Origin of the sequence: Streptomyces antnestii (genome assembly GCF_004005495.1) — a bacterium.
GTDB lineage: Bacteria > Actinomycetota > Actinomycetes > Streptomycetales > Streptomycetaceae > Streptomyces > Streptomyces antnestii.
In genome coordinates, this window is sequence record NZ_RZYA01000007.1 from 226756 (window position 1) to 338673 (window position 111918).

A 111918-nucleotide genomic window follows, 5' to 3' on the forward strand; every position below is an offset into this window, starting at 1 on the left:
ATCCACCCGATCTCGTTCGTGATCGCGCTGACGGTGGCGACGTATCTGCACATGCTGCTCGGCGAGATGGTCCCGAAGAACGTGGCGCTCGCCGAGCCGGTGCGCACCGCGCTCCTGCTCGGGCCGCCCCTCGTGACGCTCGCGCGGGCTCTGCGTCCGGTGATCTTCACGGTCAACGCCTTCGCGAACGCGCTGCTCAGGCTGTTGCGGGTGGAGGTCAAGGGCGAGGTGTCCGCGACGTTCTCCGACGACGAGCTGGCCCGTCTCGTGAAGGACTCCGGCGACGCGGGGCTCATCGACGACCGCGCCCGGGAGCGCCTGCACGACGCGCTCGAACTGGGCCGCCGCCCGGTCAGGGACGTCGTCCTGCCCCTTGAGCGCGTGGTGTACGCGCATGTGGGCATCACGCCCGAGCAGCTGGAGCAGCTGTCGGCGCGCTCCGGGTTCTCGCGCTTCCCTGTGGTCGACGACAACCGTCGCATCGTCGGCTATCTGCATGTGAAGGACGCCCTGGACGCGTCGCCGCGCGATCTGCCGTTCCGGATTCCGGACATGCGGCCGATCGCCCGTGTCCGCGAGACGACGCCGCTCGACGACGTCCTCTCGGCGATGCGGGGCAGCCGTACGCATGTGGCGGCGGTCCTCGGCGCGGACGGGCGGCTGGCCGGCCTGGTGACGATGGAGGACGTCCTGCGGGAGCTGTTCGGCCAGCCCGTGTGACGACCTCATGGGCCCGGCCTCCCCTGCGCCGTCAGGCGTCCGGGAGGCCGGGTTACGATCGCTTCCGCCATGCAGAAGAACGCCAATCACACCAGTTGCAGCAGCCTCGTCACGGTCGGTGACTCGTTCACCGAGGGCATGTCCGACCTGCTGCCCGACGGCTCCTACCGGGGCTGGGCCGATGTCCTGGCCGGCCGGTTGGCGGCGCGCACGCCGGGCTTCCGCTACGCGAACCTCGCCGTGCGCGGCAAGCTCATCGGCCAGATCGTCGAGGAACAGGTCGACGTCGCCGCCGCGATGGGCGCCGACGTGATCACGCTGGTGGGCGGGCTCAACGACACCCTGCGCCCCAAGGTCGACATGGGCCGGGTGCGCGGGCTCCTCGAAGAGGCCGTCGAGAAGCTGGCCCCCGCCTGCGAACGGCTCGTCCTGATGCGCAGCCCCGGCCGCAACGGACCGGTGATGGAGCGCTTCCGGCCGCGCATGGAGGAGCTGTTCGCCTGCATCGACGACCTCGCGGCCCGGCACGGCGCGGTGGTCGTGGACCTGTACGGGGCGCCCGTTCTCGGTGACCCCCGGCTGTGGGACGTGGACCGGCTGCACCTCACGGCCGACGGGCACCGCCGGGTCGCCGAGGCCGTGTGGCAGGCGCTCGGCCATGAGCCCGAGGACGACTGGCAGGCCGTGCTCCCGCCCGCGGCAGCGCCGGGCTGGGGCGCCCGCCGCCTCGCCGACGCCCGCTTCGCCAAGCAGCACCTGGTCCCGTGGATCGGCCGCCGCCTGACCGGCCGTTCCTCCGGCGACGGCCGCCCCGCGAAGCGCCCGGAACTGCTGCCGTACCCGGATCCGCGCGACTGATCCGGCACCCCAGCGTTCGGACGGTTGTGCGGTACCCGGATGAAAGACCTGATGGGCGACATGAACCGGGTGCCGGTCCTCGCCTCCGAGATCTTCGACCCGGTCACCGAGACCTTCAGGCCCGCCGCCGACGCGCTCACCGACCGACGCTGCCACTCGGTCGCCCTGCTCCAGCCCGACGGGACCGTGCTCAAGGCGGGCAGCACGGGCGGGTTCGCCGACGACCCCGAGACCGGGAAGTCCCTGGTCGACGAGCACACCACCGCCGAGCGCTACTACCCGCCGTACCTGTGGCGCGGCCCCCGCCCCGCCATCACCGCCGTGGCCGGCGCCAACGACGCCTGGACCACGCTCGGTTACGACACGCAGGTCGGCCTCCAGGCCCGCGGCGCCGGCCTCGACGCCCAGTCCAAGGTCGCGCTCATCCGGTTCGGCTCGACCACGCACGGCAACAACATGGACCAGCGCTACGTGTGGCTGCGCACCGTGGCCCAGGACTCCGAGTCGTACGAGCGCTGGACCATCCAGTTCCGTACGCCGGAGACCTCCGCGGTGGCGCCGCCCGGTGATTACATGCTGGTCGTGGTCGACAGCTCGGGTGTCCCGTCCCCGTCCCGGTTCGTCCATCTGTCGTAGGGCGCTGACGGTAGGGCGCTGTCGTAGGGCGGCAAGGACCGGGCGGAGCCGGGCGACGGCTCCGCCCGACGGCACGGGTACGCGTCGCACGAACCGGACGCGACGAGAACGACCGCTGAACCCCTGACCTGGAGGTTCCTACATCCGGTGGATGGTTCGGAGCCTGTAGGGACGCCCGGTAAACTCCGTACACGTGACTGCCGCGCCTGCAAAGCCCCGTATCCCGAACGTTCTCGCCGGACGCTACGCCTCCGCCGAGCTCGCCACTCTCTGGTCCCCCGAGCAGAAGGTGAAGCTGGAGCGTCAGCTCTGGCTCGCCGTGCTGCGTGCTCAGAAGGACCTCGGGATCGAGGTGCCGGACGCCGCGCTCGCCGACTACGAGCGCGTCCTCGACCAGGTCGACCTGGCCTCCATCGCCGAGCGCGAGAAGGTCACGCGCCACGACGTGAAGGCCCGTATCGAGGAGTTCAACGCCCTCGCCGGGCACGAGCAGGTCCACAAGGGCATGACGTCCCGCGACCTGACGGAGAACGTCGAGCAGCTCCAGATCCGCCTCTCCCTCGAGCTCGTGCGCGACCGCACCGTGGCCGTCCTCGCGCGGCTCGGCAAGCTGTCCGGCGAGTACGCCGAGCTGGTCATGGCGGGCCGCTCGCACAACGTCGCGGCGCAGGCCACGACCCTCGGCAAGCGCTTCGCGACGGCCACCGACGAGCTGCTCGTCGCGTACGCCCGCGTCGAGGAGCTGCTGAACCGCTACCCGCTGCGCGGCATCAAGGGCCCCGTCGGCACCGCCCAGGACATGCTGGACCTGCTCGGCGGAGACGCCGCGAAGCTCGACGAGCTCGAGCAGCGCATCGCCGGCCACCTCGGCTTCTCGCAGGCCTTCACCTCGGTCGGCCAGGTCTACCCGCGCTCCCTCGACTACGAGGTCGTCACCGCCCTCGTCCAGCTCGCGGCCGCGCCGTCCTCGACCGCCAAGACGATCCGTCTGATGGCCGGGCACGAGCTCGTCACCGAGGGCTTCAAGCCGGGCCAGGTCGGCTCGTCCGCGATGCCGCACAAGATGAACACCCGCTCCTGCGAGCGCGTCAACGGCCTCATGGTGATCCTGCGCGGCTACGCGTCGATGACCGGCGAGCTGGCCGGCGACCAGTGGAACGAGGGCGACGTGTCCTGCTCCGTGGTGCGCCGCGTGGCCCTGCCGGACGCGTTCTTCGCGCTCGACGGTCTCCTGGAGACGTTCCTGACCGTGCTCGACGAGTTCGGCGCGTTCCCGGCCGTCGTCGCCCGCGAGCTGGACCGCTACCTGCCGTTCCTCGCCACGACGAAGGTCCTGATGGCGTCGGTGCGCGCGGGCGTCGGCCGCGAGGAGGCCCACGAGGCCATCAAGGAGAACGCCGTCGCCTCCGCCCTGGCCATGCGCGAGCAGGGCGCCGAGCGCAACGAACTGCTCGACAAGCTCGCCGCCGACTCCCGCATCCCGCTGGACCGCGCCGGGCTCGACGAGCTGATGGCCGACAAGCTGTCCTTCACGGGCGCCGCCAGCGACCAGGTCGCCACCGTCGTCGCGCGCGTCGAGGAGATCGTCAAGCAGCACCCGGAGGCCGCCGGCTACACGCCCGGCGCGATCCTCTGACCCGGATCACCGGATGACCCGGCCGCCCCGGCTGACCCCCGCGGATCTGGAGGCCGCCCGTGACCGCATCGTTCCCGATGTGGCCGCGAGCGGCCTCTCCGTGCTTTTCTGCGGCATCAACCCGGGCCTGATGACGGCCGCGACGGGCCACCACTTCGCCCGCCCCGGCAACCGCTTCTGGCCGGTCCTCCACCTCTCGGGCTTCACGCCCCGCCAGCTGGCCCCCGCCGAGCAGGACGAACTCCTCTCGTACGGGCTCGGGATCACGAACGTCGTCGCGCGGGCCACGGCGCGGGCGGACGAGCTGAGCACGCGGGAGTTCCGCGAGGGCGGGCGTCTGCTGACCGCCAAGGTGGAGCGGCTGCGGCCGCGCTGGCTCGCGGTCGTGGGCGTGACTGCGTACCGGTCGGCCTTCCGTGAGCCGAAGGCGAAAATCGGCCCGCAGGAACGGATGATCGGCGGCACGCGCGTGTGGGCGCTGCCCAACCCCAGTGGGCTGAACGCGCATTGGACGGCGGCGACGATGGCCGAGGAGTACGGGCGGCTGCGCGCCGCCGCCATGGACGGGTGCGAGCAGTTGCCGTACCGCTGACGCCCGGCAGTCGGCAACTGCCTCAGAAGCCGAAGGAGTTGTGCGGCTCGGGGTCGATGCGGAACAGCTACCAGCCTTCAGTGACACGCCCGGTTTCCGTGTAGTGCGGGGAGCGGCCTGTCGGGGCGGGCACCGTTCGGGTGACCTCTCGGCCGGTCATGCCCTGTGGCCCTCGTTCTGCGTCGAAGATCACGATCAGGGCCCGTGGCGTGCGGGCCTCTGATCGAAAGAAGTGCGTGATCGTGAAGGTTCTGCCGCGTCTGGCCGCCGTCGTCCTTGCCGCCTCTTCGAGCTGGAGCCTGGTCCTGGGTGCGCAGCCCGCCGGCGCCTCCTCATCGCCGGTCACGGCCAAGGCGCAGGACCGGCCCCCTTTCTACGAACCGCCGGCCGCGCTGCCCGCGCACAACGGTGACGTGATCCGTTCGGAGCGCACCGCCTTCTACCTGGATCCGCTCAAGGTCGTGAAGGCCGGCGCGAGCGCCGAGCGGATCATGTACCGCACGACCGACCGCACCGGAGAGCCCATCGCGGTCACCGGCACGGTGCTCACCCCCGACAAGGCCCATGCCGCACCACGGCCGATCGTCGCCTTCGCCCCCGGCACCCAGGGACTCGCGGACAAGTGCGCGCCGTCCCGGCAGCTGGCCGAAGGCACCGAGTACGAAAGCCTGCCGATCAAGAAGCTCCTCGACCAGGGCTGGGCCGTCGTGGTCACCGACTACCAGGGCCTCGGCACCCCGGGGGTCCATACCTACATGGACCGCGAGGCCGAGGGACGCGCGGTCCTCGACTCCCTGCGCGCGGCCCAGCGGCTGCCATCGGCCCAGCTGCCCGACACCGGCCCGGTAGCCCTCTACGGGTACTCCCAGGGTGGTGGCGCCGGCGCCGCCGCGGCCGAACTCGCCCCCTCCTACGCGCCGGAGCTGAACATCAAGGGCGCCGTGGTGGGCGCCCCGCCCGCGGACCTCGACGCGGTGGCGGCGAACCTCGACGGATCCGCCTACGGCGCGTTCTTCAACTACTCCCTGTCCGGGCTCGGCGCCGCCTACGGAATCGACATCGACCCCTACCTCAGCGCCCATGGAAAGCGGGTGACGGGCGACCTGCGCGACAACCAGTGCACGACGCAGGCCATCGCCAAGTACCCGTTCCTCAGGTCAGGTTCCCTGACCGTGGACGGCCGTCCGCTGACCGAGCGCCTCAAGTCCGCGCCCTGGAAGGAGGTCGTGGCCGATCAGCGGCTGGGCAACCGCAGGCCCCAGGTACCGGTCCTGCTGTCCCACAGCCGTCTCGACGACGTCGTCCCGCACAAGGTCGGGGCGAAGCTGGCCGCCGACTGGTGCCGCCTGGGCACCACGGTGAAGTTCACGACCAACTACGTCCCCGGCCACATCGCCGCCTCCGCGGCGACGAGCAGCGAAGGCGCCCCCTGGCTCACGGACCGCTTCGCCGGCAGGACCGCCCCCAGCACCTGCTGACGCTCCTCCCCGGCCTCACGCACAGACCTGCGGGGCCGGTGAAAAAGGCTGGCGACGACCGATGAGTTGTTCCATGATCCGGAGTCAGAGTTCATGATTGGCGCGATGCGGCCGCGAGCGGTCTCATCGCGCCGACCGGACCTGATGAGAACCAGCCACGAAGCACGGAGAAACTCAGATGCGTACCCTGATCAGCACCGCCTTCATATCGCTCGACGGTGTCGTGGAGGCCCCGGGCGGCGAGCCCGGTTACCGGAACTCGGGGTGGACTTTCAAGGACGTCGAGTTCCTCCCGGAGGCGTTCGACATCAAGGGCCGGGAGCAGAAGGAAGCCACCGCGATGCTGATGGGCCGGACCAGCTACGAGGCGTTCAGCCCCGTTTGGCCGGACATGGCGGATTTCGCCGATTACAAGGTGATGCCGAAGTACGTCGTCTCCACCACCCTCACTGAGGACGACCTGGTGTCGAACTGGGGCGGGACGACGATCCTGCGATCACTCGACGAGGTCGCCGCTCTGAAGGAGACCGAGGGCGGCCCGATCATTGTCCACGGCAGCGCCGCCCTGAACCAGGCCCTCTCGGACGCCGGCCTGATCGACCGTTACCACCTGCTCGTCTTCCCGCTGCTGCTCGGTGCGGGCAAGCGCCTGTTCAGCGCCACGGACAAGGACGCCCAGAAGCTGAAGCTGATCGAGCACGAGGTCTACGCGAACGGCCTGCAGAAGAACGTCTTCGACGTGGTCCGCTGACAGCGGTTTCCCGATGATGGACGACGGCGCGCCGCGCCAGGGCTGACCGGCGGAGCCTACGGCTTGCGGGCCACGACGCCGAACTGGGCGACGAGCGGCCCCTCGTCGCCCAGTTCGGCGTCGGCGTCCGTGCGCCAGCGCGCGCAGGACACGAGGCCGGGCTCCAGGACCTCCAGACCTGCGAGGAAACCCTCGACCTCGGCCCGGCTGCGGGCGGTGATCGGCGGTGTCGCGTTCTCGTTCCAGAAGCGCATCGCCTCCTCGTTCCCCTCGCCGCCCAGTTCCAGCGTGGGGTGGGTGAGCACGAGGTGGCTGCCGGAGGGCACCGCGTCCATGAGGTGCCGTACGAGGGACGTGGCCTCGGCGGTGTCGAGCACGAAGTTCAGGATGCCGAGCATCATGACCGCCACGGGGCGGCCGAGGTCGAGGGTGCCGGACGCGGCGCGCAGGATGGCTTCGGGGTCACGCGCGTCCGCGTCGACGTAGCTGGTGGCGCCCTCGTCCGTGCTGGTGAGGAGCGCGCGGGCGTGGGTGAGCACGATCGGGTCGTTGTCGACGTAGACCACGCGGGCGTCGGGGGCGATGCGCTGGGCGACCTCGTGCGTGTTCTGCGCGGTGGGCAGGCCCGTGCCGATGTCGAGGTACTGGCGGATGCCGGCCCGGCCGGCGAGATACGTCACGGCGCGGCCGAGGAAGGCCCGGTCGGCGCGGGCCACGTCGCCGATGCTGGGGTACATGGAGGTGACCTGGTCACCCACCTGTTCGTCCACCTCGTAGTGGTCCTTGCCGCCGAGCCAGTAGTTCCACACCCGGGCGTTGTGCGCGATGTGCCGCGCGGCGCTGTCTCCCGGCTGCTGCCCGCTGTGCTCGCTCACGTGCTCTCCTCCGCGCTGCTCGCGCCCAGATGATGCCTTGATGCACTGACGTACTGATGTCCTGACGCCCTGTCAAGATTCCATGGTGGCACGGGAGTTCCTGAGCGCGGCTCATGGGGTGCGGTCTCAGGGCGGGTCCACGTCCGTGATCGCGGCGACGAGCCGGAACGGCAGGTCCTCGGCGCCCAGCGGGATGCCGAGGACGATCCACCGGCCGTCGGCCTGCCACACCTGGACGTCCGGAACGTACGCGCTGAGCCCGGCCCAGGGCTCCGGTATGTCCTCGCCGCCCTCGACCGCCCGCAGGCTGACGCTCCACAGGCTGAACCACTGCGGCTCCCCCCAGCGCTCCGTCAGGACCGCGGAGAGGCCGTCCCGGTCGGCGACCGTCTGCTCCTGCGCGCCCGCGGCGTCCCCGTACCCCTCGTCATCCCCGTCATCCCCCGGCCGGTCGCGGGTCGCCAACTCCGCTATGTGGTAACCCGGTCCGCCGGCGCCCGCGTCCGATCTGCCGTGCTCCGCGGGAAACTCCCGGGAGCGCAGCAGATCGATCGTCGCGAGATGCTGTGCGGTGCTCATGACGTCCAGTAAAGCGGCCGCCACTGACAATCGGCGGGGCGTCCGGCTGATACGCGACTGCCGTCACACGCCCCTCACGCGTCCCTGCGGCGCAGCGCCCACCAGCCGGCGAGGAGCAAGGCCGCCGCCCACGCCGCGGTGACCGCGAGCCCCGTCCACGCCCCGAGGGTGCCCGCGGGGTGCTGGCGCAGCACCTGCTGTCCGGCCCGGTCCGGCAGGAAGTCGGCGACCGAACCGGCCACGTCACCGACGACGAACGACACGATGAGGAGGAACGGGATGAGCAGGCTCAGGGTGGCGGCCGCGCTGCGCAGCACGACGGTGAGACCGGCCGCGAACAGGGCCATCAGGGCGAGGTAGAGGCCACCTCCGACGCAGGCACGCAGCACGCCCGGGTCACCGAGTCCGAGGGCGTAGCGCCCCATGAACGCCTGTCCCGACAGGAACGTGACGAACGAGGTGAGCAGTCCCGCGGTGACGGCGAGGCCGCCGACGACCGTCATCTTCGCGGCGTAGAGGAGGTTGCGGTCGGGCACGGCGGCCAGGGAGACGCGCAGGGCGCCGCCCAGGTACTCGGAGGAGACAGCGGTCGCGCCGAAGGCGATGGCCGCGATCTGGCCGAAGTTGAACGCGTAGAAGGCTCCGAAGAGGAGGTCCGCTCCTTCGTTGTCGGCCTCCGCCTGGCCGACCGCGGCGGAGGCCAGGACGTTGATGGCGACGGTCGTGAAGAAGACCGCGAGGAGCGAGCCGGCGCTGGCGCGCACCGACCTCACCTTGATCCATTCGGAGCGCAGCACGGCGGTGGTGGACATCGTCAGGCCTCCTGGCGGGCGTTGTCGGCGGTGGCCGCGAACTCGGTGTCGTCCGCGGTGAGGGCGAGGTAGGCCTGCTCCAAGGAGGCTTGTTCGTCGGCGAGTTCGAGGAGGGGGACGCCGTGGGCGGCAGCGAGTGCGCCGATGTCCTCGGCACGCGCCCCGCCGACCCTCCAGCGGCCGTCGCCCGCCGCGACCGCCTCATGTCCCCTGGCGGCGAGCAGGGCACGCAGGCGTGCCGGGTCGGTGGTGCGGATCCGCACGCGCCGCTCGCTGTGGGCCTCGATGAAGTCGCGCATCGGGGTGTCGGCGAGGAGCCGGCCGCGGCCGAGCACGACGAGGTGGTCGGCGAAGGTGGCGGTCTCGTTCATGAGGTGGCTGGAGACGAGGACCGTGCGGCCCTCGCGGGCGAGGCCGCGCATGAGTTCGCGGATCCAGATGATGCCTTCCGGGTCGAGGCCGTTCGACGGCTCGTCGAGCATCACGACGGCGGGGTCGCCCAGGAGCGCGGCGGCGATGCCGAGGCGCTGGCGCATGCCCAGCGAGAACGTCCTGACGCGGCGCCGGGCGACGGCCGCGATACCGGCCTGTTCCAGGACCTCGTCGACCCGTCGTACGGGGATGCGGCCTGCGGCGGCCAGCACGAGGAGGTGGTCACGCGCGGTGCGGGAGCCGTGTGCGGCCTGCGCGTCGAGGAGGGCGCCGACCTCGCGCAGCGGTTCGTCGAGCGTCGCGTAGGGGCGGCCGCCAAGGGTGGCGGTGCCCGAAGTGGGCCGGTCGAGGCCGAGGACGAGGCGCATGGTGGTGGACTTGCCGGCGCCGTTCGGGCCGAGGAATCCGGTGACCCGGCCGGGGCGGACGCTGAACGTCAGGCGGTCCACCGCGCGGGTCGTGCCGTACTCCTTGGTGAGTTCTTGGACGTCGATGCTGGTCATGGGTTCAGCGTTCCGTCCGTGCCGCTGCCCGGTCCTCCCCCGCGCGGGGACGGCGTCTCCCCCGTGCGGGGGAGCCGTCCGTGCCTCCGCCGCTGGCACGATGGCGGCATGTCCCGCCTCCTCGCGCCGCTCACCCGTGCGGTCACGTACACCCGTTGGCTGCATCTCCTCGTCGGCGCGGTCGTCGCTCTGGTGTGCGGGGCGGTGTACCCGGGGCTCACCAGGCCCGGGTTCGGGGACTGGCTGGTGATCCTGCTGATCCCGGTCCCGCTCCTCCTCGTGGCCGCCGTGATTCCCGTGGTCCGCAGGGCGGAGGGACTCCAGGCCCGGCTGATGCTGTTTCCGGGTGCGCACGCGCGCGTGGAGGACGGTTCGCGGGAGCCAGGAGTCTCCGTGGCACCGTCGGCCTCGTGGCGTGACCGGGGCAGGACGGCGGCCTGGCTGACGCTGCGTCTGTGGGCGGGCTGCGCGGTCGCGTTCGTGACCGAGCAGCTGATGGCGTTCTCGTTGGAACTGGTGGACGCCGCTGCGGGAGGCCCGGCCGACGGCGAGTCCCTGATCCCGGTGCCGGGGCACGGGTGGCCCTGCGCCCTGCTCGTGCCGGTGCCCTTGCTGGTGCTCCTGTACGGGGTCGCGCTCGCGGGGCGTCTGATGGCGGCAGCCGCCCTGGGCCTGCTCGGGCCGTCCGCCACGGAACGTCTGGCCGCCCTGGAGGAGCGCACCGAGCAGCTCCTCGAACGCAATCGCATCGCCCGCGAGCTGCACGACTCCATCGGGCACGCACTGACGGTCGCCGTCGTGCAGGCGGGCGCCGCGCGGGCGGCCGCCGACCCCGCGTTCACCGACCGCGCCCTGCACGCCATCGAGGAGACCGGCCGGGCGGCGCTCGAAGATCTGGAGCGTGTCCTGCTGGTGCTGCGCGAGTCGGAACAGCCCGCGAGCCGCCGCCCCACCCTCTCGGAGGCGGACCGGCTCCTCGACTCGGCGCGTGCCTCGGGCGCCGAGGTGGACGCCGAACTGGCCGGCGCTCTCGACACGGTGCCCGGCCCCGTCTCCCGGGAGGGCTACCGCATCCTCCAGGAAGCGCTCACGAACGTGCTGCGCCACTCGGGGACCGTCCCGATCCGCGTCGCCGTCACGGTCGACGGCGCCCGCCTGCGGCTCGACGTACGCAACCCGCTCCCACCGGGCACACCGGCGCAGGCCCGCACCGGCGGCAGCGGCCTGCGGGGCATCCGGGAGCGGGCGGCACTCCTGGGCGGGCAGTCACGGACGGGGCCGCACGAGGGCCAGTGGCGTGTGCAGGTCGAGCTGCCGCTCGGCTGAATCCCTTTACGCGCGGGCCCGGATGATGCTCGTGCGGCCCGGCCCGCACAGGCATCATCCCCGTACCCCCTCCTCTACGCTGTCCGGATGTCGATCACCGTGCTCCTTGTCGATGACGAACCGCTGGTGCGTGCGGGGTTGCGGGCCGTGCTTTCGGCACAGGGGGACATCGAGGTCGTGGGTGAGGCCGCCGACGGAGCCGCGGTGATCCCACTCGTGCGGCGGCTGCGGCCGGACGTCGTCGCCATGGATGTGCGGATGCCTCTCCTGGACGGGATCGAGGCCACGCGCGCGGTGCTGCGCGGCGTGCCCGAGCCGCCCAAGATCCTCGTGATCACGACCTTCGAGAACGACGAGTACGTGTACGGGGCGCTGCGGGCGGGCGCGGACGGGTTCCTGCTGAAACGGTCGCGGCCGGCCGAGATCGTGCACGCGGTGCGGCTCGTGGCCGCGGGCGAGTCGCTGCTGTTCCCCGCAGCCGTACGACGCCTCGCGGCCGAGTACGGGAACGCGTCGGCGCGCGAGGCGATGGACCGCGCCTCCCTCACGGAGCGGGAGGCGGACGTGCTGCGCCTGATGACGCGGGGCCTGTCGAACGCGGAGATCGCGCAGCGTCTCGTCGTGGGCACGGAGACCGTCAAGTCGCACGTGAGCGCCGTCCTCGCCAAGCTCGGGGCGCGGGACCGCACCCAGGCCGTCATCGCCGCGTACGAATCCGGGTTCGTCTCGCCCGGCTGAGCGTCCCGTGGCGCAGAAGTGCACCCGCGCTCGCCGGGGCCGGCGGCGGCGAGTACGATCCGGCCATCACGCGCACGAGCTGGGAGGACGGACGTTGGGGCGGCTGACCGGCGGGGACCCCTCTCTGCTACGGCGGATCAACTCCGCGGTGGTGCTGCACGCCCTGCGCGCCACGGATCTCGCGACGCTCACCGAGATCACGACGGTGACCGGCCTGTCCCGGCCCACGGTCGAGGGCGTCGTCGAAGGGCTCATCACGGCGGGGCTCGTCGTGGAGACGGCCGTCGACGACGGCGGGACGCGGCGCCAGGGGCGGCCGGCGCGACGGTTCCGGTTCCGGGCGGAGGCGGGGCATCTGCTGGGCCTGGAGATCGGCCCGCACCGCGTGGCCGCCGTCCTGTCGGACCTGGACGGCAAGGTGCTAGGCACGGCCGCCAAGGACGTCGACGAGGCCGCTCCGGCCGACGAGCGGATCGAGCGGCTGCGGACCGCGGTCGCGGATCTGCTGCGCCGCGCGGGCGTCGCGCGCAGCTCCCTTCGGGCGGTCGGCGTGGGCACCCCCGGCATCGTGGAGGCCGACGGCACCGTGCGTCTCGGCACCGCGCTCCCGGAGTGGACGGGGCTCCAGCTCGGCGAGCGGCTGCGGCGCTCCTTCAAGTGCCCGGTCCTGGTGGAGAACGACGCGAACGCCGCCGCGGTGGCCGAGCACTGGAAGGGCGCGGCGAGCGAGTCCGACGACGTCGTGTTCGTCCTGGCGGGCCTCAGCCCCGGGGCCGGCGCGCTGATCGGCGGGCGGCTGCACCGCGGGTACGGGGGCGCGGCCGGGGAGATCGGGGCGCTGCATCTGCTGGGGCGCGAGGTGCGCCCCGAGACGCTGCTTTCGACGACGGACGAGCCGTTGCACCCGCTCGACGAGCAGGCGGTGGCGGAGGTGTTCGCGCTGGCCCGTGAGGGCGACGAGCGAGCGGGCGCGGCGGTCGACCGGTTCCTCCAGCGTCTGGTGCACGACGTGGCGGCGCTGGTGCTGGCCCTCGATCCGGAGCTGGTCGTCGTGGGCGGCTGGGCGGCCGGTCTGGACGGCGTACTGGAGCCGCTGCGCCGGGAGTTGGCGCGTTACTGTCTGCGGCCGCCGCGCGTGGCCCTGTCGGTGCTCGGCGAGGCGGCGGTCGCGACCGGGGCTCTGCGGCTCGCGCTCGATCATGTCGAGGAGCAGTTGTTCGCAGTCGAGGGGACGGTCACCGCGCGGCGCTAGCGCGGTGGCGCACGGACGCCGAAGGCCCGCCGTGACGGATCACGGTGGGCCTTCTCCGCATGACGGCGGCGGGTGCGCGGTCAGGAGGCGCGCCGGTCCGGGCCGTGGTGGATCTCGACGCCGCCCGAGTCGCCGAAGGTGAGGCGGCAGGTGTCGGCGCGGTAGGTGGCCACGGACATCGCGGCGGTCTCGCCCTCGCTGTAGAACCGGGTGGTGACGACGAGCATGGGCGCGCCCGGCAGCCGGTCGAGTTCCTTGGCGTCGTCGGCGCGGGCGGAGCCCAGCTCGACGGCGCGGTCCTGGCCCTCGAGCCCGAGCCGTCGCAGCTCCCGCAGCACGGCGCGCGCCCGCGCGGGCCCGGACGGGGCGTCTATGGCGGAGAGTTCGGGCACGGACGACGCCGGTACGTAGAGCAGCTCGGCGGCGACGGGCCGGCCCTGCGACACGCGCGTACGGCGCACCCGGTGGACGCGCTCGCCGGGCGCGGTGCCGAGGACCTGGGCCACGGCCGTGGGCGGCACCGCGGGCTCGCTGTCGACGGTCTGCCAGGCGTCGCCGTCGGCCTCGCCGGGCCACTCCTGGTCGGCGGAGGAGGCGACGGCCACGCCGACGCGGGGCGGGGCGACGGTGGTGCCGACGCCCCGGCGGCGCTGGAGCCTGCCTTCGAGTTCGAGCTGTTCGAGCGCCTGGCGGAGTGTGGCACGGGCGACTCCGAAGCGGGCCGCGAGGTCCCGCTCGTTCGGCAGGATCTCTCCCACGGAGAACTCGGAGTCGAGTGCCTCGCTCAGCACGGTCTTGAGGTGCCAGTACTTCGGCTCCGGCGCCGCTTCCACCTGCGTGGTCCCCACCCTGTCCTCCGCAATCACCGTGTCCCGGCTGCGTTTAGCGCCCTTGTTTATTAAAGGTTCCTGCACTATCCCTGCGAGAGTAGGCCCGCCCCCTGACTTGGTCAAGACCAATCCTCGGGCCGCTCGGACGCAAGCCGGGGCCCCGGCCGCGCAGCGTTCATGACGGGCCGCGGAGCGTTCACACCGCGTTCGTGAAACGACGCGAAGCCCCCGCCCGGGCAGGGCGGGGGCTTCGGCCGGGAACAGGGAAGCGGGCGTCAGGCCAGTGACGCGAGCTTGTCCGGGTTGCGTACGAGGTACACGCACCGGATGCGGCCCTCGGCGATCCCGAGCTGGAGGACGGTGTCGGGTTTGCCCTCGTCGAGGAGGAGGACGGCGGGCCCGCCGTTGACCTCCACGAAGCGGACGGTGAGTCCGGCGCCCTTCCCGGCGACACCGTGCACGAAGCGGCCCACCTTGTCGGCGGACTCGATGACGTGCAGCGGCGCCTTCGACTTGCCGCCGCTGTCGCCGACGAGCCGCACGTCGGGCGCGAGGAGTGTCATCAGGCCCGCCAGGTCGCCGCCCGTCGCCGCGGCCAGGAAGCGCTCGGTGAGGTCGCGCCGCTCGGCGGGGTCCACCTCGTAGCGCGGCCGGCGCTCGTCGACGTGCCTGCGGGCCCGGCCCGCGAGCTGGCGCACGGCGGACTCGCTGCGTTCGAGCGTGGTGGCGATCTCGGCGAACGGGAACCCGAACGCCTCGCGCAGCACGAACACGGCGCGCTCCAGCGGGGAGAGCGATTCCAGGACGACGAGCACGGCGAGCGACACCGAGTCGGCGAGGACGGCGCTCTCCGCGGTGTCGGGCGCGGTCGCCCCGAAGTCGGTGACCAGCGGCTCCGGCAGCCAGGGGCCCACGTACGCCTCGCGCCGCGCCTGTGCCTGGCGCAGCCGGTCGATGGCGAGGCGCGTGGCGACCCGGACGAGATAGGCGCGTGGTTCGCGCACCTCGTCGCGGTCGGCCTGCGACCAGCGCAGCCAGGCGTCCTGGACGACGTCCTCGGCGTCGGCCACGCGGCCGAGCATGCGGTAGGCGACCCCCATCAGGACCGGCCGGTGTTCTTCGAAGACGTCAGTCACGGTGTCGATTGCCACTCCCCCATCCCAACCGACCCGGCGGCGTGTGTCCAGGAGGAATCGGTGCGGCGCGGCCCACAATGGGCGGGCTGCCGCCGAGGGCCGCCGACGGCCCCTTCGGGAGGCGATATTCGGGAGGCGATATGAGGTACGCGGTTCTGGGTACGGGCGTCGTGGGCCGTACGCTCGCCGGCGCGTTGGTGGAGCGCGGGCACGAGGTCATGCTGGGCTCGCGCACGAAGGACAATCCGGTCGCCCTGGAGTGGGCGAACGGCGCGGGTCCCCGCGCGAGTCACGGCACGTTCGCGGAGGCCGCGCAGTTCGGGGAGGCCGTGATCGAGGCCGTGGGCGGACAGGTCGCCCTCGATGTGCTGCGGGCGGCCGGGGCGGAGCGCCTGGAGGGCAAGCTGCTCGTGGACGTGTCGAACGCACTGGTCGTGGAGGGCGGGGACGTGCGGCTCGCGCCGCTGGGCGAGGACAGCGTCGGCGAGCGGATCCAGCGCGAGTTCCCCGGGGCGCGTGTCGTGAAGACGCTCAACACGCTCAACTCCGCCGTGATGACGGACCCGTCGCGCGTGCCCGGCGAGCACCAGCTGTTCCTCAGCGGCGACGACGCGGCCGCCAAGCGGGAGACGCTGGACCTGCTCGCGGAGTTCGGCTGGCCCGAGGAGCGGGTGATCGACCTGGGCGGGATCGGGACGGCCCGTGCGGTGGAGCTGATGATGCCGTTCTGGCTGACCCTGTACCGCAAGTTCGGGCACGGGGACTTCAACTACCAGATCCGTGGGGCGCGTTGAGATCCTTGGCGCGCATCACGGAGAGGTCGCACCGATCCCCCTCTCGCCCCCTCTTGAACTGGAGGCTACTCAGCGGTAATTGTTGCTGACAAGCCGTCTAAGAATCCGTCGCGCGGGCGTCGGGGACAGGGAGCGACATGGCCACAGAGGTGTCCTTCAGCATCGAGACCCCCAAAGGCCCCCGCCAGGTGACCACGGTCTACGAACGCCGGGGCGCAGGGGAGCCGTTGCTCCTCCTGCACGGGATAGGCCACCACTGGCAGGCCTGGGAGCCGGTGTTCCAGATCCTCGCCGCCGAGCGCGACGTCATCGCCGTCGACCTGCCGGGCTTCGGCGAGTCCCCGGCGCTGCCCGAGGGTCTCGCGTACGACCTCCCGACCGTGGTGCCCACACTCCGCTCGTTCTGCGAGGCCCTGGGCGTCGAGCGGCCGCACGTGGCGGGCAACTCCCTGGGCGGCCTGCTGGCTCTCGAGCTCGGCCGCGAGAAGCTCGCGCGGTCGGTCACCGCGCTCTCACCGGCCGGCTTCTGGACGGAGGCCGAGCGGCGGTACGCGTTCGGCACGCTCCTCGCGATGCGGCAGGGAGCCCGCGCGCTGCCGGTCGCGGCGATCGATCGGCTCTCCCGGTCCGCCGCGGGCCGCACCGCCCTCACGAGCACCATCTACGCCCGCCCCGGCCGCCGTTCACCGGAGGCGGTGGTCGCGGAGACCCTGGCCCTGCGCGACGCGCCCGGCTTCACGCAGACTCTCGCGGCGGGCCGGGACGTGCAGTTCACCGACGACGTCCCGGACCTCCCGGTCACCGTCGCCTGGGGCACCCGCGACCGGCTGCTCCTGCGCCGCCAGGGCATCCGCGCCAAGCACACGCTCCCCGGCGCCCGCCTCGTCCGGCTGCCCGGCTGCGGCCACGTCCCCATGAACGACGACCCGGCCCTGGTCGCCCGCGTCATCCTGGACACCAGCCGCTGACCGCGTAGGCGGATCCGCCTACGCGGCATGGCCGGATCCGGTCCGCGTGCCGGGTTCCCCGACCTCCAGGGGCGGTTGTTCACTTGGGGTTCGTGTGTGCGCCGCGGTGAGCACGTAGGTGTGGCATCGCGGCGCCCACGTGGTGGGCGCACCGCGCTGTCGTCGGGACCCGTCTCTGGAGGCGTATTCATGTCACATCGTCCGCCGAGTTCTCTGCCCGGCCGCCGTGGGGTGCTGCGCGGTTCGCTCGCGGCTTCGGCCGCGTTCGCGCTGCCCGCCGTGGGCGCGGCGCCGGCCTTCGCACTGTCGGGGCGGCCCGGGGCCGCGTGGGGTGTCCAGGCCGGTGACGTGTCGGCCCACTCGGGGCTGATCTGGACGCGGTCGGACCGGCCCGCGCGCATGATCGTGGAGACCTCCGCGACCGAGTCGTTCCGGAACGCCACCCGATGGCAGGGGCCGCTGATCGGCGCGGGTACGGACTTCACCGGCACGACCCGCCTGCGCGGCCTCCCGCCGGGCGAGCAGATCCACTACCGCGTCGTGCTCGCCGACCCCGACGACCCGCGCCGCACCGGCGAACCCGTCACCGGCACGTTCCGCACCGCCCCCGTGAACCGCCGGGACGGCGTCCGTTTCCTGTGGTCGGGCGACATCGCCGGCCAGGGCTGGGGCATCAACCCGGACCGCGGGGGCTACCGCGTGTACGAGGACATGCGCGCCCTGAACCCCGACTTCTTCCTGTGCAGCGGCGACAACATCTACGCCGACGGCCCGATCCTGCCCAGCGTCACGCTGCCCGACGGCCGGGTGTGGCGGAACGTCACGACCGAGGAGAAGTCCAAGGTCGCCGAGACGCTCGCCGAGTTCCGCGGCGCGTTCCGGTACAACCTGCTCGACGAGAACCTGCGCCGCTTCAACGCGCAGGTGCCGTCGGTCATCCAGTGGGACGACCACGAGGTGCACAACAACTGGTACCCGGGCCAGATCCTGGACGACGCCCGTTACACGGAGAAGAACACGGACATCCTGTCCGCGCGGTCGCTGCGGGCGTTCAGTGAGTACTTCCCCGTCTCGACGCTGCCGCCGGGCGACGACGAGGGGCGCGTGTACCGGGTCCTGCGGCAGGGTCCCCTGCTCGACGTGTTCGTGCTCGACATGCGTTCGTACCGCAATGCCAACTCCCCTGGCCGGCAGCCCGACGACACCACCGGCATTCTCGGCGCCCGTCAACTCGCCTGGCTCAAGCGTGAGTTGTCGCAGTCGCGGGCCGTCTGGAAGGTGATCGCCTCCGACATGCCGCTCGGCCTGGTCGTGCCCGACGGCAAGGTGAACTTCGAGGCGGTCGCGCAGGGCGATCCGGGGGCGCCGCTCGGGCGTGAGCTGCAGATCGCCGACCTCCTGCGCCACATCAAGCACGACGGGATCACGGGCACGCTCTGGCTCACCGCCGACGTGCACTACACGTCGGCCCAGCACTACGACCCGTCGCGCGCCGCGTTCCAGGACTTCGAGCCGTTCTGGGAGTTCGTCTCGGGCCCGCTGGCGGCGGGCGGGTTCCAGGCGGTGAAGCTGGACGGCACGTTCGGCCCCGAGCAGAGCTTCATCAAGGCGCCGAACCGGGCCAACACCTCGCCGATGGAGACCCCGCAGTACTTCGGTGAGGTCGACATCGACGGCGACAGCGGCGAGTTGACCGTCCGGCTGCGGCAGGAGGGCGGCGACGTACTGTTCTCGAAGGTGTTGCAGCCGGGGCGCGTCGGCCAGTGACGAGCGGATCGAGGGACGGATAAGTGGAAGATTTAGGACATAAGCAGTCTTTACCCATCGGTCACAAAGCGTTCGTGATCACGCAACACCATTCCTTCACAGTGGCTGCATGAGTCCAGACATGTCTGATGTGACGCGCACGAAGAACGGCCGCCCCGTCCACCACTGGCGGCGTGACCTCGTCGAGCTCGCAGCCCTGTTCACGGCCGTGGCCGTCGCGGACGCCGTGGCGAACCTCGTCGGTCACGGCCCCGGCGGCCCCGTGCTGCTCGCCGTGTCGGCGGTGGTACTGGCCGCCACGGCGGGATTCCACACCTGGTGGGCGCGACGCCACAACCACGCACCTCCGACAGGCGATACCGAGGCCCGGCCGCTCCCCTCCACGGAGCGCGCCGGGCAGTCGGACCGGACCGACACCACCACCCCCGCGACCACTCCCCCCGCGGCCACCACCCTGTGGCGAATGAGGACCACGGTCCGTGACGAGCCGGGGTCGCTCGCGGCCCTGTGCACGGCGCTCGCCCCGCTACGGGTCGACATCCTGAGCCTCCAGACGCACCCCCTGGGCGAGGGCACCGTGGACGAGTTCCTGCTGCGCGCGCCGCAGGACCTGCCGGCCGCCGAACTCACCCGGGTCGTCTCCCTGGCCGGCGGCGCGGGCACCTGGATCGAGCGGGCCGACACCCACGACCTCGTGGACGCCCCCACCCGCATCCTCGGCCTCGCCACGCGCACGGCCCTCGACGCGGCCGAACTCCCGCTGGCCCTGCGGCAGTTGCTCGGCCGGTGCACCATCAGGTCGCACCCGGCCACGACGGCGAGCGGCCGCGGCGGCGAGGCCGCCGAGGGCGCGCCGGTGGAGGGAGCGCTCGAAGGGACCGTGATCCGGCTCCGGGCCCCGGAAGGCGGCGTGATCACCGTGGAACGGCCGTATCTGCCGTTCACACCCACGGAGTTCGCGCGGGCCCGCGCCCTGGTCGAGCTCGACACACGGCTCGGCCCGCGCATCCCGCGCAGCCAGGACGTCCTCACGCTGCCCGAGGGCAACGCGATCACCGTGCGCCGCGCCGACACGAACGACGTGGACGCGGCCAAGGCGATGCAGGAGCGGTGCTCGCGGCAGACGCTGCGCATGCGGTACCACGGCCCCGTCGGTGACGCGGACCGCTATCTCAACCACCTGCTCAGCCCCCGCTTCGGCCGGACGCTCGCCGCGCAGACCGCGTCGGGCCGCGTCGTCGCCCTCGGCCATCTGCTGTGGGACGGCGACGAGACGGAGATCGCGCTGCTCGTCGAGGACGACTGGCAGCGCCGCGGCATCGGCACCGAACTCCTTGACCGGCTGGTCGCGATGGCCGTCGAGGCCGGCTGCGAGAGCGTGTACGCGGTCACCCAGGCGTCCAACACCGGGATGGTCGCCGCGATGCGCGGCCTCGGGCTTCCCCTCGACTACCAGATCGAGGAGGGCACGCTGGTGATCACGGCACGCCTGCAGCCGACGCCGGTCAGGTCGCGGCTGCCGTACGACGGGCCCCGCGCGGCGTACGAGCAGGCCGACCGGCACTGAGGCCGGACCGGCCGGGACCGACTCCTCGCGAGTCGGCCCGGACCGGTCCCTCGCCTCTTTCTGTCCGGTCCGGGAGACGCCCCTCCTCACTCCGGTACGCGCAGGCCCGCCCCGGCCGTGTGTCCCGTGACGCCGACCGGCTCGCCGAGTGCCGCGTCCAGGTCCGCCCACAGGTCCTCGACGTCCTCCAGGCCCACCGAGAGGCGCAGCAGGCGGTCGCTCACGCCGGCGGACCTGCGGTCGGTGGCGTCGACGATGCGGTGGCTGATCGACGCCGGGTGCTGGATGAGCGAGTCGACGCTGCCGAGGCTGACGGCCGGCGTGATCAGCCGTACCGCGCGGATCACCTCGTGCGGGTCGCCCGCCGACTCGAAGGCGACCATCGCGCCGCCGATCCGCGGATAGTGCACGCGCGCGACGCGCGGGTCGACGGACAGGCGCCGCGCCAGTTCCGCCGCCGTCGCAGAGGCCGCCTTGACCCGCACCGGCAGCGTCGCGAGACCGCGCAGCAGCAGATAGCCGGCGAGCGGATGCAGGACGCCGCCCGTTGCGAACCGCACCTGGCGCAACTGCCGGGCGAACTCCTCGTCACAGGCCACCACCCCGCCCATCACATCCCCGTGTCCGCCGAGGAATTTGGTCGCGCTGTGCAGCACAAGTCGCGCGCCGTGCTCGACGGGCCGCTGGAGCACCGGTGTCGCGAACGTGTTGTCGGCCAGAAGCGGCACCGTGCCGCACGCGTGGGCCACGGCCCGCAGATCGAGTTCGGCGAGCGTCGGGTTGGCGGGCGACTCCACCATGACGAGGCCGGTGTCGGGCCGGATCGCGTCCGCGATGCCCGCCGGGTCGACCCAGGTCACCTCGGTGCCGAGCGCTCCGGCGGTGAGCAGATGGTCGCTGCAGCCGTACAGGGGCCGGACGGCCACCACGTGGCGCAGGCCCGCGCCGCTCCGTACGAGCAGCACCGCGGTGAGCGCGGCCATGCCGCTCGCGAAGGCGACGGCGCTCTCCGTCCCCTCCAGGCGGGCGAGCGCGGTCTCGAAGCGGCCGACGGTCGGGTTGCCGAGCCGTGCGTACACCGGTGGGCCGTCGTCGACCGTGCCGTCCGCCGCGAACGCGTCGATGCGGGCGGCCTCGGCGCGGCTGTCGTAGGACGGATAGGTGGTGGACAGGTCGATGGGCGGGGCGTGCAGGCCGAGTCCGGCGAGGTCGTCGCGGCCCGCGTGCACGGCTTCGGTGGCGAGGGCCCGCCGGTGGGCGGAGCCCTGGCGCGTCCCTGCGTACAGGTCGTTGTCCATGCGGCTCAGCCTGAACATCTGCCGGGGTCTGTCGGCCAAATCCCGTGCTACGTTCGGCCGATGGCCGATTCCGTCGTACTCGATCCGGTTGATCTCCACATACTGCGCCTCCTGCAGAACGATGCCCGCGTCACCTACCGGGACCTGGCCGCGCAGGTCGGGGTGGCGCCCTCCACCTGCCTCGACCGGGTGACCCGGCTGCGCCGCTCCGGCGTGATCCTCGGGCATCAGCTGCGCCTCGACCCGGCGAGGCTGGGCCGTGGGCTGCAGGCGCTGCTCTCGGTGCAGGTACGGCCGCACCGGCGTGAGCTGGTCGGCCCGTTCGTGGAGCGGATCCGGGCGCTGCCCGAGTCGCGGTCCGTGTTCCATCTGACGGGACCTGACGACTACTTGGTGCATGTCGCCGTGCGCGACACCGCCGATCTCCAGCGGCTCGTGCTCGACGAGTTCACCGCGCGCCGCGAGGTGGCGCGCGTCGAGACCCGGCTGATCTTCCAGCAGTGGGAGTGCGGTCCCCTGTTGCCCCCGACCGCCGGAGCCGACACCGTCGGCGAATCCTGATGACGCGGCGCACCGCCGCGTACGACGATGGCGGCATGTCAGATTCGTCAGCCACAGCAGCGGCCGCCACCGGACCGCTCCCGCGCGAGGTCGCCGACCGTTACGTCGACGAGCTCGTCGCCATCGATCCCGTCACCGGCACCTACCTCGGCGTGCCCGAGAGCCACAGCAAGCTGCCCGACCTGTCACCTGCCGGCCAGGAGGCCGTCGCCGAACTCGCGCGCACGACCCTCGCCCGCCTCGACGAGGCCGAGCGCCGGCCCGGCGCCGACAGCGCCGTCGAGCGCCGCTGCGGCCGGCTCCTGCGGGAGCGGCTCACGGCCGAACTCGCCGTGCACGACGCCGAGGAGAACCTGCGGGCCGTCACCAACCTGGGCGGGCCCGTCCACAACGTGCGGGAGGTGTTCACCCTCACGCCGACCGCCACGGACGCCGACTGGGCGGCGGTCGCCGAGCGGCTGCGCGCCGTGCCGCGGGCGCTCGCCGGGTACCGGGAGACGCTGTCGCTCGGCCTGGAGAAGAAGCTCCACGGCGGGCCGCGTCCGACGGCCACGTTCATCGGGCAGCTCACGGAGTGGGCGGGCGACGGGCGCGGCTGGTTCGAGGAGTTCGCCGCGGACGGCCCCGACGCGCTGCGCGCCGAGCTCGACGCGGCGGGCGCCGCCGCGACCGCCGCGGTCGTCGAGCTGCGCGACTGGATGCGCGACGTGTACGCGCCCGCGATCGAGGGATCCCCCGACACGGTGGGCCGTGAGCGGTACGCCCGCTGGTCGCGCTACTACAACGGCACGGACCTCGACCTGGACGAGGCGTACGCGTACGGCTGGGCCGAGTACCACCGTCTGCTGGGCGAGATGAAGGCCGAGGCGGAGAAGATCCTGCCCGGCGCCGCGACGCCGTGGGTGGCGCTCGCGCACCTCGACGAGCACGGCACGCACATCGAGGGTGTGGACGAGGTCAGGCGCTGGCTCCAGGGTCTGATGGACGAGGCGATCGGCGCCCTCGACGGCACGCACTTCGAACTCGCCGAGCGGGTGCGGAAGGTGGAGTCCCGGATCGCGCCGGCCGGCAGCGCCGCCGCGCCCTACTACACCGCGCCGTCCGAGGACTTCTCGCGCCCCGGGCGCACCTGGCTGCCGACGATGGGCGAGACCCGGTTCCCGGTCTACGACCTGGTCTCCACCTGGTACCACGAGGGCGTTCCGGGCCACCACCTCCAGCTCGCCCAGTGGACGCACGTCGCGGACAGCCTCTCCCGCTACCAGGCGAGCGTCGGCATGGTGAGCGCCAACGCCGAGGGGTGGGCGCTGTACGCGGAGCGCCTGATGGACGAGCTGGGCTTCCTCACCGACGCCGAGCGGCGGCTCGGCTATCTGGATGCCCAGATGATGCGCGCGGCCCGCGTCATCGTCGACATCGGCATGCACCTGGAGCTGGCGATCCCGGCGGACTCGCCGTTCCACCCGGGCGAGCGGTGGACGCCCGGCCTCGCGCAGGAGTTCTTCGGCGCGCACAGCAGCCGTCCCGCAGACTTCGTGGAGAGCGAGCTGACCCGCTATCTGTCCATCCCCGGGCAGGCGATCGGCTACAAGCTGGGCGAGCGCGCGTGGCTGCTCGGCCGCGCGGCCGCGCAGGCCAGGCACGGGGACGCGTTCGACGCGAAGGCGTGGCACATGGCGGCGCTGTCGCAGGGATCGCTGGGGCTCGACGATCTGGTGGACGAGCTGTCGCGGCTGTAACCGCGATGGGGGCGGCGGCCGTTACTGGCTCCGCCCCCTGGGCTGTCAGCAGCCGCAGTCGTCCGTGTCGGCGGCCGGCGCCGTCAGCGGGTCGGCCTCGCGCCGCACCGGCCCCTCCCACGTCTCGTACGCGAAGCCCTCCCGTGCCCAGTACTCGAACCCGCCGAGCATCTCCTTGACCTGGAAGCCGAGTTGGGCCAGCGCAAGGGCCGCGCGCGTCGCGCCGTTGCAGCCCGGGCCCCAGCAGTACGTGACGACGGGCACGGCCTTGTCGAGGAGCTGCTCGGCCTGTTCCGGGACGAGGGCGGTGGGCAGGTGGACGGCGCCGGGGAGGTGTCCCTGGTCCCACGAGGCGGCGGAGCGGGTGTCGACGACGACGAATCCCGGGTCGCCGCCGGCGGCGAGGGCGGAGGCGACGTCGGACACGTCGGCGTGGAAGGCCAGGCTCGCGCCGAAGTGGGCGACGGCCGCGGCGGGGGACGCCGGGGGCACCCGGAGCACGGCGTTGGGGGTGAAGGCATCGGTGGTGGTGGTCGCGGTCATGACCAGAAATCTACGGGCCGCGCCCCGCCCACTGAAGTGACGATCCCCGGCATCACTCTTGATCGGCCGGGGATCTCCCTGCTATTCCTGCCTCATGACCGGTGAATCCCCGTACACGCCCGACGCCACCGACTGGCGCATCCTGGACGTCCTCCAGCGCGAGGGCCGGGCGAGCTACGCCGAGCTCGCGCGGGCCGTCGCGATGTCCGCGAGCGCCGTCACCGAACGGGTGCGGCGCCTGGAGGAGGCCGGGGTGATCGCCGGGTACGCGGCGGTGGTCGCCCCCGAGCGGATCGGACTCCCCATCCTGGCGTTCGTACGGCTGCGCTACCCGAACGGGCACTACAAGCCGTTCCACGATCTGGTCGAGGTGACACCCGAGATCCTGGAGGCCCACCACGTCACCGGCGACGACTGCTTCGTCATCAAGGTCGCGGCGCGCTCGATGAGACACCTGGAAGAGATCTCGGGCAAGATCGGCGCCCTCGGCTCGGTGACGACGAGCGTGGTCTATTCGTCACCACTCCCCCGCCGCCCGCTCGGGCACTGAGCAATGCGCCCCGTGAGGGGCGCGGGGAACTGCGCGCTCAGCCCCCACTCACCCGCACCCGAGAACCGCCCCGTTCAGTCCGACGCTCCCCGCTGCCGCACGACGGACCCCGACCGCCCCTTCACGACCTCCAACTGCGCATGCACGCGCCGACGCAAGTCGGCGACGTGGCTGACGATCCCGACGCTGCGGTCCCGTTCGCGCAGGGAGTCCAGGACGTCGAGGACCTCGTCCAGTGTCTGGTCGTCGAGGCTGCCGAAGCCCTCGTCGATGAAGAGCGTGTCGAGGCGGACGCCGCCCGCCTCGTCCGTGACGACGTCCGCGAGGCCGAGGGCGAGCGCGAGGGACGCGAAGAACGTCTCGCCGCCGGACAGCGTCGCGGTGTCCCGCTCGCGCCCGGTCCACGCGTCGACCACATGCAGGCCGAGGCCCGAACGGCCGCGCCCCGTACGGTCGTCGGAGTGCACCAGCGTGTACCGGCCCGACGACATACGGGCCAGGCGCGCGGTCGCCGCCGCCGCGACCTGTTCGAGACGGGCCGCGAGGACGTAGGACTCCAGGCGCATCTTGCGCTCGTTGTCCGCCGACGTGCCGGCGGCCAGGCCCGCCATGCGTGCCACGCGGTCGTACGTGGCACGCAGGGGTGCGAGCCGTCGGACGGCGACAGAGCAGCGCTCCGAGAGGCGGTCGATCTCGGTGCAGCGGCGCGCCGCGTCGTCGCGCGCGGAGGCCGCCTCGCGCACGCGCCGGTCGGCCGTCTCGGCGGCGTGCAGCGCCGCGGGCACATCGGCGTGCGGTCGCGCCGCCGCTGCCGCCGTGTCGTCCTCCGCGAGTACGGAACGCACCGCAGCCTCCTCGGACTGGCGGGCGTCGAGCCGGTGCTGGAGGTCCCGGTGCTCGGCGTCGTCCAGGAGGGCGGCGCCGGCGGCCTCCGGCGTGTCGAACCCGGCGCGGAACGCCGCGTCGGCGAGTCGCGCGTCGGCGTCCTTGAGCCGCTGGGCGGTGTCGTCGGCGGTGCGGGCGGCGTCCGCGGCGGCCGTGAGCCGAGCCGCGCGGCGCTCCAGCTGCGCGGCGCGTGCGCCGACGCTGGTCTCGGCGCCGCGCGCCTGGGCCAACTCGCGTTCCAGGACGCCCTGTTCGCGGTCGACGGTCTCGCGCAGGGTGGCCCGGGCGACGGCACGACGCGTGGCTTCCTGCTGTGCGGCGAGCCGGCGGTCGTGCTCGCGTTCGGCCTGGAGGAGGGCCTCGCGGGCGGCGTGCAGGCCGGAGGCGAGGCCCCGCGCCTCGGCGTGTCGTGCGCGCAACTCCTCGGCGGCCTCGGCGAGTTCCTGCGCCGGAGTCTCGCCCGCGGCGGCCGTCGCGGCGGCCAGGGACTCGCGGAGGGCGGCGAGACGACTCTCCTGCGCCGTGCGCGCGTCCTCGGCGCGGCGGTGGGCGGCGAGGGCCGACTCCTCGGCGTCGCGCCCGACGTGTTCCGCGGTCTTGCGCATGGGCTCGGGGTGGTCGGTCGACCCGCAGACCGCGCACCGCTCGCCGGGGACGAGCTGGGCGGCCAGTTCGGCCGCGATCCCGTTCAGCCGCCGCTCCTTGAGGGCGAGCCAGTGCTCGTGCGCTGCCGCGGCCTCTTCGCGGGCCCGCAGGGCGAGGGCACCGGCCTCGGCGACCTCCCCGGCGAGCCGGTCGCGGCGCCGGGCGGCCTCCGACCTCTGCTGTGCGCCGTCCAGTTGACCCGCCAGGTGTTCGGCCCGCGTCGCGGCGTCCTGGGCGGACTCGACGGCTTCCTGGAGCGCGGCCCTGCCACGGTCCCAGCCGTCGAGCCAGCTCGCCGCGTCCTGGAGCAGTTCGTCGTCGGCGCGCTCCTCGCGGTCGAGTTCCCGCCGCTGCTCGGCGAGTTCCGTGAGGCGCTGCTCGGCGCGCCGGGCGGACTCCAGGCCGCCCAGTTCCTCGGTGGCCTTCCGCGCGGCGGCGGCGAGGCCCGCCGCGCCGGCGCCGTCGAACCCGTCGGGCAGCACGGCACGCGTGCGTGCCTCCTCGCTCGCGGCCCTGCGGTGCTCGCTCTCGGCGGCCTCGCGCAGCGCGAGGGCGGGCGCGACGGCCTCGGCCTTGCGGGCCCGCTCCATGCGTTCCTGGTTGCGCCGGTGCTCGTCGGCCCGCTCGTCGAGCCGCGCGGCCCGCTCCCGTGCCTCCGCGAACCGCCGCTGAAGCCGGTGCGTCTCCTGTACGGCGGCCAGGTCGGCCTGCGTGCGCGTGCGGTCGGCGTCCGCGGCGGTCAGGGCGAGATGCGCGACGGTGAGCCGCTCGCGGGCGGTGGAGCGGGCGACGGCGGACCAGGTGAGGACGGCGTCGGCGAGTCCGGGGTCGCCGGGCTCGGCGTCGGGGGCGGGGAGTTCCACGATGTCCCCGGCGGCCTGCTGCATGCGGTGCGCGTCGGCGAGCAACTCGGCGTCCGCCGCGCGTACTTCGCTCTCGGCGGCGCGGCGCTGCTCGGCGAGCCGCTGCTCGGCCGCGGCGAAGCGCCGGGTGTCGAAGAGCCTGCCGAGAAGCTTGCCGCGGGCCTCGGCGTCGGCCCTCAAAAAGCGGGCGAAGTCACCCTGCGGCAGCAGGACGACCTGGCAGAACTGCTCCTTGCTCATGCCGAGGAGCTGGCTGATCTCCTCGCCGATCTCCTGGTGGGAGCGGCTGAGGTCCTTCCAGGTGCCGGCGGCGGCGTCGTACTCGCGCAGCCAGCTCTGGGCCTTGTCGAGGGTGGTGCCGGTGCCGCGCTTCTTGGGGCGCTCCCAGGGTGGCTGCCGGGTCAGCTCCAGGCGGCGTCCCGCGACGGTGAGGTCGAGGGTGACCTCGGTGCGGGTGGCGGGCGCGGCGTGGTCGCTGCGCAGGGAAGCGCCCTGGCCGCTGCCCTGCCGGGCGCCGGGGACGGAGCCGTACAGGGCGTAGCAGACGGCGTCGAGGACGGAGGTCTTGCCTGCGCCGGTCGGGCCGTGGAGCAGGAACAGGCCGGCCGCCGACAAGTCGTCGAAGTCGATGTCCTGGCTCGCCCCGAAGGGCCCGAAGGCGGTGATCCGCAGCCGGTGGAGCCTCATCGGGCGACCTCGCGCCGGGTGTCGTCGACGCGTACGGCGTCGAGCGCGTCGCGCAGGACGGCGCGCTCGCGTTCGTCGGGTCCGGCGCCGCGCACATGGGCCACGAAGTCCTCCGCGATCTGCTGGTCGTCGCGCCCCTTGAGGCGCTGTGCGTAGGAGACGTCGGGGTCCTCGGGGCCGCGCTGCGGGTCGAAGGCGAGGCTGAGGGTGTGGGGGAACCGCTCGGTGAGGCGGGCCATGGGGTCGTCGGGGCGCACGGGGTCGGTGAGGGTGGCCTCGACCCACGCCTCTTCGTGCACGGCGAGGTCGGGGCGCAGAAGAAGGTCGGCGAGCTCTCCGCGGATTCGCGCGAGCGGCCGGGGCACCGGGCAGTCGACGCGCTCGGCGGCGGCGAAGCCGTCCGCGTCCAGGTCGACGAGCCACATGCTCTTGCGGTGGTCCGCCTCGGAGAAGGAGTACGGGAGCGGGGAGCCGGAGTAGCGCACGCGCTCGGTGATGATCTGGCTGCCGTGCAGATGGCCGAGCGCCACGTAGTCGACGCCGTCGAAGACGCCGGAGGGGACGGCGGCGACTCCGCCGACGGTGATGTCGCGCTCGCTGTCGCTGGCCTCACCGCCGGTGACGAAGGCGTGCGCGAGGATCACGGATCTCGTACCGGCGGGGCGCTCGGCGAGATCTGCGCGGACCCGGTCCATCGCGGCGGCCAGGACCGCCTCGTGTCCTGCCTTCGTGACCCCGAACTCGTCCTTCACGAGCGCCGGTTCGAGATACGGCAGCCCGTAGAAGGCGACGTCGCCGGTGGTGTCGGGGACGATCACAGGGATCGCGCAGGCGCCGGGGTCGGTGCGCAGGTGGATGCCGGCGCGGCCGATGAGCCCGGCACCGACGCCGAGCCGGCGCGCGGAGTCGTGGTTCCCGGAGATCATCACGGTGGGGATGCCGAGGTCGGCGAGGCGGTGCAGGGCGTCGTCGAACAGCTCGACCGCGGCGAGAGGCGGCACCGCGCGGTCGTACACGTCACCGGCCACGACCACCGCGTCGACGTCCCGCTCACGGACCGTGGCGACGAGGTGACCGATGAACTCGGCCTGGGCCCCGAGCATGTTCACCCGGTGGAACGCCCGGCCGAGATGCCAGTCGGACGTGTGCAGAATTCTCATGAAATCGCCCTGACCTGCACGTTTACCCCTACTGCGCCTCTAAGACCAGCACGAACCAGCACAGGGCTCGGCGTCAACGCTCGCCACGCTAACGCATCTCACCCCCTGATCCACCACACACCTCAGAGCGGACGGCCACAGGGCGCCGCCGGCCGGCGCGGGCCGACGACCTATTTGAACGGGTCAATTCGGTTCAATGAACTTAAAGGGAGGAAGTTATTCCGGCCGCCTTTGGGCCCCGCCTGGCGCAAAATCGCCTGGACCCGCCTCACCCTCGGAAACCTCAAACAGCAAGCTTGAGAACAGGGTTCGACACCATTCAACCGTTTAAGGTCTTTGGCTCGGGCGCTCCAAACGCCAGTCGCAGAACTGGCGTGAATTCGACACTCCCACCCACAGCGCATCCCACCAGGAATTTGGGATTCAGAAATCACCGAATCCAAATACTTTACAAAGGAACTCGGGGGTCGCACGGACCAATGGAACGTCGGCCCGTTCGGCCGCACCCCTACTGACCTGCCATTCCGCAAGCTTGCTTCAAACTTGCACAATTCCTGCCCCTACGGAGGGGACCTATCCGGTGCGGCAAATCATCGCGCTGCAGCGGCTGCGCTGACCTACAGTGGTCCACCGTTCCACCCCGGCTGATCAACCTGTGCCAATCCAGAGCACCAACACGACCCTATTTGAGGGAGTTTGATCGGTGTCACCACGCGTCACGGCGGAGTACGTCGAGGAATGCCGGGCCGCGGACTCGCGTCTGCGCCATGCGGCCCGCGAACTGAACCTTCCGGAAACCTACGGAGAGTCGTACGGCCGGCTGCTGCTCGACCGGCCGCTCTTCGTCCCCCGCACCGAGATCACCGGGTTCGCGGACGATCTGGCCGCCCTCTTCGACATCCTCGTCTCCCTGCCCGGCCGCCTCTTCGACGGTGACCTCCGTCGCTACTGCAGCGCCCTGGGCATGGACGAGCGCCTCGCCGAGCTCATGTGCCGTGGCGCGAGCGGGCGGCCCCCACTCCACCTGCGCGCCGACGCCTACCACGACGGCTCCGCGTTCAAGCTGCTCGAACTCAACATCGGCAGCCAGCTGGGCGGCACGGACTTCGCCCAGCTCAACCGCGCCTTTCTGCAGGGCACGGCCTTCAAGGACTTCGCGGAGCAGCATCGACTCGAGCACATCGACACCGCCGCCAGGGTCGCCCGTACGCTACGGCGCGTCGGCGGGACAGTCACCTCGGACGAACCCGTGGTGGCACTCATCGAGGCCAACGGCGGCATCGCGGCCTACCGGCACGTCTTCACCGCCCTGCAGGAGGCCATGCTCGACCACGGCGTGCGGCTCCTGCTCGGAGAGGTGCAGGAACTCGGGGAGCTCGACGGCAAGGTCACCTTGCGCGGCACGCCCCTCGACGTGGTGCTCCGCTACTTCGTGGCGAGCGAAGTGGTGGACGACGAGGTCGCCCTCGACCGCCTCGACACGCTGGTCCGGGCGCACGAGTCAGGGCAGACCGTGCTCTACACGCCGCTGGAAGGCGCGATGTTCGCCAGCAAGGGCAGCCTGGCCCTGCTGCACGACCCCCGCACACGAGCGACGCTCTCCGACCGGGAGCGCGCCGTGGTCGATCGCGCCATGCCGTGGACCCGGCTGCTGAGCAGGAGCAGGCACAGCGCCGAAGCGCACGCGGAACTCATCGACCGGTGCCACACCGAGCGGGAGAACCTCGTCCTGAAGCCCGGAGTCGGGCACGGAGGCGCAGGCACCGTGATCGGTCACGAGGTCACCGACGAGGAGTGGCGCAAAGCGCTGCGCGAGCGCTTCACCGGGGACCACGTCGTCCAGGAGCGGGTCCGGCCCGCCGGCGAACCGGTCGTCGACGCGGACACCGGAGTCGTGGCCGACTGGGTGGCGAACTACGGCATCTTCGTGGACACGGAAGGGTACGCGGGCAGCTTTGTGCGTGCCCTCAAGCCGACCGACGGGGCTGTCGTGGCGTACGCCAACCCCGGAACCCGCGGAGCCTGCGTATTCACCACCCCCTGACGGTCCTGACTCCTTGACCGCTGCGGGCGGTCTCCTTCCCACGCCCGCAGCCGGCAACCGATCCCGGCCGGCCGCCTCCTGAGGACCGGCGGCCCCAAAACCCGTGTATTCAGGCCCGGAGAGAACCCCGACCCGGGCATCGCCATGGCGCGAACACCCTCACGCGCCCGCGAAAGGAGATCGAGGCGTGCCCGGACACCTTCCGGATGCCGGTGGACGGCCACACATCGTGGTCGTCAATCAATGGAGAGAGCACTACGCCGAATACGGCCGCTACCTCGACCACACCACCCATCGCGTGACCTACATCAGCACCGAGGTGGGGCGCGGAGCGATCCCCGACGAGGCGGCCGAGGTCGCGCTCGTCCGGGACACCGGGGACCTCGCCGAGGCGCGTGCCGCGCTCGCCGGGCTCGTCAGCCGCCACGGTGCCCCGCACCGCATCGTCGCGCTCAAGGAGGGGGACCTCCTCGTCGGCGCCCAACTGCGCGCGGACTGGGAGCTGCCCGGGCCGCGGCCCGCTGACCTCCTGGCGTTCCGTGACAAGTTCCTGATGTGCCGGGCCGTCGCGGAGGCCGGGCTGCCCGTGCCCGAGTTCGCCGCGGTGAGCGATCACCGGGCGGTACGCGACTTCGGCGCCCTGGCCGGATGGCCGCTGGTGCTCAAGCCCCGTGTCGGAGGGTCGAGCGACGGGGTCGTGGTGCTGAGCGGTCCCGGTGACCTGGCCGCACTGCCCGACTTCGCCACTCCCATGCTCGTCCAGGTGTTCAATCCGCACCCGATCTACCACGTCGACGGCGTCTTCGACGGCCGCGTTCCGACCTGCCTGCGCGCCTCGCGCTACATCAACAGCTGCCTCGGATTCCGCGACGGCACCTTCCTCGGATCCGTGGAGGAGGACGACCCGCTGGTCGTGCGGGCGATCGAGGCCGCGGCCACGGAGTTCCTCGGCGCACTCACCAGCACCCCGGTGCCCTTCCATCTGGAGGTCTTCGTCGAACGGCGCCCCGACGGGGCGTCCTGCACCTTCCTGGAGGTCGGAGCGCGCGTCGGCGGCGCGGAAATCCCCTTCCTTTGGCGGGAGTTGCACGGCTACGACCTCATGCGGGCCGCGTTCGACCTGCAGGTGAAGGGGACGGCAGAGGTGCCCGAACCCCGCGCTGCCACCGGTGCGATCGGCGCCTGGCTGCTGATTCCGGCACCCACCGCACGGCCCTGCCTGATCACGGAGGCCACGTCGATGGTCGGCCGGCATCCGGGCCCCTACGCGGAGGCTCTTCTGCCCGCCGGTGAGGTGCTTCCCGCCTCAAACGCCTACTACGAGCACGTCGGCGGCCGCTTCCGCTTCCGCGGGGCATCGAGCACCGAGGTCGAGGCGGCGCTCGCGGCCACGGCGACCCAGTTCACGGTGCGCGCCGCCCCCGTCCCACCCGACGGGCAACTGACCGTCCGAATACCCGAGGTGACAAGGTGAGGGACTATTCCGAGCAGATCCTGACCGGGGAAGGCAAGGACGACTACGCCCGGTACATGCGCACCGACGACCTGCTCTCCCTGCAGCGCCGCCCCGAGGATGTGGTGCACCGCGACGAGCTGCTTTTCCAGGTGGTGCACCAGTCCACCGAGCTCTGGCTCAAACTGGCCTGCTCGGAACTGCAGGAGGCCACGGGCCTCATCGGCGCCGGCGAGCTGGACGCCGCGATCGAGTTGCTGCGCCGGGCCTCGTTCGGCGTGGAACTGGTCACCGAGCAGCTGAACATGATGCGGTTCCTCTCGCCCTGGGACTTCCAGACCATGCGGACGATCCTGGGGCACGGCTCCGGCGCGGACTCCCCCGGCTGGCGTTCGGTACAGCGCCACGGCCGCCAACTGGACTCTGCTCTGGCGGTGTTGATCGAAGAGCGGAAGCTCGACCTCGCCGAGCTGTACCGCAGCGGCACCAACAGTGCCGAGCACCGGCTCGTCGAGGCCATGATCGCCTGGGACGAGCAGGTATCGCTGTGGCGGGTGCGCCATTTCAAGATGATGACGCGGATCATCGGCCATGACGTCATCGGGACCCAGGGCACGCCGGTGGACGTCCTGGCCAAGCTCATCGAATACAAGTTCTTCCCCACGCTCTGGCGAGTGCGCACCGAGCTGACCGACACCGGCCCGATGGGCAAGTACCACTTGGCGGAGTCGGTGTGAGCGCCGCGACAAGCATCGACGCAGCCACCTTTCGCACGCACTTCCCGACCCTGGAACGCCGGGTGCACCTTGCCGGCTGCAGCCTCGGCGCCCGCTCCACCGGCCTCGACGAGGCGCTCGACCGGATGCTCGACGACATGGCCGTCGGTGCTGCGCCCTGGGCGCTCTTCGAGGACCAGGTGGCCCGGGCCCGGGCGGAGTTCGCCGCCCTGATCGGCGCCCGCGTCGACCAGGTGGCCGTGGTGCCCAACGCGTCTGTCGGCGCCTACCAGGTGGCGTCCACCCTGGACTGGAGCACCCGGCCGAAGGTGGTCACCACCGCACTCGAGTTCCCCTCCGTCGCCCATGTCTGGCTGGCACAGCGCCCGCGCGGCGCCGAGGTCGTGCACGCCGAACGGGCCGAGGACTGTGCGGAGCTCATCGACGACCGCACCCGCCTCGTGTCCGTGCCGCTCACCGGCTACCAGGACGCCGCCCGGCTGCCGGTCGCCGAGCTGACGCGCCTCGCGCAGGGCGCGGGCGCCCGTGTGTTCGTCGACGCCTACCAGGCAGTGGGAGTCGAACCGGTCGACGTCGGACAGCTGGGCTGCGACTACCTGGTGGCCGGCACCATGAAGTACCTGCTCGGCCTGCCGGGGCTCGCCTTCCTCTACGTGCGCGAGCCCGAACAGACCGCCCTCGAACCCCAGTTGACCGGGTGGTTCGGCCGCATCAACCCCTTCGCGTTCGACGCGAAGAAGCTCGATTTCTCACCCACCGCATCGCGATTCGAGACCGGCACCCCCTCCGTTCCCGCCTGCTATGCCGCCGTCGCCGGACTGCGCCTGATCCGGTCGCTCGACCTGTCCGCCGTACGCGAGCACGTACTCGCCCTGACGGACCTGGCCATCGCGCGCCTGACGGAAGGTGGATTCCAGGTGCGGGCCCTGCCGCGCCCCCGGCGGGGCGCTCATATCGGCCTGCTCGACGCCGATCCCGGCGCCGTGGCCCGATCCCTGGCGGAGCAGGACATCACCGTCAGCCCACGGGGCGACGTCGTGCGCCTCTCCTTCCACTACTACAGCAACACCGACGATATCGCCGCGCTGTGTACGGCACTCGACAACCATCGGCGTGCCCGCAGCAGCCGGTTACCCCACCGATCCGATCACCGGTCGAACGGCAGGTCTCATGCCAAAAGCTGAGCTACGGTCCTGGCTCCACGATCCCGATCCGAAGAAGTTCCCCTACCAAGAGGTGGTCCGTCACTTTCACGGTGTCGGCAAGCACTTCGTCCGCAAAGAGCTGCTCCAACTCCTCGCCGAGGTACGCGATCTGCTGCCCACGATGCGAGGGCCCTGGCCCCATGTGCAGACCCTCGCGGCATTCTTGAACACGGCGCTCGACAAGCCCGACGGACGCTACGACTACCCGACCTATCTCGCGCTGCCCCTGCTCCAGCTGCCCGCGGTGGACGACCCGGTGGAACAGGCCCCCTTCGCCCGCTCCCGGTGCGACCGGCTCGTGACGCATCTGGTCTGCGACGCCCTGTCGTTCGAGCTCGCCGCCCTGGACGGCCGCACGACATTGCTGCCGAAGATGCGGCCGGCACCCGATCTGGTCGCCAAGCGCTGCAAGCACGGCCTGCGGGTGATCCGGCCCGCGCTGGGCCGGATGTCGCTCGACGGCGGCCTCACCTCCAGCGACGCCGGCGAACTCGTGCGGCAGGCCTGCTCGGTGGTGCACGCCGACATGTCGTTCGCCGAACAGCGTGCCATCGGCCTCGGCGTGCTGCCAGTGGACACGGTGCACGACGAGTACATGTTCCTGCGGGTTCTCCAGGCGTTCGAGACCACGTTCGCACTGCTCGCCGTGCAACTGAACGGCGCGACAGCAGCCCTGGCCGAGCGAAGAGTGGACAAGGCGGTGCACTTCCTGAACGGGTCGGAGACGGCGCTGCGCGAGTCGGCTCCCCTGTTCTCGATGCTGGCGACGATGCAGGTCGAGTCATTCAGAACGTTCCGCGAGTTCACCGAAGGTGCCAGCGCGATCCAGTCACGCAACTACAAGATCGTCGAGTCGCTGTGCCGCACACCCGACAAGGAGCGCGTCGATTCGGCCGCGTACCGCTCCGTGCCCGACGTGCGCGAGCGCGTCCTCGGCCGGCAGCCCACGCTCGACGACGCCTACGTCGAGGTGTGTGCCTCCGGTGACCTCGACGCGGCGGAACGCGAACGGCTGCGGGCCTCGATGGAGACCTTTGCGGGCGCACTGCTGCGCTGGCGGAACACCCACTACCGCCTTGCCGTGCGGATGCTCGGCGAGGCCTCCGGAACCGGATACACGGAAGGCACCCCGTACCTGAACTCGGTGCGCGACGTTCCGGTGTTCCGCACCGTCGACGTCACCGGCGAGACGAGCGGCACCAGGACGGGGGTGACCCGATGACGGAATTCGACGCGCCGGTGGGCATCGTGGGCGCGGGCCCGATCGGTCTGGTCGCCGCGTTGCGCCTGGCGGACCTCGGAGTGCCCAGCATTCTTCTCGAGGCAGCCGGAACCCTGACCAAGCAGGGCTCCAAGGCATGCCTGATCCAGGGCGACGTACTGGAGATCCTCGACAAGTTCGGCTGCGCCACGCCCATCAAGGACGAGGGCGTCACCTGGACCATTGCGCGAACCTACGTGCGCAACAAGGTGATCAGGTCCGCCGAGTACCCGCTCGGTCCCGGCTTCGGCCCGTTCATCAACATCTCCCAGCACCGCATCGAACAGGTCCTCGTGGAGGCCGCCGAAGCCCATCCGCTCTGCGAGCTGCGATGGGGCCAGGAGGTCGTCGCGGTCACCCAGGACACCGACTCCGTCACGGTGCGGGCGACCGGCCCCGAGGGGGAGCACTCCTACCGCTTCGGGCACCTGGTCGCCAGCGACGGCGTACGCAGCAGGCTGCGCGAACTCCTCGGCGTCGAGTGGACCGGATACACCCACCAGGACCGCTTCCTGATCACCGACATCAAGGCGAAGCTGCCGCTGGCCAAGGAGCGGCACTTCCATTACGACCCGCCGTTCAACCCGGGCCGCCAACTGGTCATGCACCCGCAGCCCGACGACATCTGGCGCATCGACTGGCAGCTGCCGCCGGACGCCGACATCGAGGCCGAGCGCGCGGACGGCCGCTTCGACCAGCGGGTCAGGGACGTCATCGGAGACATCCCGTACGAGATCGACTGGGTCAGCACCTACCGCTTCCACCAACGCGTCGTGGAGCGACTGCGCGTGGGCCGGGTCCTGTTCGCCGGGGACGCCGCGCACGCCCTGCCGCCCTACGGGTCGCGCGGCATGAACAGCGGTATCCAGGACGCGGACAACCTCGCCTGGAAACTCGCCTGCGTGCACGCCGGGCACGCGGAGGAGGAGCTCCTGGAGACCTACCACACGGAGCGTTACGCGGCCGCGAAGGAGAACCTCCGCGTCACCGAGGCGACGATCCGGTTCATGGTGCCGCCCAATCTCGCGCGCCGCTGGACCCGCTCGGTGCTGCTCAGCCTCTCGCACGTGCTCGGGCGGGCCGAGAAGCACGTCAACAGCGGCAAGATGGCCGAGCCGTACGTCTACAAGGAGTCGCCCATCGTCCAGGCCGGTGACGACGCCCTCCTCGGCTCGTTCGCGCCGGACGGGCACGTGGACGTCGACGGGGAGCGAACCCGGCTGCGCCGCCTGCTCGGGGACGGCTTCGTGGGGCTCTGCTTCGCCACCGAAGCGGCCTCTGCCACAGAGTTCGTCGTGGATGCCCGCGCGAAGCCCTGGCATCTCCCCGCCCGTCTGGTGGTCGTCCTCCCCGCGGGGGCATCGGCCCAGGGGCTGCCCGCCGACGTCGTCGTCGCCCACACCGACGACCCGTCACTTCTTGGGCCCTACGGCGCCGACGCCGGCACGTGGTGGCTCGCCCGGCCCGACGGGCACCTCGCCGCCTGCGGCAAGGAGGGCGGCGGCTTCGCGGACGCTCTGAGCATGGCAGTGAGAAGCCCCGCACCGTACCGGCATCCTGTGAAAGGAACCAGCTGATGACCGCGAACGCACCCGAATACGCCTGGCTCGACGGCCGGCTCGTCCCGTGGGACCAGTGCGTCGTACACGCCCGCAGCCAGGGCGCCTTCTGGGGCGCCAACGTCTTCGAAGGCATCCGTGCCTACGTCAGCCCTGACGACGGCGAGCCGTACGCCTTCCGCGTCACCGAGCATCTGGAGCGACTGCGGCGCTCCATGAAGAGCCTCCACATGGAGATCGACTTCACCGACGCCGACCTCGCCGCGGCCTGTACGGATCTCATCCTCGCGAACGACTTCGGCACCGACGTGCACGTCTGCGTCGTCGCGTACTTCGGGATGGGCCCGAACTTCGATCCACTGGCCCACACCACGGAGACCGGCGTTCACATCACCTCGACGCCGGTGCCACGATCCGCGGCCTACGACCGGGGCGTGGCCGCCTCCATCTCCTCCTGGCGTCGCATCGGCAACGACGCGATGCCCACGCGCATCAAGGCCGGCGCGAACTACCACAACAGCCGTCTCGCCCAGCACGAGGCCGTGCGCAACGGCTTCGACACCACCCTGCTGCTCAACTCGCGCGGCACGGTGTCCGAGGCGCCGGGCTCCTGCGTGGTGATGGTCCGCGACGGTGTGCTGATCACGCCGCCCGGCACCAGCGGTGTCCTCGAGGGAATCACCGTGGACACCGTGGCCACCCTGGCCGGTGAGCGGCTCGGGCTGCCGTTGGAGCGCAGGGAGATCGACCGCGCCGAACTGTACGTCTGCGACGAGCTGTTCCTGTGCGGCACCATGTCCGAGCTTCTGCCGATCACGAGCGTCGACCGGCTGCCCGTCGCCGACGGCGGGCCAGGCGAGATCACCCGCGCGCTGCAGGGCCACTACGACGACGCGGTACGCAACCGCAGCAGCCACCCCGACTGGTGCACGCCAGTCGTTCCCACCCCCGAGGGGGTGGTGGCGTGAGCGTCCTCGAAACGCTGGTGACGGCCCTTCGCAGCGGCACGGTCGAGGTGATCGACCTGACCGCACCGCTGTCCGAAGAGACGCCGATCATCTGCCTGCCGCCCGAGCGCGGCCAGCCCTGGCCCTTCGCCCGCGAGGTGATCAGCAACTTCGACGAGGCGGGCCCCACTGTCTACTGGAACAACATCCGCCTCTCCGAACACACCGGCACCCACTTCGACGCCCCGGCCCACTGGCTGTCCGGCAAGGGCCTCCAGGACGTCTCCCAGGTCCCGCCCTCCCGCCTGGTCGGACCGGCCGTGGTCCTCGACATGACGCAGGCCGCGGACCGTGACCCGGACTTCCTCCTGCGCCGGGAGCACATCGAGGCGTGGACGGCCGAGCACGGGCCGCTGCCCGAGGACGGCTGGCTGCTCTACCGCACCGGCTGGGAGACCCGCAGGGACGACCCGGAGCGCTTCCTCAACGACCGGCACACCCCCGGAGTGGACCCGGCGTGCGCGCGCTGGCTCGCCGAGGAGACCCCACTCGCGGGCATCGGCGTGGAGACGGTCGGCACCGACGCGGGCCTGGCGGGCGACTTCACCGACCAGCCCTTCCCCTGCCACTGGTACCTGCACGGCGCGGGCAAGTACGGCCTGACCCAACTGCGCAACCTCGCGCAGCTGCCGCCCACCGGGGCGCTGCTCATGACAGGACCGCTGCCGATCGTCGGCGGCTCCGGCAGCCCCACCCGGGTGCTCGCCCTGGTCGAACACCACAGCCAAGTCAGCGAGGGGGCATGAGCGCCATGGACGCAACCGGATTCAAGCGGGGCAGCGACCTGCTGCGCAGGCACCAGCAGGACGAGGGCCGCGCGGGAGAGTTCACGCTGCTCGACCGGACCTGGGACCTGCTCGACGGGGTGTTCAGCCCGACGTACACCCCGGTCACCGAGCTGTTCTCGACCTGGCTGCCCTACCCGGAGGGCGGCGCGTTCCTGGAGATGGGCTCAGGCGCCGGTGTCACCTCGGTGATCGCCGCCCAGTCCGGCTGCCGTACGGTCACGGCCCTGGACATCAGCGCCGCGGCCGTCGAGAACACCCGCCGCAATATCGAACGGCACCAGGTGGGTGACCGGGCACGGGCACTGCACAGCGACCTGTTCTCCGCCCTGTCGCCCGACGAGCGCTTCGACGTCATCTACTGGAACTCCAACTTCGCCGAGGCACCGGACGACTTCGTCAACGAGACGGACCTGCACCACGCCTTCTTCGACCCGCGCTACGACGCGCACCGCCGGTTCGCCCACGAGGCCCCCGCGCATCTGACCGACCAGGGGCGGCTGCTGCTCGGCTTCAGCAGCATCGGCAACAGCGCGCTCCTGGCCGAGATCTGTGGCGAGGCGGGCCTGGCGGTGGACGTGCTGCGCACCGAACGGCGCAGCCCGGACCCGGACACCACCTTGGAGTTCCAACTCCTGGAGCTGCGCCCCGTGTGAGACGGGCAGGAAGCCCAGGCCACCGAAGCGCCCACGAAAGGACCCTGCCATGACCGACGCCACCGGCCCGGACCCCTTCCTGCCCCTGCTCGCCGAACACCGGCGTGGTGTGCTCTGCGCCCTCAAGGGCGACGGCCGCCCGCAGCTCTCCAACGTCGACTTCTGGTACGACGACGCGACGCGCACCGTACGCCTCTCCACCACCGCGGACCGGGCCAAGACGCACAACCTTCGCCGCGATCCACGGGTGAGCCTGCACGTCACCACCCCCGGTGGTGGCGCGTACGCCGTCTACGAAGGGATCGCCGAACTGTCCCCGGTCGCCGCCGACCCGCGCGACCGGGCCGTCGAGGAACTCATCGACGTCTTCCGCGGGGTGCAGGGCGAACACCCCGACTGGGACGAGTACCGCGCGGCCATGGTGGCCGACCGCAGGCTGGTCATTCGGTTCCGCATCGAACACGCCTACGGCTGGATCCCGTCCTGAACCGCGCCCGCTCCGCCGCCGCTGCGGACTGACCCGGGTCCCGCGCATTTCCCGACCGACCACCAAGAACGCAGGAGACGTGGAGGACAGCCATGCCCGAAGGCAAGGCGCATCTGACGGTTGTGGGTAGTGGCAGCCGGCCCTACCGCGAGTACGCCCTGGAGGCATTGTCCGAGCGGTACCGGCTGTCCGCCCTGCTGCCGGCCGAGCCCACCTGGCAGCGCCGCCACCTTGCCGAGTGGCGGGTGGTGGACCTTGACGACGAGCGCGCTGTGACGTCGGCGCTCGCCGAGTTGACGGGGCCGGGAGCGGGGGTGCTCACCTGGGGCGAGGCAGTCCTGGAGACCACCGCCCGCGCGGCGGAGAAGCTGGGTCTGCCGCACATGTCCCCCCGCTCGGCGGCCCGTTGCCGCGACAAGTACGTGACACGGACCCTGCTCGACGAGGCCGGACTGCCCACCGTGCGGCACGGCCTGGCGCACTCCGCGGACGAGGCCGAGGCCATCGCCGCTTCGATCGGCCACCCCGTGGTGATCAAGCCTCGCGCGCAGGCCGGGAGCATCGGCGTCGTGCTGGCCGCCGACGCCACCGAGGTCCGCGCCGGCTTCACCCTGGCCGACGGGGCCCGGTACGGCTCGCTGCCCACCGGTCACGGCGTCATGATCGAGGAGTACCTCCTGGGGCCGGAGATCAGTGTGGACAGCGTCGTCCGCGACGGCGAGGCGACCTGCGTGCACATCGCGCGCAAACGCCTCGGCTTCGAGCCGTACTTCGAGGAGATCGGCCATCTGCTCGCCGGCTGGCGGGACGAACCGTGGTCGGACGCGGTACGCGACCTCGTCACCACCGCGCACCGGGCACTCGGCATCGAACTGGGCGCCACCCACGCCGAGGTGCGCCTGACCCCGTCCGGGCCCCGCCTCATCGAGCTCAACGGCAGACTCGGCGGCGACCTCATCCCGTACGCCGCCCGCATGGCCACCGGTGTCGACCTCGTCGTCGCCGCCGCCGAACTCGCCCTGGGCCGCGTCCCCGACCTCACTCCCAGCGAGGACCGGTGCGTGGAGATCCGCTTCCACTACCCGAAGTTCGACGGTACGGTGCGCCGCCTCGAGATCGCCGAAGCGGCCCGGGCGCCGGGCATCACCCACGCCGCCGCCCTCGTCGAACCCGGCGCCGGCCTCCTGCTGCCACCCCGGCAGGTCATCCCGCGCCTGGCCGTGCTCATGGCCGCGGGCCCCGACGAAGACGCCTGCGCGCACGCCCTGAACAGCGCCGTACCGCTGATCGTCGACGACATCGTCCCGCTCACCGAGGCAGCCGCCCATGTTCTTGACTAGGCGCCTGCGCCCCGTCGACAGCCTGATCGGCGCACACGGCCTCTCCTCCTTCTGCCTCGGCCTCGCCCTGCCCTACACCGCCATCTACCTCGCCGACCAGCCCGGCGTGGGGACCGGCGGCGTCGCCCTGTTCTACGCGTCCAGCGGCATCGCGAACCTCGTGGTGGCGCTGCTGCTCAGCACCGGCATCCTCAAGCTGGGCCGCGTCCCGCTCGGCGTTCTCGGCACCCAGCTCTGGCTCGCCGGCTATCTCGGCGTCTCGGTCATCGGCTCCCACCTGTCGGCAGTGGCCGCGGCCATCGGTGTCGGGGCGGGCCAGGGGTGCATCATGGCCGCGATCATCCCGCTCATCAACGTACTGATCACGCCCGAGGAACGCCGCCAGGTCTTCGCACGCCGCTACGCCGTACTCAACGCGACGCTCGCCCTCGGCTCGCTGGTGTCCGGCCTGCTGACCGTGGTGCTGCCCCGCTCGGTCATCCCGTACTTCTTCGTGGTCAACGCGGTGGGCGTCCTGCCGCTCACGGTGGCGATCATCGCCGTACGCCGGCACCTGCCGGCGCCCACCAAGGAAGAACAGGAGAGTGAGGCGGCGCCGCTGCCCCTGCTCGGGCTGTGGAAGGTGATGCTGCCCGTCGCGCTGTTCCAACTCGCCGCGTCCCTCTTCGCCTTCAGCCAGTTCGACGCCACGGCGCCCCTGATCACGACGGGGCTGATGGACATGCCGCTCTTCATGGTCTCGCTGATGCTCTTCCTGGTGGTGACGGTGATCGTCTTCTGCCAGCGCCCGATGACCCGCCGCCTGGAGGAGAAGCCCGAGATGACCGGGCTGCACATCGCGGTCGCCCTGTGGGTCGCCGGTTACGTCGTGGCCGGACTGTTCGCCTTCGCGCCCTTCGGCCTGCGCATGGCCGGACTCCTCGTCTACGTCGTGCTGTTCGGACTGGGAGAGTGCGCGTACTCCTGCTCGTTCCACCCATGGCTGATCTCCGTGGTGCCCGACAGCGAGCTGACCCGGGCCAACGCACTCGTCAACTCGATGATGGGAGTGGGGAAGTTCGCGGGCCCCTCCGTCGGTATCGGCCTCGCCCTCTCCGGCAACGCCACCGTGGTGTGGCTCGGGCTCGCGGCGAGCTGCACGGTCGTCACCGTGCTGACCCGCCTGCTCATGAACAGACGCGGCACGGCCGCGCCGGCCGTCTCCGAGCAGCTGCAGTAACCGCTGCCGCGCATCGCGCGGTCGCGCCACCAGACCATCGGAGGCTCGTCCGAGCCTGCCGAGAACCCGGAGGAAAAAAATCATGACAGCTGCGTACAGCAGCGCCGGTGCACGCGCATCCGGCGATCGTTACGAGAAGTTTCCCCTGACGGAGATCCAGTACGCGTACTGGGTGGGCCGCGGGTCGAACTTCGTCCTGGGAAACGTGGCACCGCACGCGTACTTCGAACTCGAAGGGCGCCGCCTGGACCCCGATGTACTCACCGGCGCCTGGCGCAAGCTCATCGAACGGCACGACATGCTCCGTGCGATCGTGGGCGAGGACGGACAGCAGCGGGTCCTCGCGACCGTCCCGCCGTTCGAGATCCGATGTACCGACGTGCGCTCCGCCTCCGAGGAAGAGGCTGAGCGCACGCTCCAGGACATCCGCGACGAGATGTCGCACCACGTCTACACCGCCGCCGACTGGCCGCTGTTCGACATCAGGCACACCCGGCTCGCCGGGCACGACCGCCTCCACATCAGCCTCGACCTCCTCATGGTCGATCTGGCCAGCCTCACGCTCCTGTTCAGCGAGTGGAGCGCCCTGTGCCAGGACCCCGACCTCGAACTCCCGCCGATCGACGTGACCTTCCGCTCCTACGCGCTGGCTCTCGAAGGGGGATCGCAGGCACTCCGCCACCGCAAGGCGCTGGACTACTGGACCTCCCGCGCCGAGACGCTCGCCCCGCCCCCGGACCTGCCGCTCGCGAAGTCCCCGGTGAGCGTGCACAAGCCACGCTTCACCCACCGCGAGTTCCATCTCCCCGAGGACCGGTGGAAGCAGTTGCAGGAACGCTGCGAGGAACGCGGCCTGACCCCCACCGCGGTCCTCGCGACGATCTTCTCCGAGGTGCTCGCGACCTGGAGCGGCACGCGGCGCTTCACCCTCAACCTCACCCTCTTCAACCGGCTGCCTCTGCTTCTGTCGCAGACGGAGAGCGGCAAGCGGACCGTCCACCCCCATCTGCGCCGCGTGGTCGGGGACTTCACCTCCATCTGCCTCCTGGAGATGGACGCCACCTCGGGCCGGCCGCTCGGCGAACGGGTCGACGCCACGCAGACCCAGCTCCAGAAGGACCTCCGGCACCGCCAGGTCAGCGCACTGCAGACGCTGCGCGAACGCCGCAGGCTCGGGCTGCAGAGCGGATTCGAAACCATGCCGGTGGTGTTCACCAGCGGCCTGGGCACTGCCGCCGATGTGTCCGATTCCATGGACTACTTCGGCGACATCTCCTATCGCGTCAGCCAGACCCCGCAGGTGTGGCTCGACCACCAGGTGGTCGACATCACCGGGTCGCTCGACCTGACCTGGGACTGCGTGGAGGAACTCTTCCCCGAGGGTCTGCTGGACGACATGTTCGCCACGTACTGCGACATGGTGTCCCGCCTCGCCGAGGACGACACCCTGTGGGACAAGGAACTGCGCGTCACTCTGCCCGCCCACCAGCTCACCGTCCGCGCCGAGCGCAATGCGACCGAGGGCACTCGCCCCGCGGGCCTGCTCCACGAGCCGTTCCTCGACCGGGCCGCCGAGCACCCCGGGCGAACCGCCGTCCTGACCACGACGCAGTCCGTGACGTACGGCGAACTCGCCGCGCGAGCACAGGCCGTCGGTGCCTGTGTCGCCGCGCACGGCGAGAACGCGCGGGCGCTTCGGGACCGTCTCGTCGGCATCAGCCTCGACAAGGGCCCCGACCAGGTCGCCGCGGCGTACGGCGTGATGATGGCGGGCGCCGCCTATCTGCCCGTCAACGTGAGCCTGCCCGCGCAGCGCCGGGCCTGCATACTCCAGGACGGCAAGGCGCTCGCCACCGTCACCGACAGTGTGCTCGACGCCGAGCTGGAGTGGCCGGAGAACATCTCCCGCATCCTCGTCGACGAGATGGGCACGACCCCGGCCGGGGGGCGCCACCCCTCGGGACCCGCCGGCGAGCGGGACCTGGCGTACGTCATCTACACCTCGGGCTCGACCGGCACACCCAAGGGCGTGATGATCGAGCACCACGCCGCGCTCAACACGGTCGTCGACATCAACGAACGCTTCGGCGTCGGCCCCCAGGACCGGGTCTTCGGCCTCGCCGACCTGGGCTTCGACCTGTCCGTGTACGACCTGTTCGGTACCTTCGCCGCGGGCGCCACGCTCGTACTGCCCGATCCTGAGATGCGGTCGGAGCCCGCCCACTGGGCCAAGATCATGGGCCAGCACGGGGTGACCGTATGGAACTCCGTCCCCGCCCAGATGCAGATGCTGGTGGAGCACCTGGAGGCCGGCGGTGAGATCCCCGAGCAGCTGCGTCTGGTGATGCTCAGCGGCGACTGGATCCCGGTCGACCTGCCCGAGCGCATCCACGCTCTGTGGCCGGACGCCGAGATCATCAGCATGGGCGGCGCCACCGAGGCGTCGATCTGGTCGATCTATCACCGGGTCGACGAGGTCAGGCCGGGCGCCAAGAGCGTGCCGTACGGCATCCCGCTGCGCAACCAGACCTTCCACGTCCTGGACTCCGGCTTCGAGCCGTGCCCGGTGTGGACCGCCGGTGAGCTGTACATCGGCGGCGTGGGGCTGGCCCGTGGCTACTGGGCCGACGACGAGCGGACCGCGGCGAGCTTCGTCCACCACCCCCGCACCGGTGAACGCCTGTACCGCACAGGGGACTTCGGCCGCTACACGGCGGACGGGACGATCGAGTTCCTCGGCCGCCGCGACGGCCAGGTCAAGATCAATGGCCACCGGGTGGAGCTCGGCGAGATCGAGTCGGTCCTGACCGGGCACCCCGGCGTGGATGCGGCCGTGGTCGTGAAGTCCGCCGACGGCGGCAGCGCGGCGCGGCTGTTCGGATACGTGGTGCCGGCCAAGGGGGACGACACCCTGTTCGTGACCGATCGCGCCGACCCCGATGTGAGTCGCGGACAGTGGCAGGCCCTGTGCGCCACTGCGGGGCGGCCCGCGCTCGGCCCCGGCCCCGAGCGCCTGCGTACTGCCTGGGACGCGCTCAACGAGGTGTACATCTGTGCCACGGCGGTGGCCTTCCGCGCGTTCGGCCTGCCGCACTCCCCCGGCGCGGAATTCGATGCGGCGGCTCTGCGCGGGGCCGGCGTCGCGCCCCGCTACGAGCGCTGGCTGGCCCGAGCCGTCGCAGCCCTGGAGAGCGCCGGATACCTGCGGTCCGTGGACGGCGGCCTGCAAGTGGTACGGGAACTGCCCGACGCACTGCCGCCGGAGCTCGGCGCACGCGTGCGGACCGTACTCAAGGATGTCCTGGAGATCCCCGAGGACGTGAGCGACTGGATGCTCTCACTCGCCGGCGATCTCGCCGGGGTTCTCACCCAGAGCATCCACTCCGCCGAGTTGTACGCCTCCGACCGCACCCCTGGCGTCTACGCCCGGCTGTTCGGCCCTGTCTATGCTGCCGCGACCGACGCCGTGCGCGAGATGACCGAACAGTGGCCCGACGACCGGCCGCTGAGGGTCATGGAGGTGGGCTCCGGATACGGCTCGCTCACCCGGCACCTGCTGCCGCTGCTGCCGGCCGACCGCACCTCGTACGTGTTCACCGACATCTCGCGCTACTTCATGGACAAGGCGCAGACCGCGTTCGCCGACTACCCCTTCATCCGGTACGACCTCTTCGACCTCGATCTGCCACCCGCCACTCAGGGCTTCGAGAACCAGGCGGCCGATCTCGTCATCGCGGCGAGCGTGCTGCACGACATGCGGCAGATCCGGCGGACACTGCACCATCTGCGCTCCGTGCTCGCGCCCGGCGGCGTCCTCCTGATGGTCGAACAGACCACGTTCCACCCGTGGTTCGACCTCGTCATGGGCCTCCAGCAGGGCTTCGACAACTTCGAGGACACCGACCTGCGGTCCGGACACTGTCTGTTGGACCGTGAACAGTGGCAGCAGGAACTCACCGCCGCCGGCTTCACCGACGCGGCCGTCCTCACCACCGCCGGCGGCCCGGCCTCCGTCGGGTTCGACGTGATCGTGGCCCAGGGCCCGGATGTACGGCGTCGCTTCACCCCCGACGAACTGCGGGCCTTCGCCGCCGAGCGCCTGGCCAAGCACATGGTGCCCGCCCAGCTCTTCGCCCTGGAGGAGCTTCCGCTCAGCGCCACGGGCAAGGTGGACCGGGCGTCCCTCGCCAAGGCGGGGACACGCGGCTCGCTGCGGAACAGGCCGGCCAAGCCGCCGCGCACCGACCGGCAGCGCAAACTCGTGGGCATCTGGCGGGAGGTGCTGGGCCTGGACCGGGTGGACCTCGCCGACGACTTCCTCGAGGCGGGCGGAGACTCGCTGTTGGCGGCGCGTCTGGTCGCCAACCTTCAGACCGCCTTCGACGTCGCCGTGCCCGTCGGCACGGTCCTGCAATACACCACGGTGGAAGCACTCGACGGCTACCTCGAGACGCTTCTGGGCCCGTCCGAACTCATGCCCGAGGAGCAGTGATGCACCAGACACCCCAGCTGACGAACACGGGCATCGAGGCCTGGCTCGTCGAGTTCCTCGCGGAGGTCCTCGACGTCGGCAAGGACGAGATCGACCCCGCCACCGGACTCGACGCGTTGGGCGTCGACTCCGCGACCACCCTGGTGATCTGCGCCGCGGTCCGTGACGAGCTCGGCATCCCCGTGCGCCCCCGGGACGTCTTCGACCACTTCACCCCCCAAGCCCTGTCTCGTCATCTCACCGCACAGCTCCCGGCACGAGTGTGAGGAACCCATGAACGTCACCACGTCGCCCCGCTGGATCATCAGCGGGGCTCCGCGGCCGGCCGCCCCCAAGCTCTACTGCTTCGCGCACGGGGGTGGTTCCGCCGCGGAGTACCTTCGCTGGGCCCGTGACCTGCGCGGCGCCGAACCACACGCCGTCCAGCTGCCGGGCCGTGGTTCGCGTGCCACCGAGCCCGTCATCACCGCCATGGACACGCTCGTCGAGGCGTTCCTCGCCGAAGTCTCCCTCGGCAAGGAGCCGTACGCCTTCTTCGGGCACAGCCTCGGCGCACTCGTGTCGTACGAGATCACCCGGGCGTTGCGCGCGGCGGGCCGCCCCCTGCCCGCCCGCCTGGTCGTCTCGGGCTTTCCCGCGCCCCATCTGCCGCGCACGGCCGATGGCGTGCACCGGCTGCCCGATGCGGAGCTGCTCGACACCGTCTCCCGAATGCACGGCGGGATTCCCCAAGAGGTCCTCGCCTCACCAGAGTTGTGTGCACTTACGGCAACTGCCCTGCGGGCCGACTACGAGATCCTGGAGACCTACTCCTGGCGCTCCGAGGAACCGCTCTCCCTGCCCGTCACGGTCTTCGGCGGCAGCGACGACCATGTCACCGGCGAGCAGCTCGAGGCCTGGCGCGCCCTCACGACGGGTGAGGTGACCGTACGCCAGTTCCCCGGCGGCCACTTCTACCTGCGCGAGCGGCCCGCCGTGGTGCTGCGGGCCCTGGCGGGGGCGGTCGGCTCGATCCGCGCCCGAGCGGGAGACACGCCGTGCTGACCTTCGCCGCCGCGTCCCTGGTGCTCATCATGATCCCGGGACCCGACCAGGCCCTGATCACGCGCAACGCGCTCGCCGGAGGCCGCAGAGCCGGTCTGCTCACGATGGTGGGCGGAATGCTGGGGCTGAGCGTCCACGTCGGGGCTGCGGTACTGGGCATCTCCGCGCTGCTGCTCGCCTCGGCGACGGCATTCGCCGTCCTCAAGGTCGTGGGGGCCGCGTACTTGGTGTGGATGGGCATCGCGACCCTGCGCGGCGCCCGGCACACCATGAAGGAGGATGCGCAGGGCGACGGTGCCGGTGACCAGGAGGCGCACGGCGGCAGGCACCTGCGCCACGGCTTCCTGTCCAACGCTCTCAACCCGAAGGTCGCACTGTTCTTCGTGACCTTCCTGCCGCAGTTCCTGCCGACCCACGGCGTGCTGCCCAAGGCGCTGCTGCTGTCACTGGTGTTCGCCGTGATCTATGTGCTCTGGTTCAGCACGTACGTCTTCACGGTCGACCGGTTGGGCACCTGGCTGCGCAGGCCGCGCGTGCGGGCCCGCATCGAACAGGTGACGGGGCTGCTCCTCATCGGATTCGCGGCCCGGCTGGCGTTCCAGTCACCCTGACCGATCGCAGGATCAGCCTGTGGGCCGACGGCCCTCGGTGTCGGTGAGGCGCTCCACCACCGTCTCACCGACATCGGCGAACACGTCGATCTCCTCGGCGGTCAGCAGATCGATGAAGTACTTGCGCACGGACTCCACGTGCAGGGGGGCTGCCGCCTCGATGGTCCGCTGCCCCGGGGCGGTGAGGACGACGACCGCTCCCCTGCCGTCCGTCGCGCACTCCTCGCGCACCACGAGACCGCGCTGTTCCATGCGGGCCAGGTGATGGGAGAGGCGACTGCGGGACCAGAGCATGCGCTCCGCGAGCTCGCTGACCCGGCAGCGGTGGTCCGGCCTGCTGCCCAGGCTGGACAGCACGTCGTAGTCGGGTTCGGAAAGCCCGCTCTGCCGGGCGAGATCACGTGACAGCTGGGCGTTGAGCAGCAGGAACATACGGCGGTAGGCCTGCCATGCGCGCTGCTCGCGGTCGGAAAGCCAACGGGGTTCCTGGGTCATGCGGCCACCGTACTGCAGTGTAGTTGACATGTCATCTACCTCATCCTACGATGCAGGTGACACGTCAATCATCTGGAGATGTCGTGGCACGGTCGCTGAGTCTTCTCGGGGGGCTCGTCCTGTTCGGCGTGAGCGTCGCGCTCATGATCGCCGCGGGGCTCGGTCTCCCCTCCTGGGACGCCCTGCACCAAGGGATATCGCGCAGTACCGGACTGTCCTTCGGGTGGGTCGTGAACCTTGTCGGCGCCCTGGTGCTCATCGCCTGGATACCACTGCGGGTCCGCCCCGGAATCGGCACCCTCTGCAACATCCTCGTCGTCGGCGTCGCCGCCGACACCACTCTCGGCCTCCTCCCGGAATCCGGCCGCCTCGCCGTGCGGATCCCGTTCCTGCTCGTGGGGATCGGGCTCAACGCCGTAGCCACCGGGCTCTACATCGGAGCCGGCCTCGGCCCTGGACCACGCGACGGCCTGATGACCGGCCTGGCACGGCACGGGATCTCGATCCGCGCCGCGCGCACCATGATCGAGATCTGCGTACTGCTCACCGGCTGGCTGCTCGGCGGCACGGTCGGCATCGGAACGCTCCTGTACGCCGCGACGATCGGTCCGCTCGCCCAGCAGGCCATCCGCCGCTTCACCATCCGGCCCGCCACCTCCACCACCGCCTCGACCACATGAAGGATCGGCACGAATGCCTCGCCTGTATGTCATCTCCGCCAGCACGCGTCCCACCTCGACGGGGCGCCCACTAGCCGCCTGGGTCGCCGAACTCGCCGCCTCCCGCACGGAGTTCGACACCACATTGATCGATCTCGGAGAGCTCGGCCTGCCGTTCCTCGACGAGCCCGAGCACCCCTCCGGCGGCCGCTACGTCCACCAGCACACCAAGCAGTGGAGCGCGAAGGTCGACTCCGCCGACTGCTTCGTCTTCGTCATGCCGATGTACAACGGCGGTTTCAGCGCGCCCCTCAAGAACGCCATCGACTTCCTCTACCAGGAATGGAAGGACAAGCCTGTAGGCCTGATCAGCTACAGCGCGGGCACATCGGGCGGCGCCCCCGCCATCGAGATGATCCGTCCGGTCCTCGGCCGGGTCGGTCTGCGCCCCGCCGAGAAGAGCCTGTCGATCCCCGGCATCGAGGAACGCATCGGCGAGGACCAGCGGTTCCTGGCCACACCCGAACTCACGGCACAGGCCGGCGCCGTCCTCGACGAGGTGACCGAGGCACTCGCCGCGACAGAGTCCGCCGTAGCCTGATCTGCCGTCCAGGTCGGCATGGCCCCGCCCTGCGGAGACGCTCACGCGTCGCCGTACGCCTCTCCGCCGAGCTCGAACTCCGCGGTGCCGGCGGTCACATCGGCCAGCCAGGCCCGGAACGCGTCGACGTCGGCGTCCGGCAGGCCGATCTCGATGGTGACCGCCTCTCCGTAATGGACGTCACGCACCTCACGTCCCGTGGACCGCAGGTCGTTCTGCACCTTGCCGGCCCGCTGGTGGTCGACGGTGACGGTGGCGAGCCGGAAGCGGCGCCGGGTGATGGTGCCGAGGGCGTCGAGGGCCTCGCCGACGGCGCCTCCGTAGGCGCGGATGAGGCCGCCCGCGCCGAGCTTCACGCCTCCGTAGTAGCGGGTCACGACGGCGACGACGTACCGCATGTCGCGGCGGGTGAGCATCTGGAGCATGGGGACGCCCGCCGTGCCGCCCGGTTCGCCGTCGTCGCTCGCCTTCTGTACGGAGGCGTCGGCGCCGATGACGTACGCGTAGCAGTTGTGGGTCGCCGTCGGGTGCTCCTTGCGGATGCGCGCGACGAAGTCCTGGGCCTCGCGTTCGGTGGCGGCGGGCGCGAGCGCGCACAGGAACCGGGAGCGGTTGATCTCGGTCTCGTGCACGCCCTCGCGGGCCACGGTGCGGTACTCGTCCTGCATCGGCCCAGCGTATGCGCCCCGGGCGGTCGGCCCGCCCCCGCCCACCGCCCGGATCACGGTGTGGTGGATACTCGCTCGTCGTCCCAGTAGCCGGGACGCACGTCTCAACAGGAAGCGGCACCACCCATGACCGGCACGCAGGCCGAGCCCGCCGAAGGCACGGCCGTCCGGCCGCCATCCCCGCGATGGCGGTCCTGGCTCCTCGAAGGTCTGAGCGAGACGACGGCCCGGCATCCGGGTCCGCACGGCACCCCGCCGGCCGAGCACAAGGGCAACACGTGGTGGCGGGTGATGTGCCTGACCGGCGTGGACTACTTCTCCACCCTCGGCTACCAGCCGGGCATCGCCGCGCTCGCCGCGGGACTGCTTTCCCCGCTGGCCACCCTCGTCCTGATCGCGCTCACGCTCGGCGGGGCGCTGCCGGTCTACCGCCGCGTCGCCAAGGAGTCCCCGCACGGCGAGGGCTCGATCGCGATGCTGGAGCGGCTCCTCCCCTGGTGGGCGGGGAAGCTGTTCGTCCTCGTACTGCTCGGGTTCGCGGCCACCGACTTCATGATCACGATCACGCTCTCGGCGGCGGACGCCGCCGCGCACGTCGTCGAGAACCCCTTCGCGCCCGCCTCCCTCGACGGCGCGAACATCTGGATCACCCTGGTCCTCGTGGCGGCGCTCGGCGCGGTGTTCCTCAAGGGGTTCCGCGAGGCGATCCGCGTCGCGGTCGTCCTGGTCGCCGTCTACCTCGCCCTGAACGTGGTCGTCCTCGTCACCGCCGCCTGGCACGTCCTGAGCGAGCCGGTGCGGATCGGCAACTGGTGGGACGCCATGACCGCCGCGCACTCCTCACCGCTCGCGATGGTCGGGGTGGCGCTCCTCGTCTTCCCGAAGCTGGCGCTCGGCATGTCCGGCTTCGAGACCGGCGTCGCCGTGATGCCGCAGGTGCGGGGCGACGCCACGGACACGCACGCACGTCCCGCGGGGCGGGTCAGGGAGACCCGGAAGCTGCTCACCACGGCCGCGCTGATCATGAGCGGTTTCCTGCTCCTGTCCAGCCTCGCGACGACGATCCTCATCCCGCAGTCCGCGTTCGAGAGCGGCGGCCGGGCCAACGGGCGCGCCCTCGCCTTCCTCGCGCACCAGTACCTGGGCGAGGCCTTCGGCACGGTCTACGACGTCTCGACCATCGCCATCCTGTGGTTCGCCGGGGCGTCCGCGCTCGCCGGGCTCCTCAACCTCGTACCGCGCTATCTGCCGCGCTACGGCATGGCCCCGGAGTGGACGCGTGCCGTCCGCCCGCTGGTGCTCCTGTTCATGGCGATCGCGGTCTTCATCACGCTGTGGTTCAACGCGAACGTCGACGACCAGAGCGGCGCGTACGCGACCGGTGTCCTGGTCCTGATGCTGTCGGCGTCGTTCGCCTCGACGGTCGCCGTGCGGTCGCGGGGCCGCAAGGCCGCGACCGTCGGCTTCGGCGCGATCACCGCCGTGTTCGCGTACACCCTCGTCACGAACGTCATCGAGCGGCCCGACGGCATCAAGATCGCCCTTCTGTTCATCGTCGGGATCCTCCTCACCTCCTTCGCGTCCCGCGTGCACCGCGCGTTCGAACTGCGGGCGGGTGACGTCACGTTCGACGAGACGGCGGCCCGGATCATCGACGAGGCCGCGGGCCACGGTCCGCTGCGGATCATCGCGAACGAGCCGCACGAGCACACCACGGCCGAGTACCGCGCCAAGGAGTACAGCCAGCGCGAGCAGACCCACATCCCGGACGGGCGGCCCGTCCTGTTCCTGGAGGTCTTCGTCCACGACTCGTCGGACTTCACCGCGCCGGTCGAGGTCCACGGCGACGAGAAGCACGGCGTACGCCGGCTGCGCGTCCAGGGCGCGGGCGTGCCGAACACCATCGCGGCCGTCCTCATGAGCCTGCGGGCCCGCACGGGCGACGTGCCGCACGCGTACTTCAACTGGACCGAGGGCCATCCCGTCAGCCATCTGCTGCGCTTCCTCGTCTTCGGTGACGGCGAGGTCGCCCCGGTCACCCGCGAGGTGCTGCGCCGCGCCGAGCCCGACCCCGGTCTGCGCCCCCGTGTCCACGTGGGCTGACCCGCGGGCGCGCCGCCCCGCCATAGGATGTGGCGCCGGCGGGCGGGGCGCGGCCGAAGCGGAGGGCGGCGGGACATGACACGGGACGGACACGACCGGCGGGCACGGCGCCGGGGGCAGGGCGAACTGGAGGCCCAGGTCCTCGCAGTGCTGTGCGAGGCGCCGGGGCCGGTGACGGCCGCGTGGGTGCAGGAGCGGATCGGCGACAGCCTCGCGTACACGACCGTGGTGACGATCCTGACGCGGCTCCTCGCGAAGGGCGCGGTGACCCGCGCCCGCGACGGCCGTTCCTTCCTGTGGACCCCGGCGGCCGACGGCGCGGGGCTCGCGGCGCTGCGGATGCGCAAGGTCCTCGACGGCGAGACGGACCGCGAGGCGGTCCTCTCCCGGTTCGTCACGGCGCTGCCGCCCGGCGACGAACAGCTCCTGCGGGACCTGCTCGAACAGGCCGGACAGCCGGACGACGCCGCAGGACCGGACGAGGGCTGACCGGGCGATGGGGGTCTTCGTCTTCTTACCGCTGGTGCTGCCGCTGACGGCGTGGCCGGTGGCGCGCCTCGCCGAGCAGCACCTCCACCCGCGCACCGCGACGCGTCTGCTGACGGCGGTCGGCGGGGTGATGGCCGTGTGCAGCACGCTGTGCCTGGCCCTCCTCATGGTCGTCGGCACGGCCCAGCTGCCGGGGAACCCGCTGCCCGACGGCTGGTCCGACCCCGAGGTGCGGGCGGCCGTGCCGCACGACGAGGTGGCGGGCAAGGCCGCGATCCCCGCGCTCGCCGCCGTCCTCGTGGCCTGTGCGCGGGTCGTCCTGCGCCACCACCGCGTCCCGCGCCGCGCCAGGCGGGCCCTCGCCGGGCTGCGCGCCCCGGGAGTCGCGGTCGTGCCGGACACGGTGCCGTACGCGTACGCCCTGCCCGGGGGCGACCGCGACCGGGTGGTGGTCACGACCGGGCTCCTGTCCCTCCTCACCCCGCCGGAGCGCCGGGCGCTGTTCGCACACGAGCGGGCCCATCTGGCGGGGCGGCACCATCGTCATCTGCTCGTGGCACGCCTTGCGGCGCGGGCCAACCCGTTCCTGCTGCCGCTGAGCCGGGCGGTGGCGTACTCGACGGAGCGGTGGGCCGACGAGGACGCGGCACGCACCGTGCGGGACCGCCGTGTGGTGGCGCGCGCGATCGGCAAGGCGGCCCTCGTGTCGCGTCCCGCGCCGTCCCCGACCCTGGCGGGCCTCGCGGCTCCCGGCCCGGTGCCCCGCCGGGTCGCGGCTCTGCTGCGCCCGGCCCCCTCGGCGCGGACCTGGCCACCGGTCGGCACCGGCGCCGGACTCGCGGCCTGGGCGGCGGCGGTGGGCACGGCGGTGTCGGCGATGTCCTCGGCGAACTCCGCTGTCACCATGATCCGCATCCTGCACGCGGCCACGTTCCTCTGAACGCGCACACGTGACCTCTGAGCGCGCACACGGGAATCCCTCGCGGCGTCCGCCCGTTGACCCCGGTGAACGTCCGGTCCACCCCAGGAGGCAGCGCATGTACGGCGATCAGGAGACGGTCCGCAGGATCCTCACGGAGCTCGGTGACACCTGGGCAGTCGTGGGCCTCTCCTCGAACAGGGCGCGCGCCGCGTACGGCGTCGCCGAGGTGCTCCAGCGCTTCGGCAAGCGCGTCGTCCCGGTCCACCCCAAGGCCGAGACGGTGCACGGCGAGCAGGGCTACGCCTCCCTCGACGAGATCCCCTTCAAGGTCGACGTGGTGGACACCTTCGTGAACTCCCATCTGGCGGGCCAGGTCGCCGACGAGGCCCGCGCGATCGGCGCCGAAGCGGTGTGGTTCCAGCTGGGCGTGATCGACGAGGCGGCCTACGCCCGGACGCGCGAGGCGGGCCTGGCCATGGTCATGGACAAGTGCCCGGCGATCGAGATCCCCCGCCTGAGCCGCTAACTACCCTCCTAGCTACGGACGTTATCCATTGCGCCGCGCGATCGTGACCCCGGGCAGCTCGTACTCGTCACGGCGCCCGCACATGCCGTAGCCCCCGCGCCGGGTCGGTCCGGTGGCGTACGTGCCCGCTTCCGCGAGGTGGGCGGGGTCGCCGGATTCGAGGGACGCGAGCTGGGCGCCGGTGCGCTCGGCGGCGGCCAGCGCGCCCGCCCGCCACAGCTCGCGCCACCCGGGCACCTTGTCGCGGACGAGGCTCGCGGCCGCCCGCTGGAAGGCCAGGTAGGGCGCGTCGTCCCCGGCCAGGAGCGCCGCGCGCAGCGGCAGATAGCCCTCGACGGCGAGATCGCGCCGCTTCCGCGCGGCCGCCTCCGCCCGGGGGCCCGTCCTTGCGGGCAGCGTCGCGGCGGCGGCGTACCGGTCGGGGTCGGCGAGCACCTCGGGCGGGAACGTGAACACCGCGTCCCCGGCCTCCGGCAGTCCGCTGTTCTGCATCAGGACGGTGATGCGCAGGTCGCCGCCGCCCCGCACCATCCGGTGCACCGTGCCCGGCGTGAACCACGCCAACGACCCCGCCTCCAGGGGGATTTCACGGTAGCCGCCGGGCCCGAGCGTCTGGACGGCGCCGTGGCCGCCGGTGACGACGTAGGCCTCCGTGCACACGAGGTGCAGGTGCGGGCTGCCGCCGCACACGCCGTCGGCGGCCTCCCACTCATAGGCGTTCAGGTGGGAGAGGCCGACGGCTCCGGGCAGGGGGTGCGGGAGGACGGGCGCCGGGCGGGTGCTGGGTTCGGAGGACATGCGGGGCTCCTCGGACAGGCGACGAAAGCGCTTGCTCCGAAAGGAGCGTAGGCGGCCCGGCCGTCACTGGGTAGGCGGCCCGGCCCTCACTTGCACGCGATCGGCTCGATCGACCCCGGCCACCGCTCCACACGGCTCCCGGTCCGCACATACGCGTTCGACTTGTCGACGGAGAGCCAGAGTTGGCGGTGGCCGTCGCGGTATCCGGTGTCCGTGGCGCCCGCGGGCAGCCGGCTCTTCGGCGCGTACGACGTGTGCAGCGAGTCCCGGGACAGCACGTGTCCGGGGTCGCGCAGATACTGGCGGTCGCCGAGGTGGAGGAACGTCACCGACTGCCAGTCGCAGTGCTCGGGGCCCGCCGTGCTGAAGACCTCGGACACGGGGACCGGCCGGCCCGCGCGGTCCGTCCACACCCGGAGGTCGAGCCGCGCCCGGTCCCGGCGGGCGAACTCGGACGGATCGCACCGCGCGAACGTCTCCATGCCCCAACCCGGCCTGTGCGGCCGGTCCTTGGCGACGATCACGGCGACGCGCGTGCGGCCGCCGACGTCGTACGAGTACAGGACGCGGCGGCCCGTCTCGTGCTCGACGCGGTAGCCGCGGTGCGGCAGCGACCCGGGATCGTCCGTCACGAGCGCGTTCAGGGCCTCCTCGGGCGAGTAGGCGCCGTCGGACCGGCCCCAGCCGTCGTCCCCCCGGCCGCCCTCATAGGGCTTCCCGGCGCATTCGAGGGCGAGGACGGCGGCGCCTCCGGCCCGGACGTCGCCGTCGTCACCGTCACCGTCGGGCGCCTTGGCCTTGAGAGGACCACGGTAGGGCGCGGCGGGAGCCGTTCCCGGCACCACCAGGTCCTCCGGAATCCCCGCGCCGCACGCCGACAACGCCACCAGCACGACCAGCGCAGCCGCCGGTACCCCCACGTTCCGTATCCCCATGCCCCGCCCCGCCCGTGTCGCTTCCCGCGCCCCGCGCCGTCGCAGGGGCGCTCCTCAGACGCACGGGCTCCCGGGTTCGTTCACCCCGGGGCGGGCTCAGTTCACTCCGAGTCCTTCGATGACCACGGCGCCGGGCAGGTCCAGGAACGCCTTGCCAGGCACGATGAGCTTGCCGCGGCGCGTGCCGCTGCCGATCAGGACGTGCGGCAGGTCCACGACGGCCGCGTCCACGAGGAGCGGCCAGTCGGCGGGCAGGCCGATCGGCGTGATCCCGCCGTACTCCATGCCGGTGGCTCCGGTGGCCGTGTCCATCGGGGCGAACGAGGCCTTGCGGGCGCCGAGTTGGCGGCGAACGACGCCGTTGACGTCCACGCGGGTGCCGGAGAGGACCAGGCAGGCGGCGAGGGTCGTCTCGCCGCCCCGCTTGCCCGCGACGACGACGCAGTTCGCGGACCGGTCGAGGAGTTCGGGGCCGTAGTGCTCGACGAACGTGGACGTGTCCGCCCAGTCGGGCTCGGTGTCGACGTGGATCAGCTGCTCCGCGGGCACCGCGCCGCTCCACCGGCGCACGGCGTCGGCCACCGGCTCCGTCAGCAGGTCCAGCGCCTGAGGGGCCGGGCGGACAAGGTCGAAGTCTCCGATGGGTGCACGCATGACGGCACGCTAACAGCCGTGCGCGGCGGGCGATCCGGGCGTCTCGGCGTACGGGCGGGACCGGTCAGCGTACGGGCGGGACCGACACGGCCATGGTCATCTCCATGGCCTCGGTGCCGTCGTTGCGGTACGCGTGCGGGGCGTTCGCCTCGAACGAGACGCTGGAGCCGGCCGGGACGCGGTACTCGGCGCCGTCCACGACCAGGGTCAGCTCCCCGGCCGTCACATGGAGGAGTTCGACGGTGCCCGAGGGGTGCGGGTCGGAACCGCTGCCGTCGCCCGGTTCGAGCCGCCAGTCCCACATTTCCAGGGGGCCCGGGGCCTCCGTTCCGGCGAGCAGGCGGTTGTAGCTCCCGGCCTCCGTGCTCCACAGGCGGACGGCCTGTTCGGGCGGCACGATGCGGACCTTCGGGCCCTGCTCGTAGTCGAGCAGGGTGGTGATGCTGATGCCGAGCGCGTCACCGATCTTGACGACAGTGCCGATGCTCGGGTTGGTGCGGGCCTGCTCGATCTGGATGAGCATGCCGCGGCTGACGCCGGCGCGGGAGGCGAGGCCGTCCAGGGTGAAGCCGCGCTCGGTGCGCCAGCGTTTGACGTTCCGTCCGAGGGACTGGGTCAGCAGGTCGAGTTCCGACACATTCCGTCCAATATTCTGGATGACAGCGTTCAGTTCATTGAACTAACGTGTAGTGCAACAAAGCGTTCGCCCACGTTCATCACACTGTACTGCGAGGCAGACCATGACAGCACTCTTCGCCCTGGCCACCAGCCTCCTGTGGGGCCTGGCCGACTTCGGCGGCGGGCTGCTGACCAGACGGACGCCCGCGCTCACCGTGGTCGTCGTCTCGCAGGGCATCGCCGTCGCCGTGCTCGGCACGGTCGTCGCCGTGACTGGCGCCTGGAGCGAGGCGGGACCCCAGCTGTGGTTCGCCGCGGCGGCCGGCCTCGTCGGCCCGGTCGCGATGCTCGCCTTCTACAAGGCGCTCGCCCTCGGGCCGATGGGTGTCGTCTCCCCGCTGGGCTCCCTCGGCGTCGTCGTCCCCCTGGGCGTCGGCCTGGTTCTCGGGGAGCGCCCCGGGCTGCTCCAGTTCGCGGGCATCGGCGTGGCCGTCGTGGGTGTCGTCCTCGCGGGCGGACCGCAGTTCAGGGGCGCGCCCGTGCAGCGGCAGGCGGTCCTGCTCACGCTGCTCGCCGCGTTCGGCTTCGGCGCCGTGATGGCCCTGATCGGGGAGGCCTCGACCACCGTGACCGGGCTGTTCCTGGCGCTCTTCGTGCAGCGGGTGACCAATGTGGTGGCGGGAGGCGCGGCCCTCTTCGTCTCCGTGATGCGCGGCGCCCCGGCGCTTCCCGAGGACGGCGGGCTGCGCGCCGTCCGGTCGGCGCTCCCGGCGCTCGCGTTCGTGGGCCTCGCCGACGTGGCGGCCAACGGCACGTACTCCATGGCGGCGCAGCACGGCCCGGTGACGGTCGCCGCCGTACTCGCCTCTCTCTACCCGGTGGTCACCGCCCTGGCCGCCCGCGGCTTCCTCAGCGAGCGGCTGCGCGGGGTCCAGGCCGCGGGGGCGGGCCTCGCCCTGCTCGGAACGGTGCTGCTGGCGACGGGCTGAGCGGTCAGGACGTCAGACCCTGGACGCCGGGCTGTGACCCGGCCTCCAGGTCGGCGAGCGCCAGCAGTTGCTCGGAGGTGACGCCTTCGGGGATCGGGGCGGGGGCCGGGGTGCGCAGGGGCGGCTGCCAGCCGTTCTCCTCGTCCCAGGTCCGTACGACCCGCGCCGGCGCGCCCGCCACGACGGCGTGGTCCGGCACCTCTCCCCGCACCACGGCACCCGCGGCCACCACGACGTTCCGGCCGATCCGCGCGCCCGGCAGGATCACGGCACCCGTACCGATCCAGCAGCCGGGCCCGATCTCGACGGGCTCCATGCGCGGCCACTGCTTGCCGATGGGCTGGTGCGGGTCGTCGTACGAGTGGTTGGTCGACGTCACGTAGACGTACGGGCCGAAGTAGCAGTCGCTGCCGATCGTGACCGTCGTGTCGGCGATGACATGGCTGCCGCGGCCGAGGACGACGCCGTCGCCCATGCGCAGGATCGGCTCGGGCCCGAGGTCGAGGCCGGGCATCATGCCGGCGGTCAGGGTGACCTGCTCGGCGATGATGCAGTGGGCGCCGAGGCGGATCCAGGGCTCACCGAAGACGGTGCCCTGCGGGAAGGCCAGCTTGGTGCCGGGGCCGATGGCGCCGAAGCGGTAGCGGCCGGGGTGCTCGGCGGTCACCGCACCCGCCCGCTGCGCCCAGCGCAGCCCCGCCTGCACCGCGCGATGGGCGAGGCGCCCGGTGAAGGCGCGGGATGAGAACGCGTTCCAGTTCTTCGGCACAGCCACACGTTACTCAGCCGTACGGGTCCCCGCAGAGCTCCGGCCTGTGATCTTCGCCCCACGCGGCACCCCGGAAAAGCCGTCCCGTACGGTTCGGTCAGGCGCGGCACCACGGAAGAGGAGAGAGAGCGATGGGCCAGCAGGCACTCATCACCGGGATCGGTGGCAAGGACCCGGACCTGGACCAGGAGGCGTTCGCCGCTCCGACCTCCGTCGTGATCGGCGAGGTCACCCTGCACGCCGGGACGAGTGTCTGGTACGGCGCGGTGCTCCGCGCGGACTGCGGCCCGATCGTGCTCGGCGCCGACAGCAACATCCAGGACAACTGCACCGTGCACGTCGACCCCGGCTTCCCGGTGACGGTCGGCGAGCGGGTCTCCGTCGGCCACAACGCCGTCCTGCACGGCTGCACCGTCGAGGACGACTGCCTGGTCGGCATGGGCGCCACGGTCCTCAACGGCGCGGTGATCGGCGCCGGTTCCCTGGTCGCCGCCCAGGCCCTCGTCCCGCAGGGCATGCAGGTCCCGCCGGGCTCACTGGTCGCCGGCGTACCCGCGAAGGTCAAGCGCCCGCTGACCGAGGAGGAGCGCGCGGGCATCACTCTGAACGGCACGCTGTACGTGGATCTGGCCAAGGCGCACCGCGCGGCGCACGCGGACGGCGGACAGTAAGGGTCACTCGGCGGCGGCCACCGGCTCCGCCTCGGCCTTCGCCGTCGCCTGCTTCGCCTTGCGCTTGACGATCAGCATGGACGCCACACCGATCAGGACGGCCACTCCGAGGCCGTAGTACGAGAACCGCTTGAGCCAGTCCTCCGCGACCACGCCGATGTAGTAGATGACGGCGGTCGTGCCACCGGCCCAGATGACCCCGCCGAGGAAGTTCGCGATGAGGAACTTCCAGTACGGCATGTGCAGCACGCCCGCGAGGGGGCCAGCGAAGATGCGGAGCAGGGCGACGAAGCGGCCGAAGAAGACCGCCCACATGCCCCACTTCTCGAAGGAGCGCTCGGCGGTGGCGACATGGGCCTCGCCGAAGTGACGGGGGAACTTGCGGCCGAGCCGGGCGAGCAGGGGCCGGCCGCCCTTGCGGCCGATGGCGTATCCGATGGAGTCGCCGACGACGGCTCCCGCGCTGGCGCAGGCGCCCAGGACGACGGGGTTGACCTCGCCGTGCTGGGAGGACAGCAGCGCCGCCGAGACCAGGACGATCTCACCGGGCAGCGGGATGCCCAGGCTCTCGAGGCCGATGACCCCGGCCACCAGGGCATAGATGGCGACCGCCGGTACCGTGTCGAGCCATTCCTGGACGTGCAACGCCGTTCCTCCCGTGTCGGTGGGCGTGTGCCCGGCGCGCGTTCCCCCGGGTACGCACGCCGGACCAGCCTACCGGGTGGCAGGAAAGGGAAAAGTAAGGCTCAGTTGTTGGGGCGCAGGGTCCACACGACCGTCATCTCGCCGGTCACGGCCCCGTCGGCGCGCTGGATGGCGATGGCCACGGGGAACTCGGGGCGCTGCCCCGCGTCGAGTTCCGCGATCACGTCGGCGGCCGGACGGCCGAGCGTGGCGGTGGCCGTGACGGGCCCCATGGCGAGCTTCTTGTACGCGATGTCGGCGCGCACGGCGAGCGGCACGGCCCGCGACAGCTGGTCCCCGAAGGCGGCGAGGACGATGGCGCCGCTCGCGGACTCGCCGAGCGTGAACATCGCTCCGGCGTGCGGGCCGCCGACGTGGTTGTGGTAGTCGCTCTGGTCCGGCAGGGCCACGACGGCCTTCTCGGCCGTGGTCTCGACGAATTCGAGGTTCAGGGTCCGGGCCATCGGGACGGTGGCGGCGAGCATCTCGCCGATCGACATCTGGTCTGCGCTCATGGCCCGTGATGTTACCCACGAGTAGCGACCTTGGCCATCCTCGTTCCGACGCGGGCCCTATCGTTGCTCCGCATGTGGCCAGGAGAGCAGGGTCCCAGGGGCGAACAGAACCCGCAGGGCCGCGTACCGAATCCGTACCGTCAGCCGAACCCACAGCCGAACCCACCGCAGCAGCCGAATCCGTACCAGCAGCCTTCCGGGCAGCAGATCTGGAACGCGCCGACGATGCCCGCGAGTTCGGCCGCGGCGCCGCCCGAGCCCCCGAAGCGCCGCCGCACGGCACTGATCGCGGTCGTGGCCGCGGCCGCCGTCGTCGTCGCGTCCGCTGTCACCGGGTTCCTCGTCCTGGACGGCAAGGACAAGAAGGACGACAACGCCGGCCCCGGTCCCACGAAGTCCTCGGCTGCGCCGTCGGGCCCGACCGGGAACCCGCGCGCGGGGGGCGCCGTCGAGCCCACCGTCGCGGGCTGGCGGACCGTGGTGAACGCCGACCACGGCCTGGCCTTCGACGTGCCGCCGGCCTGGCAGGTGAAGTCGAACGGCTGGGTCAACTGGGTATCCAAGGACGGGGATCCAGAGGAGAAGCCGCTCATCGCCATGAGCAATCCGGCGTTCCTCGAAGAGAAGTGGTGCGTCGCCGACGACGACAAGGACGGCAACGAGGAGGAGTTCTCGCTCGGCGCGACCGGTTCGCGGGGCAACAACGGGGCCACCAGCACCGAGGACGCCGCCACGAAGGACGCCACGACGTGGGTCTACGGCGGCTTCACACAGCCCGACCGCAAGAACATCACCACGAAGCCGGCCGAGTCCTTCACCACCGCGTCCGGCCTCACCGGCAGCCTGGTGACCGCGTCCTCCACGGGCGTGAAGGAGAAGAAGCACGGCAAGTGCTCCTCCGACGGCAAGTCAGCCGTGTTCGCGTTCAAGGACGCCGAGGGCGACTTCGCGTCCTGGTCGTTCTTCGGGGTGAAGGGCGTCAAGGACGAGGTGCCCGACGCGACCGTCCGAAAGATCGTCAGCACCGTGCGACTCGTGGACGTCAGCGACTCCTGAGACGCGGTCCGGGCCACGGGGCACCGGCGAACCGTTGCACGTCCGGTACGGGGCGACGGTGCCGGCGCCCGCGTGGACCTCTATTGTTGTGCGCCATGTGGCCAGGACAGCAGCCGCCCGGGGGCGAGCAGAACCCGCAGGACCAGAACCCGTACCAGCAGCCGGGGTACCAGCAGCCCAACCCCTATCAGCAGCCGGGCTACCAGCAGCCCAATCCGTACCAGCAACAGCCCGGGCAGCAGCCGCCCGGACAGTGGGGCGCTCCCACCGTCCCGCTCGGCGCGCCCCAGCCGCCGAGCGGCAACGGCGGCGGCAACAAGACGAAGATCACCGCGATCGTCGCCGCCGCGGCTGTCGTGGTCGCCGCCGGCGTGACCGGCTTCCTGGTCCTCGGGGGCGACAAGGAGGACAAGGCGGACTCCAAGCCGTCCCATTCCCCCACGAAGGCAGCGCCCAAGGACCCCAGCCCCACCGCGAGCGGGAACGACAACCCCCGCGACCCGGCGAACGCACCGAAGGCGACCATCCCCGGCTGGCAGGTCGTGGTGAACCCCAAGTACGGGACCGCGTTCGACGTTCCGGCGGACTGGGTACTCAAGTCGGACGGCGTGATCACCGGCTTCGACGACAAGAACGACGACGGTATGAAGCCCCTCATCACGATGTCGGCGCCCGCCTTCCTCAAGGAAAAGTGGTGCACGTCCGACGACGACAAGGACGGGACGACCGACGACACCGCCCTCGCCGCCGCCGGCACGAAGGGGCAGAACGGCGCCAAGGACACCCAGGGCATCGCGCGCAACGACTCGGCGTGGTGGGTGTTCGGCGGCTACACGGACCAGAAGAACTCGTCGAAGAAGCTCCTCAAGATCGGTAAGCCGAAGGACTTCACGACGGACTCGGGCGTCAAGGGCAGCGTTGCGACGACGTACTCGTCCGGTGTGCCGAAGACCGGCAAGTGCGACTCGGAGGGCAAGGCCACCGTGTTCGCCTTCAAGAACTCCCAGGGCGACTTCGTCTCCTGGACGTTCTACGGCGCCAAGGGCGTGAAGGACGAGGTCCCCGACGCCACGGTGCAGAAGATCCTGAAGACCGTACGCCTCCAGGGAGACCCGAGCACGGGCTGAGCCGTGATCGCCGCAGCGGCCGGCGCGGGCGGTCTCCGCTCCGCCGGAAACAATCCGACCGGAAACAATCCGATTGGCAAGTCGTGCCCGCTGCGGCGACAGCCCTCAGTGACCTCCCCCGCCCCCTCCCGATCCCCGCTCCGCCCCCGCAGACCCGCCTGGGCCGGGCGCAACTACGGCCTGCTCGCCGGGGCCGCGTTCGTGACGACGCTCGGCAGTCACGGGGCGTTGATCGCGTCCGCGTTCGCGGTCCTGGACGCGGGCGGTGACGGTGGGGACGTCGGGCTCGTGGCCGCCTCGCGCACCCTGACCCTCGTCCTGTTCCTGCTTGTCGGCGGAGCCGTCGCCGACCGGCTGCCGCGCCACCATGTGATGGTCGCGGCGAACGCCCTCAACTTCCTCTCGCAGGGCGCCTTCGCGCTGCTCGTCCTGACCGGGGAACCGAGCCTGTGGCAGATGATGCTGCTCAGCGCGCTGGGCGGCACCGGGCAGGCCTTCTTCAACCCGGCGGCCGAGGGCATGCTGATGTCGTCGGTCACCGGGGAGCAGGCGAGCCGTGCGTTCGCCCTGTTCCGGATGGCGATGTCCGGCGCGGCCGTGGGCGGTGCGGCGCTCGGCGGGGCGATGGTCGCGGCGATCGGACCCGGCTGGGTGCTCGCCGTGGACGCGGTGGCGTTCGCCGTGGCGGGGGCGTTGCGCTCGTTCCTCGAGCCTCGCTGCGACGTTCAGATGACGGTCTGCAGATACATGCCGACGTCGGACCATTGCGGCCGTCCCAGGCCGCGGTCGATAAGGCAGAACAGGGCGGCGGGCGCCCGAAACAGTCCCAGTTCGCCGAAGCGGACCGCTGGCGCGCCTCCCAGTCCTCACGCCCGACGCCGAGTGCGCTGTAGCGCTCATGGCCGAAGGCGGATCGGCGCTCGTGGTACGGGGACTTCGGCGCGGCCGGGTACATCTCGTACTCCCGCTCGTCCCAGGGGTCGCCTGCGGCCACGCGCTCGCCGGCGCGCCTCTTGAGCTCGGCCAGCGGCCGGCCGATCAGCACGTAGGTACGCCACGGCTGGAGGTTCGATCCGGACGGCGCCCGGGCCGCGGCGGAGAGCACGCGCTCCAGCACTGCCCTCGGTACTTGCCGGCTGGTGAATCCGCGAACCGCTCGTCGGCTCGTGACCGCCTCATAGACGTCCAGGATCATCTACCTCCCTCATCTGTTCCGTTTGACCACTCGTGGTCAGAAAAACGGAAAGCCCAGTCCGCCCACTGGTACCGGCGCGCCAAACGCTGTGCACCTGCGGTCGAAAGATGCGACGTCGAACGGCAAGTCCCACCCGAGAGCCGCGCCGCACCGCCGATACGGAAGGCGTCGAGCCCGGCGGCGCGCGAGGCGGGCGGTTGGCGAGGTGGGCGACGGGGTGGCTCTTTGCGGTCTGCGTACCTCAGAGGGTGCGAGCGGGTCAGGAGAGCCAGTCGGTGTAGCGGGTGGGGGCGAGGTGGGCGTGCTCGTCGGTGAGGACGTCGCCCTTGACGGCGGCGAACATGCCGGCGGTGGGGTCGGTGACGACCGTGCGGTTGTCGCCCTTGTGCGACAGGGTGATGCGGCCCAGCTCGTCCAGGGAGAAGATCTCGGGGCCGGCGATGTTGTGAATGCTGTTCAACGGGGCGCCTGCGGCGACCTGTGCCACCGCGTTGGCCACGTCCTTGGCGGCGATCGGCTGGATCGGCGTGGCGGGCAACCGGACAGTGTCGCCGTCGGCGGTCCAGGACATGACGGCGTCCATGAACTCCATGAACTGCGTCGCCCGGACGATCGAGTAGGGGACCGGCCCGGCCGCGAGGATCTGCTCCTGGAGCACCTTGGCCTTGTAGTAGTCCAGCTCCGGCACCTGGTCCGCCCCGACGATCGAGAGAATGACGAAGTGACCGACGCCGCCCTTGTGGGCCGCGGCCAGGAGGTTGTCCATCGAGGTCTGGAAGAAGACCGGGGAGGCTTCGTCGAAGGTCGGGGAGTTCGTCAGGTTGACGACGACGTCGGCTCCCGCTACCGCCTCGTCCAGTCCCTGGCCGCTGATGACATCGACCCCGGTGGACTTCGAGTGGGGTACCGCCTCGTGCCCGGCGGCATTCAGGTCTGTGACGACCTGCGATCCGATCAGCCCGGTACCGCCGATGACTGCGATCTTCATAAGGTGCCTTTCGCTGAGATTATGCGGGCAAATATGGCATATCGGGCACCATGCGGGTGCGGCAACATGCGCCTCATTCGACCGAGGAGGGGCGGCGTCAGAGACCGTCGACGAAGGTGACCGTCTCATTGGACGGCCTTGCGTCACCGGTCGTGTCCGCAGGCCGCTGGCAACAGGCCAACGGGCTGTTGCGGGTGGGCACCAATGGCTCCCTCGCCTGGGGTGGTCGCACGGCCGCGCAAGAGAGCGTCGGGCTGGGCCGACCTGCGCGAGGGTTGGCGCAGGTTCGCTTCCCGGCAGTGGTCATGGGCCGTCGTCGCTCAATACGCGGTGGTCGTTGCTCAATGCCAACGTCGGTGTCCTGGCCCCGCTGACGGCCGCGCAGCATCTTGGCCGGGCACGGGCATGGTCAGTCATCGTGGCAGCTCAGGCCCTGGGCGCCATCGTTGGCGCGGGACTCGCCGCCCGTGTGCGGGTGAACCGTCCCAATCCGGCCGCCGTACCGATCGCTCTGCTCAGCTCTGAAGCTCCCGTATGGCTGATCGTCACAGCCATGTTCGCTGCGCGGTTCCCTGGCTTTCGCCCCGCTCGGACTGCTGATCGCCGGACCCATCGCCGCTGCCGTGGGCACCGGCCGAGCCTTGGCCGGCTGTGCATCCCTGGTCGTCCTGGCGACCATGACCGCCCTCCTCGCGCCACAGGTGCGCAACCTGCGTGCCGAGGCTGACAAACGCTCTGGCGCAGCACCTACGGCTGAGGCAGCGGAGCATCAGGTTGCCAGGGAAGGGGCGGGCTGAATCACGCGATGAGCACCCCAGCTGAGCGAAGACCAAAACAGCGTGGGAGGCGGCTACATTCACTCAGGTGTTGCGCGCTGCACCAGGAGATCCCGGAGGAGAAACTGTCGCGGGTCTCCGCCTACGACTGGTTCGGCTCCGTGGCGATGGTGCCTGTCGCCACCGCGCTCGCGGGACCCGCGGAGGCGGCCTTCGGCCGGGCGCCCTCGCTGTGGGGGTGCGCCGCGCTGGTCGCCGTGTCGACCGCGGCGGTCCTCCTCGTACCGGACGTACGACGCCTGACGCGCCGGCCGGCCGACGCCGGGAAGGCGTCCGTGCCGGAGCCCGTCTCAGCCGATGCCGAACGATCCGCCGGGCGGCTCGGGTGACGGCACGGCGTCCTCGTCCCCCACGGGCTTCGCGTCGCCGATGAAGCGGCGCAGCGCGGCGCCGTGCTCGACGCGGGCGGGAAACACGTCGGCCGCGGCGCGCCGGGCCAGTGCCTCGGTGTCGAACTCCTCGTGCGAGGCGACGAGCACCGTGTTCCCGAAGCGCCTGCCCCGCAGCACGGCGGGCTCCGCGATCAGGGCCAGGTGCTCGAACACCGCGGAGAACGTGGCGAGTTGGGAGCGCAGGAACGCGAACGGGGCGCCGTCGGCGAGGTTCGCCGCGTAGACACCGGTGGGGCGCAGGACCCGGTCCGCCGCGCGGGCGTAGGCCTCCGTGGTCAGGTGGGCCGGGACCCTGGATCCGCCGAAGACGTCCGCCACGAGCACGTCGGCGCTGTCCGCGTCGGCCGACTCCAGCCAGGCGCGGGCGTCGGCGCCGTGTACGGAGATACCCGCGCCGTCCGGGACCGGAAGGTGTTCGGCGACCAGGGCGAGCAGCGCGCGGTCCGCCTCGACGACGTCCTGGCGTGAACCGGGCCGGGTCGCCGCCACATAGCGGGGCAGGGTGAGCGCGCCGCCGCCGAGATGCAGCGCGCCGAGGGGCCGCCCGGGCTCGGCCACGCAGTCGAGGACATGGCCGAGCCTGCGCGCGTACTCGAACTCGAGATGGTCCGGCGCGTCCAGATCGACGTACGACTGCGGGGCGCCGTCGACCGTGAGCAGCCAGGCCCTGCGCCGGTCCACGTCGGGCATCAGCTTGGCGGTTCCGTGATCGACGGTCCTCGTCACGGGTATCGGCTCGTCCACGCGTCCATTGTGCCGGGCGCCCGGGTGTGCGGGCGCCGCTCAGCGCTCTCCCTCTGCCCACACGCGGTTGCCCCCGCGATCCGGGCGTCCGTGCTCGGGGGACGCCACCCCAGTCACCGGCGGCGCCCTTTACTCAGCCGGCCCCACACCCTCGCCACCTCCGCCGCGTGGGCCGCCGCCTGTTCCCGTCCCGCGCGGGCGGCCGGCGCGCGGTAGGACGGGTCCAGGCTGTTGTGGCCCATCGCCTTTCTGGTGGTGCGGTCGGGGGTGACGAGGGCGACCCTCGCCCCGCTCGCGCTGAGGCGTTCGGCCTGGGAGCGGGCCGATGCGAGTGCGCCGCCGCCCGTGGCGACCGGGGCGACGACGACCACACGGTCGTATCCCTCGGCGAGCTGCGCGTTGGCCGGGGAGCGGACGCCTCCGTCGATCCAGCGGCCGTCCCCGATCGTGACCGGCGGCCAGACGCCCGGCACGGCGCAGCTGGCGGCGACGGCGTCGACCAGGCCGACGCCGCTGTCCCGGTCGAAGACGCGGAACTCCCCCGTCGTCGCGCGCACGGCGGTCACCAGGAGCGGCCGCCCGGGCCAGTCGTGCGACACGAGGCGCCCCTCGATAACCGCGCGCCGCGTCGCCTCGTCCGGGGTGTCCGCGGCGAGCGCGATGTGCCCCATCGTGCGGCCGAAGTCCTCCGGAGTACGGGCGGAGAGCGCGGCGCGGGCGTGGCGGAAGGTGCCGGCGGGGCTGAGGTGACCGGGGATCTCCCCGTGGGGCGCGGCGAGTTGACGCTCGTACAGCCCTTCGGGAGTGAGTAGGCCCGACGTGAGTTGTGCCCCGACGACGGCGCCCGCGGAGGTGCCGATCACGGTGTCGGCGTCCCACAGGCCGACGCCGGCCTCGGCGAGCCCGTACAGGATGCCCGCCGTCCAGCCGATGCCCGAGAGGCCGCCGCCCCCGAGCACGAGTGCCCTGCCCGTCACGTGAGACCTCCGCTCTCCGCTGCCCGGCGCCAGTGTGGCGGACGTGCGGCTGCCCGCCTCCCGCGGGGTGCGGGAGGCGGGCAGCTCTGGTCATCCGCTCAGCCGACGGAGCTGACGGTGCCCGCGCCGACGGTGCGCCCGCCCTCGCGGATCGCGAAGCCGAGGCCCGCCTCCAGGGGCATGTCGCGGCCGAGCTCGACCGTCATGGTGACGGTGTCACCGGGCCGGGCGACGGCGGCCTCGCCGAGGTCGACGTCCCCGACGACGTCCGCCGTCCGCAGGTAGAACTGCGGCCGGTAGCCGGTCGCGACCGGTGTCGTGCGGCCGCCCTCGGCCGCCGACAGGACGTACACCTGGGCCGTGAAGCGGCGGCTCGGGCTGACGCTGCCCGGCGCCGCGACGACGTCGCCGCGGCGGACCGCGTCGCGGGGGACGCCGCGCAGCAGCAGCGCCACGTTGTCCCCGGCCTGCGCCTCGTCCATGGGCTTGCCGAAGGTCTCCAGGCCCGTGACGACCGTGTCGACGTCGGCTCCGAACACCTCGACCTTGTCGCCGACCCGCACCCGGCCGCGCTCGACGGCTCCGGTGACGACCGTGCCGCGGCCGGTGATGGTCAGCACGTTCTCCACGGGCAGCAGGAACGGCGCGTCCACGTACCGCTCGGGCATGGGCACATACGTGTCCACGGCGTCGAGCAGCGCGTCGATCGCCCCCGTCCAACGGGGGTCGCCCTCCAGGGCCTTGAGCCCGGAGACCCGCACCACGGGGACGGAGTCGCCGCCGTACCCGTGCGCGGACAGCAGCTCGCGGACCTCCAGCTCGACGAGGTCGGTGAGCTCCTCGTCCCCGGCGTCCGCCTTGTTGAGGGCTACGACGATGTGGTCGACGCCGACCTGCCGGGCGAGCAGGACGTGCTCGGCGGTCTGCGGCATGATCCCGTCGAGCGCGGAGACGACGAGGATCGCCCCGTCGAGCTGCGCGGCCCCGGTGACCATGTTCTTGACGTAGTCGGCGTGGCCGGGCATGTCGACGTGCGCGTAGTGGCGGGTGTCGGTCTCGTACTCGACGTGCGCGATGTTGATGGTGATGCCGCGGGCGGCCTCCTCCGGGGCGCGGTCGATGCGGTCGAAGGGCACGAACGTGCCGGCGCCGCGCCCGGCGAGGACCTTGGTGATGGCGGCGGTGAGGGTGGTCTTGCCGTGGTCGACGTGTCCCATGGTGCCGATGTTGAGGTGCGGCTTGGTCCGCACGTATGCCGTCTTGGGCATGGCTCGTTCCTTGAGCTCGAAGCTGAGTGGGACCCCCGGGAGCCTGCCGACCCTCCCCCTGCGGGGTCCGCCGGAATGTCCGGAGAGGGTCAGCTTCGGGCGCCGTCGACTGCGGCGGCCAGGAAGGCGGCAGCCTTCGCAGCGTCCGCGACTGCGGACGTGGCTGCGGGGAAGGCGTACCGGAACATGACGCCGATCATTGCCTACGGAGCGTGGGGCGTCGAATGGTTTTCCGCAGGTCCCGGGGTGGCCCGTACTCGCTCGGGGCGTACGGGAGTTCAGGGCCCGATGTTCTTCAGGGCCTCGCGTACGGACAGGGCCTCGCGAACGGACAGGGGCGCGAGGCGGTCGCGCCGCACGGCACCGTGACGCTCGTGCGACGCACCCTACGGCGAACTTACGCGATGGTCGGTTAGTCTCCCCGGATGCCCGACACCGTCGCGACCCGTCCTGCCGGACTCGCCGCCGCCCGGCCGACGGCCCTCTCCGTGCGCTGCACCAGGGCTCTCCTCTCCCCGTGGGCACGGCTTTCCCTGCTGGTGGCGCTGCTCGCCGCGGGCGGGGTGACCGTGCTGCTGCTCCAGCCCCAGCGCCTCCTCGCGGACGGCTGGCCGCCCCAGCTGAGCGGCGTCGCGGCGGTCGTCCTGTTCGGCGTCGCGTACGCACTGTGCACGGTGGCCTTCGTCCCGCGGCCGCTGCTGAATCTCGCGGCGGGCGCGCTGTTCGGTTCCCCGCTCGGCACGGTGAGCTCTCTGGGCGGGACGGTCCTGGGCGCGGGCATCGCGTTCGGGCTCGGGCGGCTGCTCGGGCAGGACGCGCTGCGGCCGCTGCTCAGGGGGCGCTGGCTGAAGGCGGCCGACGGGCAGCTCAGCCGGCACGGGTTCCGGTCGATGCTGGCGGCGCGGCTGTTTCCCGGGGTGCCGTTCTGGGCGGCGAACTACTGCGCCGCTGTCTCCCGGATGGGCTGGGTGCCGTTCCTGCTGGCCACGGCGGTCGGTTCCGTCCCCAACACGGCGGCGTACGTCGTCGCCGGGGCCAGGGCCTCGACGCCGACGTCTCCCGCGTTCCTGGTCGCGATGGGGTTCATCGCGGTGACGGGGGTCGGGGCCGCGGTGGTCGCGTGGTGCAAGCGTCACCACCTGCGCGGCTGACGTACCCCCGGTCGCTCAGAGCGCTTCGAGGATCGTCGCGTTGGCGAGTCCGCCCGCCTCGCACATCGTCTGGAGTGCGTAGCGCGCGCCCCGGGCCCGCATCGCGTGGACGAGGGTGGTCATCAGGCGGGTGCCGCTCGCGCCGAGCGGGTGGCCGAGCGCGATGGCGCCGCCGTGCACGTTCAGCTTCGCCGGGTCCGCGCCGGTCTCCTGGAGCCAGGCGAGGACGACGGCCGCGAACGCCTCGTTGACCTCGAACAGGTCGATGTCGCCGAGGTCGAGACCGGCCCTGCGCAGCACTTTCTCGGTGGCGGGGACGACACCGGTGAGCATGAGGAGCGGGTCGGAGCCGGTGACGGCGAAGCTGTGCAGGCGGGCGAGGGGGCGCAGGCCGAGGCGGGCCGCGTTCTCGCTCGTGGTGATGAGGACGGCGGAGGCGCCGTCGTTGACGGGGCTGGCGTTGCCCGCGGTCACCGACCAGTCGATCTGCGGGAAGCGTTCGCCGAAGGCCGGGTCGTAGTAGGCGGGCTTGAGGCCGGCGAGGATCTCGGCGGTGGTGCCGGGACGCACGGACTCGTCGCGGGTGGCGCCTTCGAGGGGTGCGACCTCGGCGTCGAAGAGCCCGCCCGCCCAGGCTTCGGCGGCCTTGCGGTGCGAGTCGACGGCGTACGCGTCCATGCGCTCGCGCGTGAGGGACCACTTCGCGGCGATCAGCTCGGCGCTGATGCCCTGCGGGACGAGCCCGTCGGGGTAGCGCGCGGCGACGCCGGGCCCGAACGGGTCGGCGCCCGCGGGCACGTTCGACCACATCGGTACGCGGCTCATGGACTCCACGCCGCCGGCGATCGCCATGTCGTAGGCGCCGGAGATGACGCCCTGCGCGGCGAAGTGCACGGCCTGCTGGGAGGAGCCGCACTGGCGGTCGACGGTCGTGGCGGGCACGGATTCGGGGAAGCCCGCCGACAGGACGGCGTAGCGGGTGGTGTTCATGGCCTGTTCGGCGACCTGGTCGACGGTTCCGCCGATGACGTCGTCGACCTCGGCGGGGTCGATGCCGGCGCGCTCGACGAGGCTGCGCAGGGTGTGGGCGAGGAGCTCGACGGGGTGGACGTGCGCGAGTGTCCCGTTCGGCTTTCCCTTGCCTACGGGGGTGCGTACGGCTTCGACGATGACTGCGTCACGCATGGTGCGGGCCTCCTTGGCCGTCGGGTCGGTACCCGGCGCCGATGACGAGTGAGCGATTACCGGTGAGTAGGAAAACTGGACTCACCATAGCTCCGTCGGTTGGAAAAGCAAACCCTCCCCTACACTGGTGCGCATGCCCGCTGCCAAGGACCCGCGCCCCTGCTCGATCGCCGACACCCTGGCCGTGGTGGGCGAGAAGTACTCCCTCCTGGTCCTGCGTGAGGTGTGTCTCGGCAACGGACGCTTCGACCAGCTGGTGCGCAACATCGGCGCCCCGCGCGACATCCTGGCGACGCGCCTGCGCCGCCTCGTCGACGCCGGGATCCTGCGGAAGGTCGCCTACCAGGAGCGCCCGCAGCGCTTCGAGTACCGGCCCACCACGGCCGGCCTCGAACTGGAGCCGGTCCTCATGACCCTCATGGCGTGGGGCGACCGCCATCTGCGCGCCGACGACGACCGCCCGATGGTGATCGAGCACACCTGCGGCAACGAACTGGTCCCGGTCGTGACCTGCTCCGCGTGCGGCGACCCCGTCCACCACGAGGACCTGAGCGCCCACCCGCAGGCCCCGGGCTGGACGACGGCGGGGCCGGCGGCGGCCTAGAGCGCGTTCCGGATGATGTGCACCTGACGAGGAGACCCTGTCGTCTTCTCTTCACCCAAGGGCGCTACGCTGCCCCACTGCGGCACCCCTTCACCCCCGTGCCGCTTCTCCGGTCAGCTCACGTCAGCACTTGGATCGCGTAACTTCATGTCTTGGTTCGAATCATTCATCCTCGGACTCGTCCAGGGGCTGACCGAGTTCCTTCCCATCTCGTCGAGCGCGCATCTGCGGCTGACCGCCGTCTTCGCCGGCTGGCACGACCCGGGAGCCGCCTTCACGGCGATCACCCAGCTCGGCACGGAGACGGCGGTGGTGATCTACTTCCGCAAGGACATCGCGCGGATCATCTCCGCCTGGTTCCGGTCTCTCACGAACAAGGCCCTGCGCGGCGACCACGACGCGCAGATGGGCTGGCTCGTGATCGTGGGCTCCATACCCATCGGCGTGCTCGGCGTCGCGTTCAAGGACCAGATCGAGGGCCCGTTCCGCGATCTGCGGCTGACCGCGACGACCCTCATCGTGATGGGCGTCGTCCTCGGCGTCGCCGACCGTCTGGCCGCCCGCGACGAGACCGGGGGCCGGCACCGCGCGGTCCGGGAGCGCAAGAGCCTCCAGGAACTGAGCGTGAAGGACGGCCTGATCTACGGAATCTGCCAGGCCATGGCCCTGATCCCCGGAGTCTCCCGCTCCGGCGCCACCATCAGCGGCGGCCTGCTCATGGGGTACACGCGTGAGGCCGCGGCCCGCTACTCGTTCCTCCTCGCGATCCCCGCGGTCCTCGCCTCCGGGGTCTTCGAGCTCAAGGACGCCGGGCAGGACGGCCACGTCACGTGGGGTCCCGTCATCCTCGCGACGATCATCGCCTTCGGCGTCGGCTACGCCGTCATCGCTTGGTTCATGAAGTTCATCTCCAGCAAGAGCTTCATGCCGTTCGTCTACTACCGGATCCTGCTCGGCATCGTGCTGATCGCACTGGTGACGGCGGGCGTGCTGAGCCCGCACGCCGGACAGTCCACGGGCTGACCCAACTCACCGGTGTTCTCGATCACTTGGCGAATATGTTCGGTCGCTGAGGGTTCCCAGCGGGCGTGACTCGCCCTAGCCTTGCCGCATGCCGCCGCTTGAGTGTTCGGGTTCCGTGCGGTCTGCCGACGAAGTCAACGAGCAGATCCGCGGGTTGTGGCTGCGCGCGGGCGGCCGACTCTCCGCCGATCAGCGCGCACAGTACGCGCGGCTGGTCACCGAGTGGGCGGACGCGGTCCGTACCGAGGTCGTCGTCGAAGCGGCCTGACGTCCCCGCGGTCCCGCGCCGGTTCAGCCGGCTTCGGCGTTCCAGCGCCACGACGTGAGCCGTTCCCTGCCGGGCAGCTCGCCGCGCCCCGTCGCCCACAGCAACGTACGCCAGGGGGCGCCGTCCCGCGGTGCGTCGGGGAACAGGCGGGCGAGGGCCCGGGCGCAGAGGGCGTCCGGCGGGGTCCAGCGCAGGCCGAGGCCCTCGGCGATGTCCTGTGTGTGGACGAGGGTCTCCACGACGCCCATCGCGGCGAAGCCCGCGGGGTCCGAGAGGCCGAACACGTGGTGGGCGCGAGTGTCCTGCGGCGTCGTACGCACCATCGCGACGAGCAGGGCCCCGCTCGCGTCGAGCACCTGGAGCAGACCCGCGGGACCGGCCTCGCGGCGCGCGAAGACGACGTTCGCGGGGCCGCCCGGCCTGCGGCGCGTCCAGTCGAACGGCACCTCGGTGTCCAACGGCGGCCTGGCCGGGCCGAGTTGGGCCGCGTACGCGAACAGGTCGTCGGCCAGGTGCTCGGCGGTCTCCCAGCAGTCCCAGTCCAGCGAACCGGCCCTGACGCCCCAGTCGGCGTCCGGCGCCCCGCCCAGGACGGCGACCGAGAGCCGGACGGCGTGCGCGACGTCGTCGGCGGTGACAGGACCGGGGTGCGGGGTGCTCGCTCGGGACATGCCCAGAAGGTATCAACGGCGGACGCCGCGCCCCTCTCCCCTGTCGCGCCTCTTGGATCCGCGGTCCCCGTGCCCAACACTGACCGGCATGACCCAGCGCGTAGAACTCGCCACCGTGATGGACCGGCTAGCCATCGAGGAGCTGATCACCGACTACGCGGTGTCCGTGGACGACGGGGACTGGACGGCGTACCGCGGGCTCTTCAGCCCGGACGGGCGCGCCGACTACCGGGCGGCCGGGGGCATCGAGGGGGGCGCGGCCGAGATCGCCGAGTGGCTGGCCCGCACGATGGAGCTGTTCCCCATGCGCCAGCACCTGATCGTCAACCGGCGCCTCCGCTTCGGCCGCCACGACAACGACACCGGTGACACGGCCGGAGTACAGGCCGACTACATCAACCCGATGCGGTTCGCGGGCGGGGGCGAGGGGGACGCCTCCGGTGCGCCCGACTTCGTCTGCGGCGGCCGGTACGCCTTCGCCCTGGTGCGGACGTACTCGGGCTGGCGGCTGCGCGGGGTGACGGTGCACGAGAAGTGGCGCCGCACCGGGGGCGCCGCGCGGGCCGGCGCGGCCTGACCAGGGGTCGCCCCGACGCCCACTGTCAGAGATCGTCCGCGAAGCGCACACTGAAGACACGTACCGGGCGTCGGACGACGAGGGAGGCGGCGCATGGACGGGTCGGGCGGGAACGGACGGTCGCGCTCCGCGCACCCTGCGCCGGCCCGCCCGGTGTCCGCGACCCCGTCCTCGTGGAGTACGTGGGGTACGAGGGGTCCGCACCCAGGGGCGCCGCCCGCCACCGTCGCCCGTCTCGCGGCGTCCCCGTGGTGGCGTGGCGCGGCCGCCGTGTGCGCGGGCGCCCTGCCCGCCCTCGCGTTCCCCGCGCCCTCGCTGTGGTGGCTGGCGTATGTCGCGCTGGTCCCGTGGATGCTGCTCGCCCGCTCGGCCCCCACACTGCGCCGCGCGACGCTCGACGGCTGGCTCGGCGGGCTCGGGTTCATGCTGGCCGTGCACCACTGGCTGCTGCCGAGCCTGCATGTGTTCACGATCGTGATCGCGGCACTGCTCGGGCTGCTGTGGGCGCCGTGGGGCCGGCTCCTGCGGTGGCTGCTCGGCGACACACCCTCGCGCGGGAAGGCGGCGGCCGCCCTCGTGGTGATTCCGTCCGCCTGGCTGATGGTCGAACTCGTCAGGTCCTGGCAGGGGCTCGGCGGCCCGTGGGGGCTTCTCGGGTCGAGCCAGTGGCAGGTGGAGCCCGCCCTGCGCGTGGCGTCGGTGGGAGGGGTGTGGCTGGTCAGCGCGCTCGTCGTGGCGGTGAACACCGCCGTCACGATCCTCGTCGTGGCACGTGACGCCCGTACGCCCGCCGTGGCGGGACTCCTGGTGACCGCGACGGTGACGACGGCGTCGTGGGCCTGGGCACCGCGCCCCGACCCGACCGGCCGGGTACGGGTCGCCGTCGTCCAGCCGGGGCCCATAGGCGGCACCGCGAGCGTCTACAAGCGCCTCGCCCGCGAGGAGGCCCTGACGCGTGACCTGGCCGGGCAGCACGTCGACCTGGTGGTCTGGGGCGAGAGCAGTGTCGGCTTCGACCTGGGCGCGCGGCCGGACCTGACGCGCCGGATCGCGGCGCTCTCGCGCGCGGTGGGCGCGGACATCCTGGTGAACGTGGACGCGCGCCGCGCCTCCCCCACCGGCCCCCAGGGCATCTACAAGAGTTCGGTCCTCGTGGGCCCGAACGGTCTCACGGGTCAGCGCTACGACAAGATGCGGCTCGTCCCGTTCGGCGAGTACATCCCGGCGCGCCCCCTGTTCGGCTGGGCCACCGCGGTCGGCAAGGCGGCCGGCGAGGACCGGATCAGGGGCACGCGCCAGGTCGTGATGAACCTGCCGTCCGCACGGGAGCACGGCCTGCGGATCGGCCCGCTCGTCTGCTTCGAGACGGCGTTCCCCGACATGACGCGGAACCTGACGCGCGACGGGGCGCAGGTGCTGCTCGCGCAGTCCTCGACGTCGACGTTCCAGCACAGCTGGGCGCCGCAGCAGCACGCGTCGCTCGCGGCTCTGCGGGCCGCGGAGACCGGGCGCCCGGTGGTGCACGCGACGCTGACCGGGGTCTCGGCGGTGTACGGCCCGGACGGGTCCCGGGTCGGTCCGTGGCTCGGCACCTCGGCGAGCACGGCCCACGTCTACGAGGTGCCGACGGCGCGGGGGACGACGCTGTACGTGCGGTTCGGGGCCTGGCCGGTGCACGCGGCCGTCCTGACGCTCTTCGTCCTCGCCACGGCCGAGGCCGTCCGCATGTTCAGGCGGCGAACCGCTGCACCTCTCGTACGACCTGTTCGCACAGCACATGAGTCTCCAGAGCGTCCCTGGCGCTGAGGACCTTTCCGGCGCGGACGGCGTCGAGGAAGGCGGTGACCAGCTGCTCGATGCCGCGCTGGCGTGCCACCGGCACCCAGTCGCCGCGGCGGCGCACCGTCGGCTGACCCTTGTGGTCGATGACCTCGGCGAGATTGACGACCTGGCGCTTGGTGTCCTGTCCTGACACCTCGAGGATCTCCTCGGTCGAGCCGCTGAGCCGGTTCATGACGCCGATCGCGGTGAACCCGGCCCCACCGAGCTGCAGCACCACGTGGTGCAGCAGGCCGTCCTCGACGCGGGCGCGGACCGTCACGTCGTCGATCGGCCCCGGCGCGAGATAGCGCAGAGTGTCCACGACGTGGATGAAGTCGTCGAGAACGAGTGTGCGCGGGTCCTCGGGCAGCCCGATCCGGTTCTTCTGCATCAGGATCAGCTCGCGGGGGTGGTCGGCGCACTGGGTGTAGCCGGGGGCGTAACGCCGGTTGAAGCCGACGGTGAGGCTGACGCCCCGCTCCTCGGCGAGCCGTACGAGGCGCTGCGAGTCGGCGAGTTCGTAGGCGAGCGGCTTGTCGACGTAGGTGGCGACGCCCGCTTCGAGCAGCCGCGCCACGATCTCGGGGTGGGCCACGGTCGCCGCGTGCACGAAGGCCGCGTCGAGTCCCTGCGCGAGCAGCGCGTCGAGGTCCGCGTGCCGGTGCGCGGCGGGGATGTGGTGCGCGTCGCCGACCCGCTGGAGCGTCGCGGGCGTGCGGGTCTGCAGGTGCAGCTCGACCCCGGGCTGGGTGGTGAGCACCGGCAGATACGCCTTCTGCGCAATGTCTCCGAGTCCGATGCAGCCGACCTTCACGTCCGTCTTCTCCCTGTCGCCTCGAGCCGGCCGTGTCCGGTCAAACTCGCTGTGTCCCGGCAGCATACGGCGGCTGCGCGCGCTGTTCGGCCCGTCTGCCTTCTGACCTGCACGTCACCCGTGCGGGGCATCATCGGCCGACGGGCCCGCGACGGCGCTCCGCACACAGCAGAGTGGCGCGGGTGCATCGATCGACGACCTCTGCAGCGCTCCTGCTCACGATGGCGGCCACGGCCGCCGCGGTGGCCGGATGCGTGAGCGTGCGGCAGCCCGAGCCGCCGGCCCTGTCCCCCGCCGCCCCCGCCCTGCCCGCGGCGCCCCGCCCCGACGGGCGGGCGGAACCCGAGGTCGTACAGGCGCCCGTGCGGGAGGCGCTGGACAGGATGGGCCGGACTCCGCCGCCTCGCTCGTCGGCCCCGCCCGCACCGGAGCCGTCCCGTCCGCCACACCACCCGCCACCGCCACCGCGCCACGAGGCACCCGCCAGGTCGGGCGCCGGCCACGCGGCACGCCCCGCGGCGCCCGAACCGCGCCGCCCGCGCACCGCTCCCCCCGCGGCACCGGGCGCCCCGGGCGATGTGTGCGCGCTGGGCCACCAGTACGGCAAGTGGAACCCGGACAGCCCCGAGGCCCGCATCTGCCGGGAGACCTATGGACGATGACGAGGGACAAGGGAGGAGGGATGCAGTACGTGGGACAGCGACGGGACGGTGACCGGGCGGCGGCGGGTGAGCGCTAGGAGCTCCGCCGGGGCGGTCCCAGCGCATCGCCCCCGGTCGCGCCGCGGTCGGGTCTCTCGTCCCCTCCGGGCGGCATGCCCGCGACCTTCTGTTCCAGACGGGCGATGGCGGCCCGGACGCCGTCCCCGTACCCGTCGTCGGAGAGCGCGCCCACCACGGCGCGCGCCCGCGTGAGATGGCTGCGGGCCGCCTCGGGGCGGCCCAGCTTCACGTAGTCCGCCGCCAGGTTGAGATGCAGTGAGGGATAGAGCGCGCGGACCGCGAGCGACTGCTCGTGGCGTGCAAGGCGACTCTCCGTCAGGCCCTCGGCGGCGGACAGGGCCCGCAGGTCCCACGCCAGTTCGTCGTTCGGATCGTCCTGGGCGTCCGCCATGTAGTGCGCCAGCGTGCACCGGTGGAGCGGGTCGCCGTCCTCGCCGATCTCGGCCCACAGGCCGAGATACCGGCCCCTGGCCTCCTCGCGGTCACCGGCGTGATGCAGCATGACCACTTGTCCGATCCGGGTCATCATGGCGTCGTCCGCCGCCTGTTCCCGCTGTTCAGCCACAGGGCCTCCACGTTCGTACGCCGATCGTCCAAACCGATAACGATTCCGACGCTATAGGCAGCCGCTGACAATCCCCGTCAGGCGCGGGCGTCGGGGGTGGTCAGCCGAGGTCCGGGATGCGCCAGTCGATCGGCGTGTGCCCCTGGGCCGCCACCGCCTCGTCGATCTGCGTGAAGGGCTTCGAGCCGAAGAACTTCTTCGCGGAGAGCGGCGAGGGGTGCGCGCCCTTCACGACGATGTGCCGCTCCTCGTCGATCAGGGGGAGCTTCTTCTGCGCGTAGTTCCCCCACAGGACGAACACGGCCGGGTCGGGCCGGTCGGCCACCGCGCGGATGACCGCGTCCGTGAACTTCTCCCAGCCCTTGCCCTTGTGCGAGTTGGCCTCGCCGGCCCGGACCGTGAGCACCGCGTTCAGCAGGAGGACGCCCTGCTCGGCCCACGGCATCAGGTAGCCGTTGTCCGGGACCGGGTGGCCGAGCTCCTCCTTCATCTCCTTGTAGATGTTCCGCAGGGAGGGCGGCGTCTTCACGCCGGGCCGCACGGAGAAGCACAGACCGTGCCCCTGCCCCTCCCCGTGGTACGGGTCCTGGCCGAGGACGAGGACCTTGACGCGGTCGTACGGGGTCGCGTCGAGCGCCGCGAAGACCTCCTCGCGCGGCGGGTAGACGGGACCCTTCGCGCGCTCCTCCTCGACGAACTCGGTGAGCTCCTTGAAGTAGGGCTTCTGCAGCTCCTCGCCGAGGACGCCGCGCCAGGACTCGGGCAGCATCGCGGTGTCGGTCACGTCAACAACCTCCGGGGTACGGTCACTTCACGGCCGTGCGGGGCACGGCCGTCTCACACCTCAAGAACCTACCCGCGGCCACTGACAACGGGCCCCGGCGCCCCGCCTACCAGCTGGTCTTGCGGTGCAGCTCCCACATCATCATGATCGTCGACGGGTCGAGGGCCCGCTCGCCGCCGGCGATCTCGTCGCTGGCCGCGATGTACTGCTTGCCCTGCCACAGCGGCAGCAGCCGGACGTCGTCGACGAGGATCTGCTGGGCTCGCCTGAACTGGCCCACGACGGCGGCGCGATCGCTCTCGCGGCGCGACTGCGGCAGCAGCTGGTCGGTGATCTCGGGGGACGTGTACGGCGTACCGAGCGCGTTCTGCTTGCCGACGAAGGGCGCGATGAAGTTCTCCGCGTCCGGGAAGTCGGGGAACCAGCCGCGCCCGAAGACGGGGTACTCACCCTTGCGGTACCCGGCCTCGAACGTCTTCCAGGGGCGCCCCTTGACCGTGACCCGGAACAGGCCGGACGCGTCCAGCTGGCGCTTCAGCTCGGTGAACTCGGCGCCGGTCGCGGACCCGTAGCGGTCGGTGGTGTACCAGAGGGTGAGCGGTACGGGTGTGGTGATGCCGGCCCGGGCGAGGATGGTCCTCGCCTTGGCCGTGCTCGGGTCGCCGTAGTCGTCGAAGAAGCCGGTGGTGTGCCCGGTCAGTCCCCTCGGGACCATCGAGTAGAGCGGCTCGACGGTGTCCTGGTAGACCTTGTGCGCGATCGCCCCGCGGTCGACGACCTGGGCGACGGCCTTGCGGACGGCGGACTTGCGGGCCCAGGGGTCCTTCGGGTTGAAGACCAGGTAGCTGATCTCCATGCCGGCGCCCTCGACGAGCTGGATGCCGTCCTTGGCCTGCTTGCCCTGGAGTCCGACGACGTCCGACGCGGCGAGACCGCGGAACGTGGCGTCGATCTTCTTCGCGCGCAGGGCGCCGACCATCGAGGCCGAGTCCTTGAAGTACCGGATAGTGACGGCGTTGTTCTTGCGGTCGGCGAACCCCTTGTAGTGGGTGTTCTCTACGAGTTCGGCCTTGTCGCCTTCGGTGTACGCGCCGAGCGCGTAGGGCCCGGAGCCGCTGACCTTCCCGTCCTCGCGGACGGCGTCGGCCGGGTATTCGGCCGGGTCCACGATCGACATCGCCGGTGTCGCGAGAACGAAGGGGAACGTCGCGTCGGGCTTGTTCAGGTGGAAGGTGATGTCCCGGTCGCCCTTGACCTCGACCGACTTCAGGCTGCCGAGGAGCCCCTTCGGGCCGCCCTTGACGTCGATCCTGCTGATGCGGTCGATGGAGAACTTGACCGCCGTCGCGTCGAGCTTGTCACCGTCCGAGAACGCCATGCCGTCGCGCAGCTTGCAGTGGTAGACGCGGTTGGAGGTGTCGGTGAACCCGCAGCTCTCGGCGGCGTCCGGCGTGGGCGTGGAGGCGCCGGAGGGGAAGCTGACGAGGGTCTGGTAGACGTTCCTGAACAGCTCCCAGGAGCCGTCCCAGGACGCGGCCGGGTCGAGGGTGCTCGGCGCGCTGGTGGTCCCGACGACGATCGGCGCCGTGTCGCCGGAGCTTCCGGAGGACATCAGTCCGCATCCGGAGAGGAGCGATATGCACGTTATCGCCGCCAGCTGACGGGGGCCCTTGATCCGGTTGAACACGCGCGCGCTCCTCGATCGGCCATGCCATGGATCGGCAGACCATACCGCAGTGCCCCGCCGGGCCAACCAGGCACTCCGGCGGGGCACTTGATGCGTATGTACGTCACGTACGCGGGGAACTTCACTTAGGCGAAGTTGGTCCGGTACGGCCTCGGCGGGGCTTTGTCAGGCGACGCCCGCATTGAGGAAGATTCCGCCGTCCACCACGAGGGTCTGACCGGTGATCCAGTCGGACTGCTGCGAGGTCAGGAAGGCGGCGGCCCCGCCGATGTCCGCGGGCACGCCGAGCCGGGCCAGCGGGTAGGCGGCCGCGGCCTCCTCCTCGCGCCCCTCGTAGAGGGCCTGGGCGAACTTGGTCTTGACGACCGCCGGGGCGATCGCGTTGACCCGCACCTTTGGCGCGAACTCGTGCGCCAACTGGACGGTCATGTTGATCATCGCCGCCTTGCTGATGCCGTACGCGCCGATGAACGGGGACGGGGCGAGGCCCGCGACGGAGGCGATGTTGACGATCGCCCCGCCGTTCTCGCTCTGCCACGCCTTCCACGTCTGCTGGGCGAAGCCGAGCGCGGAGACGACGTTGGTCTCGAAGACCTTGCGGGCCACGTTCAGGTCGAGCTCGGCGATGGGGCCGAAGACCGGGTTGGTACCGGCGTTGTTGACCAGGAAGTCGACGCGGCCGAACGCCTCCATGGTGCGCTCGACGGCGGCGGCCTGGTGGGCCTCGTCGTGGGCCTTGCCGGCCACATAGATGGCGCGGTCGGACCCGAGGGTCTCGACGGCCTCCTTGAGGGCGTCCTCACCGCGTCCGGTGATGACGACGCGGTCGCCGCGGGCGACGAGCGCCTCGGCGATGCCGTAGCCGATGCCGCGGCTCGCACCGGTGACGAGGGCGACCTTGCCGGAGAGCTCCGGGAGCTGAGATGCAGTCATGTCCGTTTTCCCCGGCTTCAGTTGAGCGGTCCGCCGGCGACGTACAGGACCTGGCCGGAGACAAAGCCGGCCGCCTCGCCCGTGAAGAAGGCGATGGCGTTGGCGATGTCGTCGGGCTTGCCCACGCGCTGGACGGGGATCTGGGTGGCGGCGGCGGCCTGGAACTCCTCGAAGCCCATGCCGACGCGGGCGGCGGTGGCGGCCGTCATCTCGGTGACGATGAAGCCGGGGGCGACGGCGTTCGCGGTGACGCCGAACTTGCCGAGCTCCTTGGCGAGGGTCTTGGTGAAGCCCTGGAGGCCGGCCTTGGCGGCCGAGTAGTTGACCTGGCCGCGGTTACCGAGCGCCGAGGACGACGACAGGTTGACGATGCGGCCGAACTTGGCGTCCACCATGTGCTTCTGGACGGCCTTCGACATCAGGAACGCGCCGCGCAGGTGCACGTTCATGACGGTGTCCCAGTCCAGGGCGCTCATCTTGAACAGCAGGTTGTCGCGGAGCACGCCCGCGTTGTTGACGAGGATCGTCGGCGCGCCGAGCTCCTCGGCGATGCGCGCGACCGCGGCCTCGACCTGTGCCTCGTCGGCTACGTCGCAGCCGACCGCGATGGCCTTGCCGCCGGCGTCGGTGATCTTCTCGACGGTGTCCTTGCAGGCCGCCTCGTCGAGGTCGATCACGGCGACGGCGCGGCCCTCCGCGGCCAGACGTACGGCGGTGGCGGCGCCGATGCCCCGTGCGGCACCGGTGACGATCGCGACGCGCTGCTCAGTGGTGGACATGCTCTTCGGTCTCCTCGCCCTAGAGTGCGGCCCTCACACCCATCTCGGTGAGCGACCGCTTAGTACCCTGTGGACGTGACGCTAGAAGCCCTGGCACCCGGTGTCAACGTACCCACCGGGTGCCCCTGATCACTCACCGCGATGCTCCACCGTGTTCTCTCCAGGGCACAGCGCGCAGACTACGACCTGGCTATCTCTTGCCGGAGCTGGTGGGTGAAACGACGCAGGAGGTCCAACGTCTCCCGGAACTCGGCCCTGCGATCGTCCCTGCCCTCGGTGGGCCGGGTGCTCCAGACCCGGCTCGCGAGAGCAGCGGCAAGGTCGACCGTGTCGTCGGCGCAGAGCAGGTAGAGGGCTGAGCGTGCCTCCTGCATCCGGATCGCCAACTCGTTGGCTCCGGGACCGTCGTCACCCAGCTGTGTTTCCTTCAGGTAGTCCAGTAGCTGAGTCACGGCCGTGTTGAAGCCGACCCCGGCTTTGAGCTTCTGCTCGCGCAGCCACATACGGTCATGCCGGCGCGCGGTGAACCACGAACCGAACAAGACCCCTATGAGACCGATAGCGGCACCGATGGCCACGGGCAGGATGTTCTCCACGGTCAACTCCCCCGACATGTACAGCCATTGTCGGCAGGCTACAGATGCCGTCGGGGGCGCCGCACTCGATGAGCGCGCTGCGGAGCGCTAGCCACCCCAGCCGGTAGCGGCCACCACCTCACGGGCTATGTCCACGACCGACCGCCCGTCCGTCACCACCCGCACGGTGTCCGCAGTTGCCCGCTCGTCCAAGAGCCGTGCCTTGCGGGCGCTCGCCTTCAGCTCCCGCTCCAGCTCCGAGCCGAGCTCCCGGCCCGCCAACCGCTCGCCGGCAGTGGCGTCAGAGGCAGTGAGCAGAACCCTTACGATCCGCACGCCTGCCCCCATGGCGCGCTCGAACATGCCCGTCGTCTCGGGCATCACACTCAGGGTGTTCGTATAGATCAGGCGGCGGTAACCGCGCTGAGCGAAGTTCGCCCATACGGCAGTCAGATTGCTCTCGGTGATCTCCGAGCGGTGCGGATCCCCCTCCGGGGCCGGATGCACCTGGCCCATGAAGTCTCCCTCGATGACTGCGTGAGGGACCGCCCCGGCCCGCAGCCGTGCCGAAACCTCCCAGGCCACCGTCGTCTTGCCGACGCCGGCACGCCCTCCGATGAGCAGTACCTCCGCGTGATCCATGACGGCAGCCTGACAGCTCGCGGCCGCCCCACGCGATCCGATATCGCGCTCGCACTCGCGCTCCTACTGGTTCTACAGATCGGCCACGAGAAGCTGGTAGCCGACATCGAGGACTTCGCGGTCGAGCAGGTCGGCATGGCGTCGGTGCCACCGGCCGCAGGAGAGATCCTCGGACAGCCGGGCCAATCCCGGCTGGAGGACTTCATCCCGGGTCTGGGCCAACATCGAGATACCGGCCCGGACCTGCGGATCGAGATATGCCTCGGGTCGGCGCCAGAAAGCGGCGAGGAAGCCGTCGGTGCAGTCGTGCGGGATCGGGACCGTCTCGACGCGGGCGCCGCCCAACAGCGTGACCAGGCGGTCGACCGCCACCGCTCGTGTGTCGTCGACCGCGACCGCCTCGGGCAGGTACTCCTTCAGCAGCCAGAAACCGCGGCTGACATCGTGGTCGAAGGTGAAGACGACGATCCGCTGCCGAGCGATGCGGCGGAGTTCCCCGATGCCGGTTTCCAGGTCGCTCCAGTGATGCACGGTCAGGAGGGCCATCACCGCATCCGCCGAGTCGTCAGCGAGAGGGATCGATGCGACCTAAACGAGGGGGCCGGTCAACCGGCCCCCTCGTTCACGCGAGGCCCGACCGCGGGTTTTGCGGAGGGTCGGCCGGTCCGGTGACCGAGACCTCGGCGGGGCGCAGAAGATGCTCTCCGACCTGGTAACCGCGCCGCAGCACCGTGGTGCAGGTCGGCTGCTCGACGGCGTCGGACCGCTCGTGGATGACGGCCTCGTGCCGGGCGGGGTCGAAAGGCTCTCCCGGTTCCCCGACCGTCTCCAGCCCGAGGCCGGCGAGACGCTCCCCCAGGACGTCGGCGACCGCCTTGAAGCCGCCGGTCACCTCGCCGTGCTCCCGGGCCCGGTCGATGGCGTCCAGCACAGGCAGGAGCCCGGCCAGGACGTTGGCCACCGCGATCTCCCGGATCGCCAGGCGGTCACGCCGCACCCGCTTGCGGTAGTTGTCGTACTCGGCCTTCAGCCGCTGGAGGTCAGCGATGCGCTCGCCGAGCTGCGTCTCCAGGTCTGCCGCCCGGCCGCCTTCCTCCGGAGCGTGCTCGGTTCCCGGAAGAACGCGGTCCTGCGCCTGCTCCGTCTTCCGCTCGGCCGCCGTCCGGTCGGGTTTCCTCAGCTGGAGGGTGACCGGATCGATGCGCCGGTTGTCCCGCATCACGACGGGTGGCCTCTGCCGGTGTGGCAGCCGGGAGTCGTTCGGCCGACTCATCCCGCACCTCCTTCGGCGCTCTCGTCGTCGACGACCTCCGCGTCGACGACGTCCTCCTCCTCGCCGCTCGCGGGCCCGCCCTGGGAACCGGAACCGGCGCTGCTCGCGGTCCCCTGCGCCTGGGCGTAGAGGGCGCTGCCGATCTTCTGCGAGGCTGCCACCGCCTTCTCCAGGGCGGAACGGATGGCCGCGGTGTCCTCGCCCTTCAGCTTCTCCTTGACGTCCGCGACGGCGGCCTCGGTCTCCGTCTTCACGTCTGAGGGGATCTTGTCCGCGTTGTCGGCGAGGAGCTTTTCCGTCTGGTAGACGAACTGTTCAGCCTGGTTGCGGGTGTCGGCCGACTCGCGGCGCCGCCTGTCCTCCTCGGCATGTGCCTCGGCGTCGCGCATCATCCGGTCGATCTCGTCCTTCGGCAGCGAGGAGCCGCCGGTGACGGTCATCTTCTGCTCCTTGCCCGTGCCCAGGTCCTTCGCGGTCACGTGCATGATGCCGTTGGCGTCGATGTCGAAGGCGACCTCGATCTGCGGGACACCACGCGGGGCCGGCGGCAGACCGGTCAGTTCGAACATCCCGAGTCTCTTGTTGTACGCCGCGATCTCGCGCTCGCCCTGGTAGACCTGGATCTGCACGGACGGCTGGTTGTCGTCGGCCGTCGTGAAGATCTCGGAACGCTTGGTCGGGATCGTGGTGTTGCGCTCGATGAGCTTCGTCATGACCCCGCCCTTGGTCTCGATACCGAGGGACAGCGGCGTCACGTCGAGGAGCAGGACGTCCTTGACCTCGCCCTTGAGGACACCGGCCTGCAGCGAGGCCCCGACGGCCACGACCTCGTCCGGGTTCACCCCTTTGTGCGGCTCCTTGCCCGTCAGCTCCCGCACGAGCTCGGTCACCGCCGGCATCCGGGTCGAACCGCCCACCAGAATCACGTGGTTGATGTCGGACACCTTGATGCCCGCGTCCTTGATCGCGTTGTGGAACGGCGTCTTGCAGCGGTCCAGGAGGTCGTGCGTGAGCTGCTCGAACTGGGCGCGCGTGAGCTTCTCGTCCAGGTGCAGCGGGCCCTCGGCGGACGCCGTGATGTAGGGCAGGTTGATCGTCGTCTCGGTCGTCGCGGACAGCTCGATCTTCGCCTTCTCCGCGGCTTCGCGCAGCCGCTGCTCAGCGATCTTGTCCTTGGACAGGTCCACGCCGTACGCGTTCTTGAACTGCTTGACCAGGTGGTCGACGATCCGCTGGTCCCAGTCGTCACCACCGAGATGCGTGTCACCGTTGGTGGCCTTCACCTCCACCAGTCCCTCGCCGATCTCGAGCAGCGAGACGTCGAAGGTGCCGCCACCGAGGTCGAACACCAGGATCGTCTGGTCGTTCTCCTTGTCCAGGCCGTACGCGAGTGCCGCGGACGTCGGCTCGTTGATGATCCGCAGAACCTTCAGCCCGGCGATCTCACCGGCCTCCTTCGTCGCCGTGCGCTGGCTGTCGTTGAAGTACGCGGGGACGGTGATGACGGCGTCCGTCACGTCCTCGCCGAGGTACGCCTGCGCATCCCGCTTCAGCTTCTGCAGCACCCGCGCCGAGATCTCCTGCGCCGCGTACCGCTTGCCGTCGATGTCACCGGATTCGGGGAAATGCCAGTCAGGCTCGCCCATGTGCCGCTTCACCGACCGTGCGGTGCGCTCGATGTTGGTCACCGCTTGGCGCTTGGCGACCTCACCGACCAGCACTTCGCCCTTCTGCTTCGAGAAACCGACCACCGACGGCGTGGTCCGGGCACCTTCTGTGTTGGTGATGACGGTCGGCTCGCCACCCTCGAGGACGGCGACCACGGAGTTGGTCGTACCCAGGTCAATACCTACCGCCCGTGCCATCATTCGCTCCTCTCAAACGCGTGCTCCTCGACCGCGCTGCGCTGCACTCAGGCGTCGATCTCCTTGGCAGAGCCGTTTCCGGCCCTGATCTCGGCCTTCCGGGAAGGAATCGATTCGCATGAGCATCCGGTGCGCTCCTTTCCCATCGGTTCGGGGCCCTGCGAGCGTTCGCCCCGGGCTTCGCGTGCGGCGCCCGCTGATCCGCTGATCCGCTGATCCGCGCCAGGGGTCAGTCCGCTGTGCGGTTGCCCAGGTGGTCGGACTGGTCGAGCGTGAACAGCCCGCCGTCGGTGTCTCGGAGAGTCATCTGTCCGGTGCTTCCCCACTCCGCGTCCGTCACCTTGCTGCCGCCGTTCTCCAGCGCGAGAGCAACCGCTCGGTTCAGATCCGGGACCTTGAAGTGGACCAGCCACCGGGGCCGCAGCTGCGGCTTCGGCGCGGCCTCTTCGACGGGGCCGCTGTTCAACCTTGCGACGGGCTGTCCGTCCCGCCGGAGGACGACCTGATCTTCCTCGTACGAGATGTCGCAGCAGCCGTCACCCTCTCCCCATCCCAGCACCTCGCCGTAGAACAGGGCCGCGTCGAAGGCATTGCCCGCATGGAGCTCCAGCCAGGCCGGCGACCGGTCCGCGCCGACACTCCATTGCGCGAGGACACCCCCGTCCCAGATGCCGAAGGCCGCACCTTCACGGTCGGAGACCAGCGCCGCCCGGCCGCCGGGCGGATAGGAGACCGGGCCCACCCCGACCGTGCCTCCCCGCTCCCCGACCCGTGCGGCGGCCGCGTCGGCATCTTCGACGGCGAAGTACGGCGTCCACGCCACCGGTACGGCGAACTCACCCGCCACCGCCCCGATGCCGGCAACGGGCACTCCATCCGCCTCCGCCACCGAAAAGGCGCGGCCGAAACGGCCTTGCTGGAACGACCACCCCAGCACTGCCCCGTAGAAACGCTCCGCGGCCTTCCGATCACGCGCCGCCAGACTCAGCCAGCAGGGCGCGCCGATCACATCCGCTGCCACCAGCACCACGGCAATCTCCCTCCATGCATTGCGTCAGGGCCTCCGAACCCCCGCCCGCGGCTACGCTTCGAGCATCCCCCCGCGACGCGCACTCCGCGACGGGCCGCGGTCACTCATGCCGTACCGCGCTGATCCGTACTGTCGCGGCGAAGCTGCTCCGCGCGAAGGACGAGGCGGTCGACGCTGTCGGCGAGGTCGGGGTAGACGGCCCGCAGGTGGTCACGGGCTCCGGCCAGCGGAGCGACGAGCGCGGCGGCGTCGTTCTCGGCGAGGGCGCGGTCCAGCTCGGCGAAGACCGCTCGCGCCTCCTCGGGCGGGTCGGCAAGGGCGGTGATCTGCCCCGCGAGCCGACGCAGGTCGGCCGCCTGGCCGCGGGCCCAGGTCACGACCGCCCGGTCGGCGGCGCGCCGGTCTCGCGTGGCCTTGACCCGCTGCTCGGCGGTGCTTCCTTCGTCTCCCGGCCGGAGCCTGAGATAGCGACGCTCGGCGGCCTGCCTACTGGCCACACCGAGTGGCTGGGCGAGATCCGCCCAGCTGGCCCCGGCGCGGCGGGCCTCTTCGATGAGCCTCGATTCCCAGCTTCCGAGCTCGTCGCGCACCTCGCGCAGCAGGAGCAGCGAGGCCAGAGCCCGCTCCAGCCCGTCCTCTGCCTGACTGTTCGCGCCCGGCGCGGTACCGATGGCGATGGCGATGGCGTCCGGGTCGGCGGTGCGTGCCGCGCACAGGGCCGCGCTGATGGCGTCGAGCGCCGCCGTGGCGGCGAGGGGGGATACCGGTCCCGGACGCACGTCACCATGTCCGTCGTCCGTCGCGTTTCGCGCGTTCCAACGACTGTGCTCACCACGTTGGTCGCTCACGGTCACAGTCACGAGAGCCTTTCAATCCGTCACCTTTTCGACGACTTGTACTCTTGTCATCAGATAGATGACATGTTACACCGGAATCAGGTGAAATAGTCCTAAATGCCCGAGTGGAGGTGTTCGTGATGCTGATGCGCACCGACCCCTTCCGCGAGCTCGACCGGCTCACCCAGCAACTGCTGACACCCGGCACGTGGTCGAGGCCGTCCGCCATGCCGATGGACGCCTACCGGAAGGGTGACGAGTACGTCGTCGCCTTCGACCTCCCGGGAGTCTCCACGGACGCGATCGACATCGACGTCGAGCGGAACATGCTGACCGTGAAGGCCGAGCGGCGCCCGGCGGTGGACGCGGACGACGTCCAGGTGGAGCTCTCCGAGCGGCCACTGGGTGTCTTCTCCCGCCAGATCACGCTGGCCGACACGCTCGACACCGAGCACATCGCCGCCGATTACGACGCGGGTGTCCTCACCCTGCGCATCCCGATCGCCGAACGCGCCAAGCCCCGCAAGGTCACCATCGAGAACCGGGGCGACCGCAAGGAAATCAGCAGCTGAGGCGAGCCGCAGTCGGCTCCGCGACGCGGAGGGCGAGGCACGGACTCTCCCCTTTCCGCCCCCGCCCTCCGCACCCGCCCGCTTCCGCCCGCTTCCATCCGCTTCCGCCATCCGACGAAGGGGACGGCACCGATGCTCATGGACGTGTTCCTCCAGGAAGTCCAGGAACGCGGAAAGTACGACACCATCCACGAGGCCGACCGAGCGGCCCGGGTGGTCCTCGCGCTCCTCGGCGCCCATCTGGTCGGGGGCGAACGCACTACTCGCCGCGCGGCTCCCCGAGACGTACGCGTTGCTCCTGCTCAACCCGCTCCCGGCTGCCGAGCCGCTGTCCCCCGAACGATTCGTGCGCGCCACCGCCGCGTGGATCGACGGAGCCACGAACGAAACCGCCAAGTGGGACATCGGCGCCGTACTCAGTGCGGTCGCCGACGCCGCCGGCCCAGACCTCGTACGCCGCATCCTCATGCAGCTTCCCCTCGGATACGACATGCTCTTCGGACGGCCGACATCGCTCTGATCACCTACCGCCCGACCGGAAGTCGATGTACCGGCTCGGCTACTGATCGGCACCGGACGCCGCACACCGACCGACGCCGACAAGACCGCTCTGGGCGATCTCGCCGCGAACCTCCCGCTGGCGGGAACCCGCGTTGCGTGAGCGGCGCCAAGGTGGCCGCCGACGGCCGAAGTGCGGACTGGCCCTCGCCGACCGGCTACTGGCCACCCTGATCCACCTGGGCACCGGCCTGCCTGCGCGCCTGCCGCGGCCAGTCGGGGGCAGGGTCCTCGGCGAGCAGCGGCCGGAGGGCGCCGAGGACCGCGCCGATGCAGACGTCGCGCAGCTGGGTGCGGGTGCACGTCTCGTGGGTGAGCCAGTCGATGCAGAGGACCCGGACGAAGACCAGCCAGCTCTTGAGGACGCCGGACACGGCCTCGCGGTCGCTCTCGTCCGCGAGTGGGAGGACGGCCAGCAGCCGCGCACGGAGCGCGTCCAGCTCGTTCGCCATGATGGTCTGGATCACCGGGTCGCCCGCGAGGACCCGGTTCGCGGCGAGGACGGCGTTGCGGTTCGCCACGAAGTAGTCGAGGTGAACGTCCATGCCCTGGATGAGCTGTGCGACCAGGGAATCGGCGGGGTCGAGCCGCGTCTCGGCAAGCAGTTGCTCCGTCGCCTGCTGGTAGACGGCTGCGAAGAGAGCGTGCTTGCTGGGGAAGTGACGGTAGAGCAGGGCCCGGGAGACACCGGCCTCTTCGGCGACCTCTTCCATCAGCACCTCGGCGTATGCGTGGGCGGCGAAGAGTCGTGCACCGACGGCGAGGAGTTGGGCGCGGCGGTCGGCCGGGGTGAGTCGCTGGCGGGGAGACACGAACGAAGACTAGTTGACACGCATCTACTAGCGCACCCACTGTAGTAGACGCATGTCAACTTAGATCCGCCAGTACAGCTTGGAGGGGCTATGGCCGGGGCTTTGCGCGTACTCACACAACTGATGGGCTGGGCCTGCGTGGCCATCGGCCTGTTTCATGTGGCGCTCGGTAACGCGGCGATCCCCGGCGCCAGTTCCGCCGGCGCGACGGTCGACAGCTGGGGCCGGTTCATGGGGGCCAGTTTCGTCGGCTACGGGCTGGCCTGGCTCTGGGCCGCGCGCCAGCATCCGATCCCGGCTCGGGCGGTGCGGTGGCTGGCCGGCATCTTCCTGCTGGGCGGCATCGGCCGGCTGCTCTCACTCGCTGTGCACGGCTGGCCGCAGTGGTTCCAGATCGCGCTGGCGGTGATCGAGCTCGGCCTGCCACCGATCTTCTTCTGGCTGGCCGACGCAGAGGAGGAGTCCTCCGCAGCGACCGGCAAGTCGTGTCCACCGGGCTCGTACGCGCCCTGATTCGCGTATATCGAAGCGGGCCTCCGACCTGGGACTCAGCATCGGGGACTACCTCGCCAGACTGGTTCAGGACGATGCCAGCGGCCTGCGCGCCCGTGCGGTGGACGCGGCCGCCCGCTTCCTGACCGAGCACCAAGCGGTCTTCGACGAGGCCGAACAGGCCCAGGAGACGGTTCGGGGAGCGCGCGGCCTGATGGACCCGCACATCGACGTTCCGTGGAGACTGCAGGTCGCCGAGGCCGCCGGAGTGAACGATCCGGCCCCCGACGACTATGGCGTTCCCGTATCGGCGATCGCCCGTCACCGGGCCGAGCTGTTCGAGCAGCCCGTCTACGACGGCCCCTACGCCAAAGCCGCCTCCCTGGTCCACAGCCTGGGCCGGTGCCGCTGGCCGGAACGCTCCGACCTGGCCGTCGCCGCAGCCACCGGCGTCATGTACCTCGAAGCCGCCGGAATTCCCGTCAAGCCCGCGCGCGAGGACGCCGTCGCCCTCAAAGACCTGCTCCTCGACCCCGCCTGCACCGCCGGGAAGATCGCCACGTTGCTGCGGACCTGGCCCACCGCCACCTGACGCCCGCGTACCCGGCGAAAGATCCGAGGCCCCACCTGCCCGCACTCGTCACCGTCGCGGCCATCCACCTCAGCGCATCTGGCGCGCAGCTTTGGCCGTCCGCGCGAGGTGACACACTGGCGGCGCAGGCGTCGGTGAACGGGGGCGATCCGGTTGGGTCTGGAGATCGAGAGCCGGCCGTCGGAGTTGCCGTACATCGAGAGGGTGTGGCGCAGCCGCAGTGTCGAGGTGGGCCGGATGACGTCGATCGCGGCGTCGCATGGGGAGCTTGTCTTCTGGGAGCACGACGGCCGGGTGCAGGCGGCCGTGCTGGGCCCGGAGCCCAGGGCCTGTCCGGCTCTCGTGCCCAGGGACGCCACGTTCTTCGGTATCAGTTTCGCTCTCGGCACCTCGATGCCTCACGTGCCGATCAGTCGGCTTGTGGGTGGTGGCGCGGAGATACCCGACGTGACCCGGCGCTCCGTGTGGCTGAAGGGTTCCGCCTGGCACGTGCCCGATTACGACAACGCGGAGGCGTTCGTACGGCGCATGGTGCGTGAGGGCCTCGTGGACTGCGACCCGATCGTGCCCGCGGTGCTCGGCGGCGCGGTCCCCGATGTCTCCGAGCGGACCCTCCAGCGGCGTTTCGTCGCGGCAACGGGCCTCACCCAGGGGGCCATCCGGCAGATCCACCGTGCCCGTGAGGCGGCGGTACTGATCCAGGAGGGGGTGCCGGCACACGACGTCGTGCACCGGCTGGGCTATTTCGACCAGCCGCACCTGGCGCGGTCCTTGACACGGTTCATCGGCCGGACCGCCACTCAGCTGAGTGCTCCGGACAGGCCGGAGCCGCTGTCGCTTCTGTACAAGCCCTCCTCCCCGGTGCCCGCATAGCCTTCCTGACATAGCCGACGGGGTCGGCCCGCCCGGCCGGAGCACTACTCGGGCGAGACCGGGCGGACGACCCCGAACTCATCACGGAGGAATCATGCGCAAGGTTGTTTCGGGCCTGTTCGTCTCGCTCGACGGTGTCGCCCAGTCGCCGAACGAGTGGCAGTTCGCGTTCGACGAGGAGATGGGCGCGGCGCTGGGAAAGACGCTGGAGTCGGCTGACACGATTCTGCTGGGCCGGGTGACCTTCACCGAGTGGGCCGGGTACTGGCCGACGGTGACCGACGGCGAGGACGCCGGCTTCGCCAAGTGGATCAACGACTCGCCCAAGTACGTCGTCTCCTCCACGTTGGAGAGCGTGGACGACTGGGCGAACAGCACGCTCATCAACGGCGATCCGGCGGCCGCGATCGAAGAGCTCAGGGCGGGCGAGGGGAAGGACATCACCGTCGCGGGCAGCCCCACGCTGGTGCGTTCGCTTCTGGAACAGGACCTGCTGGACGAACTGGTACTGCTGATCCACCCGGTGGTGGCTGGCGAGGGCCGCAAGAAGCTGTTCGCCGACGACGCCGCCCTGAAGAAGCTGGAGCTGGTCAGCGCTCAGCCGACCAGCAGCGGAGTGATCATCGCGACCTACCGTCCGACGCGCTGATCACTGCTCGACGAGGGCCGGGTACACGGACGGGCAGGAGATCGAGCCGCTTGTCCATGTCGAGGCGGAACGTGCCGTACGGGTCGATGTCGGACCAGAACAGCGCGGTCCCGCAACGGTGCCGGCCTATGCCCACCCGGACCTCCGGGGACGGACCGGTTGAACGGAGCGCTTCAGTTTCTGTGCCCGAGCGGGGCGACGGAGACTGCCGCGCCGACAACGGGATGAGTCAGCGCCGGGCCGTGGTGGCCTAGGCGGTACCTGCCGGGCATGTGTCGACCCGGCCGCGGATGGCGGACAGGAGCGCGGCGAGGGCCATGATGCCCGTCATGGCGTAGAAGGCCGCGCTCAGTCCGTTGGTGAAGGCGGTGGCGTCCGGCCCGTGCAGGCTGGTGGTGCCGACGAAGATGGCGAAGGCCGTGCTGCGAGGGATGGAGTGTGCTGCGACCAGGATGGCGGTGGTGAAGGAGAACACCATGCCGATACTGGCGGACGTCCTGAGCACGCCGGAGGCGATGCCCAGGCGCTCGGGCGGGGCCGCCTTCATGACCGCGGAGCTGTTGGCCGCGTAGAAGAAGCCGCCACCGATCATGATCACCGCGTTGCCGATCGCGGGCAGCCAGAGTGAGCTGGTCGTGGTCATCTGGGCGAAGACGACGAGCGCGACGACCGAGATGCCCAGCCCGGCGGTTGCCGGGATCACCGGGCCCAGCCGGTCGGCGACGCGCCCCGCGTACGGGCCCACTGCCGCGCCGAGCACGTAGCCCGGGACCATCAGCATGGACGCGGTGATCGGACTCAGCCCCCGTGGACCCTGCAGATACATGATCACCAGGAAGAGCACCGCGAAGCTTCCCAGGCCCTGCAAGAGCGAGGCCAGCAGTGAGGGAGACACCCTCGGAATGCGGAACAACGACAGGTCCAGGGTCGGTTCCTCGTGCCGCAGCTCGATGAATACGAACGCCACCAGCAGCACCAGGCCCCCGGCCAGGTAGGCCAGGTGAGTCGCGTTCAGCGGCTCGGCGGCCAGACCGGTCATCGCCCACAGCACGCCGAACAGGCCAAGGCCCAGGGTGAGCATGCCCAGCGGGTCGAACCGCCTGCGGATCCGCTCGCTGCGGTCCTGCAGTACCCGCGCGGCCAGGACCAGCGCGGTCAGGCCGATCGGCAGGTTGATCCAGAAGATCCAGCGCCAGGAGACGTAGGTGACGATGACGCCGCCGAGCAGCACGCCGAGCACGGAGCCCAGCGAGAAGCCGAGGGCGTTGAAGCCGTAGGCGCGGCCGCGTTCCTCGGGCGGGTAGAGCTCGGAGATGATCGCGCCGCTGTTGGCGGCGATCAGCGCGGCGCCGAGCCCCTGGACGACGCGGAATCCGATGACGGCCGGCGCGTTCCAGGCCAGCGCGCACAGCACCGAACCGAGCACGAAGACGACGAATCCCGCCTCGTACATGCGCACCCGGCCGAACATGTCGCCGAGCCGGCCCAGTTGAGTGGCCAGCACCGTGACGACCAGGAGGTAGCTCACGACCACCCAGGTGACCGCGGCCAGCGAGACGTTCAGGTCCTTTTGGATCGCGGGCAGTGCGAGGACCACGATCGTGCTGTCGACCGCCGAGATGAGTACGCCGATCATCACTACGAGCATGCCGAGCCCGCGCCGTGGAGTGCCGGGCGCCGCTAAGACGCGGCCCGGAGCCGTCGCGGCATTCGCCATCGCCGCCTCCGGGCTCTTCGGTGAGGCGGGCACGTCACTCATGCGCTTCCTCCTTCCCGGTCCGGCCCTTGGGGGCCTGAAGGCTCCACAGCCGCCCGTCCGGGTCGCGCACGGTCATCAGCCGGGTCCCGAAGTGCGTGTCCTCGAACGGGGTGACCACCTCGACGGCAGGGTCGGGGCGAAACGCGTCCGCGTCGGCCACCTTCAGCACCAGCTGCATCTGCGGCTGCCGGTCTGCGGGCACCTCGGCGATGAACAGCGAGGGGCCGTCACCGTTGCGCAGCCGGCCGGAGCTGTGGTCCGTCTCGAACTCCAGCTCAAAGCCGAGCCCTTGGAAGAACCGCGCCGCCTTGCCCCAGTTATGGGTCTCCATGAACACGGCCTCGATACCTTCGGTCGTCATCTCAGACCTCTTCCTCATCCGTTCGCTGACGTTCTTCCTGGCTGTCGTCGAGGTAGGCACGCAGCGCCTCGGCAACCAGCGCCGACAGCGACAGCTCCTTCTCGATGGCACGGTGCTTGACCTGCTTGATCAGTCCGATCGGCAGGTACACGTTGAACTGCTTCACATCCTCGTCGCCCACGGCAAGCACGCTAGCAAGCTAAATCGCTAGATGTCGATCGCAACAGCTCGCCCGCGACATCTGCCCCGGCAGGCGCGGGCAGATCATGCAGGCGTACCGGACGGGCGAGGAGGACCAGCTCGGCGCGCTCGGACCAGTGCTGAACGCCGCCGCGCTGTGGACCACCCGCTACCTGGACGCCGTCGTGACCACCCTGCGGGCCCTGCCCGCCGACCAGCGCGAGCACGACGTCCTGGCCGAGGACGTGTCCCGGCTCTCCCACGCCGACCTGATCGTCGTGGGCCGCTACGGCTTCCGCGGCTCCACCCCGGCCGGCGGAGCGCCGGGCGCGTCCAGGAATGGGCAGGCCTCGTTGGGCGTACGGATAGGGCGCTGTGTCGCCCAGCCACCAGGCGGCGGCCAACGCGGCGCCCCCGCCGGCGGCGACCGCCCCAGCGGGTCCGGGCCGGGATCCGGGCGACGGGGGTGGTGATGCGGTGCATGGTGTTCTCCGGTGGATCGATTCGGTCCGTGGCATGTGGCTGGCTGGTCGGCGTCACGCGTGCCGGCTCAGCGCCCGCAGCGCCAGCCGGCCGCACAGCGCGGCGAGCGGCAGCTCGGCGCCGAGCGCCATGGCGACCGCGGTGGCGAAGTCGCCGCCCGGGGCCGCGGTCGTGGTGTCGAACCAGGCGTCCACCACAAGCAGCGCCGCGGTCGCGGCGGCTGCCAGGGCGTGCCGCCGGTCGCCGCGGGCGGCGAGGAGGCCGGTGGCGATCAGGCCGAGCGCCTCCAGCGCGTCGAGCCCGACCCAGGCGACCGGCCAGTGCGCCGCGGTCGCGGTGGCCGGCAGGCCGGTGGCCAGCACGTACAGCCACGGCAGCAGGGCGAGCCCGCAGGCGACCAGCAGCCACCCGGCCCGCCGCATGCCCCGCGCCGGGCGCGGCTCCTCCGCCTCTTCGTGGAGCGGGATGACCTCGGCGCGGTCGAAGCCCTCGGCACTGGCCAATTCGTCATCGCACAACACCAGTTGACGCATCGTCTTCCCCCGCTCTCCGTCGGCTCTCCCCTTCACGTGCTCCACCCTCCGCCGCACACGGGGGCGCCGTCAGTCACGCAGGGTTCCGACCCGGGGTGGAGAAAAGTGCACCCCCGAACCGGGCGGGAGCGTCATGGCACGGGGATGGCCTGCGGCTTTACCGTTTGACGCATGCGACTCACGACGTGGCTGCAGCTGGTGCTGGGCCGGCCGTTCCGCAGGGCGGGACACCGGACCGCGCTCGTCGCCGCCGGCCTGCCGCTCCACCTCGCCGTGGTGCCACTGTGGCTCTGGCTGCTCGGCACGATGGCGGCGTTGGTGCGCGCGCCCGGCGTGGTGGCCGTGACTCCGCTGCCCGTGCTGCTCACGCTCGTGGTGACACCCCTGCTGACCGTCGGGCAGCGGCGGCGCTACCGGGCGCTCGTCGGCAAGGACCTCCCGCGCCCCGCCGTACCCGGGCCGGGACGCAACTGGAAGTCGGCGGTACGTCAGCTGACCACGCGGGCCCTGTGGCGGCAGGTCTGCTACCACGCCGTGGCGGGTCCGCTGCTCGCCGTCCTGGACCTCGCCGTCCTCGCCGTCTGGGCCGTCGCTCTCGTGGCCGCCTCCATCTACGTGTGGATCTGGGCGCTGCCCCCGCAGTGGCGGGTCACCGACCTCGGGTACACCACGCAGGCCGCGTACATCACCGCCGGCGGCCTCGCCCTGCTGTTCCTCGGGCCCCGGCTGACCGGCGCTCTGGTGCGGCTGGACACCCGGGCGGCCGAGGTCCTGCTCGGCCCCAGCCGCACGGAGAAGCTGGCCCGCCGGGTCGCCGACCTCGCCGAGAGCCGGGCCGGCGTGCTCGACGCCGCCGACGCCGAGCGGCGGCGGATCGAGCGCGACCTGCACGACGGCGTACAGCAGCGCCTCGTCTCACTCGCCGTCAACCTGGGCCTGGCCAGGTCCACCCTCGGCGACCTGCCGGAGGACGCCCGCAAGGTGATCGACGAGGCGCACCGCGAGGCGAAGGAGGCGATCACCGAGCTGAACAACCTGGTGCGCGGCCTGCATCCGGCCGTCCTTGAGGACCGCGGCCTCGACGCCGCGCTGTCCGGGGTCGCCGCCCGCCTCCCGATCCCGGTGCGCGTGGCGGTGGACCTGCCGCAGCGCCCCTCACCCACGGTCGAGGCCGTCGCGTACTTCGTGGTCTCCGAAGCCCTGACGAACGTGGTCAAACACGCCCGGGCGACCCGGGCGGACGTGACCGTGGAGCGGATCGGGGAGACACTGCTGGTGGTCGTCGCGGACGACGGCGCGGGCGGCGCGGATCTCGCGGCGGCCGACGGTGGCACCGGGCTCGCCGGGCTCGCCAAGCGCGTCGCGTCCGTCGACGGCACGTTCTCCTGCCGCAGCCCCGCCGGGGGCCCGACCGTCATCACCGTGGAGCTGCCGTGCGCGCCGTGATCGCCGAGGATTCCCTCTTGCTGCGCATCGGCGTGGTCAAGGTGCTGGAGGCGGCCGGCTTCGAGATGTGCGCGCAAGTCGCCGACGCGGAAGGGCTGTTGGCGGCCGTCGAGGAGCACCGGCCCGACATCGCCGTGGTCGACGTGCGCATGCCGCCCGGCTTCACGGACGAGGGAGTACGCGCCGCGCTGGTGATCCGCCGCCAGTACCCGCGTACCGCCGTGCTCCTGCTGTCGCAGTACGTGGAGGAGCGGTACGCCGCCGATCTGCTCGCCGCCAACACCTCGGGCGTCGGCTATCTGCTCAAGCAACGCGTCGCCGACGTCGAGGAGTTCGCCGAGGCGGTACGCCGGGTGGCGGCCGGCGGCACCGCGCTCGACCCGCAGGTCGTCGCGCAGCTGCTGGTGCGCCGCCACAGCGATCCGCTCGACCGGCTCACACCGCGCGAGCGGGAGGTGCTGGAGCTGATGGCGGGCGGCCGGTCCAACTCCGGCGTCGCCGCCGAGCTGGTCGTGAGCGAGAGCGCTGTCGCCAAGCACATCAACAGCATCTTCACCAAGCTCGACCTGCCCAAGGCCGACGCCGACCACCGCCGCGTCCTGGCGGTGTTGCGCTTCCTGGGCGTCGCGACCGCATAGTGCGCGATCACGCCCGCATGCCCAGTCGACAACGGTGCTGATCGCCATTTGGTCGGGAATGCGGCACCTTCGGACAGGTGCTCTTCAGCAGGCTTTGCCGCGCTGGGAGTCGAAGGTGGTGGCCGTCGTACGCAGGGCCATGGCATGGGTGGGGCCGGTCAGCGCTGGCGTATTCGCAGTCTTCGGGGTTGGGCGGGGTGGCTCGGGCTGGTCGGTCGGCTGTTGTCCGGAGCAGATGTGATGTCAGGGCGGTCGTTCCGTCAGCGCCTTCGTCCCGGGTTCGGCGGTGCGGGGGTGGTGGAGTCGGCCGGAGCCGGGGAGGACTGGCCGGGAGCGGTCGAGGTCGCCTGTGGGCTGCGTTGTCGGGCGGCGAGAACGCGCTGCTCGTCGCGTTCCGCACGTGTGGCGCCGCTGCTCAGCATGCTGTGGCTTCGGCCAACGCGGTGCGGGCGGCGGTGAGGTGGGCCGCGATCCGGGTTCGGGCGAAGTCGGCGTTGGCGCGCGGGTTGGCATAGGCCGAGGTGAAGTGGTCGATGAGGAGCTGATCGGCCTGGGCGCCGCCGAGGGCGTTGATCGCGCGGCCGACGGTGGCGAGAGCGTGGGCGAGATCCGTTGCGGTTTGGGCGTGGGCTTGCTGGGGACCGGAGCGCCCGTGGCCATAGCCGTGTGGATGTCCTGGCCCTGGGCGGTCACGAGGGGGGAGCAGTGTGCTGAGTTCGGTGAGGGAGTCGGACAGGTGCTGCTCGGAAGCCGTCGCACCAGCAGCAGCGACCACCGAGAGGGCATCAGTGACCCGGAGGGTCAGAGCTTGAGGCCCAGCAGCGTGTTGCCGCTGGACGCCCACGTGCGGTTGCCCGAGCTGGTCGCCGTCCAGGGCACGGACAGGGTGTCGCCCTCGTAGGGGAGGGACCAGATCCGGCTGCCGTCGGAGAGGGCGTATCCGTGCAGGCCGGGGTGGCTGCCGCCGTTAGTGCCGAGCAGGGCGAGGCCGGCTCTGGCGGCGAGGACCAGGGACAGGCCCTTGCCGAGGTCGGCGGTGCGCCACAGGCGGTGTCCGCTGCGCAGGGCGTACGCCGTGAGCGGGCCGTGCCCCGCGGTGAGGTCCGTGCCGACCGGGGGCGTGGCGGTGGTGAACAGGGACGTGCCGAAGGGGCTCAGCTGCTGCACGGATGCCGGCCGGTCCCGCCACAGGGTCTTGCCGGTGCCCGCGTCCAGGGCCGCGAACGAGCCGTTGGCCAGGCTCTGTTGGAGGATCACCGTCCGGCCGTCGTCGGACAGGAGTGCCATGCCCGCGAGTGTCTCGTCGATGATCTCGTCGCCGGGGTCGAGGCCGGTGGGGACCGTCCACAGCGGGTGGCCGTCGGACAGGCGCAGGCCGGTCAGTTCGGCGGTGTCGTGGCGCAGGGCGACGGCCATGCGGGTGCCCGGGTTCGTGCCGATGCCGAAGAGTTCCGCGGGGTGGCTCCACAGCTTCTCGCCGGAGCGGGCGTCCAGGGCGTGGGCGGTGCGCCGGTACTCCAGGGCGCCCTCCGGACGCGTCACGCACAGCAGGACCTTTCCGCGCGGATAGACGGTGGTGAGGGGGGCGTCGCGGTGCCAGCGGACCGTGCCCGAGCCGTCGAGGGCGTACAGGGCGCGCGTGTTCGCCGAGGTGACGTACGTCCATCCGCCGGCGCCCGCCTGGACGATCAGGTCGGTGGCCTCGGGGCTGCTGTCGCCGGGTGGGGCGAAGCGCCAGGTGCGGGCCCCGGTCGCCAGGTCGCGGGCGTGGACCGCGCCGTCCAGCTCGATGGCGTACACGGTGTGTCCGTCGGTCGCGGAAGAGACGGTGCCGTACGGGTCGCTGCGCCACAGGGTGTGGCCCGTGTCCGGGTCTACGGCGGCGACGCCTGCCCCGTTGCTGTCCGAGAGGAGGACGCGTCCCCGGGCGGCCGTCCACACTTTGGTGAAGCCGTCGGGGAGTTGCTTGCGCCACAGGACCTGGGGCGGGTCCGGTTGCTGTCCGGACGTGCTGCCCCGGGTGAGGTACCAGCCGCCGAAGGCCGCCGCCGCGACCGCGCCGCCCGCGGCCGCGATCACCTGCCGCCGGCTCCAGCGGCCGGACGGGGCGTTCGCCAGCTCCTCCTGGACCGTCTCCTCACGCCGCCGGACGTCGCGTTCCACGGACTGGGGCAGCCAGCCCGTGCCCGGGAGCGGCGGCGCGCCGAACAGCTCGGCCAGCTGCGGCACTTGCGGCCGTCGCCACGGCTCCTTCGCCAGGCATGCCGAGAGCGGCTCGCGCAGGGCCTCAGGCGTTCCGTCCAGGTCCGGTTCCTCGTGGACGGTGCGGTACAGCAGGATGTGCAGCCCGCTCGCCCCGAACGGGCCGCGTCCCGCGGCGGCGAAGGCCAGGGTGGCGCCCAGCGAGAACACGTCCCCGGCCGCTGTGCACGTGCGGCCGGAGATCTGCTCGGGCGGCATGTAGCCGGCCGTGCCGAGGATCTGGCCGGTGCCGGTGAGTCCGGAGGCGTCCACAGCGCGGGCGATGCCGAAGTCGATGACCCGGGGCCCGTCCTCGGTGAGCAGGATGTTGGACGGCTTCAGGTCTCGGTGGACCAGGCCGGCCGCGTGGATGGCGGCCAGCGCCTCGGCGAGCCCGGCGGCCAGCGCGCGGACCATCTGCTCCGGCATCGCGCCGTGCGCCGTGACCGCGTCGCTGAGCGAGGGTGCGGGCAGGTAGGCCGTGGCCAGCCAGGGCAGCGCCGCGTCGGGGTCGGCGGCCAGGACGGGCGCGGTGAAGGCGCCGCTGACCTTGAAGGCGGCCTCCGTCTCGGCGCGGAACCGCTCCCGGAAGCGCGGGTCCTGGGCGTAGCTCTCCCGTACGACCTTCACCGCCACGGGGCGTCCGGCCCGGGTCGCGGCCAGATAGACCCGGCCCATGCCTCCGGAGCCGAGCAACCTGAGCACCCGGTACGGGCCGACGGTCGCCGGCAGCGACGCCGAGGACGGCGGCGGCACCAGGGACGAGGACGGAGCGGAGGGAGAGGACGGAGAGGAGGGGGGTGGGGACGGGGACGACGGCGGTACGGTCATCCGGCGTCCGCCCGGTACGCCCGGAGCCGGCCGCCGCCGCTGACGAACACCGTGCTGTCGTGCACCGCCACGCTCCAGGTGTCGAGGGCTTTGATCGCGGCTCCGATCGCCGACGCCGGCGGTGAGGCGGCGCCCCGGCCGGGCTTCTCCTGCAGCGCCCACAGCTCCTTGCCGTCCGAGGTGCGCAGCACCACGCAGCCGCCCTTGCCGCCGTTCTGGGACACGCCGGTCGCGGTCACCGCCAGGGTGCTGAAGAGGACCGCGGTGACCTGCTCCGACGCGGCGATGGTGCCGCCGTTGAAACTGTAGGGGGACAACTGCACGGGGCTCGTGCGGCGCCATCTGAGCTTGCCGGTGCGGAGCTCGACGGCGTAGACGTGGTTGGTGTCGTTCGCGAGGATCAGGTCGCCGGCCACGACCGGGGGCGTCACGGCCGTCATGGGCAGCGCCCAGCGGCGGCGCCCGCTCGCCGTGTCGTACGCGGTCATGCCTCCCTTGAGGTTGATGGTGATCAGCAGGTCGCCGGCCACCGTCAGCGAGGAGCTGAGTTCGGTGCCCTGCACGTAGGCGGGCAGGTGGCTGTCGCGGTTCGCGGGGACCTTGACGGACCAGCGGTTCGCTCCCCGTGCCGCGTCGACGGCGTGCAGCGTCAGGCCGGCGTCGGTGTCCTCGGTGTAGTACAGGCCATGGCGGTCGGCGGCGTAGCGCATGATGGCGGCGGAGTACGGCCTTTTCCAGAGGACGCGGCCCTTGTCCAGGTCGATCGCGGCGGCGGTCTGGGTGAACTGGTAGTCGGGGCTCGCGCCGGGACTGGGGACGGTGGTGTCGCTCCCGGTGCTGTTGACCAGGCAGTAGACGGTGCTGCCGTGGCCGGCGAGGAGCTGGGAGGGGCTCATGGTCCCGGGCGTGAGGGATGCCTTGCGCCGCGGGCGGGCGGTGGCGGGGTCCACGTCCTCCACGTCGTAGTGCACGGAGAAGGACCCGCCTACCTGCATGCGGTAGAACAGCACCTCGTCGTCGGTCATGCCGAGGATGAACCCCTTGGTGGTGAGCGGGTCCGTGCCGCCCACCGGCTGCCCGTCGGCGCCGGTGCCGTGTCCCCAGCGGACCGCGCCGGAGGAGGCGTCGAACGCCGCCACGTACGCGGAGTCCGTGAGCACGACGACGGAGCCGAAGGCCCGCAGGCCGGGGATCGCGGACGAGGCGGCGCCCGGCGCCGTCCACAGAGGCTTCGGCGGATCGGTGAGCTTGAGGGTCTCGCCCTTCGAGCCGAGCGGCTTGCCGCTGTCCGGGTTCCTGCCCCCGCCGTCCTTGCCACCGGTGTTCGTGAGGACCACGGCAGCGCCGCCCGCCGCGAGGACGCCCAGCACGGACAGTCCGCCGATCAGTGCCTGCCTGCGGCCGAGGCGCGGCTCCTTGCGCCCGGCGCCCGGCACCATCCCTGGCGGGGGCGGCGCCACGGCCATCAGCTCGGCGTCGCGGGCCCGCAGCGCCAGATCCTCCCGCAGCGACGGAACGAGCAGGGCCTCCGGGTCGGCCGGGGCGAGTTGGGACAGGACCTCGTCGAGAGCGGGCCGCCGGGACGGTGTCTTGTCCAGGCAGCGCTGCAGCAGCGGATGCAGGGCATCGGGTACGCCGGACAGGTCGGGCTCCGCCGTCAGCACACGGTGCAGCGCCCCTTCGTCGCCCGTACCGAAGGGGCCCTCCCCGCAGGCCGCGTACACGAGCAGCCCGGCCAGGGAGAAGACGTCTCCCTCCGGGCCGACGTCGTGGGAGGAGGCGATCTGTTCGGGGGCCATGAAGGCGGGTGAGCCGATCATGGCGCCGGTGCCCGTCAGCCGGGTCTCGTCGAGGGCCTTGCTGATCCCGAAGTCGATGACGCGCGGCCCGTCGGCGGCGAGCAGTACGTTGCCGGGCTTGAGGTCGCGGTGCACCAGGCCGACGCCGTGGATGGCCTGCAGCGCCTCGGCCAGGCCGGTCCCGAGCGCACGCAGCGCCGGCTCCTGGAACGAACCGCCGACCCGCACCGCCTGATCGAGCGTCGGCCCCGGGATGTACGCGGAGGCCACCCACGGCCGCTGTCCCTCGGTGTCCGCGTCCAGCACGGGCACGGTGAACACGCCGCTGACCCGGCGCGCGGCCGCCACCTCCCGGCGGAAGCGGCTGCGGAACGCGGGATCGTCGGCGTACTCCTCCCGCACCTGCTTGACCGCGACGAGCCGCCCGGAGGTGGTCCGGCACAGGGACACGACGCCCATCCCGCCGCCGCCGAGCGGACGCATCACCACGTACGGCCCGATGGTGGCGGGCAGCACGACGGTCATGTCCTCGGACCCCGCCGCCGCCTCCGCGCCCGGCATCGGTGCTCCCATGCTTCCCATCCCCGGTCTGCCTCCCCCACGTCCCGGCCCGCGCCCCGCCCCTTCGGCGAGGGAAGGGACGTCCTGCCCCCGTACACCGGTTCCGCCTGCGGAGGACACGGTGACACGGTGATCGTCAGAAGGGAACGGCACCGGGTGTGCGGTTCAACTGTGGGGGTTCTCCGGGGACTTGGCGAGTGAAACGCTCTCCAGGTGCTGCGGCACGGGGCGGGCGACCAGCTCGGCTACGCCGCGTTCCTCGGCCGGCCCGGCCATCGCCGCCGTCGGCATGACCGACGCCCAGGCCGTCGAGGCCGGACTGCGCTGCGACTGCCGCACCCTGGACCTGGGCGTACGTACCGCGCGCGCCGGCCGACCGCGACACGCGTGGCCTGGTCAAGCTCGCGGCGGAGGCGGGCACGGGCCGCCTGCTCGGCGTCCACGCGGTCACCGACGGCGCGGGCGACCTGATCACCGCCGCCACCTACGCGATCACCGCCGGGTTCACGGTCGAGCAGCTCGCCCACACCTGGGCCCCGTACCTGACCATGGCCGAGGCACTGAAGCTCGCCGCCAGACCTACCACGCCGACATCACCAAGCTGTCCTGCTGCGCGAGCTGAACCCGATGACCGCGGGGGATCTGCCCCGCCGTACGGTCGTCACCGTCGTGCAGGACATCGAACAGGCCGCACGGGCCCCGGGTGAGCGTCACAACTCACCCGACCCGTGCGGCCCTTCGCGCGTCATGCGCCGACCGCGATCGGCGCCGGCTCCCTGGACGCGTCACATCGGGACGGTCTTGATCACCGCGAAGACTGCACCCTGCGGATCCTGGACGACGGCCATCCGGCCCGCGACGAAGTCGAACGGCGGGACGAGCACGTTGCCCTTGGCCTTCACCAGCGCGTCCACCACGCTGTCGGTGTCGTCCACCGCGAAGTAGGTGAGCCAGTGCGGGGGTACCCCGGGCGGCGCGCCCTCCATGGTGGTCATGCCGCCGACGGGGCGGTCGCCCACGTTCATCGAGTGGTAGTCCGTCATGCCGGCGCCCTCCATCGGGGCGGAGACGAGGCCGAGCGCCCTCTGGTAGAAGGCCGAGGCGGCGGGAATGTCCGAGGTGTGCAGCTCGTTCCAGGTCAGCGCGCCGGGCTCGTTGACCACTTGGGCACCGTAGAAGTCGACGGGCTGCCAGACGCCGAAGACGGCGCCTGTCGGGTCGGCCGCGACGAACATCCGGCCGACGGTTCCCACGTCCATCACCGGGAACATCGGCGTGCCACCGGCGTCGGAGATCGCGGCGTGGGTGGCGTCCGCGTCGGCGCTGGCCAGGTACGTGGTCCACACCGTGGGCGGGGTGGGGTCCCCTTCCTTCATCGGCACGGCCTTCATGATCCCGGCCACCGGCTTGCCGTTCAGCGTGCACATCGCGTACCCGCCGAACTCGGGCGGGCCGATCTCTCCCTGCCAGCCGAGCAGGTCCCGGTAGAAGTCGAGCGCCGCCTGCTGATCAGGGGCCATCAGATCGACCCAGCAGGGCGTGCCGGGCGGGTAGTGCGAAGCGGTCACTTCAGCCATCTGCGGTCTCTCCCGTGCGGTGCCGCCCCGTCGTTCCGGGGCGTGCGGTGGCCCCCCAAGAACTCACCCTCACCGCCCCCGGCGCGACCCGCCACCTGTGGGGTCCGGGTAGCTCAAGGGCGCCAGTATCGGGCAGCATCACGGGGTCGTTCTCGACACTGTCAGGCCGCCGGGCCGGCTCCGCCCTGAGCGCGGGCCTGGTCCCCCCGTATCACGTCGTCGTCGAGGAGGCCGGCCGGTTTCCCACAGCGCCGGCAGGGCTGTGGTTCGGGCAGGAACCCGGTGATAGCTCAGAGCCTCCGTGACGACTGGGGCGGGCATCTCCAGCACGTGCTGCGGTGTTCATGTTGTCGCGGTTGTCGATCCATCGGAACAGGAATTCGGACTTAGTTCCCCTGTACGGCCTCGGCGGCGGCCTGTCGTGTCGCCGCGTCCACTATCTGCTGGAGGTGGCGGTGGTGGGTGGCGAGGCGGCCTGGGCGGCCGGCGGTCAGGGCGCCGACCAGTCGGCCACGCCGGTGGTAGACGACCTCCAACTTGCGGGCGATGACGTCGAGTTCGATGACCTCGGCCGCGTCCGCGCGGGAGGGCAGACCCACCGAGCGGATGGCCGCGCCGTGCAGGTCGGACCAGAAGGAGGGCACGGTGGGGGACGGTCGGGGCGGGTCCGGGTGGAGCAGGGTGCGGGCGGCGGTGGCGGCCTGTTCCACCGCGTTGGTCCAGTGGCCGAGGACGATGGGTTCGTGGTCGGCCAGCGGGTGCGGCGCGCGGGCCGCGTCGCCCGCGACGGTGACGTCGGTGAACGGTGTGCCGTCCGGGCGCAGGGCGCGCAGATACGGGTCGCAGCGCACGCCGCCCTCGGCGTCCAGGCCCGAGCCGGTGAGCCAGTCGGTGGCGGGCAGCGAGCCGAGGGCGAGTACCGCAGCGTCGGCGGGGTGGTAGGAGCCGTCGGAGAGCAGCGCACCGGCGAGTTGTCCGTCGTCGTGCGTGCGGAACTCCTCGACGGTGGTGCTGGTGCGCAGGTCGATGCCGGACTCCCGGTGCAGCGCGGCGACATAGGCCCCGGCGTCCGTGCCGAGGGCGCGCTGCAGGGGCTGGGCGGACGCCTCCACCAGTGTGACGTCCAGGCCTCGGGTGCGGGCGGCGGCGGCGACCTCGCCGCCGAGGAAGCCCGCGCCGACGACGAGCAGCCGGCGGGCGGTGGCGAGTGCGTCGCGGAGTACGAGTGTGTCGTCCCAGCCTCTGAGGGTGAGCACATGGGGCGGGAGCGGCGCGGGCCAGCGGCGGGCGGTCGAGCCGGTGGCGATGAGCAGTCCGTCGTAGGTGAGCGTGGTGCCGTCGGCGAGGGTGAGCGTGCGGGTGTCGGGGGCGAGCGCGACGGCCGCGCAGCCGAGCTGCCAGCGCACGTCCAGGCCGTCGGGGACGGGGAGTTCGGGCACGGTGGGGCGGGCGTCGGCGGTCAGGAGCTGTTTGGACAGGGGCGGGCGGTCGTAGGGCGGCCGGGGCTCGTCCCCGACGACGGTGATCGTCCCGGTGAAGCGTTCGGCGCGCAGTGCCTGTGCGGCCCGCAGGCCGGCCAGGGACGCGCCGACGATCACCAGTTCGCGTCGGTCGGTGCGGTTCGGGTCGGTCATCAGGAGCCCGCGAGGACAGTGATGGCGCGCACCGGGCAGACGGCGGCGGCCTTGTCCGCCGCTTCCCGCAGTGCGTCGGAGGGCGCGGCGTCGTAGGTGAGGCGGTCGTCGTCGTCGAAGGCGAAGATCTCGGGCGCCGCGAAGACACACTGGCCGTGGCTCTCGCAGAGGTTCAGGTCCACGGTGATCTGCATGGCTGGCTCCTGGGGATGGTGGTGGGGCGCCGGGCGGTCAGGCGACCGGCGGGTTGAAGCGGGAGTAGCGGGGCTCCGACCAGCGCAGCTGGGAAGCCGCGTCGATCTCGCGTACCGCGGTGACGGAGAACTCGACGAGGCGTTGCGCGCCGGGTGTGCCGGCAATCTCCTCGGGGTCCCACACGGTGCGGGCGGTGCCGGACAGCTGGAGCGTGGCGCCGGTGTCCCAGCCGGGGAAGAGCAGGCCGGCGGCCGGGTTGAGGGCCAGGTTGCCGAGCGTCAGGAACATCGCGTTGCCGGTGTAGTCCGGCCAGCGCAGCAGGGTCGGGGAGAGCACCTGGACGAAGCCGGGGTTGCCGCCGCGGTGCGAGGCGTCGGCGTCCGCGCGGTCGGAGGCGGTGGCGATGAAGAAGGTGTCCGCCGCGCGCACGGTGCGCTGCTGGGCGGGGGTGAGGGCGGTGCCGTGTCTGACACGGTGATCCTTCGGCCCGTCGGACGCCTCGTCCGCCGTCCCGTCCGGGCCGAGCAGGCGGTACTCCCGTTTTTGGAGGTACTTGGGGCAGTTGGAGATCACCTGGTCGAGTTCGATGTGCAGCCCGGTACCCCGGCGCACGGAGCGTCCGTTCATCCGCATCCGGCGCCGGGTCGCCGGTTCGATGGCGATCATGCCGATCCGGGTGACGGAGGCCGGGTCGGCCAGTGTCTCGGCCAGCGGGTCCTGCGGCAGGGGCAGGGCGTCGACGGCGAGAGTGTCGGGCCCCGGCACCCTCAGAAACCCGGGCTCCCCGGTCAACTGGCCCGCCCACAGCCTCCCTTCCCGGTCCGCGGCCCCGACGACGAGCATCGGCTGCCCGGCGAGGAAGTCGACGGCGACCTGCGGCACGGTCGTACCGATGGCGGCACCTGAGAACTCCGCTTCCTGGGCCATCCCGGCACGCTCTTGTACGGCGATCTCACCGCTGTGATAGGTGGCCATGGCGTTCCTTTCGGGGTCGGTCGGACCGAGGGAGGGGGCGGGCGGCCAGGTGTTTGACCCCCCGGCCGCCCGGCGGTCCGGCGGTCCGGCGGCTCAAGCGCTCGGCGGTTTAGAAGAAGCCGCAGGTGGGCGCGCCCGCCGTCGGAGCGGCGGCCGGGTCGGCGCCGGTGGGGGCGTAGATCTCCAGGCGGATGCCGTCCGGGTCGGTGAAGAAGATGCCGCCGGATGCGGCGCTCTCGCCGTGCGGGACGACGCCCTGGTAGGTGAACTCGGCGCCGAGACCGCGCAGCACCTGCTCGGTGGCCTTGACCTCGTCGATGCTCTCCACCTGGAACGACAGGTGGTGCAGACCGGGGCGGGCGGTGTCGAAGGTGCCCTCGCTCTGCTGCCACAGCGTGACCAGCAGCTGCGCGTCACGGCCGAGGAAGGCCCAGCGGCGCCCGTCGTCCTTGCCCTCCGCGAGGACCTCGAAGTCGAAGACTTCGCGGTAGAAGGCGAGCGAGCGGTCCAGGTCCGTGACGTTCAGGCCGACGTGCCCGGTCTGCAGGGTCTTCGCCTTGCTCATGGCTGATCACATGCCTTCGTCAGGGGTTGCGGGGCGAACCCCCGTAACCGTTAAAAGAGAGATTAAGGGTTAGAGAAGAGCGGGGTCAACCTCTGATCTTGTTTTGACCGGTTAACGTGGGTGGTCAGTGCACGCCGTCCCAGCAGAAAGGCCCGCCCGTGTCACGCGCTCCGGACGCCGACCCCCGGCCCCTGACGGCCGAACCCCTCGCCATCGACCTGCTCAACACCCGCTGGATCGACGGCACGACCCGCTACGACCTGCTGGACTCGCTCGACGGCCTCACCGTGTGGCTCAGCAGCGCCCCCGTCGTCGACGCGCTCGGCAGCGCCCTCGACGCCGACCAGGAGACGCTGGACCACCTGCTCCAGGCCCGGACCGCGCTCGACGCGGTCATCGGCAATCCGGCCCCTACGACACCGGCGGCCGACGCGCTCAACGCCGTCCTGGAACACGGCCGGCTGCGCCGCACCCTCGGCCCCGACGGACCCCACAGCGCCATCGAGGTCGACGCCCCGTCCTGGCTCCCTGCCTGGTGCGCGGCCGAAAACTATCTGCGGCTGCTCGCCGACCGCCCCGAACGGATCCGCCCCTGCGCCAACGACGCCTGCGTGCTGCACTTCTACGACGTGTCCAAGAACGGCACCCGCCGCTGGTGCTCCATGGCCGGCTGTGGCAACCGCGCCAAGGCCCAGCGGCACTACGCCCGGCACGGCGGCGCCTGACCGCACCACGACCGCAGCGGAGCCGGGGCTCGTCCAACAACGGGCCCCGGCCTACGGCACGGACTACCCCCTGATACTCGACCCCCGCCGCCCGCTCCAGGACAGCCCGCGCCGTGGCCGCGTCCTCGCCGTAGCCGACCGCGCTCACCACGTAGGCCTTCGCCGCCCACAGCCCGACCGGGTCCGGCACCGGGACGACGGCCGCGTCCGCCACTGCCGCGTCGCGCAGCAGTACGTCCTCCAGCTCTCGCGGCGAGATCCGGCGGTCGACGGACTTGAACATGTCGTCGGCCCGCGCCAGA

General features: G+C 71.5%; 111 protein-coding genes and 5 pseudogenes (1 of these 116 only partly in view). 63 read left to right on the forward strand and 53 right to left on the reverse strand.

The window, feature by feature from the left end; translation table 11 throughout:
• From EOT10_RS17330 to EOT10_RS17360, 7 genes are all read left to right on the forward strand, one after another.
• Positions 1-720 carry the 3' portion of a hemolysin family protein gene (locus EOT10_RS17330; protein ID WP_127829117.1) on the forward strand. The gene continues 294 nt to the left of window position 1, outside the view, so only the last 720 of its 1014 coding nucleotides appear in the window; the start codon falls outside the window, past its left edge; the stop codon is at positions 718-720.
• A 69-nt stretch (positions 721-789) separates the two neighbouring features.
• The gene (locus EOT10_RS17335; RefSeq protein ID WP_127829118.1) at positions 790-1578 is read left to right on the forward strand and encodes an SGNH/GDSL hydrolase family protein; all 789 of its coding nucleotides are present in this window, start codon (positions 790-792) and stop codon (positions 1576-1578) included.
• Between the two features lie 39 nt (positions 1579-1617).
• Entirely contained in the window at positions 1618-2214 is a 597-nt protein-coding gene (locus EOT10_RS17340) for a galactose oxidase early set domain-containing protein (protein ID WP_127829119.1), read from the forward strand.
• Between the two features lie 193 nt (positions 2215-2407).
• Positions 2408-3850: an adenylosuccinate lyase gene (gene purB / locus EOT10_RS17345; RefSeq protein ID WP_127829120.1), complete on the forward strand. Its 1443-nt coding sequence runs from the start codon at positions 2408-2410 to the stop codon at positions 3848-3850.
• A gap of 13 nt (positions 3851-3863) precedes the next feature.
• The gene (gene mug / locus EOT10_RS17350) at positions 3864-4442 is read left to right on the forward strand and encodes a G/U mismatch-specific DNA glycosylase (protein WP_127829121.1); all 579 of its coding nucleotides are present in this window, start codon (positions 3864-3866) and stop codon (positions 4440-4442) included.
• 242 nt (positions 4443-4684) lie between these two features.
• Positions 4685-5920: a lipase family protein gene (locus EOT10_RS17355; protein ID WP_223281023.1), complete on the forward strand. Its 1236-nt coding sequence runs from the start codon at positions 4685-4687 to the stop codon at positions 5918-5920.
• A 178-nt stretch (positions 5921-6098) separates the two neighbouring features.
• The gene (locus tag EOT10_RS17360) at positions 6099-6671 is read left to right on the forward strand and encodes a dihydrofolate reductase family protein (protein WP_127829123.1); all 573 of its coding nucleotides are present in this window, start codon (positions 6099-6101) and stop codon (positions 6669-6671) included.
• Between the two features lie 56 nt (positions 6672-6727).
• Here EOT10_RS17360 and EOT10_RS17365 read toward each other — a convergent pair whose 3' ends face one another.
• The 4 genes from EOT10_RS17365 to EOT10_RS17380 all read right to left on the reverse strand — a co-directional run bounded on the left by EOT10_RS17365 (position 6728) and on the right by EOT10_RS17380 (position 9872).
• On the reverse strand, positions 6728-7546 hold the full coding sequence (locus tag EOT10_RS17365) for an SAM-dependent methyltransferase (protein ID WP_127829124.1): 819 nt from the start codon (positions 7544-7546) through the stop codon (positions 6728-6730).
• A 126-nt stretch (positions 7547-7672) separates the two neighbouring features.
• Positions 7673-8125, reverse strand: a complete 453-nt coding sequence (locus EOT10_RS17370; RefSeq protein ID WP_127829125.1) for a hypothetical protein — start codon at positions 8123-8125, stop codon at positions 7673-7675.
• 74 nt (positions 8126-8199) lie between these two features.
• The gene (locus tag EOT10_RS17375) at positions 8200-8937 is read right to left on the reverse strand and encodes an ABC-2 transporter permease (protein ID WP_189491683.1); all 738 of its coding nucleotides are present in this window, start codon (positions 8935-8937) and stop codon (positions 8200-8202) included.
• 2 nt (positions 8938-8939) lie between these two features.
• On the reverse strand, positions 8940-9872 hold the full coding sequence (locus EOT10_RS17380) for an ATP-binding cassette domain-containing protein (protein ID WP_127829127.1): 933 nt from the start codon (positions 9870-9872) through the stop codon (positions 8940-8942).
• Between the two features lie 108 nt (positions 9873-9980).
• On the opposite strand from EOT10_RS17380, the gene EOT10_RS17385 reads away from it, so the two are divergent.
• The 3 genes from EOT10_RS17385 (at position 9981) to EOT10_RS17395 (ending at position 13188) form a co-directional block, all read left to right on the forward strand.
• Complete coding sequence (locus EOT10_RS17385; RefSeq protein ID WP_127829128.1) at positions 9981-11198, forward strand: sensor histidine kinase; 1218 nt, start codon at positions 9981-9983, stop codon at positions 11196-11198.
• Between the two features lie 87 nt (positions 11199-11285).
• Complete coding sequence (locus EOT10_RS17390; RefSeq protein ID WP_127829129.1) at positions 11286-11936, forward strand: response regulator transcription factor; 651 nt, start codon at positions 11286-11288, stop codon at positions 11934-11936.
• A 94-nt stretch (positions 11937-12030) separates the two neighbouring features.
• Positions 12031-13188: an ROK family protein gene (locus tag EOT10_RS17395; RefSeq protein WP_127829130.1), complete on the forward strand. Its 1158-nt coding sequence runs from the start codon at positions 12031-12033 to the stop codon at positions 13186-13188.
• A gap of 80 nt (positions 13189-13268) precedes the next feature.
• Here EOT10_RS17395 and EOT10_RS17400 read toward each other — a convergent pair whose 3' ends face one another.
• Entirely contained in the window at positions 13269-14036 is a 768-nt protein-coding gene (locus EOT10_RS17400) for a GntR family transcriptional regulator (protein ID WP_127829131.1), read from the reverse strand.
• Positions 14037-14293: 257 nt separating this feature from the next.
• Positions 14294-15169, reverse strand: coding sequence for an RNA polymerase sigma factor SigJ (gene sigJ / locus EOT10_RS17405; protein ID WP_127829132.1), 876 nt, complete (start codon positions 15167-15169; stop codon positions 14294-14296).
• A gap of 125 nt (positions 15170-15294) precedes the next feature.
• Between sigJ and EOT10_RS17410 the strand changes: the two genes are divergently transcribed.
• The 4 genes from EOT10_RS17410 to EOT10_RS17425 all read left to right on the forward strand — a co-directional run bounded on the left by EOT10_RS17410 (position 15295) and on the right by EOT10_RS17425 (position 20250).
• The gene (locus EOT10_RS17410) at positions 15295-15948 is read left to right on the forward strand and encodes an NADPH-dependent F420 reductase (protein ID WP_127829133.1); all 654 of its coding nucleotides are present in this window, start codon (positions 15295-15297) and stop codon (positions 15946-15948) included.
• Between the two features lie 137 nt (positions 15949-16085).
• Entirely contained in the window at positions 16086-16916 is an 831-nt protein-coding gene (locus EOT10_RS17415; RefSeq protein WP_127829134.1) for an alpha/beta fold hydrolase, read from the forward strand.
• A gap of 189 nt (positions 16917-17105) precedes the next feature.
• Positions 17106-18683, forward strand: a complete 1578-nt coding sequence (locus EOT10_RS17420; RefSeq protein WP_127829135.1) for an alkaline phosphatase D family protein — start codon at positions 17106-17108, stop codon at positions 18681-18683.
• 121 nt (positions 18684-18804) lie between these two features.
• Positions 18805-20250: a GNAT family N-acetyltransferase gene (locus EOT10_RS17425; protein ID WP_223281024.1), complete on the forward strand. Its 1446-nt coding sequence runs from the start codon at positions 18805-18807 to the stop codon at positions 20248-20250.
• 86 nt (positions 20251-20336) lie between these two features.
• Here EOT10_RS17425 and EOT10_RS17430 read toward each other — a convergent pair whose 3' ends face one another.
• Entirely contained in the window at positions 20337-21548 is a 1212-nt protein-coding gene (locus EOT10_RS17430; RefSeq protein WP_127829137.1) for a trans-sulfuration enzyme family protein, read from the reverse strand.
• Between the two features lie 60 nt (positions 21549-21608).
• Between EOT10_RS17430 and EOT10_RS17435 the strand changes: the two genes are divergently transcribed.
• Complete coding sequence (locus EOT10_RS17435) at positions 21609-22109, forward strand: Lrp/AsnC family transcriptional regulator (RefSeq protein WP_127829138.1); 501 nt, start codon at positions 21609-21611, stop codon at positions 22107-22109.
• 35 nt (positions 22110-22144) lie between these two features.
• Complete coding sequence (locus EOT10_RS17440) at positions 22145-23848, forward strand: DUF885 domain-containing protein (protein ID WP_127829139.1); 1704 nt, start codon at positions 22145-22147, stop codon at positions 23846-23848.
• 45 nt (positions 23849-23893) lie between these two features.
• Here the strand turns inward: EOT10_RS17440 and EOT10_RS17445 are convergent, their stop codons facing one another.
• On the reverse strand, positions 23894-24397 hold the full coding sequence (locus tag EOT10_RS17445) for a rhodanese-like domain-containing protein (RefSeq protein WP_127829140.1): 504 nt from the start codon (positions 24395-24397) through the stop codon (positions 23894-23896).
• Positions 24398-24485: 88 nt separating this feature from the next.
• Between EOT10_RS17445 and EOT10_RS17450 the strand changes: the two genes are divergently transcribed.
• Positions 24486-24941: an Lrp/AsnC family transcriptional regulator gene (locus tag EOT10_RS17450; protein WP_127829141.1), complete on the forward strand. Its 456-nt coding sequence runs from the start codon at positions 24486-24488 to the stop codon at positions 24939-24941.
• A gap of 74 nt (positions 24942-25015) precedes the next feature.
• On the opposite strand, the gene EOT10_RS17455 is transcribed toward EOT10_RS17450, so the two are convergent.
• The gene (locus EOT10_RS17455) at positions 25016-28021 is read right to left on the reverse strand and encodes an AAA family ATPase (protein ID WP_127829142.1); all 3006 of its coding nucleotides are present in this window, start codon (positions 28019-28021) and stop codon (positions 25016-25018) included.
• Positions 28018-29181, reverse strand: a complete 1164-nt coding sequence (locus EOT10_RS17460) for an exonuclease SbcCD subunit D (RefSeq protein ID WP_127829143.1) — start codon at positions 29179-29181, stop codon at positions 28018-28020. Before EOT10_RS17460 ends, EOT10_RS17455 begins: the two co-directional genes overlap by 4 nt.
• A gap of 703 nt (positions 29182-29884) precedes the next feature.
• On the opposite strand from EOT10_RS17460, the gene EOT10_RS17465 reads away from it, so the two are divergent.
• The 16 genes from EOT10_RS17465 to EOT10_RS17540 all read left to right on the forward strand — a co-directional run bounded on the left by EOT10_RS17465 (position 29885) and on the right by EOT10_RS17540 (position 49081).
• Positions 29885-31225, forward strand: coding sequence for a hypothetical protein (locus EOT10_RS17465; protein WP_127829144.1), 1341 nt, complete (start codon positions 29885-29887; stop codon positions 31223-31225).
• A 187-nt stretch (positions 31226-31412) separates the two neighbouring features.
• Complete coding sequence (locus EOT10_RS17470; RefSeq protein WP_127829145.1) at positions 31413-32699, forward strand: ATP-grasp domain-containing protein; 1287 nt, start codon at positions 31413-31415, stop codon at positions 32697-32699.
• The gene (locus tag EOT10_RS17475; RefSeq protein WP_127829146.1) at positions 32696-33415 is read left to right on the forward strand and encodes a tryptophan 2,3-dioxygenase family protein; all 720 of its coding nucleotides are present in this window, start codon (positions 32696-32698) and stop codon (positions 33413-33415) included. The genes EOT10_RS17470 and EOT10_RS17475 overlap by 4 nt, the downstream gene beginning before the upstream one ends.
• Positions 33412-34599 carry an aminotransferase class V-fold PLP-dependent enzyme gene (locus tag EOT10_RS17480; RefSeq protein WP_127829147.1) on the forward strand — a complete coding sequence of 396 codons (1188 nt, stop codon included), beginning with the start codon at positions 33412-33414 and terminating at the stop codon, positions 34597-34599. The genes EOT10_RS17475 and EOT10_RS17480 overlap by 4 nt, the downstream gene beginning before the upstream one ends.
• On the forward strand, positions 34586-35842 hold the full coding sequence (locus tag EOT10_RS17485; protein WP_127829148.1) for a tryptophan 2,3-dioxygenase family protein: 1257 nt from the start codon (positions 34586-34588) through the stop codon (positions 35840-35842). Before EOT10_RS17480 ends, EOT10_RS17485 begins: the two co-directional genes overlap by 14 nt.
• Positions 35839-37458 (forward strand): FAD-dependent monooxygenase, encoded by a 1620-nt coding sequence (locus tag EOT10_RS17490; protein ID WP_127829149.1) that lies wholly within the window; start codon positions 35839-35841, stop codon positions 37456-37458. The genes EOT10_RS17485 and EOT10_RS17490 overlap by 4 nt, the downstream gene beginning before the upstream one ends.
• Positions 37458-38408 carry an aminotransferase class IV gene (locus tag EOT10_RS17495; RefSeq protein ID WP_127829150.1) on the forward strand — a complete coding sequence of 317 codons (951 nt, stop codon included), beginning with the start codon at positions 37458-37460 and terminating at the stop codon, positions 38406-38408. Before EOT10_RS17490 ends, EOT10_RS17495 begins: the two co-directional genes overlap by 1 nt.
• Positions 38405-39193 (forward strand): cyclase family protein, encoded by a 789-nt coding sequence (locus EOT10_RS17500; protein WP_127829151.1) that lies wholly within the window; start codon positions 38405-38407, stop codon positions 39191-39193. The genes EOT10_RS17495 and EOT10_RS17500 overlap by 4 nt, the downstream gene beginning before the upstream one ends.
• Before the next feature lie 5 nt (positions 39194-39198).
• The gene (locus EOT10_RS17505; protein ID WP_127829152.1) at positions 39199-39888 is read left to right on the forward strand and encodes a methyltransferase; all 690 of its coding nucleotides are present in this window, start codon (positions 39199-39201) and stop codon (positions 39886-39888) included.
• Positions 39889-39937: 49 nt separating this feature from the next.
• A complete protein-coding gene (locus EOT10_RS17510) occupies positions 39938-40375 on the forward strand; it encodes a PPOX class F420-dependent oxidoreductase (protein WP_127829153.1) in 438 nt (145 codons plus the stop codon).
• A gap of 92 nt (positions 40376-40467) precedes the next feature.
• Positions 40468-41715: an ATP-grasp domain-containing protein gene (locus EOT10_RS17515; RefSeq protein ID WP_127829154.1), complete on the forward strand. Its 1248-nt coding sequence runs from the start codon at positions 40468-40470 to the stop codon at positions 41713-41715.
• A complete protein-coding gene (locus EOT10_RS17520; RefSeq protein ID WP_127829155.1) occupies positions 41702-42934 on the forward strand; it encodes an MFS transporter in 1233 nt (410 codons plus the stop codon). Before EOT10_RS17515 ends, EOT10_RS17520 begins: the two co-directional genes overlap by 14 nt.
• Positions 42935-43016: 82 nt before the next feature.
• The gene (locus tag EOT10_RS17525; RefSeq protein ID WP_127829156.1) at positions 43017-47426 is read left to right on the forward strand and encodes a non-ribosomal peptide synthetase; all 4410 of its coding nucleotides are present in this window, start codon (positions 43017-43019) and stop codon (positions 47424-47426) included.
• Positions 47426-47692 carry an acyl carrier protein gene (locus EOT10_RS17530; protein ID WP_127829157.1) on the forward strand — a complete coding sequence of 89 codons (267 nt, stop codon included), beginning with the start codon at positions 47426-47428 and terminating at the stop codon, positions 47690-47692. The genes EOT10_RS17525 and EOT10_RS17530 overlap by 1 nt, the downstream gene beginning before the upstream one ends.
• Positions 47693-47699: 7 nt before the next feature.
• Positions 47700-48470: a thioesterase II family protein gene (locus tag EOT10_RS17535; protein ID WP_127829158.1), complete on the forward strand. Its 771-nt coding sequence runs from the start codon at positions 47700-47702 to the stop codon at positions 48468-48470.
• Positions 48464-49081, forward strand: a complete 618-nt coding sequence (locus EOT10_RS17540; RefSeq protein ID WP_127829159.1) for a LysE family translocator — start codon at positions 48464-48466, stop codon at positions 49079-49081. Before EOT10_RS17535 ends, EOT10_RS17540 begins: the two co-directional genes overlap by 7 nt.
• A 12-nt stretch (positions 49082-49093) precedes the next feature.
• Here EOT10_RS17540 and EOT10_RS17545 read toward each other — a convergent pair whose 3' ends face one another.
• Positions 49094-49576, reverse strand: coding sequence for a MarR family winged helix-turn-helix transcriptional regulator (locus tag EOT10_RS17545; protein WP_127829160.1), 483 nt, complete (start codon positions 49574-49576; stop codon positions 49094-49096).
• 83 nt (positions 49577-49659) lie between these two features.
• Here EOT10_RS17545 and yczE point away from each other — a divergent pair, with 83 nt between their 5' ends.
• Complete coding sequence (gene yczE / locus EOT10_RS17550) at positions 49660-50256, forward strand: membrane protein YczE (protein ID WP_223281025.1); 597 nt, start codon at positions 49660-49662, stop codon at positions 50254-50256.
• Between the two features lie 13 nt (positions 50257-50269).
• Positions 50270-50836, forward strand: a complete 567-nt coding sequence (locus EOT10_RS17555; RefSeq protein ID WP_127829162.1) for an NADPH-dependent FMN reductase — start codon at positions 50270-50272, stop codon at positions 50834-50836.
• Positions 50837-50877: 41 nt separating this feature from the next.
• On the opposite strand, the gene EOT10_RS17560 is transcribed toward EOT10_RS17555, so the two are convergent.
• Positions 50878-51504: a YigZ family protein gene (locus EOT10_RS17560; protein ID WP_127829163.1), complete on the reverse strand. Its 627-nt coding sequence runs from the start codon at positions 51502-51504 to the stop codon at positions 50878-50880.
• A gap of 126 nt (positions 51505-51630) precedes the next feature.
• Here EOT10_RS17560 and EOT10_RS17565 point away from each other — a divergent pair, with 126 nt between their 5' ends.
• The 4 genes from EOT10_RS17565 (at position 51631) to EOT10_RS17580 (ending at position 55544) form a co-directional block, all read left to right on the forward strand.
• Entirely contained in the window at positions 51631-53607 is a 1977-nt protein-coding gene (locus tag EOT10_RS17565; RefSeq protein WP_127829164.1) for an APC family permease, read from the forward strand.
• Between the two features lie 75 nt (positions 53608-53682).
• Positions 53683-54096 (forward strand): BlaI/MecI/CopY family transcriptional regulator, encoded by a 414-nt coding sequence (locus EOT10_RS17570; RefSeq protein WP_127829165.1) that lies wholly within the window; start codon positions 53683-53685, stop codon positions 54094-54096.
• Between the two features lie 7 nt (positions 54097-54103).
• Positions 54104-55036 carry a M56 family metallopeptidase gene (locus EOT10_RS17575; RefSeq protein WP_127829166.1) on the forward strand — a complete coding sequence of 311 codons (933 nt, stop codon included), beginning with the start codon at positions 54104-54106 and terminating at the stop codon, positions 55034-55036.
• 97 nt (positions 55037-55133) lie between these two features.
• Complete coding sequence (locus EOT10_RS17580) at positions 55134-55544, forward strand: CoA-binding protein (protein WP_127829167.1); 411 nt, start codon at positions 55134-55136, stop codon at positions 55542-55544.
• Between the two features lie 21 nt (positions 55545-55565).
• On the opposite strand, the gene EOT10_RS17585 is transcribed toward EOT10_RS17580, so the two are convergent.
• The 4 genes from EOT10_RS17585 to EOT10_RS17600 form a co-directional block, all read right to left on the reverse strand.
• Complete coding sequence (locus tag EOT10_RS17585) at positions 55566-56342, reverse strand: cupin domain-containing protein (protein WP_127829168.1); 777 nt, start codon at positions 56340-56342, stop codon at positions 55566-55568.
• 86 nt (positions 56343-56428) lie between these two features.
• Complete coding sequence (locus tag EOT10_RS17590) at positions 56429-57262, reverse strand: hypothetical protein (protein ID WP_262985417.1); 834 nt, start codon at positions 57260-57262, stop codon at positions 56429-56431.
• A gap of 111 nt (positions 57263-57373) precedes the next feature.
• Positions 57374-57931: a YbaK/EbsC family protein gene (locus tag EOT10_RS17595; protein WP_127829170.1), complete on the reverse strand. Its 558-nt coding sequence runs from the start codon at positions 57929-57931 to the stop codon at positions 57374-57376.
• 64 nt (positions 57932-57995) lie between these two features.
• Complete coding sequence (locus tag EOT10_RS17600; RefSeq protein ID WP_127829171.1) at positions 57996-58568, reverse strand: helix-turn-helix domain-containing protein; 573 nt, start codon at positions 58566-58568, stop codon at positions 57996-57998.
• Between the two features lie 103 nt (positions 58569-58671).
• Here EOT10_RS17600 and EOT10_RS17605 point away from each other — a divergent pair, with 103 nt between their 5' ends.
• Complete coding sequence (locus tag EOT10_RS17605; RefSeq protein ID WP_127829172.1) at positions 58672-59538, forward strand: EamA family transporter; 867 nt, start codon at positions 58672-58674, stop codon at positions 59536-59538.
• Between the two features lie 4 nt (positions 59539-59542).
• On the opposite strand, the gene EOT10_RS17610 is transcribed toward EOT10_RS17605, so the two are convergent.
• Positions 59543-60307 (reverse strand): acyltransferase, encoded by a 765-nt coding sequence (locus EOT10_RS17610; RefSeq protein WP_127829173.1) that lies wholly within the window; start codon positions 60305-60307, stop codon positions 59543-59545.
• A 131-nt stretch (positions 60308-60438) separates the two neighbouring features.
• On the opposite strand from EOT10_RS17610, the gene EOT10_RS17615 reads away from it, so the two are divergent.
• Positions 60439-60978, forward strand: coding sequence for a gamma carbonic anhydrase family protein (locus tag EOT10_RS17615; RefSeq protein ID WP_127829174.1), 540 nt, complete (start codon positions 60439-60441; stop codon positions 60976-60978).
• 3 nt (positions 60979-60981) lie between these two features.
• Here EOT10_RS17615 and EOT10_RS17620 read toward each other — a convergent pair whose 3' ends face one another.
• Both EOT10_RS17620 and EOT10_RS17625 read right to left on the reverse strand, forming a co-directional pair.
• A complete protein-coding gene (locus EOT10_RS17620; RefSeq protein ID WP_127829175.1) occupies positions 60982-61623 on the reverse strand; it encodes a DedA family protein in 642 nt (213 codons plus the stop codon).
• A gap of 101 nt (positions 61624-61724) precedes the next feature.
• Positions 61725-62177 (reverse strand): DUF4442 domain-containing protein, encoded by a 453-nt coding sequence (locus tag EOT10_RS17625; protein WP_223281027.1) that lies wholly within the window; start codon positions 62175-62177, stop codon positions 61725-61727.
• A gap of 225 nt (positions 62178-62402) precedes the next feature.
• Between EOT10_RS17625 and EOT10_RS17630 the strand changes: the two genes are divergently transcribed.
• The 3 genes and pseudogenes from EOT10_RS17630 to EOT10_RS17640 form a co-directional block, all read left to right on the forward strand.
• Positions 62403-63233, forward strand: coding sequence for a DUF8017 domain-containing protein (locus EOT10_RS17630; protein WP_317617346.1), 831 nt, complete (start codon positions 62403-62405; stop codon positions 63231-63233).
• Between the two features lie 95 nt (positions 63234-63328).
• Complete coding sequence (locus EOT10_RS17635) at positions 63329-64360, forward strand: DUF8017 domain-containing protein (RefSeq protein ID WP_127829177.1); 1032 nt, start codon at positions 63329-63331, stop codon at positions 64358-64360.
• 108 nt (positions 64361-64468) lie between these two features.
• Positions 64469-65071 (forward strand): annotated as a pseudogene (locus tag EOT10_RS17640) (MFS transporter); the annotation flags it as partial.
• A 17-nt stretch (positions 65072-65088) separates the two neighbouring features.
• Here EOT10_RS17640 and EOT10_RS42995 read toward each other — a convergent pair.
• Both EOT10_RS42995 and EOT10_RS17650 read right to left on the reverse strand, forming a co-directional pair.
• Positions 65089-65549, reverse strand: a pseudogene (locus tag EOT10_RS42995) (nitroreductase family protein); the annotation flags it as partial.
• A gap of 265 nt (positions 65550-65814) precedes the next feature.
• Positions 65815-66543 carry an SDR family oxidoreductase gene (locus EOT10_RS17650; RefSeq protein ID WP_127829178.1) on the reverse strand — a complete coding sequence of 243 codons (729 nt, stop codon included), beginning with the start codon at positions 66541-66543 and terminating at the stop codon, positions 65815-65817.
• 871 nt (positions 66544-67414) lie between these two features.
• Between EOT10_RS17650 and EOT10_RS17655 the strand changes: the two are divergent.
• Positions 67415-67708, forward strand: a pseudogene (locus EOT10_RS17655) (MFS transporter); the annotation flags it as partial.
• On the opposite strand, the gene EOT10_RS17660 reads toward EOT10_RS17655, so the two are convergent.
• The 3 genes from EOT10_RS17660 to tuf all read right to left on the reverse strand — a co-directional run bounded on the left by EOT10_RS17660 (position 67670) and on the right by tuf (position 70760).
• On the reverse strand, positions 67670-68515 hold the full coding sequence (locus EOT10_RS17660; RefSeq protein ID WP_127829179.1) for a spermidine synthase: 846 nt from the start codon (positions 68513-68515) through the stop codon (positions 67670-67672). The pseudogene EOT10_RS17655 and the gene EOT10_RS17660 sit on opposite strands and share 39 nt — an antisense overlap.
• A 113-nt stretch (positions 68516-68628) precedes the next feature.
• Positions 68629-69492: a patatin-like phospholipase family protein gene (locus tag EOT10_RS17665; protein WP_127829180.1), complete on the reverse strand. Its 864-nt coding sequence runs from the start codon at positions 69490-69492 to the stop codon at positions 68629-68631.
• A gap of 98 nt (positions 69493-69590) precedes the next feature.
• Positions 69591-70760 (reverse strand): elongation factor Tu, encoded by a 1170-nt coding sequence (gene tuf, locus EOT10_RS17670; protein WP_127829181.1) that lies wholly within the window; start codon positions 70758-70760, stop codon positions 69591-69593.
• A 425-nt stretch (positions 70761-71185) separates the two neighbouring features.
• On the opposite strand from tuf, the gene EOT10_RS17675 reads away from it, so the two are divergent.
• Positions 71186-71911 (forward strand): TVP38/TMEM64 family protein, encoded by a 726-nt coding sequence (locus tag EOT10_RS17675; protein WP_127829182.1) that lies wholly within the window; start codon positions 71186-71188, stop codon positions 71909-71911.
• Between the two features lie 15 nt (positions 71912-71926).
• Here EOT10_RS17675 and EOT10_RS17680 read toward each other — a convergent pair whose 3' ends face one another.
• A complete protein-coding gene (locus EOT10_RS17680; protein ID WP_127829183.1) occupies positions 71927-73096 on the reverse strand; it encodes a thiolase family protein in 1170 nt (389 codons plus the stop codon).
• A gap of 133 nt (positions 73097-73229) precedes the next feature.
• Between EOT10_RS17680 and EOT10_RS17685 the strand changes: the two genes are divergently transcribed.
• The 3 genes from EOT10_RS17685 to EOT10_RS17695 all read left to right on the forward strand — a co-directional run bounded on the left by EOT10_RS17685 (position 73230) and on the right by EOT10_RS17695 (position 74991).
• Positions 73230-73700: a winged helix-turn-helix transcriptional regulator gene (locus tag EOT10_RS17685; protein WP_127829184.1), complete on the forward strand. Its 471-nt coding sequence runs from the start codon at positions 73230-73232 to the stop codon at positions 73698-73700.
• 147 nt (positions 73701-73847) lie between these two features.
• A complete protein-coding gene (locus EOT10_RS17690) occupies positions 73848-74723 on the forward strand; it encodes an undecaprenyl-diphosphate phosphatase (protein WP_127829185.1) in 876 nt (291 codons plus the stop codon).
• Between the two features lie 88 nt (positions 74724-74811).
• Entirely contained in the window at positions 74812-74991 is a 180-nt protein-coding gene (locus EOT10_RS17695) for a hypothetical protein (protein WP_127829186.1), read from the forward strand.
• 23 nt (positions 74992-75014) lie between these two features.
• Here EOT10_RS17695 and EOT10_RS17700 read toward each other — a convergent pair whose 3' ends face one another.
• The gene (locus tag EOT10_RS17700) at positions 75015-75662 is read right to left on the reverse strand and encodes a maleylpyruvate isomerase mycothiol-dependent enzyme family protein (RefSeq protein WP_127829187.1); all 648 of its coding nucleotides are present in this window, start codon (positions 75660-75662) and stop codon (positions 75015-75017) included.
• An 88-nt stretch (positions 75663-75750) separates the two neighbouring features.
• On the opposite strand from EOT10_RS17700, the gene EOT10_RS17705 reads away from it, so the two are divergent.
• Positions 75751-76239, forward strand: a complete 489-nt coding sequence (locus EOT10_RS17705) for a nuclear transport factor 2 family protein (RefSeq protein WP_127829188.1) — start codon at positions 75751-75753, stop codon at positions 76237-76239.
• Positions 76240-76332: 93 nt separating this feature from the next.
• Positions 76333-78045: an apolipoprotein N-acyltransferase gene (lnt, locus tag EOT10_RS17710; protein ID WP_127829189.1), complete on the forward strand. Its 1713-nt coding sequence runs from the start codon at positions 76333-76335 to the stop codon at positions 78043-78045.
• On the opposite strand, the gene EOT10_RS17715 is transcribed toward lnt, so the two are convergent.
• Positions 77969-78874 (reverse strand): Gfo/Idh/MocA family protein, encoded by a 906-nt coding sequence (locus EOT10_RS17715; RefSeq protein WP_127829190.1) that lies wholly within the window; start codon positions 78872-78874, stop codon positions 77969-77971. The two genes, lnt and EOT10_RS17715, sit on opposite strands and share 77 nt — an antisense overlap.
• A gap of 182 nt (positions 78875-79056) precedes the next feature.
• On the opposite strand from EOT10_RS17715, the gene EOT10_RS17720 reads away from it, so the two are divergent.
• Positions 79057-79536, forward strand: a complete 480-nt coding sequence (locus tag EOT10_RS17720) for a hypothetical protein (RefSeq protein WP_317617347.1) — start codon at positions 79057-79059, stop codon at positions 79534-79536.
• A gap of 73 nt (positions 79537-79609) precedes the next feature.
• Here the strand turns inward: EOT10_RS17720 and EOT10_RS17725 are convergent, their stop codons facing one another.
• The 12 genes from EOT10_RS17725 to EOT10_RS17780 all read right to left on the reverse strand — a co-directional run bounded on the left by EOT10_RS17725 (position 79610) and on the right by EOT10_RS17780 (position 90508).
• Positions 79610-80161 (reverse strand): tetratricopeptide repeat protein, encoded by a 552-nt coding sequence (locus EOT10_RS17725; protein ID WP_189491689.1) that lies wholly within the window; start codon positions 80159-80161, stop codon positions 79610-79612.
• Positions 80162-80261: 100 nt separating this feature from the next.
• Positions 80262-80945 carry a uracil-DNA glycosylase gene (gene ung / locus EOT10_RS17730; protein WP_127829192.1) on the reverse strand — a complete coding sequence of 228 codons (684 nt, stop codon included), beginning with the start codon at positions 80943-80945 and terminating at the stop codon, positions 80262-80264.
• A 106-nt stretch (positions 80946-81051) separates the two neighbouring features.
• Positions 81052-82632 carry an ABC transporter substrate-binding protein gene (locus tag EOT10_RS17735; RefSeq protein ID WP_127829193.1) on the reverse strand — a complete coding sequence of 527 codons (1581 nt, stop codon included), beginning with the start codon at positions 82630-82632 and terminating at the stop codon, positions 81052-81054.
• Between the two features lie 165 nt (positions 82633-82797).
• Complete coding sequence (locus tag EOT10_RS17740; protein WP_127829194.1) at positions 82798-83565, reverse strand: SDR family oxidoreductase; 768 nt, start codon at positions 83563-83565, stop codon at positions 82798-82800.
• A gap of 17 nt (positions 83566-83582) precedes the next feature.
• Complete coding sequence (gene fabG, locus EOT10_RS17745) at positions 83583-84344, reverse strand: 3-oxoacyl-ACP reductase FabG (protein ID WP_127829195.1); 762 nt, start codon at positions 84342-84344, stop codon at positions 83583-83585.
• A 179-nt stretch (positions 84345-84523) separates the two neighbouring features.
• On the reverse strand, positions 84524-84940 hold the full coding sequence (locus EOT10_RS17750; protein ID WP_127829196.1) for a hypothetical protein: 417 nt from the start codon (positions 84938-84940) through the stop codon (positions 84524-84526).
• A gap of 87 nt (positions 84941-85027) precedes the next feature.
• Positions 85028-85561: an AAA family ATPase gene (locus EOT10_RS17755; RefSeq protein WP_127829197.1), complete on the reverse strand. Its 534-nt coding sequence runs from the start codon at positions 85559-85561 to the stop codon at positions 85028-85030.
• Between the two features lie 72 nt (positions 85562-85633).
• Positions 85634-86140 (reverse strand): methyltransferase domain-containing protein, encoded by a 507-nt coding sequence (locus EOT10_RS17760; RefSeq protein WP_127829198.1) that lies wholly within the window; start codon positions 86138-86140, stop codon positions 85634-85636.
• Between the two features lie 43 nt (positions 86141-86183).
• On the reverse strand, positions 86184-86834 hold the full coding sequence (grpE, locus tag EOT10_RS17765) for a nucleotide exchange factor GrpE (protein WP_127829199.1): 651 nt from the start codon (positions 86832-86834) through the stop codon (positions 86184-86186).
• Positions 86831-88699: a molecular chaperone DnaK gene (dnaK, locus tag EOT10_RS17770; protein WP_127829200.1), complete on the reverse strand. Its 1869-nt coding sequence runs from the start codon at positions 88697-88699 to the stop codon at positions 86831-86833. Before dnaK ends, grpE begins: the two co-directional genes overlap by 4 nt.
• 229 nt (positions 88700-88928) lie before the next feature.
• Entirely contained in the window at positions 88929-89726 is a 798-nt protein-coding gene (locus EOT10_RS17775; RefSeq protein ID WP_127829280.1) for a VOC family protein, read from the reverse strand.
• A gap of 107 nt (positions 89727-89833) precedes the next feature.
• On the reverse strand, positions 89834-90508 hold the full coding sequence (locus EOT10_RS17780) for a hypothetical protein (protein WP_127829201.1): 675 nt from the start codon (positions 90506-90508) through the stop codon (positions 89834-89836).
• A 197-nt stretch (positions 90509-90705) separates the two neighbouring features.
• On the opposite strand from EOT10_RS17780, the gene EOT10_RS17785 reads away from it, so the two are divergent.
• Both EOT10_RS17785 and EOT10_RS17790 read left to right on the forward strand, forming a co-directional pair.
• Positions 90706-91137: an Hsp20/alpha crystallin family protein gene (locus EOT10_RS17785; protein ID WP_127829202.1), complete on the forward strand. Its 432-nt coding sequence runs from the start codon at positions 90706-90708 to the stop codon at positions 91135-91137.
• 132 nt (positions 91138-91269) lie between these two features.
• Positions 91270-91657, forward strand: a pseudogene (locus tag EOT10_RS17790) (DUF2267 domain-containing protein).
• Between the two features lie 196 nt (positions 91658-91853).
• On the opposite strand, the gene EOT10_RS17795 reads toward EOT10_RS17790, so the two are convergent.
• Positions 91854-92507 carry a TetR/AcrR family transcriptional regulator gene (locus EOT10_RS17795; RefSeq protein ID WP_127829203.1) on the reverse strand — a complete coding sequence of 218 codons (654 nt, stop codon included), beginning with the start codon at positions 92505-92507 and terminating at the stop codon, positions 91854-91856.
• Positions 92508-92597: 90 nt separating this feature from the next.
• Between EOT10_RS17795 and EOT10_RS17800 the strand changes: the two genes are divergently transcribed.
• The 4 genes from EOT10_RS17800 (at position 92598) to EOT10_RS17820 (ending at position 95113) form a co-directional block, all read left to right on the forward strand.
• Positions 92598-93020 carry a DUF4345 domain-containing protein gene (locus EOT10_RS17800; RefSeq protein ID WP_127829204.1) on the forward strand — a complete coding sequence of 141 codons (423 nt, stop codon included), beginning with the start codon at positions 92598-92600 and terminating at the stop codon, positions 93018-93020.
• Between the two features lie 193 nt (positions 93021-93213).
• A complete protein-coding gene (locus EOT10_RS17810; RefSeq protein WP_127829281.1) occupies positions 93214-93591 on the forward strand; it encodes a fic family toxin-antitoxin system, toxin component in 378 nt (125 codons plus the stop codon).
• Positions 93592-93744: 153 nt separating this feature from the next.
• A complete protein-coding gene (locus EOT10_RS17815; RefSeq protein ID WP_127829205.1) occupies positions 93745-94464 on the forward strand; it encodes a helix-turn-helix domain-containing protein in 720 nt (239 codons plus the stop codon).
• A gap of 94 nt (positions 94465-94558) precedes the next feature.
• Complete coding sequence (locus EOT10_RS17820) at positions 94559-95113, forward strand: dihydrofolate reductase family protein (protein ID WP_127829206.1); 555 nt, start codon at positions 94559-94561, stop codon at positions 95111-95113.
• A gap of 250 nt (positions 95114-95363) precedes the next feature.
• Here EOT10_RS17820 and EOT10_RS17825 read toward each other — a convergent pair whose 3' ends face one another.
• The 3 genes from EOT10_RS17825 to EOT10_RS17835 are packed head-to-tail and all read right to left on the reverse strand — an operon-like array spanning position 95364 to position 97414.
• On the reverse strand, positions 95364-96872 hold the full coding sequence (locus tag EOT10_RS17825) for an MFS transporter (RefSeq protein ID WP_223281031.1): 1509 nt from the start codon (positions 96870-96872) through the stop codon (positions 95364-95366).
• Complete coding sequence (locus tag EOT10_RS17830) at positions 96865-97233, reverse strand: VOC family protein (protein WP_127829207.1); 369 nt, start codon at positions 97231-97233, stop codon at positions 96865-96867. Before EOT10_RS17830 ends, EOT10_RS17825 begins: the two co-directional genes overlap by 8 nt.
• Position 97234: 1 nt before the next feature.
• Positions 97235-97414 carry a ribbon-helix-helix protein, CopG family gene (locus EOT10_RS17835; protein ID WP_127829208.1) on the reverse strand — a complete coding sequence of 60 codons (180 nt, stop codon included), beginning with the start codon at positions 97412-97414 and terminating at the stop codon, positions 97235-97237.
• A 43-nt stretch (positions 97415-97457) separates the two neighbouring features.
• On the opposite strand from EOT10_RS17835, the pseudogene EOT10_RS41330 reads away from it, so the two are divergent.
• Positions 97458-97733 (forward strand): annotated as a pseudogene (locus tag EOT10_RS41330) (Tn3 family transposase); the annotation flags it as partial.
• 216 nt (positions 97734-97949) lie between these two features.
• On the opposite strand, the gene EOT10_RS17845 reads toward EOT10_RS41330, so the two are convergent.
• On the reverse strand, positions 97950-98465 hold the full coding sequence (locus EOT10_RS17845) for a hypothetical protein (RefSeq protein WP_127829210.1): 516 nt from the start codon (positions 98463-98465) through the stop codon (positions 97950-97952).
• Between the two features lie 135 nt (positions 98466-98600).
• Between EOT10_RS17845 and EOT10_RS17850 the strand changes: the two genes are divergently transcribed.
• Both EOT10_RS17850 and EOT10_RS17855 read left to right on the forward strand, forming a co-directional pair.
• On the forward strand, positions 98601-99875 hold the full coding sequence (locus tag EOT10_RS17850) for a sensor histidine kinase (protein ID WP_127829211.1): 1275 nt from the start codon (positions 98601-98603) through the stop codon (positions 99873-99875).
• The gene (locus tag EOT10_RS17855; RefSeq protein ID WP_067360243.1) at positions 99863-100513 is read left to right on the forward strand and encodes a response regulator transcription factor; all 651 of its coding nucleotides are present in this window, start codon (positions 99863-99865) and stop codon (positions 100511-100513) included. Before EOT10_RS17850 ends, EOT10_RS17855 begins: the two co-directional genes overlap by 13 nt.
• Before the next feature lie 415 nt (positions 100514-100928).
• On the opposite strand, the gene EOT10_RS17860 is transcribed toward EOT10_RS17855, so the two are convergent.
• The 4 genes from EOT10_RS17860 to EOT10_RS41335 all read right to left on the reverse strand — a co-directional run bounded on the left by EOT10_RS17860 (position 100929) and on the right by EOT10_RS41335 (position 106284).
• Positions 100929-101288, reverse strand: a complete 360-nt coding sequence (locus EOT10_RS17860; protein ID WP_127829212.1) for a hypothetical protein — start codon at positions 101286-101288, stop codon at positions 100929-100931.
• A gap of 26 nt (positions 101289-101314) precedes the next feature.
• Positions 101315-103510, reverse strand: a complete 2196-nt coding sequence (locus EOT10_RS17865) for a protein kinase domain-containing protein (RefSeq protein ID WP_223281032.1) — start codon at positions 103508-103510, stop codon at positions 101315-101317.
• 71 nt (positions 103511-103581) lie between these two features.
• Positions 103582-105957, reverse strand: a complete 2376-nt coding sequence (locus tag EOT10_RS17870) for a protein kinase domain-containing protein (RefSeq protein WP_189491695.1) — start codon at positions 105955-105957, stop codon at positions 103582-103584.
• A gap of 153 nt (positions 105958-106110) precedes the next feature.
• A complete protein-coding gene (locus tag EOT10_RS41335) occupies positions 106111-106284 on the reverse strand; it encodes a hypothetical protein (RefSeq protein WP_189491731.1) in 174 nt (57 codons plus the stop codon).
• Positions 106285-106337: 53 nt separating this feature from the next.
• Between EOT10_RS41335 and EOT10_RS17875 the strand changes: the two genes are divergently transcribed.
• On the forward strand, positions 106338-106652 hold the full coding sequence (locus EOT10_RS17875; RefSeq protein WP_223281043.1) for a hypothetical protein: 315 nt from the start codon (positions 106338-106340) through the stop codon (positions 106650-106652).
• A 78-nt stretch (positions 106653-106730) separates the two neighbouring features.
• Here EOT10_RS17875 and EOT10_RS17880 read toward each other — a convergent pair whose 3' ends face one another.
• From EOT10_RS17880 to EOT10_RS17900, 5 genes are all read right to left on the reverse strand, one after another.
• Positions 106731-107522, reverse strand: a complete 792-nt coding sequence (locus EOT10_RS17880) for a VOC family protein (RefSeq protein WP_127829215.1) — start codon at positions 107520-107522, stop codon at positions 106731-106733.
• Positions 107523-107908: 386 nt separating this feature from the next.
• On the reverse strand, positions 107909-109156 hold the full coding sequence (locus EOT10_RS17885) for an NAD(P)/FAD-dependent oxidoreductase (protein ID WP_127829216.1): 1248 nt from the start codon (positions 109154-109156) through the stop codon (positions 107909-107911).
• The gene (locus tag EOT10_RS17890; protein ID WP_127829217.1) at positions 109156-109350 is read right to left on the reverse strand and encodes a ferredoxin; all 195 of its coding nucleotides are present in this window, start codon (positions 109348-109350) and stop codon (positions 109156-109158) included. The genes EOT10_RS17885 and EOT10_RS17890 overlap by 1 nt, the downstream gene beginning before the upstream one ends.
• Positions 109351-109387: 37 nt before the next feature.
• Positions 109388-110326, reverse strand: coding sequence for a pyridoxamine 5'-phosphate oxidase family protein (locus EOT10_RS17895; protein WP_127829218.1), 939 nt, complete (start codon positions 110324-110326; stop codon positions 109388-109390).
• Positions 110327-110435: 109 nt separating this feature from the next.
• A complete protein-coding gene (locus EOT10_RS17900; protein WP_127829219.1) occupies positions 110436-110891 on the reverse strand; it encodes a VOC family protein in 456 nt (151 codons plus the stop codon).
• A gap of 158 nt (positions 110892-111049) precedes the next feature.
• Here EOT10_RS17900 and EOT10_RS17905 point away from each other — a divergent pair, with 158 nt between their 5' ends.
• Positions 111050-111616, forward strand: a complete 567-nt coding sequence (locus EOT10_RS17905) for a CGNR zinc finger domain-containing protein (protein ID WP_127829220.1) — start codon at positions 111050-111052, stop codon at positions 111614-111616.
• The last annotated feature ends 302 nt before the right edge of the window (positions 111617-111918 follow it).

What these genes read in the sequence shown, in the direction of transcription:
- EOT10_RS17450 (WP_127829141.1), top strand. Translation starts at nt 24,486, where the DNA reads ATGACCGGTGAATCCCCGTACACGCCCGACGCCACCGACTGGCGCATC.
- dnaK (WP_127829200.1), bottom strand. Translation starts at nt 88,699, where the DNA reads ATGGCACGGGCGGTAGGTATTGACCTGGGTACGACCAACTCCGTGGTC.
- EOT10_RS17575 (WP_127829166.1), top strand. Translation starts at nt 54,104, where the DNA reads ATGGGGGTCTTCGTCTTCTTACCGCTGGTGCTGCCGCTGACGGCGTGG.
- EOT10_RS17890 (WP_127829217.1), bottom strand. Translation starts at nt 109,350, where the DNA reads ATGCAGATCACCGTGGACCTGAACCTCTGCGAGAGCCACGGCCAGTGT.
- EOT10_RS17360 (WP_127829123.1), top strand. Translation starts at nt 6,099, where the DNA reads ATGCGTACCCTGATCAGCACCGCCTTCATATCGCTCGACGGTGTCGTG.
- EOT10_RS17695 (WP_127829186.1), top strand. Translation starts at nt 74,812, where the DNA reads ATGCCGCCGCTTGAGTGTTCGGGTTCCGTGCGGTCTGCCGACGAAGTC.
- EOT10_RS17565 (WP_127829164.1), top strand. Translation starts at nt 51,631, where the DNA reads ATGACCGGCACGCAGGCCGAGCCCGCCGAAGGCACGGCCGTCCGGCCG.
- EOT10_RS17625 (WP_223281027.1), bottom strand. Translation starts at nt 62,177, where the DNA reads ATGAGCGCAGACCAGATGTCGATCGGCGAGATGCTCGCCGCCACCGTC.
- EOT10_RS17390 (WP_127829129.1), top strand. Translation starts at nt 11,286, where the DNA reads ATGTCGATCACCGTGCTCCTTGTCGATGACGAACCGCTGGTGCGTGCG.
- grpE (WP_127829199.1), bottom strand. Translation starts at nt 86,834, where the DNA reads ATGAGTCGGCCGAACGACTCCCGGCTGCCACACCGGCAGAGGCCACCC.
- EOT10_RS17485 (WP_127829148.1), top strand. Translation starts at nt 34,586, where the DNA reads ATGCCAAAAGCTGAGCTACGGTCCTGGCTCCACGATCCCGATCCGAAG.
- EOT10_RS17605 (WP_127829172.1), top strand. Translation starts at nt 58,672, where the DNA reads ATGACAGCACTCTTCGCCCTGGCCACCAGCCTCCTGTGGGGCCTGGCC.
- EOT10_RS17420 (WP_127829135.1), top strand. Translation starts at nt 17,106, where the DNA reads ATGTCACATCGTCCGCCGAGTTCTCTGCCCGGCCGCCGTGGGGTGCTG.
- EOT10_RS17870 (WP_189491695.1), bottom strand. Translation starts at nt 105,957, where the DNA reads ATGGGAGCACCGATGCCGGGCGCGGAGGCGGCGGCGGGGTCCGAGGAC.
- EOT10_RS17415 (WP_127829134.1), top strand. Translation starts at nt 16,086, where the DNA reads ATGGCCACAGAGGTGTCCTTCAGCATCGAGACCCCCAAAGGCCCCCGC.
- EOT10_RS17675 (WP_127829182.1), top strand. Translation starts at nt 71,186, where the DNA reads ATGCCCGACACCGTCGCGACCCGTCCTGCCGGACTCGCCGCCGCCCGG.
- EOT10_RS17830 (WP_127829207.1), bottom strand. Translation starts at nt 97,233, where the DNA reads ATGACGACCGAAGGTATCGAGGCCGTGTTCATGGAGACCCATAACTGG.
- EOT10_RS17630 (WP_317617346.1), top strand. Translation starts at nt 62,403, where the DNA reads ATGCCCGCGAGTTCGGCCGCGGCGCCGCCCGAGCCCCCGAAGCGCCGC.
- EOT10_RS17455 (WP_127829142.1), bottom strand. Translation starts at nt 28,021, where the DNA reads ATGAGGCTCCACCGGCTGCGGATCACCGCCTTCGGGCCCTTCGGGGCG.
- EOT10_RS17680 (WP_127829183.1), bottom strand. Translation starts at nt 73,096, where the DNA reads ATGCGTGACGCAGTCATCGTCGAAGCCGTACGCACCCCCGTAGGCAAG.
- EOT10_RS17410 (WP_127829133.1), top strand. Translation starts at nt 15,295, where the DNA reads ATGAGGTACGCGGTTCTGGGTACGGGCGTCGTGGGCCGTACGCTCGCC.
- EOT10_RS17595 (WP_127829170.1), bottom strand. Translation starts at nt 57,931, where the DNA reads ATGCGTGCACCCATCGGAGACTTCGACCTTGTCCGCCCGGCCCCTCAG.
- EOT10_RS17375 (WP_189491683.1), bottom strand. Translation starts at nt 8,937, where the DNA reads ATGTCCACCACCGCCGTGCTGCGCTCCGAATGGATCAAGGTGAGGTCG.
- EOT10_RS17335 (WP_127829118.1), top strand. Translation starts at nt 790, where the DNA reads ATGCAGAAGAACGCCAATCACACCAGTTGCAGCAGCCTCGTCACGGTC.
- EOT10_RS17535 (WP_127829158.1), top strand. Translation starts at nt 47,700, where the DNA reads ATGAACGTCACCACGTCGCCCCGCTGGATCATCAGCGGGGCTCCGCGG.
- EOT10_RS17885 (WP_127829216.1), bottom strand. Translation starts at nt 109,156, where the DNA reads ATGACCGACCCGAACCGCACCGACCGACGCGAACTGGTGATCGTCGGC.
- EOT10_RS17425 (WP_223281024.1), top strand. Translation starts at nt 18,805, where the DNA reads ATGTCTGATGTGACGCGCACGAAGAACGGCCGCCCCGTCCACCACTGG.
- EOT10_RS17650 (WP_127829178.1), bottom strand. Translation starts at nt 66,543, where the DNA reads ATGAAGATCGCAGTCATCGGCGGTACCGGGCTGATCGGATCGCAGGTC.
- EOT10_RS17495 (WP_127829150.1), top strand. Translation starts at nt 37,458, where the DNA reads ATGACCGCGAACGCACCCGAATACGCCTGGCTCGACGGCCGGCTCGTC.
- EOT10_RS17505 (WP_127829152.1), top strand. Translation starts at nt 39,199, where the DNA reads ATGGACGCAACCGGATTCAAGCGGGGCAGCGACCTGCTGCGCAGGCAC.
- EOT10_RS17900 (WP_127829219.1), bottom strand. Translation starts at nt 110,891, where the DNA reads ATGAGCAAGGCGAAGACCCTGCAGACCGGGCACGTCGGCCTGAACGTC.
- EOT10_RS17515 (WP_127829154.1), top strand. Translation starts at nt 40,468, where the DNA reads ATGCCCGAAGGCAAGGCGCATCTGACGGTTGTGGGTAGTGGCAGCCGG.
- mug (WP_127829121.1), top strand. Translation starts at nt 3,864, where the DNA reads ATGACCCGGCCGCCCCGGCTGACCCCCGCGGATCTGGAGGCCGCCCGT.
- EOT10_RS17525 (WP_127829156.1), top strand. Translation starts at nt 43,017, where the DNA reads ATGACAGCTGCGTACAGCAGCGCCGGTGCACGCGCATCCGGCGATCGT.
- EOT10_RS17490 (WP_127829149.1), top strand. Translation starts at nt 35,839, where the DNA reads ATGACGGAATTCGACGCGCCGGTGGGCATCGTGGGCGCGGGCCCGATC.
- EOT10_RS17820 (WP_127829206.1), top strand. Translation starts at nt 94,559, where the DNA reads ATGCGCAAGGTTGTTTCGGGCCTGTTCGTCTCGCTCGACGGTGTCGCC.
- EOT10_RS17825 (WP_223281031.1), bottom strand. Translation starts at nt 96,872, where the DNA reads ATGAGTGACGTGCCCGCCTCACCGAAGAGCCCGGAGGCGGCGATGGCG.
- EOT10_RS17700 (WP_127829187.1), bottom strand. Translation starts at nt 75,662, where the DNA reads ATGTCCCGAGCGAGCACCCCGCACCCCGGTCCTGTCACCGCCGACGAC.
- lnt (WP_127829189.1), top strand. Translation starts at nt 76,333, where the DNA reads ATGGACGGGTCGGGCGGGAACGGACGGTCGCGCTCCGCGCACCCTGCG.
- EOT10_RS17370 (WP_127829125.1), bottom strand. Translation starts at nt 8,125, where the DNA reads ATGAGCACCGCACAGCATCTCGCGACGATCGATCTGCTGCGCTCCCGG.
- EOT10_RS17810 (WP_127829281.1), top strand. Translation starts at nt 93,214, where the DNA reads ATGGACCCGCACATCGACGTTCCGTGGAGACTGCAGGTCGCCGAGGCC.
- fabG (WP_127829195.1), bottom strand. Translation starts at nt 84,344, where the DNA reads ATGTCCACCACTGAGCAGCGCGTCGCGATCGTCACCGGTGCCGCACGG.
- EOT10_RS17385 (WP_127829128.1), top strand. Translation starts at nt 9,981, where the DNA reads ATGTCCCGCCTCCTCGCGCCGCTCACCCGTGCGGTCACGTACACCCGT.
- EOT10_RS17430 (WP_127829137.1), bottom strand. Translation starts at nt 21,548, where the DNA reads ATGGACAACGACCTGTACGCAGGGACGCGCCAGGGCTCCGCCCACCGG.
- EOT10_RS17755 (WP_127829197.1), bottom strand. Translation starts at nt 85,561, where the DNA reads ATGGATCACGCGGAGGTACTGCTCATCGGAGGGCGTGCCGGCGTCGGC.
- EOT10_RS17690 (WP_127829185.1), top strand. Translation starts at nt 73,848, where the DNA reads ATGTCTTGGTTCGAATCATTCATCCTCGGACTCGTCCAGGGGCTGACC.
- EOT10_RS17530 (WP_127829157.1), top strand. Translation starts at nt 47,426, where the DNA reads ATGCACCAGACACCCCAGCTGACGAACACGGGCATCGAGGCCTGGCTC.
- EOT10_RS17615 (WP_127829174.1), top strand. Translation starts at nt 60,439, where the DNA reads ATGGGCCAGCAGGCACTCATCACCGGGATCGGTGGCAAGGACCCGGAC.
- EOT10_RS17545 (WP_127829160.1), bottom strand. Translation starts at nt 49,576, where the DNA reads ATGACCCAGGAACCCCGTTGGCTTTCCGACCGCGAGCAGCGCGCATGG.
- EOT10_RS17580 (WP_127829167.1), top strand. Translation starts at nt 55,134, where the DNA reads ATGTACGGCGATCAGGAGACGGTCCGCAGGATCCTCACGGAGCTCGGT.
- EOT10_RS17635 (WP_127829177.1), top strand. Translation starts at nt 63,329, where the DNA reads ATGTGGCCAGGACAGCAGCCGCCCGGGGGCGAGCAGAACCCGCAGGAC.
- EOT10_RS17435 (WP_127829138.1), top strand. Translation starts at nt 21,609, where the DNA reads ATGGCCGATTCCGTCGTACTCGATCCGGTTGATCTCCACATACTGCGC.
- EOT10_RS17705 (WP_127829188.1), top strand. Translation starts at nt 75,751, where the DNA reads ATGACCCAGCGCGTAGAACTCGCCACCGTGATGGACCGGCTAGCCATC.
- EOT10_RS17880 (WP_127829215.1), bottom strand. Translation starts at nt 107,522, where the DNA reads ATGGCTGAAGTGACCGCTTCGCACTACCCGCCCGGCACGCCCTGCTGG.
- EOT10_RS17440 (WP_127829139.1), top strand. Translation starts at nt 22,145, where the DNA reads ATGTCAGATTCGTCAGCCACAGCAGCGGCCGCCACCGGACCGCTCCCG.
- EOT10_RS17785 (WP_127829202.1), top strand. Translation starts at nt 90,706, where the DNA reads ATGCTGATGCGCACCGACCCCTTCCGCGAGCTCGACCGGCTCACCCAG.
- EOT10_RS17570 (WP_127829165.1), top strand. Translation starts at nt 53,683, where the DNA reads ATGACACGGGACGGACACGACCGGCGGGCACGGCGCCGGGGGCAGGGC.
- EOT10_RS17380 (WP_127829127.1), bottom strand. Translation starts at nt 9,872, where the DNA reads ATGACCAGCATCGACGTCCAAGAACTCACCAAGGAGTACGGCACGACC.
- EOT10_RS17460 (WP_127829143.1), bottom strand. Translation starts at nt 29,181, where the DNA reads ATGAGAATTCTGCACACGTCCGACTGGCATCTCGGCCGGGCGTTCCAC.
- EOT10_RS17685 (WP_127829184.1), top strand. Translation starts at nt 73,230, where the DNA reads ATGCCCGCTGCCAAGGACCCGCGCCCCTGCTCGATCGCCGACACCCTG.
- EOT10_RS17560 (WP_127829163.1), bottom strand. Translation starts at nt 51,504, where the DNA reads ATGCAGGACGAGTACCGCACCGTGGCCCGCGAGGGCGTGCACGAGACC.
- tuf (WP_127829181.1), bottom strand. Translation starts at nt 70,760, where the DNA reads ATGCCCAAGACGGCATACGTGCGGACCAAGCCGCACCTCAACATCGGC.
- EOT10_RS17895 (WP_127829218.1), bottom strand. Translation starts at nt 110,326, where the DNA reads ATGGCCACCTATCACAGCGGTGAGATCGCCGTACAAGAGCGTGCCGGG.
- EOT10_RS17740 (WP_127829194.1), bottom strand. Translation starts at nt 83,565, where the DNA reads ATGACTGCATCTCAGCTCCCGGAGCTCTCCGGCAAGGTCGCCCTCGTC.
- EOT10_RS17800 (WP_127829204.1), top strand. Translation starts at nt 92,598, where the DNA reads ATGGCCGGGGCTTTGCGCGTACTCACACAACTGATGGGCTGGGCCTGC.
- EOT10_RS17585 (WP_127829168.1), bottom strand. Translation starts at nt 56,342, where the DNA reads ATGTCCTCCGAACCCAGCACCCGCCCGGCGCCCGTCCTCCCGCACCCC.
- EOT10_RS17340 (WP_127829119.1), top strand. Translation starts at nt 1,618, where the DNA reads ATGAAAGACCTGATGGGCGACATGAACCGGGTGCCGGTCCTCGCCTCC.
- EOT10_RS17555 (WP_127829162.1), top strand. Translation starts at nt 50,270, where the DNA reads ATGCCTCGCCTGTATGTCATCTCCGCCAGCACGCGTCCCACCTCGACG.
- EOT10_RS17510 (WP_127829153.1), top strand. Translation starts at nt 39,938, where the DNA reads ATGACCGACGCCACCGGCCCGGACCCCTTCCTGCCCCTGCTCGCCGAA.
- EOT10_RS17850 (WP_127829211.1), top strand. Translation starts at nt 98,601, where the DNA reads ATGCGACTCACGACGTGGCTGCAGCTGGTGCTGGGCCGGCCGTTCCGC.
- EOT10_RS17520 (WP_127829155.1), top strand. Translation starts at nt 41,702, where the DNA reads ATGTTCTTGACTAGGCGCCTGCGCCCCGTCGACAGCCTGATCGGCGCA.